This is a genomic window from Maribellus sediminis (assembly GCF_011799805.1).
Lineage (GTDB): Bacteria > Bacteroidota > Bacteroidia > Bacteroidales > Prolixibacteraceae > Draconibacterium > Draconibacterium sediminis_A.
This window is the reverse complement of the sequence record NZ_WXUB01000004.1, coordinates 346,030-461,372: the sequence shown is the minus strand read 5'-3', so window position 1 is coordinate 461,372 and position 115,343 is coordinate 346,030. Positions and strand designations below refer to the sequence as shown.

The window sequence follows — 115,343 nt, the reverse complement described above, 5'->3', positions numbered from 1 at the left end:
TGATATTACCGTAGGCAACAACGGAGGAAACCTGCCACATACAAATGTGCAGCCCTTCAACTGTGTGAATTACATTATCGCTTTACAAGGAGTTTTCCCATCACGTAATTAAAACAAATAACTATGGAACCTTTTATCGGACAAATAATAATGTTTGGGGGTAATTTTGCACCACGTGGCTGGGCTTTATGCGACGGGCAAATTTTACCAATAAACAACTATCAGGCTCTTTTCTCAATTCTCGGAACAACATACGGCGGAGATGGACGAACGACCTTTGCCCTCCCTGACCTTCGCGGAAGATTGGCTATGCATCCGGGCTCAGGTCCCGGACTAAGCACACGTAGGCTGGGTGAAAGGAGCGGTACTGAGACAGTTACGCTGACGACACCGGAGATGCCGTCTCACAATCATACTGCAAACGGAACCATTCAGGCTAAAAACGGTCAACCCGATGAATCCAATCCCGGGAATGCTGTTCCGGCATCGCTTTCAGGTGGTACCGAAGGCTATGCGGAAACACCCAATACTACGATGAAGGCTAACGCCGTTGAGGTAACTGTTGGAAACAGTGGTGGTAATCTGCCACACAACAATATCCAACCTTACCAATGTGTCAATTTCATCATTGCCCTCGAAGGAATTTATCCATCCCGCAACTGACAATGATCTATAGAACAACCATCCCAAATTTAAAAACGAGTAGCAATGAAACATTTTTTACTTCTTTCAGCCATAATGCTCCTGTCTTTTGTTCAGGCTTTTTCTCAAACCACACTATTAACCGAAGGCTTTGAAACCGATGGAGAAGGGAGCAGATATACTTCTACAACTTTCTCTGATTGTACGAGCAGCGACTATTTTTTGAGGACAAACGATAATGGTCCGTTCACTAGTTGTGGTTCATTTGGTGGCGTGCTGTTAAATGTTCAGGGAAGTTGGTTCTGGGTTGCTGAAGATATTGAGTCTACAGCCAATCCGAATGCAACTTTTTCTACCTTAACACTAAATCCACTAAATGCTTCCGGGTATTCCAGTATCACAGTTTCATTGTATATGGCAACCGGGCGAACAGGTACTCACTGGGAATGGGGTGATTCGATAAAAATCCAAACAAGTTGGGATGGAGGTTCATATACAACCATCGGACAGTTTGTGGGAGATGGAGAGTTCGGAGGTTTTCTCCGTCAGGATATAAATCTGGATGGAGTAGCTGATCCTGGAGCTTCAGACATTCCGGCAACATTTACCAATTTTACTTTTAATGTTCCCGGAATCGGTACGAACTTAAGGGTCAGGGTCAGGTTATGTGGCCTTGACGGCAGCGAAGAATTTGCCTTCGACCAAATCGTGGTTCAGGGAAGTTCAACGCCTCCATCAAATTATGCACCTGTTCTGGCTTCCATCGAAAGCGAAAATTTGCTTTTTACTGAAGGTGACGGGCCCTTGCAAGTGAGTAATACCATTACCGTGAGCGACATTGACGATACCGAACTTGACAGTGCAGTTGTTTCGATCTGCAGCGGATTCAATACTTCTGAAGATGTTTTATCGTTCAGCCCGATAGCCGGAATTGGCGGCATTTTTGATCCGTCAACCGGTATTCTAACATTTACGGGTACTGCATCTTTGTCCAGTTATCAGAGTATATTACGGTCTGTTGCCTACCAAAATACAAATACAACCAACCCGTCAAATTCTGCACGTGAGATCTGCTTTACAGTGAACGACGGCACCGACGACAGTAACACGCTTTCACGAACGATCAACATTATGGATGTGATCAATGATGAAGTTTGTATCCCTTTTGCCGAAAGTTTTGAAACCGACGGTGAAGGAATTACCTACGTTTCTAACACGTTTAATGACAGCCCAAGTCCTGAATTCTTTTTCAGAACCAATACCCAACCTACCGGACATGCCGAATCAGTTACCGGAATTGATGGATCGTATTTTTGGGCGAGCGAAGATGTGATGAGCGGCTCGAACGGAATAACACCGGGCATTATCGAATTTGCCCCGATGACAATAACCGGTAATTCTTCATTTGCAGTGTCCATTTCAATGGGAACCAGTAACAGCAACGGTACGCGTTGGGAAAAAACAGACAATATTTACCTTCAGTACAATATCGACGGAGCCGGGTGGAACACTTTTGGCTTATTTGAAGGAGATGATGAATTTGGAGGCGATTTGCGTGTCGATCTGGACAATGACCCGGACACATTAGGTGGTGGCGGGCCATATGGAGATGTTGTTCCAAACGGTTCAGTTTCCGATTTTGATTTCAATTTTACAGGTTCAGGCGATGTGATGAAAATCCGGATCATGGTAGAACAGGACGGCGGATCAGAAGAACTCGTTTTTGATAATATTCGGGTTTCCGGCAACGTAACCGTACCGGCGCTCTGTAAAGACATTTCAATTTATCTTGATAATACAGGAAATGCCTCCATCGTTCCGTCCGACATCTCACTGAACGTACTTGATGCTTGCGGGGCTGATTCGCTTGCTGCTTCAGCCACCGATTTTACCTGCGACAGTATAGGCGACCGAACCGTTGTGCTTACTGTATTCGATGCTGTAGGCAATACCAGCACCTGTAATGCTACTGTTACCGTTTTGGACACTATTCCTCCAGCACCGATATGTATCAATGGCTTGGTTGTTGAGTTGGACTCAAGTGGAACGGCCACCGTTTATGCCACCGACCTGTTAGCCTCACCTGCGACTGAAGCCTGCGGACCGGTAACTTATACCCTATCTGATTCCGTGTTTACTTGTGACGACTTAGGAACAAACATTGTTCAACTTTCAGCAAACGACGCAAGCGGAAACAGCGATTACTGCGAGGTAACTGTTTTAATCGAAGAGAACCTTAACATTGCATTGACCTGTCCTTCTGACCAGGTAGTCAGTATCGACAACAATTGTGAATTCATTCTGGGAGACTACCGATCTCTGGCCACTGCCTGGCATCCCTGCGGAATCGATTCGCTGAGGCAGGTTCCGGCCGCCGGAACTCCGTTAGGACTAAACGACACTCTCGTAACCATTACGGCATTTAGCGGCGCCAAAAGCACAAGCTGCACATTCAATATTTCTTTGGACGGAGTAAATGCTGACTTCATATCTGACATCGACAAAGGATGTGTGAATTCAATAATTAGTTTCACTGATAACAGCAACGGAGGAACCACCTGGTTGTGGGATTTTGGCGATGGTTCTCCAACAGAAGCGTTACAGAATCCGGTTCATAAGTATGAAACACCCGGAACTTATTCTGTAAAACTGATTGTCGGAAATACGAATGGTTGTATTGACTCCATTGTAAAACAAGACTTTATAACCATCCATCCTCCCAAAGCCAAATTTACTCTGGCTCCTTCAACCGGATGTTCAATACCACACACGGTATTCTTTACCGACCAATCGATCCTCCCTGATACATGGTTTTGGGATTTTGGCGATGGTAATACATCAACAGCGCAAAATCCTATCCATACTTACACTCAATATGGTACTTACAAAGTGTTATTGACAGTAACCGACACCATATTTGGCTGCCAGGATACCATATCTGCCATTGTAGTTGTGGATGACAATCAACCTCCAACGATATTATGTCCGGGAACCCAAATGGTTTATTCTGATGAGAATTGCCAGGGTAAGCTGGACGATTTTACCTCACTTGTAACGGTATCAGACCTTTGCGATCCCAATCCTGTTGTTACGCAATCACCAACGCCGGGAACTCTGTTTTCCGATTCGATTAACGTCACGATCTTTGCGAGCGATGCAGCTGGAAACATAGATAGTTGTAAGTTTACTGTTATTACAATTGATACGGTAAATCCGCAAAGCGTTTGTCAAGACCTTTCAGTTTTCCTCGATTCTTACGGACAAGCAACGATCTCGGCCACAGAAGTTGATAACGGCTCTACTGATAATTGTTCAATCGATTCCATGTGGCTTGACAAATATGATTTCAACTGTAGTGAATTGGGTACCAACAATGTTACGCTGTTTGTTAGTGATGCCAGTGGAAGCATTGACTCCTGTGTTGCAACAATTACCGTTGAAGACACCATAAAACCAATGGCGGTATGTAAAAATATTGCCGTCAACCTCGATCAAGGCGGAAATGCGAGCATTACCGCCGCTCAAATCGATGGCGGTTCAAGCGACAATTGCAGTATCGACAGTATGTGGCTTGACAATTATATGTATTATAGTGCCGATGTTGGGGATAACCTGGTAACACTTTACGTTTCAGATGTAAGCGGAAATGTAGATAGCTGCACAGCTATAGTGTCTGTTGAAGACAATTCTGTTCCCAATATAAAATGTAATCCAATTACCATATATCTAGATGAAAACGGTGAATATCCGCTTTCGGACGATGATGTTATTGCACTTTCAAAAGGAACCTGGGATAATGCAACAGCTCAGGAAGATCTCAGTATTTATGCGATTCCTTATCCAAAGGAATTCAACTGCAACGAACTCGGACACCAAATAATAGTGCAGGTTTTTGCCGTTGACGAAGCAGGGAACAAAGGTAGCTGCAGCCGTCTTATTAATGTTATCGATACTTTCCCACTTGTAGTGAATGAAATCGATGATATTGAAGTAATGGTCGGTGCTGGCGTATGCGATACTACAATCTCAATTTCCTACCCTGAACTTGCAACAAACAATTTATGCTCCGAATTCACCCAAATATCAGGTCTCGGTCCCGATGGTGCTTTCCCGGTAGGTACAACCGAAGAAAAATGGCTGCTAACAGATACGCAAGGAGATTCGCTGGAATTCTCATTCTTTGTTACGGTTTTTGCTGAAAACCTCAGTCCTACTCTCGATATGATTGCGAATGTAGATACAACAGGCCATCCGTCAGAACTAACAATCCCGCTTACCGGAATTTCTTATGGTGCCGATTGTGCCGAACAAAGTATTGCAGTTACCGCCTCAGGATTGAATTCTGATGTTGTGAGCGGCATTGCTGTAAATTACACTTCGCCGGCTTCAGTGGGAGAATTGCAGTTAACGCTGGCACCTAATGCAATGGGCAGCGATACCATCACGGTAAGCGTTGAGGACAGCGAAGGTGGCATTACGACACAAAGTTTTATGCTTACTGTTAATTACACCAACCAGGCGCCGATGGTCATGAATGCCATTGCCGACCAGGAAGTAAATGCCGGACAGGTGATAAAAATACCTTTCAACGATTCGGTATTTGTTGATTACGACGGCGACTCGTTGCTGATTGAAATTGCATTGGAAGAAAATTCAACGCTGCCTGCCTGGCTCGAAATTATGAACGATACGCTTTATGCAACACCTTCGATTGCAGACACCGGTTGTATTTCTGTTGTAATTACTGCAAGCGATCCTTCCGGTGTTTCAGTAAGTGATACTTTCAATATTTGTGTCGACGGATTTATGGTAGGCACCAACGAGATTAGTTTAAACGAACTAAACCTGAACCTGTTCCCGAATCCTTCGAAAGGATTGGTGACCCTCGAATTTGATGCGCAGGTAACAGGCGACATTGAAGTGCTGGTGACCGACATTAGCGGTAAACAGATCCTGAAAAAGTCATACCTGGCAAGTCAGCGTATCAACTTTAACCTCAGCGAGCAGGTTTCAGGAATGTACCTGGTAAACGTTCAGGTTGACGGGCAACATTACATGCGAAAGCTTATTTTGAACAGACGATAAATCACACATTAAATCATTAAACAGGGATCCGGATCGGGTTCCTGTTTTTTTATGCTTTCAGTTACCGACTAATTCTGCTTCTTTAACACCAACAATAAGTCCTCGATTTCCTTAGTCAGATTATAGTGCGATCCCGAAAAGTGGTTGAACATGATGGAAAATACCATCTGTTTTCCTGAATCGGCTTGCAAATAACCGGAATAACAACGAACACGGGTCATGCTGCCGCTTTTGGCCTGCAAAGTTCTGCCTGGGAAATTGGCCTTCGAAAACGAATACAAGGTGCCTTCACCGGCTTCGGGTAGCGAGGCTACAAAGGCTTTATCATTGGCCATGTTCGTCATTAAATCAACAAAAAACGCAGGCGAAACCGCATTGAAATGCGACAAACCGCTGCCGTCTTCCATAAAAATAGCATCAGCAGACAAACCTTTGTCCTGCCAGTATTTCTTCACCAATTCAATTCCCTTTTCCCGGTTCCCGATGCCGTATTTTTCAACAGCAAGTTGTTTCAAGAAATGCTCGGCAAACAGGTTCACACTTTCGTAATTCAGCACCTTGGTAATCTCTGCCAGTGTTGGAGATTCCTGGATAAAAATATTCTGTACTTTCTTCTGATCAACAGATTCAAGCAACACTTCCCCACTGATAAAAATACCTTTCTCCAGCAGCGCCTGTTGCAGATCGGCCGCCAGTGCAACTTCGGGATGTTGCATGGCCGCTCTAATGGTAAATGCTCTTCGGTTGGCCGGTATAGTACCACGAATGACCCGTGTTTTATCCAGCGGACTGCCAAAAACATAAGCATTATCGCGCTTATCATTTGCGGAAAGCACTTCATTTTTGATTGTCATTCCATCGATTTTTGGATAGGTTGCAATAATTTTTGTTGGGCTGCCAACCGTTGCCGGCGACCGGAACGTGATCCGGAACATGTTATCGTAAACAGTAAAAGCACTGGCACCGGCACCGTAATAATTTCCCATATCTTCCCAAATCCAGGTAGCCGGTATCTTTTCCGAATCATAAATCGAAGCATCCAGAACGAGGTTGCCTTCAATTTTTTCGATACCCGCATTTTTTACCTGTTGTGCCCAGTTTTGCAAAAAATGAAAATAATGGTTTTGAAAATACTCTGATCCCAATGCAGGATCGGCACCTCCTGTTAACACCAAGTCGCCTTTAAGTACCTTATTTCGGTTTACTTTTCCTGTATATCCAATATTTGTTTCAAAGCGATAATCGTCACCAAGAATGCGGATGGCGCTGGCGGTAGTGATCAGTTTCATGGTTGAAGCCGGGATCAACAACTTTTCGGCATTCAAGTCAAAAAGCTCCTTCCCCGATTCCAGATCATTAACTAAAATCCCAACGGAAGCATTTTGGTATTCCGGTTTGTTTAATACGTCTTGAAGCGATTTTTCAAAGCTTTGCTGGGCGCTAATTAACAGCGGGCCAAAGGCAAAAAGCAAAACAAAAAGGAAACGTGCGATCATTTTATTATTTTTGAGCTTCTAAAATACGTAAAATATGTTGCGAACACTCCTGATAGTTGGTACCGGTGGTTTTATCGGAAGCGTAATGCGCTACCTGGTGCAGCTGATTGTTGAGCGCGATATGTCGAGCACTTTTCCCTGGGGAACTTTTGTGGCTAACGTTGCTGGCAGCTTTATTATCGGTGTGGTTTTCGCACTGGCACAAAAAGGCAACTTGCTGAGTGCCGAGTGGCGATTGTTCCTGGCAGTGGGTATTTGTGGCGGTTTTACTACTTTTTCAGCGTTTGCTTACAACAACCTCACCATGCTAAAAGAAGGCGTTTACGGGCAGTTAATCCTGAATGTAGGTGGAAGCCTCTTTTTTGGTCTGCTGGCGGTGTATCTTGGTATGATTGCGGTAAAGGCCATATTTTAAAGGGATTTACCAACGATTTAACACCATGTCTAATTAACCAACTATCTAAGAACACTACTATGAACCTTCCTATTCAAAATGAACACTTCGAAAAAATTGCCGGTTGGATTATTCCGAAAATTGATCGCTATGAACTTGTATTAACGCTTTTGTTACTTGTAACTTTCGTATTACGCATTTTATCAGATATTCAGGTTGGAGTTTTTATTACCATGATTCTTTCCACATTAGCTCTTTTATATTTCTTAATGGCCTACCTAAAACCGGAAAAGGCATTGAGAATGGAATTATTTCTGTTTAAAATAGGTTACTGGAGTTTAAGCGTAACAATAATTGGGATATTGTTTAGAATTGAACGTTGGCAATATTCTGATCTTTTTTTGATTATTGGCTCAACAACTGCCATATTGGTAGTTTTGATGGTTAGCCTAATCCTGGTTAAAAAGTCCGAATTATTCCTGTTTAACCGAAAGATGAAAATGCGGATGGTTATCATTGCGGCACTCGGATTGATGTTCTATATTACTCCCACATCAGAATTGGTTCGACTAAAAATCATGCAACCAAATCATGAAGAAATTTCACTCAATTCTGAAACTTCCGTTCGCTGAACTGTGTAAACAAGTTTGATTGTCATCCACAAAAAATCAAACGCTATGAACATTTCAGAAAAAACCGGAATCTTAAAAATTTATGTTGGCGAATCGGACAAGATTAATGGCAGGGTACTGTTCGAGGAAATCGTTTTCGAAGCCCGGAATGCAGGATTGGCAGGGGCAACTGTTTACAAGGGAATAATGTCTTACGGAGCCAGTCACTCCATTCATACCATGAAAATATTTGCGCTATCGAACGATCTGCCGGTGATCGTCGAGATCATCGACAACATTGAACGGCTCGACAAATTTATTGAAACCATCAACAAGATTATGCAAGCCAGTAAACGCGGCGGACTGGTAACTTTCCAGGAACTGAGTGTAGTTCGCTACGAAAAAGGCGAAAAGTACAGGTAGAAAGCGAGAAGTTGGAAGATGGAAGCCCGAAGTTGAGGCTTGAAGCTCGCGGCTCAAAGCTCGAAGCTTGTGGCTTGCGGCTTGCGGCTTGTCATATTAACACTTTTTAAGTTAACCCAATGTCAAATCAACGGTTTCAGGTATTTTCCCCCTGTTCTGGTGTGCAAGAAATTACTACCTTTGGACTGCCAAAAAATACAGGACTTAATAACCTGATTTACTGCAAATAACAAATTACAAGTTAAACAATAAAAACTACTCAAGATGTTAATTAGCGATGTAAAAGCAAGAGAGATCTTAGATTCACGTGGTAACCCAACCGTAGAAGTTGAAGTACTGCTCGAAAGCGGTGCTTTTGGCCGTGCAGCTGTACCTTCAGGTGCCTCAACCGGAGAAAACGAAGCACTCGAACTTCGTGATGGCGACAAAGGCCGTTACCTGGGTAAAGGTGTTTTGAAAGCTGTTGAAAACGTAAATACCATCATTTGCAAAGAACTGATTGGTATGGACGCAACTGACCAGGTTGCCATCGATACAAAACTACTCGAACTTGACGGAACGAAAACAAAATCGAATTTAGGTGCCAACGCTATGTTGGGTGTTTCTTTGGCTGTAGCTAAAGCTGCTGCCGAATATTCAGAGCTGCCATTGTACCGTTACATTGGTGGAGCTAACGCAAAAACTCTGCCCGTTCCAATGATGAACATCATCAACGGTGGATCTCACTCTGATGCTACAATTGCTTTCCAGGAATTCATGATCCGTCCGATCGGAGCTACTTCTTTCCGCGAAGGATTGCGTATGGGAGCTGAAGTTTTCCACGCACTGGCTAAAGTATTAAAATCAAAAGGACTTTCTACCGCAGTTGGCGACGAAGGTGGTTTCGCTCCAATGTTAGGTGGTACCGAAGAAGCTATCGAATCAATCCTAACTGCAATTAAAAATGCCGGTTACAAACCGGGTCGTGCCGAAGACGGTGGCGATGTATCAATTGCAATGGACTGTGCTTCTTCTGAGTTCTACAAAGACGGCGTTTACGATTACAGCATTTTCGAACCAAACGGTGTAAAACGTAACTCCGACGAGCAAGCCGCTTACCTGGCAGAACTGATCGCTAAATATCCTATCGATTCAATTGAAGACGGTATGGACGAAGGCGACTGGGACGGTTGGGTAAAACTAAACGCACTGATCGGCGACAAATGTCAGCTGGTAGGCGACGACCTGTTCGTAACAAACGTTGAGTACCTGCAAAAAGGTATCGAACTGAATGCAGCCAACTCTATCCTGATTAAAGTAAACCAGATTGGTACTTTAACCGAAACGCTGGATGCTATTGAAATGGCTCACCGCGCAGGTTACACTTCAGTAACTTCGCACCGTTCGGGCGAAACCGAAGATTCAACCATTGCCGACATTGCAGTGGCTACCAACTCGGGCCAGATCAAAACCGGTTCGTTGAGCCGTTCTGACCGTATGGCTAAATACAACCAACTGCTTCGTATTGAAGAAGAACTGGGTGCAAGTGCCATTTACGGTTACAAAAAAATCTACAAGAAGTAAGCTTATTTCTTAACGATATAGCAAAACCGCTTCGTCAAACAGACGGGGCGGTTTTTTTGTGCCTTAAATTAAGTACCCCCCTTGCCATCAAATGATTACCATCGCTGCATTTTCAGAAATTATGTTTATTTTTATTCCGGTAACCATCAGAACCAAAAACCAAAAACATTGACCCTACGCCCGCAAATAACGCTTGAAAATAGTCAGCACCAACAGCAGGAGGTTGTTCTTGTTCGCTTTTTATATCATCCGGCAATAAACGACCGGCTAAAAGAATTGTTTCCGGCAAGGTGGAGTAAATCATTAGCGTGTTGGTTTATTGCAAAAGATGAATTCAACTTGGGACGTTTTTTCGAGGGACTGAAGGATTTAGCTTATATTGATTATGCAGCGCTAAAAATCAAAACAAAGCCGATGGTTCTGCAAAAAGCCAGCCGGGATTATTCGCATCGATCGTCCACCGAATTGCCTAAAGGATATATTGAGCTGCTAAAACAAAAACGATACAGCCAGAGCACTCAAAAAACCTACTCTGCCTATTTCAAAGATTTCGTGCACTATTTTAGTGAAAGAGATCTGAACGAAGTAAGCGGAGATGAAATCAATGCCTACTTGCTGGCACTCATAAATAAATGGGATATTACTACCAGCGAGCAAAACCAAAGGATAAACTCTATTAAGTTTTATTATGAAAAAGTCCTGCGAAAAGCGAGGCAGGTTTATGAAATAGAGCGTCCGAGAAAAGAAAAAATCTTACCTGACATATTGAGTAAGGAAGAAGTGGGAGCTATTTTAAAAGCCACCGAAAACCTGAAGCACAAAACTTTACTATCGGCAATTTATTCGTGTGGATTACGAAGAAGTGAACTGGTTAATCTGAAAGTTAAAGACGTTGACTCGAAACGAATGATGATAAAGATTTCAGGTGCTAAAGGAAAGAAAGACAGGTATGTGCAGCTTTCGGAGGGATTATTAAAATTACTAAGACAATACCATCGTGAGTACAAGCCTGGTTTTTGGTTATTTGAAGGACAAAAGGGTGGACCTTATTCACCCGAGAATATCTCTATCTTGTTGAAAACTGCCGCACAAAAAGCAGGCATAACAAAACGTGTTCATCCGCATATGTTGCGGCACAGTTTTGCCACGCATCAGCTTGAACAAGGCGTGGATATCCGTTTTATTCAAGCATGGCTTGGGCACGACAGTTTAAAAACCACTCAACGTTACACCCATGTTACGGAACATAATTTTAAGAATTTTAAAAATCCGTTGGATGAGCTACTTTAGACAAAAACTTGGGTTACACACCCAAATCGGGGGTATAACCCAAATTGACAATAGCGAAATAACCCAAAGTTTTGGGTTCCACATACGTTACCTGCAAGCTTAAAAAAAGCAACCATTATGGATTGAAAATCATCTAATTGGGAAAAGAAATCAATAAAAAACCAAATTATGAAAAAAATTCAAACATTGATTTACACAATTGTCTTAGTTGGTTTGCTTAGTTGTAATAAAGACGAACTTGTTATTCAACAAGGAGAGTGTATGCCTTTCTCCATTTCTGACACTTACCAATACCCAATTGTTCCAGGAACGGATGAATGGGCAGACTTAAAATCATCAACCGAAAAGGTACAGGCTTGCCAAATCCCAAGTAGCAAAATAAAATCAATTTCGACAGAGGGTTTATTGGAAACTTTATTGACATATCCGCTAATACTTGACTATGGTGCATTTAATCTACAACAGGACGGATTTGAGAGAATTAAATCCGAAAACAATGGATTTGACGAACTTTATGACAGAACGGATTTCTTTAATGTTATTACAGAACGATATAAGCTAATGTCTTTAAATTGCGACAAAAATTATTATCCTCCATTTATCGGAGAAATAGAAACTCCAATTCAAATTTCTTTTCAAACAATTGAATTCTTTATGCTTCAGGACGAGTTGTTGAATAAAACGAACTCAAATCAAAGAATACAGATTCTTGAAACGGTATTAGAAAAGCTTCAAGCAAAAAAAGATTACGGTATTTCGCAAAATGAGAACTTAGTTTCATATGCGATATTGGGAAAAATCATGATAAAAGAAAATTATTCTCCTTTCGTAATTATCAATGACGAGAATGAAATAATGTCTGGATTAGAAAGAATTCCTATTGGATTCGATTCAGATATGTTAAACTTAATTGAAAACAATGCAAAAGAATTAAAAGCCAGCAGGTAACAAAGTACATATTGCAGGGCGGGGTTCGGTGGTACGCCAACTGCGGATTCTCGTTTCGCAGTTCCGTGTCCTTCGGACAGGAACGCTCTCCGAAATCCGCCCCGACAACATGTACCAACCGTTACCGCCAAGTTTAAAAAAGACAAAACGATGATATTTTAAAAATTAATGTTTCAACCAAAAAAAACCAAAATGAAAAAAATTATTTTCCTACTAATTGTGACCATCTCACTTACGGGATGTTTTTGGAATGACGATGAAGACGTTATTGAAAAATCTGCAATTATAACTCAAACTCCAACCAATTTGGGTGCTCTTAATACAAAATATGATGATTACAATTCAAATTGGGAACCAGATGGAGAACGAGGTGGCTGGATTATTTTTTCATCAAACAGAAATAGCCAAGGCGAAAATTTTGATTTGGTTTATGCAAATTTGTACTATATCGAAGACTCAACAAGCGGTAATCTCACTTGCGAGGTACTGAATTTTGACCTTCCTTATGATTTTGAAGTCGCCATTCGTAACATCAATTCCGACAAAAATGAATTTGGTCCATATTTTACCGCCACTGGAGGGAATTTAATCTTTATGTATTCTACAGAAAATTCCTCTAGTTATGACATCCAATTCATGGATATGACAGGTTGGTATTATGAGCAAGGAGAAAATTATGATTCAATACCAAAATCAATCCCTAAAATCAATGAATATGCCGATGACCTTTATCCAACTTTAACGGCAGATAAAAAGAATTTAATTTTTTGCAGTAATAAAAATGACGGAGTATTCAATATTTTTAATGCTTCCTTCAATTCTGTAATTACAAGTGAAGCATTAGTCAGTGGAGATATAGATTCAATAACTAAAATAGAAACTTTATCAAGTACTGGTGACGATAAATGTCCGTTTATTGGCGAAGATAATATGATGGTATTTGCATCAAACAGAGAAGGAGGTTATGGAGGTTACGATTTATGGTATTCATTTTATATAAATGGAGCATGGACAGAACCTGAAAATTTCGGGAGTGAAATAAATTCAAGTAAAGATGAATTTCGACCAATAACATTCGATGTATTAGGACATAACTTAATGATTTTCTCATCAAACAGGTCAGGAGGGAAAGGTGGTTTCGACTTATATGCAGTTGAGTATGAGACATACTAAAACTCAAAATAAAATAAAAACAGTTGCTAACACAGTACATATTGCAGGGCGGGGTTCGGTGGTACGCCAACTGCGCCCCGAGGCTTCGGGGCTCGTTTCGCAGTTCCGTGTCCGTCAGCTGACGGACAGGAACGCTCTTCGAAATCCGCCCCGACAACATGTACCAACCGTTAACGGCAAGTTTAAACTAAAGCATATGAACATAGAATCTCTTATACAATTAAAAGAAACAAAGGAAGATTTTAAGTATTGGATTAACAGTGATTTTGTTTCTGCTGAAATTAAAGAAGACCTAAATAAAGCTTCTATTTTATTTTTACCATTTATCGGTCAACGAAGGGAAAATGAAGCAACTTTTCCATCAGGAACAGAAGCAATATATTCCTATTTTAAAGAAAAAATTGATAAGGAGTTTTCAGTTGATATTTGTATTGCCGATGAACTATATCAAGAACTTGCCTTACATAGCAATTATAAAAGACTAGGAAAGTTTATAGTAAAATCAGTTGCTCTTCCTGTATTTCTAGCAGTTTTATCATCATATGTTTACGATACCATTATAAAACCTACAAATGAAGCACATCAAGTTTATATAGAAAATACTGATAAGGAATCGCCAAAGAAATATTTAGAAATCCCTGAAGTTAAGTTTACCATTATAGTTGAAGATTCTAGTAAGGTTACGAAAGAATTTAATTATGAAGGTCCAGCTAACCAAGTAGAGAATATTACTGAATCAATAAAAAAATTGTGGGATGCAAAATAATGTAGTCTCAAAATTAGCTAGTTTGGGAGATATTTCACTCGATTTAGATTCTCTTTTAACAGAAATAACTTCTTTAAAACACAATTATGTTGCTAAAAATGATGATAGCAAATCAAAGGAATATTGGATTTATGAGGAGATAGTCAAAATACATAAAAATTATCTAGAGGCTTTTAAACTCATACAAAATAAAGAGTATTACAAAGGTTGGTGCAAACTCGAGAATATTGAAATCAGTATTCAATTTTTGAAACCACACTTTCCATTTAAAGATAACTTATATAGATTATCACAAATAGAAAGAAATGTAAAAAACTTGCAAGCTATTTTTCCATACAGAATGTTCACTAGCATTGAAATGATAAAAAAAGAAGTGAAGTGTAATATTTGTGATAAAATAATAACTCCCAGAAATCCTTGCCCTCATAAGGTTGGAGAAATTTACCTCGGAGAAATGTGTTTACGAGTCGTAACAAAATCAGACATATTGGGTATTGCGTTTGTAGAAAATCCTGTAAACAAATATACTGTCCCATTTATTAAGGAGAGTGACGATGGTGAAACCATTGACCATTATGATTATACAGTTATAAATTATCTGTTTGAAACTATTAAACATCCTTTTGAAAGGTGGGATTTAGTAACACGAAGGAAATATGCTCCCCACGAAAATTATAAAGACATAAAACCCGAAGACTATTGTCCATGCAATTCGACAAAAAAATATTCGGAATGCTGTTTAAAAAAGGACGGAGTAGAATATATACATTATGAATTTTTGTTAGAAAGACATGTTAATAAAAAACGTTATCGGAATTTTAAAACAAAGAGATAAGATGTAACATTGAATAAAATAATTTAACTGTTCCTTTGGTTGTCATTTACTGATTTTGCCTATTTTTGCTATGAACTTGTAGCTTAATAAGGCAAAGCGACCAGCAATGGTAGTTCCCGGTTCGACTCCGGGCTTGTAATGCGTAACCATTGGTACGCATTACAAGCCTTTTTTTTATGCTAAAAATTTATCAAGCAAGCGTTTCAAACGTAAGAGAACTAAAAAAACAGAGGAAAAGCTTAAAAAGACTTTTTAATAAAGTCATAATTAATAGTGATAAATCTTCATTTGAAGTTCTAACAAAACTTTATGCTTTACTGTATTCTTCATTTGCAGAGACTTGTTTCCTAAAAATGATACATACACCCTATGGATTTTCAGATAGCTATATAAATCAAATTGTAAAACAAAGAAACCTTGAACAGCAATGGCAGAAGTGTATCGAATTGGCTTTTTCTAGTGTTGATAAAATGAGCAACTCAGGAGAAATTCAAAATAAAAAGCTAATATTAAAAAGGCACTTAAACAACTTCATAATTGAACCAAGCCAGATTAGAAACAAAATCGCCCATGGTCAATGGGCTGCGGCGTTGAATTCTGAGAACACCGACGTAAATAATGCTACATCAATAAAAATTTCATCATTAGACTTTGTTAAAATTGACATATTGTTTGAAGTCTATGAAAAAATTGGACAAGCAGTAGAAGACTTAATAGAAAGCCCGCACAAAACACATTTTAGAGATTTTTATGTCCATATGTCTGAACTTGAAGAGTTGATTGACAAAACAAAAACTTGGACATTGTCAAGCAAAATAAAAGTTATTAATGATAAAGTCGAGAGAATAAGGAAAATAAAAGAAAATAGAAAAAAAGAAAAAACCAGCCGTTAACAAGTTGCAAATTGCATTGCGGGTGCAGTGGTGTGCGTTGTCTCTGCTCCTTTCTTGACCGTCATGTCCCGTCGGACACTGACGCTCTTCGAAATCCGCAACGACAACTTGCAAGTGACCGTTATCAGCAAGTTTAAAACAAAGAAACATGAATGAATATCCGACAGCTTTTATTTCCTATTCATGGGAAGATGATGAACACAAAAATTGGGTAAAAAGCTTGGCATCAAGACTCCGTGACAATGGAGTTGATGTAAAATTAGACCAGTGGGAAATTGTACCCGGAGACCAATTACCAAACTTCATGGAGAAGTCTATTCGTGAAATCGATTATGTTTTGATAATATGTACACCAAAATACAAAAGTAAATCAGACAAGAGAGAAGGCGGTGTCGGATATGAAGGAGATATTATTACTGGAGAGGTTTTTCAAAACCAAAACCAGCTAAAATTCATTCCAATCTTAAGAAAAGGAAATTGGAAAGAATCTGCACCAACTTGGATTTCTGGCAAATACTATATTGACTTAAGTGAGTTGGCAAATATAGAGAGTAACTTTAAAGACTTAATTACAACAATTTTAAATATTCGAGAAACAGCACCTCCACTTGGGCAATATAAGCCAACAAAAACAATACAACAACCAACGAAAATCCCGGAACCAGAAACGGACGAAATTAGAATTAAAGGAATCTTAGTGGATGAGGTCGGAGAACCTTTAAATGACGGGAGTCCGGGAAGTGCTTTATACAAAATTCCATTCGAATTAAACAAAAGACCTGACTATCAATGGTCTGAATTATTTAGACTTACTTGGGACAGACCTCCATCATGCACAAGTATGCACAGACCAGGAATCGGGTATGTTAGTGGTAACAAAATTATTCTTGATGGGACAACAATTGAGGAAGTTAAAAAATATCATAAAGACACTTTAAAACTTGTTGTGGAGACTGTTAACAAAAGATATAAAGAGATTAAGCTACAAGAGAAATTAAAAAGAGAACGAGAGGAGCAAGCAAGAAAAAAACATAATGACAATATTAGAAATATTGCAGATGATATTCAATTTTAAGTAAGTCTACAGCAAATGCCTAAAAAGCAAAAAAAGACAATGAAAGACAAAGTCCTATATATAATCTTTGGGATAATATTTATGTTGTCTCCATTCTATGGAATTGCTTTAGCAATTTGGGCTGGAGATATTGAGAACTACGTGACTCCATATAAATTTAGTTTCCTTTTTGGTGGAATCGGAGTTGTTTTAAGTTATCTAATTTCTTCGAAACTTAAACCTATTGTATTGAGAGTGAACAAAAAAGTAAAAGATTACTCTCAATTAAAATTGTTTTTTGCGATGGGATTTATTGGAATCTTTCTTCTAATGGGAGTAAAATTCAATTCTTTAAATGCAACATTGCAAAACACTTACAAAGCAAGAATAACAAATAAGACAGAAAGACAATATCGATATATGTCAGCTGGATATAATAAACTTCATTTTGTTATAAATAATAGACCAGTGGAGATAAGATGTCATCGAAAAATTTGGGAAAAAGAAAATATAGGAGATTCGATGAGTCTTGATTTTTATAAGAGTAAAATTGGATTTGACTATTGGAAATTAAATAAAAAATAAAAAACCAGCTTGTAACAATTTGTATATGGCAGGCGGGGGTTTTAGCGGTCTGACAAGTCAGACCTTGCGCCAACTTTCCTGCGGGTCTGACAGGATTTCTTCCAGAAATCCCGAAATTAATTTTGATTTTTCGTCATATCTTAATAAACCGTGTAACTAATACATGTGAAGAGTTAAAAATATACTAAATGCAAAACAAATCATCGGTTACATTTGAACAGATAATTGAATTCAATAAAAATAGAATTTACCGAATTTGTAAAATATATTCCTTACATCCATTAGAACCGCAAGACCTTTTTCAAGATGTAGTAAGCGAAATCTGGAAATCATTCTCAACTTTCAACGGGAAATCAAACATCAATACTTGGATTTATAAAATTACCCTAAATGTTTGCCTTCGTTCGAAACAAAAATCAGTAACTGAAAATAAAAAATTTGTTCGATTAGAATCTATTGAATTTATTCCGGTTGAGGTTCCACAGGATAAAAGTCAACAAGAAAAGTATAAAGCTCTTGCTTCTTGCATATCCTTATTAGAGGAAAATAATAAATCCATAATTATTCTTTATTTAGAAGGATTACCTTATAAAGACATAGCAGTAATTACGGGTTTGACAGAAAATCATATCGCCGTAAAAATGAAAAGAATAAGAAAAATATTACTGAATTGTATCACCAATAAATTATAATTTTATGTTGAGTAAAGAACAAAACGATATTTGGCAAGATTTAAAGGAGATTTGGAATAATCAACCTGAATCGGAAAAAATAAATATACAGGCATCCAATCTAATTCTTGAATTAAAAAGCAAGGTTAGTCAATTCGAAAAAGATTCAATAAGAAAGGATATAAAATTTATAAGGTCTTCTACAAGTCTGTTCGAAAAAGATTCAATTAAAAAGGACCTTCAAACAATTTCAAACTATATAAGGAAGATAATTGATAAATTTAGAAATAATAAATAATAACTACCGCTAACACGTGGTATAAGGCATGGCTGGGTTTGTGCGCCCCGAAGCTTCGGGGCGACAAGTCGAATCTCGTGCCTACCTCAGTTTCGGTCGGACTGGTCAGACTCTCGTCTGACCGCCACGACCTCATACCACCACTGTTATGTGGTATTTGAAAAATGCAGCCCATAAATTATAGATAAACACTTATGAATACCAAACGAGTACTAATAATTCTAATAATCTCTATACTGGCAATATTTCTCTTCAAGAATCTTGCACTGAGATTAATTACAAAAAATTGGGAACAGGAATCATTATTCTATGAGACGAAAGATTTCAAAATTGAGATGGCAATAAATTCATCAAAGGGTTGTGTTAAAACAGGAATTGACTTTTACCATGACACAATTATTATTTACAATTATAAACTAAATGATATTCTATTATTTCTAACTCAAAAAAATATTAACAGCAGCGAGTTTAGCAATCCAGAGAAAAGTCCTAAAAAAAGGTTCAATTTTTCTTATTATCCAAAAGACTCTATTGGAAATTATAAATTACACAAAAACGAAATCCTGGATAAACTCTGTGGAGAATTTGATTTTAAATACAACTATGACAGTGTTCAATTGCAAAAATATGTAACCAGACTTGTCGATAAAGAAAAACTTGAACAAAAACAGGTTAATGAAAATGATGGGAAATATAGACTTGGAAAAGACTATGTTGAATTTATGGGAAATGATTTAGATGGTGTTTTTAAAGCATTCAACTTTTCTGTAAAAGGACAGGTTTTTGAAAACAATATTAAGGACTCAAAATTTTATTCTTTTAAAGTCCCAAGTCTAAAAAGAGACAAGATACTAATGTATTTTCACGACAAACTGGGAATTGAATTTGATGAGAGAAAAATAATGACAGAAAGGTTAATAGTAAATTTTGAATAAAAAACACCACATAACACAGTACATATTGCAGGGCGGGGTTTGGTGGTACGTCAACTACGTCCCGAGGCTTCGGGGCTCGTTTGGCAGTTCCGTCCGTCTTACCTGACGGGCAAGCTCTCCGAAATCCGCTACAAGAACTTACACCAACCACTAACGGCAAGCAAAGAGGACGGAAAAATCCACAGAAATATGAATAAATTAAATACTTTATCAATTATTGAATTCAAAACAGCCAAAGCATTTGAAACCTGGCTTGAAAAAAATCATGACAATTCAAGTGGACTTTGGTTAAAAATATTCAAAAAAGGCTCCGGGGTAAAAACCATTAATTATGCAGAGGCACTTGATGTGGCTCTTTGTTATGGCTGGATAGATGGTCAAAAAAAATCATTTGACGAACAAGCATGGTTACAAAAATTTAGTCCGAGAACCGCAAAAAGTATTTGGTCTAAAGTAAATACCGGGCACGTTGAAAGATTAATCAAAGAAGGTAAAATGAGACCTGCGGGATTAAAAGCTGTCGAAAAAGCCAAAGAGGATGGTCGTTGGGAAAAGGCATACGATCCCCCAAGCAAAATGACCATACCAGATGACTTTCTAGAAGAACTAAGTAAGAACAAGAAAGCAGAAGAGTTTTTTAAAGGGCTTAATAAAACGAATCTTTTCTCTATTGGGTTTCGAACGCAAACCGCAAAAAAGCAAGAGACAAGAGAAAAGCGTATGAAAGAAATTATTGAAAAGTTAGCAAGAGGTGAGAATCTCCAATAAATAATTTTGCCCTGGCCGACAAGTAAATGATTCGATACGAACAGAAAATTCCAATTGTGCTATAATTGCAGAACAAGAATTTAGTCCCGGCCCAAAATTGATAACGTGAAGTTTAAAAAATAGAAATCATGATGTACAAATTGTTATTGTTCGAATTAATTTATGCTTTGAGTTTTTTTGCTCCGATTGCCGCACAAACCCGATTAAATCCCGATCAGGATGCGATGAGACCTACCGGTACTGAAATTGTTTCAGAACTTAAGAAACCAGAAAAACAACAAAAACCGGATGAGAACGACTTCGGAGGTTACCTTCTGGTCTATTTCAAAGATCAAACCCAATCGGCATATTTTGCAATAAGTAGCGATGGCTGCACATTTACTGATGTGAATGATGGTGAGCCTGTGTTCAGGGGAGTAGATCTGGCTGAACAAAAGGGGGTGCGCGACCCTCATATCACTCGTGGTCCGGATGGAGCTTTTTACCTGGTTATGACCGATCTTCACATTTTTGGTAAACGTGCCGGTTTTCGCGGTACAGATTGGCAACGCCCTGCTGAAAAATACGGATGGGGAAACAACCGGGCTATTGTATTGATGAAATCATACGATCTGATTCACTGGACGCATTCTGATTTCCGTGTCGACAAAGCATTTCCTGAACTTGGAGACATTGACTGTTCGTGGGCACCTCAAACAGTTTACGACGAAAAGGAGGATAAAATGATGGTATATTTCACCATTCGATATAATAACAAGGAATGTCATATGTATTATTGCTATCCAAACGAAGATTTTACGAAACTGGAAACCCTTCCGAAACGCATTACCGAAATTGGTGGACTGGACGGAGACATTACAAAAGTCGGAGATAACTATCACCTGTTTTATGTGAATGGTGCTAAAGTGTTGCATTCGGTTTCTGATAAAATCAACGGAGGGTTCAAAACGGAGGGAAAACGCATTGACCCGGAAAGTGTTAATACCGAAGCACCAAATGTTTTTAAACGCCTGGGCACAGATACCTATGTGTTAATGTACGATGTATACGGTGCCCGTCCGAATAATATGGGATTTAGCGAGACTACGGATTTTGAAACCTACAAAAATATCGGTCATTTTAATGAAGGGATAATGAAAACCACAAATTTTGAGAGGCCTAAACATGGTGCGGTAACCTATTTAACGCCGGATGAACTAAAAGATGTTGCCAAACACTGGAAGGTAAAAATTGATTTGGAATAGCGTAATAATGATTTACTTGTTACAAATCATGTATATTTAATGGCGGTGATTAAAACATTTCGGGCGGGCAATTGACCGCTTCAACCTTTTAGCGTTTCGAGAGGATTCTCGTTTGCAGTCCTCCATCAGGCATACTTGTAGTGCTGGCAACTCTAAAAAAATAAAAAATGATCTGTAGAAAACACATTTTGATTTTATTGATAGTACTTGTTGCTTATTCATTTGGATATTCTCAGAAACAAATCCAATACAAGCAAATTGATTCAACTGCATTATTTATGCAAGTATATCAGCCTGAAACAATTGAACCGGCTAAAAAATATCCTGCAATGGTTTTCTTTTTTGGAGGCGGTTGGAACGGTGGTTCAATCGACCAATTTAAACCACAGGCCAGCTATTTTTCTCAAAGAGGGTTAATTTGCTCTCTCGTTGATTACAGAGTGAATCAAAGACAGCATACGACACCTTTCGAATCATTGATGGATGCAAAATCAGCTATTCGGTACATTCGAGAACATGCGAACAGATTTCATATTGATCCTTCAAAAATTATTGCAGCCGGAGGTTCAGCCGGAGGGCATCTTGCAGCAGCAACAGCATTAATTGAAGATTATAATGAGAATACAGATAACTTGTCGATAAGTTGCATTCCTAATGCGTTGGTACTTTTTAATCCGGTTATTGACAATGGTCCGGGAGGATACGGATATGATAGAATTGGCGATGCGTATAAAAAATTTTCACCGCTGCACAATATAAAAAAGAGTGCACCACCCACAATCTTTTTCCTGGGAACAGATGACGCTTTAATTCCTGAAGAAACTGCCAAATATTACCAGACAGTCATGAAGAAAGTGGGAAGTAAATGTGAACTGTATTTGTACAATGGTCAGGGGCATGGATTTTTTAACTATAAAAATTTTGAATACTACAAAAAAACAGTTTCTGAAGCTGATAAGTTTTTACAATCGCTTGGATTTTTAAACAAGGAACCATTTATAGAGATTAACTAACAATTGGTAACACTTTATAAATACAAGGCGGCATTAGTGGTATTCGAGCTGCTTATTTTCACTCAATCTCTCGTCCGTAGCAAACGGGAAAGAGATTAACACGCAAGCTGAACTTATAATTTATCGTTAGCATTAAACCAGGACGAACAAAACCAAAAGAAATACAAGTAAATCGATAGTTACGAAAAATATGCAAAACAAGAAAGTATTACTGTTTCTGCCCAAAGCCTTTGAAACGATGGAATTTAGTGCTTTTATTGATGTGCTTGGCTGGGCCAGGGTTGATTACAAACATGCAATATTGGTTGATACCTGTGGCTTTACCGATAAAGTTATCAGCACCTTTAATGTGCCGGTTCTGGTAGATAAAACCATCGGCGAAATAAACGTTGAAGACTACGACGCGCTGGCTATCCCCGGCGGGTTTGGCGAATTTGGTTATTACGAGGAAGCCTACCACGAACGTTTTTTAAAATTGATCGGGGAATTTGATGCCAAAGGGAAAATCATTGCGAGTGTTTGTTCCGGGGCATTTCCGGTAGCAAAAAGCGGCGTGCTAAAAAACCGTAAAGCCACTACCTACCACTTAAAAGACGGTTTTTATCAAAACAAACTGAAAGAATTTGGAGTGAATGTGGTAAATGAACCGGTTGTGGTTGATGCCAATATTATAACCTCGTATTGTCCGGAGACTGCTCCATGTGTTGCATTTGAATTGCTAAAAATGCTGACTTCGGAAGAAGAAATGAATGTAATAAAAACAGCGATGGGTTTCTGAGAATGCGCCTGTAGTTAACTCAACATGCTACCGGATTGCCTGTGCAATACGCGGTTTAAGTTCCGTAAATTTCTTAAACAGTTTAATGTCTTTAAACACCAGTTTAAACTTAAAACGGGGCTCTTCCGGTAAGGCGTTTACATAGTAGGCCAGTTGAACGTGCAAGGCCGGAAAAATCAAACTTTCGTTTTTGGTGCTCAAATTCAATCCCAGCCGGGTATAACTGTCCCATTTATTATCCTCGTAAATGGCCTGGTTGGCCCATCCAAAGTTGATAAAAGGATCGACAGAAAAACGAAATCCCCACAAATTGTAATTGGTATAAAAAATAGGGTAATAATTCACCGCAATATTCTGGTTTCCGTAGAATCCGTCACGGCTGTCGCGGGCCATCAAATAATCGGTGTAAAGCACGGGAATCATGTAGCGCGGGTTGTACACGGCATTGTATGCAAACTGAAACAGGTTGCGTAATTCAAGGTTTCCGACCTCGGTAAGCGGGCTTGCATAAGCCAGTTTCAAAACGCCAATCACATCCTCAAATTCCGATTTGTACCTGAATAAACCGAAATCGGCCGTAGTAGAAAAAATACCGGCATTCTGAAAATAGATACCGTAATTCAGGCGTGTACCTGCGTAAGGCCGATCAACAAAGGTAGTATGATGCCAACCTCCGGTAATGCTCACGTTAATACCTACCGGAATATCTTCAATGGGACCATATTGAACCAACTTGGTAGTTTTTATATACGAAGCCTGTTGAAACGACAGCGATGCAAGAATAACCCGATTGTCGTGAAAAGGATAATTATTCTCGTAATCAATATCGGGGCGTTCGGTGAATTTTTCGGAATAATACCGGGCGGCAATATTCAGAAAGGGGTGTTTATTATCGTGTTGAAACAGAAAAGAATAACCCAACCACATATCAATTAAATTCATGCTGTAATCGGAATTCCTGTCAATCAGAGAATCTTTCGTATAGCGTTTCTCTTTTATCTTTTCGGTAGTTTTCTCATACAGTAATTCACCACCAACCCGGGTATAAGTAGTTACAAACGGTTTCGACAACTTAATACCAAAATAATCTTTATCAACTCCCCGGCTGTAGCTGATCTCTCCGTTAAAAAACGTGCCGCCAACATTATCAATTCCATAATAGCCACCGTAACCAAATTTATCATCGGTACTTCCGTTGAATTCAAAAATAGCCCCCAGGTTATGCCCTAATCCCAGGAAATTGCGGCTATAAGGTTCAACTTCAAACGCATTGTAATCGTTTAGTTTTCCTCCAAAACCAATTGGATACCGGTCCTTTACTACCACCAGGACAGTAACCGAATCTACCGAGTTTTCTACCGGCACTACCTGTATCCTGGCATCTTCGATGTACGACAGATCGCGCAACAGCCTTTCGTTGTCGGAAAAAATACGCGGATTTAACAGATCGTTCTCCCTGAATTTCAGATTATTCCGCACAATCCGCTCCCTGGTAGGTTCATAGGTGGAATTCAGAAAGCGACCAACAGCCGACGTATTTACACTGGCGGTATCAAAAACATTACCATCCAGAACGGCAACCCGCTCTATCTTAATTGATTTAACTATGCGGTCTTTGTAAATGGCGTAGTAATTATCAGCAGGATTAAACTCTTCAGGCAGATTACCCTTTTTATCAATGATCTCCCCCATCAGAATCCGGCCGTATTTATCATTCAGTCGCCTGGCCGATTCCACTTTCTGTGGTTTACGCTCATAATAAGAAGGTTTGCGAACCAGGAAATTTTTAATCAGCTCAAATTCCGTCCCTTTTTCAACAATAATCATCGAATCGTTCACCCCGAAATAAGAAGTATCAGGGAGTACCAGCACCTGGTCGAAGCGAATCCTGACGGTGTCAGGCTCCTGCCCTTTCAAGCCAAAACCGGCGAACAGAAACAAAAGTATCAGTAAGTTTCGATGAGTACAATTTCGTTTTGAACAGGCCATATAGTTCGAATCGGGTGAACACCTTAAAGATAAGAAATATTAGAATACTCCTCGTTCCGTTGAGCAGAGACATTACCCAACTTTATGCACGCGGTTAAACGTTGAAACAGAGTGAACAAAAACACTCAATTAATTGCTTTTAATGTATGAAGTCTACAAAACTATATTATTATATCAGAACGACAGGTACACTGTTTTTTAGCCTTTTATTCTTCTTTTCTACCTATGCTCAGGCACCGAGTGGTGTTCCATACGGAGACCCGGAACCGGTTGAATGGGATTTGTTTAACATTATCCTGCTGATTGCAATTCCGGTTATTATTTTGATTTTCTACTTCAAGCGCAAACGAAATAAAAAAAAGTAATCCGTAGCCGTCCTTCCACATTTTTTTTTGAAATCGTTCATCATTAATGGTTGATACCTGCGATTTATAATTTATTTTTACAATTAACAGAACTTAACCAAACGAATTCAATATGAAAAAAATCCTTTATGCCCTGGCACTGCTTGTTCTCTCGGTGCAGGTTAAATCGCAGAGCTTTGCCGATCTGGTAGATTCAGTTAAACCTTCAGTAGTAAAAATTCATGTGCTCGAAAAAAAGAATCCGGGCATTGGAAATCCAACAACGCAAACTTCGGCACAGGGATTTGGTTCCGGGGTGTTGGTCGGAAAGCGTAATAACTACATATTAACCGCAGCGCATGTGGTTGCCAACGCTTCAAAAATTCAGGTTGAATTTTCCGACGGCTTTATGTTAAGTGCTGTCAACCGTCGATTGGACAAAACCGCCGATGTGGCACTCATTGAGCTTGAAAGACCGGCAAGCAATTTTCCGGCAGCAAAAATTGGCGATTCAGATAAGGTGCGTGTAGGTGAAGATATTTTTATAATTGGCAATCCGCTTGGGCTGTCTTTCTCGGTTTCGAAAGGAATAATAAGCGGGAAGCATTCCGAGATGCATGAAACCATTGAAGGTAAAATACAGGAATTTTTCCAGACAGATGCTTCGATTAACAAAGGGAACAGCGGTGGACCGATGTTCAACATGCAGGGAGAGGTTATTGGGATAGTTAGTTCCATTTTGTCGTTTTCGGGTGGATTCGAAGGACTGGGTTTTGCAGCAACTTCAAACATTGCTGTTGAAATTCTTGGTCAGCAGGGACGCATATGGTTTGGCACCGAAATACTGCCAATGAATCCAGAGTTCTGCAAAATTTTTAATGTTCCGCAGGAGGGTGCATTAATGGTTTTGAATGTAGTTGATAATTCGCCGGCCTACTTTATGGGATTAAAAGGCGGTTACCTGACCATGAAGATTGGCGAACTGGAGTTCCTGTCAGGAGGCGATGTAATATTACAATTCGACGATATTCCTTTGAACTCTATTGAAAACATAGAAAAATTTTACGAATACATGAATAACCTTGAAAAAGGTCAGGAATACCAGGTAAAAATACTCCGTAACGGCGAAATTAAAACCCTGCGCTGGCGCATGACGCAATAAACAGGAAGCTATGAAATTAAAATTACTCCTTACAGTTTTTGTGACTCTTTTCGGTATACTGGCTCATAGTCAGGAACAGGACAGTACAAAAAAGGTGAACCTTGCCGCTATTCCTTTTGTGAATTACAGTAAAACACTCGGAACAACTTTTGGTGCCATGACTCAAGGTTTTTACAAGGTAAATAGAAATGATACCGTTTCGCCTTCTTCCTCGTCGGGATTAATGGGATTGTATACCACCAACAAGAGTTACTTTTTTGCAGCGTTTCAGCGCCTGTATCTGAACGAAGATCGCTGGCGAATACTTGCAGCTGTTGGCTTTGGTAATTTTAACTACCAGTACTTGCAGGATCTGCCGCTATTAGGCGGAACTTTCATTGATTTCGGTACGGGAGCAAAGTTTGCTTTTACACGTGTTGAAAGACAAATCTATAAAGAATTGTATGGTGGGGTTAGCGGAGTTATTTCAAAAACCGTTACCGATTTCGATCTGCCCGACTTTGTCCCCGACAGTATAAAAGCAGATAAGAGGAGCATGAATAACCTCGGATTGATATTGAATTACGATAAACGCGAGCACCAAATGAATCCTTATGGAGGTTACAATATTGAGATTAAGGATGAATTTTATCGTGAGTGGCTGAACAGTGGTAACAATTTCGAGAAATTGGAATTGACATACAACCATTATTACATGCTAAAGAATGAAAGGAACATTCTGGCAACAAGGATGAAGGCCATTGTTGCTACCGGCGATGTGCCGTTCCAGGGACAAAGTGTGGTGGGACACGATGATATACGCGGATACTCGAATGGTAAGTATCGCGATAACCAGGTATATGCCGTTCAGGCCGAATACCGCTGGCGTTTCTATAAGAAATTCGGGATGGTAGGATTTGCCGGAGTGGCTTCTGCCGTTAAACAATTTGGAGATATTTTTAGTAGCGAAGTGCTTCCCGGGGCCGGTGTCGGGTTACGCTACTTGATGATTGAAAAAGAACGCATCAACATTGGAATAGATGTAGCAAAAGGAAAAGACGACTGGGGATTGTATTTCAGAATTGGGGAGTCATTTGGGAGATAATTACAGCTAACAACATACTAAAAGAGGCTGCCGATTAACGACAGCCTCTTCCGTTAATTGGGACTTACACCCTATTTCGGTTCCCAGTAACAACGTTTCGGGGAAACTATCTTTTCTTCGGTTTTCAGCACTTTCATTGCTTTATCAACCTCTTTTCTATCTATGCCGGCAGCTTCAGCAATTTGTCCAGCACTCATTGGTTCTCCTGCAGCCTTCATGGCTGCAAGCACTTTTTCTGCACTCATAGTTTTATCATTTTAATTATTAAGCAAATCTCTCCGACACCACTTTCCAGTCCACGATTTTCCAGAAATCTTCGATGTACTTCGGACGTGCATTCTGTTTGTCGAGGTAGTACGCATGTTCCCAAACATCGCAGGTAAGCAGTGGCTTCATTCCGTCGCGCATCGGGTTGCCTGCATTGCTGGTTTGTAAAATTTCGAGTTCATTGCTTTTGTTAACAACCAACCAGGCCCAACCCGAGCCAAACAAGGTAGCTGCTGCTTTCGAGAAAGCTTCCTTAAAGGCGTCGAAAGAGCCAAATTTAGCTTCCACTGCTGCTTTCAGTTCATCTTTTGGTTCGTGACATCCATCGGGATTAAACTGCATAAAATAAAACGTGTGGTTCCAAACCTGTGCGCCGTTGTTAAAAATTCCACCCTCTGCTTTCATTATAATTTCTTCGAGACTGGCATTTTCAAACTCGGTCCCAGGGATCAGGTTGTTCAGGTTGTTTACATAAGCCTGATGATGTTTTCCGTAATGATAGTTAATTGTGTTTTCGCTTATTACCGGTTCCAATCCATTGTTGGAATACGGAAGTTTTGGTAAACTAAAAGACATAATTGTTCATATTTTAAGTTAATTGTTGATTATTTTACGTAAAGGTAAAAAGGTATTTAATGGAAATTGATATCAGATTAAAATTAAATTACCTTAAATGAAATTATAAATGCATTTATTTAATAAATTTTGCCATTAAACCTATATTTACATCAAATCTACTGATGTTTTGAAATACAATAACGCATAATGTTCAAAAGCCTAACTGTTATACCTTGTTACAATGAGGGCAAACGACTTTCAATAGAGACATTTCACGTCCATCTAAGTAATTATCCTCATGATGCACTATTGTTTGTTAATGATGGAAGTATGGACAATACATCAAGTATTATATTTGAAATAGCTAAATCCCACCAAAACGCTTTTCATCTGGACTTAGATAAGAATCGTGGCAAAGCAGAAGCAGTAAGATCTGGGATAAATTATGCTTTTTCAAATCATGACTTTAAGTTTATTGGTTTTTTTGATGCTGACATGGCAATGCCCTTGTCAACGGTTCAAGATCTATATCAAATTTTGGAAACGACGAGTTATCAAGTGGTAATCGGGACAAGATTTAAAAGACTTGGCGCAAAAATTGAAAGGTCAAAGTTTAGACATTTTTTTGGAAGGGTATTTGCGACATTTGCTGCAAATGTAATTGAAATGGGTGTTTATGACACACAATGTGGGGCCAAAATAATGACCAAGGAAATGGCTATTTTAGCTTTTAAGGAAAAATTTATTTCTAAATGGTTATTCGATATAGAGGTATTAGCTAGAATTAAGAAAGGTATTCTGAACGGAGAAAATTTAATTTACGAATTCCCCTTAAAAGAATGGAAAGAAATTGGTGGTTCTAAAATAAAACTAACCGATATATTTAGATTTCCCATTGAATTGCTTAAAATTAGAAGAAAATATTTTTTTTTAGAATGAATAGAAAAATAACAAATACAATAAGTTACATACTTGATAACTTTTTGCCACCTATACTAAGAGACAATAAATATTTTATGTATCCTGCATTTTATATCTGGTTTAAGGGTAAAAATGTTTTAAAGAACATGGAATTTAAAAGTGTATTCCACAAACTATCTAAAGAAGAATATAATTCTTACTATAATGAATATGAATACATTTCAACCCGGGAAACTGACCTAAGTTCTAAAAGTATTGAATTCATCACAAGAAATATCCAAATGAACAAAAGCGACAAATTAATTGAAATTGGATGCGGTAGTGGATATTTGTTAGACAAAATTTCAAAATTGGGTTACAATATCGTAGGCTGTGATTTAGTTGATGTCGGTTTATCTAAGAAAGGATTATCATTTGTTCAAGGAGATATTGAATCCTTGCCTTTTAGTGAAAATGAATTCGACGTTGTAATTTGTAATCACACACTTGAGCATATAATTGATGTTGCGAAAGCTGTTGAAGAATTGAAACGAATTGCAAAAAAGAAAATAATTATTACCGTCCCTTGCCAACGTTATTATAAATACACTTTCGATCTTCATATTAATTTCTTTCCACAAGACAGCTTCTTGATTAATCTTATGGGAATTGAAAATTACCAGTGCAAAAAAATTGGTGGAGACTGGTCCTATATTGGTTTCCTTTAACATTCAAATTAGACTAAATGATTAGTTTGCTTACCAAACCTTTCAACTTTTCTGCAAAATCAATATTTTGGACATTATCTTTGATTTTGCTTTTTATGATGTTCCTCATGAGCTTAAATTCAGGGAATAGCGGAGATGAACATTTTCAAGTAGACCAAGCCGAACGAGTATATAACTATTTTCAAACATTTGGGAAGGATTCCTCTGCAGTTCATCCTCCAGTAGATCTTCAAAAATATTATGGGCAATCATTTGATAATGTTGCCTTCGTCATTAATAAATGTTTTAACATCGACAATTTCTATCAAACAAATCACATCCTTAATGCAGCTACTGGTTGGCTGCTATTCCTATTTACTGCGCTAACAGCATCGATCATATTCGGATGGCAAGCGGGCATCCTTACGCTTCTTCTGATGTTCTTTTCACCTGTTTTGCTGGGAAACTCATGGAATAATCCAAAAGACATTCCCTTCGCTTTTTCGTATTCAATGGCATTATACTTTCTAGTAAGATTTATTCAGGAATTACCACACAAACGAGTTTGGACCATCCTTTTATTGACTGTTAGTATTGCGATTTCGATTAGCATTCGAATCGGGGGGCTGATCATTATTCCGTACATTTTCATGTTTACGGGGCTATATTTTTTACTGCAAAAATCATTTTATTCTAAGAAAGGACTTATACAGGCAATTAAGACATTACCTATCCTTTTAATTATTAGCGTCGTAGGTTATTTCCTCGGGCTGATATTTTGGCCTTATGCTATAGAAAATCCTCTGAAGAATCCAATTGAGTCTTTATCCCAGATGACGAATTTCCAGGTAGGCCTTAATCAGTTATTTGACGGTGAAATAATTATGTCGAAAAATATTCCCTGGTACTATGGATTGAAATATCTACTAATTAAATCACCATTAATCATTGCGATTGGCATTTTAATGTTTTTAATTACAGTTCCATTTAGAAAAAATCTTAAAAACAAATTTCTACTTTACTTTTTAATTTTCTTTGCCTTTGGATTTCCAATTGGATACACCATCTATAAAGATTCAAACTTATATGGAGGGATAAGGCACCTTCTATGGACTTTAGGACCGGCAACAATTTTAGCAGCTGGTGGATTTGAATTCTTTATTTCAAAACAAAAAAAATATATTCCATATGCAGCCGGTGTCATCGCTTCAATTCTTTTATTAAAACCGGCTATTCATACCTTTAAAAATCACCCATATCAGTATGTATATTACAATCAACTTGTGGGTGGAACAAAAGGAGCATATGGGAAATATGAAATGGATTACTATTACCACAGTTTAAGAGAAGGAGCCGAATGGATAATTGAAAACGAATTGCCAAACTACGATACACTTACAGTTACTACCAATCACAGACGTATAACATCATACTATTTTAGAAATTACCCACAGGTAAAAGTTATCTATTCTCGGTATTATGAAAAAAGTAAAGATGACTGGGATTATGCCATTTGGGCCAATGAACATATTACCCCTTATCAGTTAGAAAAAGGATATTGGCCTCCAAAGGAAACTATTCACACGATGGATGTTGATGGAAAGCCAATAGGAGCTGTGGTTAAACGAATTTCACACGAAGATTTTGAAGGATTTGAGGCTTTGAATAAAAGAAGACTACCGGAAGCCAAACAACATTTTAGAAACTTTCTGAAGTTATATCCGGAGAATGAAGAAGTTCTCGAAGGATATGCAAGAATATTTCTAATGGAACGTAACTTGGATTCAACCATAATTTATGCGGATAAATCCATAGAGTATAATCCAAGGCAACTTGGTGCCTGGTTACTTAAAGCTTCTGCCTTAAATTCGAAAAAAGATTACCAGGCTGCACTCGCGGCTTCTGATAACATGATTGAAATAAAAGACGACTTTGCCGAAGGCCATTATCAAAAGGGGTATGCTTTAAACCAATTGAATAAACCGAATGATGCTTTAAAAGAACTTCAGAAAGCCATCTCTTTTAAAAATGATTATTATCAATCATACTATTTAATGGGTGAGATTCTCAGCAATTATAAAAACTATAAAAAAGCTATTGAGATTTATTCTAAAGTCCTGGACAAAAGAAAAGATGATTTTGTTGCCACCGTAAACATTGCCAGGAATCAATACTTATCAGGAAATGAAAATAACGCCACAGAAATTCTGGAGCGTATTCCTGCAAATCGACAAAACAGGATTGAAGTTGTTGCCTTAAAATGTAGAATGGCCTTGGATAAAAATGATCTAAACACAGCTTCCTACTATTTAAACATGGCCAGAAACATCAATAATAACGCTGATTTAAATGTGTTAAGAGGACGATTCTTACTCACTCAAAACAACAGACAAGGGGCTGAAAATTTTCTGAAACAAGCTGTCGAAATTGATCCAACTAATCGGGAAGCTCAGGAAATATCAAAATCACTGCAAGCAGCCGCAAAAGCAGTTAAGCCAAATGCTCCGAAAGAAGAACCTCAATCGATAATGTTTCAAAAACCAAAAGCTAAAAAAGTTAATCCACTTGCACTTCCGGCTAAATAAAGTATAGGTTTGATTAATTACATCAATAATCGGTAGTAAACAGCTCGGGATATTTACCAACAATGCCCATTTCGCGGTAGTGGTCCTTCATGCGTTTAATATCGGCATCAGCATCGTCGGTAATTTCAAAACGGTCGCCGGTCGAGATTACTTTTCTTCCCCAGTCGAAACTGCCTAAATACACCGGAATACCGGTTTCGCGGGCTATAATATGAAATCCAGCCTTCCACTTTTTGGTTAACTTCCGTGTTCCTTCGGGAGTAAGCGCCAGGTGAACGCGTTCGTTTTCATTAATGTGTTGAATGGTTTGCCGTATTACGTTGGCACCGCGCGAACGATCGATGGGTAATCCACCCATTTTTTTGATGAAATACCCCAGCGGCCAAAAGAAGAATTCTTTTTTTATGAGTACGTTCGCCGTTCTTCCGTCGGAAGCGTAATACAACCACGAGATCACAAAATCCCAGGCACTGGTGTGCGGAACACCAATAATTATACACTTATCTACTTGCGGAATCTTCTCATAAACAGGAGTCCATCCCAGTAATCGCAACATTAATTTTGCAAAAGCTTTCATCTTTATAATTTTCTATTGGTAAGTAGCAGAATATTCATATACTTGCAGTTACCTGAATATTTTTAATTAGCACTAATAGTTTTCAACTCGAAATCTGTTGCACCTGCAAAACGTGTCAATAAATCAACTGCCATTTGCGTTGCACCTTCAAGTAATTCCTGCGCTCCGTAATCAATAATGATCATCAGAAAACGCCTGGTTTCTTCACTTACACTGGTTCGAACAGAGTCGCTGGTCGGTGTTCCGAAAGCCCCCTGATCATCACGAAAGACCGGCATGTATTCGATGTTTAGTTCACCGCGACCAATTCCAGTGTAGGCTTCATCTTTCTCACCAATTCCAAATTTAACCTGACCCTGAATTTTATCAGCATCGTAACCACCAATTGAAAATCCCGAGGTAACTGAAACCAGGTTCAGAGCATCAACCACATTGTTCACCTGGTAAATTTCGTTTCGGTTCACTGCCCTTCTCAGCAAAGCTTCGGCAGATAAACGGTAACGTGCCGGATCTTTCCCGCAAGTTTTGTAGGCTTTTCGTGAAGCAGCAATTGCTGGAAGTTGACTTATTCCCTCAATCTTAAGGCTTTGATGAAGTTCACCAATCTTTTTTTCAATCTGTTGCCAAAGCTCAGCATTGTTAGCCTCTACCTCAACAGTGCAGGCTATGCACGACAACTTTAGCTCAGGTACTTTTTGCTTTAGTATTTCCGAAATTTCAATTTTTTGCATGAATGACAATACTTATTTTTTTATCATCTGCTGTAAAACTTATAAAATTTTTACAAAACTTTCTATTTTCGTAAAATAAACATCAAAACTATTAAAATGAATCGATTATTCTCAGTTATCCTTTTAATTATTCTTGCCTTCCCACTTATGGCTCAGGAAATTTCAATCATTCCAAAACCCGCTGAAATGGCTGTTCAGAACGGTCAGTTCAAGATGGATAAGAATTGCACCTTAGAATTCGACGAGAATAACAAAGATGCTGCACGTATTGCTGCATTTTTTAACGACTACCTCGACAATTTATACGGATTCAAACTCTCGAATAACGCATCGGGAAATGCCGTAAGTTTGAAAATTATCAGCTCGTTGGACATGGGACAGGAAGCATACCTGTTGAAAGTAAACAAAGACGGGGTCGTAATCACTGCATCCAATCCCGCAGGACTTTTCTACGGCTTACAAAGCTTAAAACAACTGCTGCCTGTTGAAACAGAAAACGGAAGTTTAACCATTCCATGTATCGATATTAAAGACAAACCACGTTTTGCATGGCGTGGAAATATGTTGGACGTTGGCCGCCACTATTTTCCGGTGAGCTTCATAAAAAATTACATCGATATTCTGGCCATGTATAAAATCAACACCTTCCACTGGCACCTCACCGAAGATCAGGGATGGCGCATCGAAATCAAAAAATATCCTTTGCTCACCGAAATTTCACACTGGCGCGATGAAACCCTTTTGGGACATTTCCGAAGTGGTCAGGAAAAAGATGGAATCGGCTACGGAGGTTTTTACACCCAGGACCAGTGCCGCGAGATTGTTCGCTACGCAGCCGAACGTTACATCACTGTTGTTCCTGAAATTGAAATGCCGGGACACTCGAGCGCCGCTTTGGCTGCCTACCCAAACCTTGGTTGTACCGGTGGCCCCTACAAAGTCCAGGAAACATGGGGAGTTCATAAAGATGTGTACTGTGCCGGAAAAGACGAAACCTTCAATTTTCTGAAAAACGTTCTGGATGAAGTGCTCGACATTTTCCCTTCCGAGTTCATTCATATTGGTGGCGATGAATGCCCGAAAGATGCGTGGGAACAATGCGATGCCTGCCAGAAACGAATCAAAGACAATGGACTGGAAAACGAACACGAATTGCAAAGCTGGTTTATTACACAAATCGATCACTACCTGAGTTCAAAAGGCCGTCGTTTGATTGGCTGGGACGAGATTCTCGAAGGTGGTCTTGCACCGGAAGCCACTGTTATGAGCTGGCGCGGAACCAAAGGCGGAATTGAAGCTGCAAAACAAAAACACGATGTGGTAATGAGTCCGAATTCGCACATGTACATCGATTATTACCAATCGAAAAACAAGGACGATGAACCGCTTGCCATCGGTGGATTCCTTCCGGTTGAGAAGGTTTACAGCTACGAACCGGTTCCCGAAGAACTGAATGCCGACGAAGTAAAACATATTTTGGGAGTTCAAACCAATTTGTGGACGGAATATGTGGCTACAACAAAAAAAGCCGAATACATGCTGCTTCCAAGACTACAGGCTCAAGCCGAAGTTGGCTGGTCACCAAAAGCTGAAAAGGATTATGCTGATTTCAGCAAACGACTTGAAAACGATTACCTGCGATTAACGAAACTTGGTATAAATTACAGAGATCACCGAAAGGAGTAGGTCCAAAATTTCATATTAACATTTTTTCGGCTTAAATTTAGAAGTGTTAAATAAAAACTAGTCATCATGAGACATATATTAATTGTTAGTTTGTTCCTGGTTGCTTCGGTACTTGTGCAGGCTCAGGAAACTAAAATGAGCAGGAAAGAAAAAAAAGCTGCTCAGAAGGCCGAAATGATCGAAAAAACAAAAGCCCTGATTGAAGCTGAGGCCTGGCAGTTTAGTGCCACCCAAATGCTTCCCGCAAAAGGAAGAAGCAGAAGTCTAACCACTTCGTACAGTGTTATTCTAAAAGACAAAAAAGTAGATTCCTACCTCCCATACTTTGGAGAAGCCTACCAGGCAGATTATGGATCAACAGATTCGCCTTTGCAGTTTATATCCGACATCACTGAATATTCTATAGAAGACTGGAAAAAAGGAGGATGGATTGTCAAGTTCAGGGCTAAAAACAAAAACGATGTTATTAATTTCACGTTCACAATTTCGGAATCAGGTTCGTCATCGCTGAATGTAATCAGTACCAACCGACAATCAATTTCTTATTATGGCGATCTTGAGGAGATTCCCAAAAAGGAAAAAAAGTAAAGATTTTCTTAAGATATTAAAACTTAAATTTCAACCGGAAGTGGATTCGTTAAGCGGATTGCTTCCGGTTTTATTTTGGCTTTCATTACAACGACCTCTACACCATTTTCAACTGCCAGTTTTAATGCTGCCGCATAATCCGGATCTATTTCTTTTGCCGGCGCAAAAACCTCAACGTCGCTACGTTGAACAATATAGAGCATTACCGCGCGCATTCCTTCCTTTTTTACCTGCATCAATGTTTTCAGGTGCTTTTGTCCACGGGTAGTTACAGCATCCGGGAACAGGGCATATTTTCCTTCTTTCAGCGTTACATTCTTCACCTCCACGAAACACTTTTCATCCTCATTCTCGGCATATACATCAAAACGCGAATCGCCAAATTTTACCTCCCGCTGAACTGTGGTATAAACACCTAAACCTGGAATCTCGTTGTTCAAAATGGCTTCATAAGCAAGGATGTTTGGAATACCTGTGTTAATGCCCACCCAGTCATTATTTATTTTGATCATCTCCCAGGTGAATTTTGTCTTTCGTTTGGGATCATTAACTGGTGTTAGAAAGACTTCTGCCCCATTTTCCAAACAGCTTTTCATGGTACCGGAGTTGGTACAATGCGCCACAACCACTGTTCCATCATCCAGCTCTACATCGGCCAGAAAACGTTTGTAGCGTTTGATAAGTTTCCCGTGAATAAGTTTTTCTTTAAAAACCATTTCAGTATTCAGTCGCAGTTATCGAGCCTGGTTTTCTGATCAAAAATCTTAAATCGTTAATCGAAATTCGGCGTTCAAAGTTTTCAGTCGCAGTCTCAGTTGACAGATTAAAGTTCTTAGAAGTTTACAACTTCTTAGAACTTATTCCATTCAGTTGTCAGTCGCATCCGAAGTCGCTGTTCTCAGAAGATTTTAGCTTTCTCTCATTTCCGCCTTAAAGCATTCCCCCGATCCTTCAATCCTTCAATCCTTCTATCCTTCAATCATTCAACTCCTTACAGCTGCGTACGCGCAAAAGGAACAGTATCCTGCGCCGTAAATTCCTGTTTCAGGTATTTATAATAGCCGCTGATCGCAATCATGGCCGCATTGTCCATGGTGTATTCAAATTTTGGAATGATCAGGTTCCAGCCATATTTAGCGGCATTATTTTTTAGGGCATTTCGTAATCCTGAGTTGGCCGAAACACCGCCGGCAATTGTAATCTCTTTTATCCCGGTTTCTTTGGCAGCCCGTTTTAGTTTGCTTAATAAAATCTCGATGATGGTATGTTGAAGCGATGCACAAAGATCGGCTTTGTTCTCTTCCACAAAATTCTCGTTCTCTTTTATTTGATCGCGCAGAAAATAAAGGAAATTGGTTTTTAAGCCGCTAAAACTGTAATCGAGTCCCGGAATTTTGGGACGTGAAAATTCAAAGCGATTCGGGTCGCCTTCTTTGGCCAGTCGGTCGACATGCGGACCACCGGGGTATGGCAAACCCATAACTTTGGCACATTTATCAAAAGCTTCGCCGGCAGCATCGTCGATGGTCTGCCCGATCACCTCCATATTCAGGTAATCGCGAACCAGGATAATCTGTGAATTACCGCCGGAAACCAGCAGACATAGAAACGGGAATTTGGGCGGATTGTATTCAATCCCGTTTTCACGAATAAACAGCGCCAGAACGTGTCCCTGCAAATGATTTACCTCAATCAACGGGATATCCAACGATAACGAAAAACCTTTGGCAAACGAAGTACCAACCAACAACGATCCCAGCAAACCCGGACCGCGGGTAAATGCCACGGCATCAATATCAGTGCGATCAATTCCAGCCCGTTTAATGGCCAAATCGACTACCGGAATTATATTTTGCTGATGTGCGCGTGAAGCAAGTTCAGGAACAACTCCCCCGAATTCTTCATGAACCTTCTGGTTTGCCACCACATTCGACAAGATCAGTTCGTTTTGAATTACCGCCGCCGAAGTATCGTCACACGACGATTCTATCCCCAATATTGTTATCCTTTTTTCCGACATATGACTATCAAAGTAAATTACGTTTATTAAACAAGAATTAACGGAACTGGTTTATATCTTTGCGTTATTAATAAGGGCTGGTTGACAAGTCCCTTAATTTCCGTGGCTCAAAATCCATGAAAAGATATATGTTCGTTTAAAATTGCAAAACTATCAAAAAAGGCTGGAAAATACTCATCATTGTTCTGGCAGTGTTTATCGCATTGCTGGGATCATCGTACCTGGCGCTTCAAAACAGCTGGGTACAAACCCGTATCACCCGCCACATTGCTAATGTACTATCCGAAAAACTGAACACCCACATCTCGGTTGGCCGCGTTGACATTCGTTTTTTTAAAAAGCTTTACTTCGAAGATATTCTTATTGAAGACCAAAGCAGCGATACTTTACTTTATGCTGAGTTGCTTACCGCCACCATCGATACTTTTCGGTTTAAAAAGCAAATCCTTCAGATCGACGAACTTTCGTTTAGCGGTAATCACTTGAAACTAAACCGCGATACTGCCGACAATTTCAACTTCAGCTTTATTTTTCAGGCGATGGGAAACCAGTCTTCCGATAAGCAGAACAACTGGTTTATTCAGTGCAATACTTTTCATTTTGAAGGAATGGACATCGAATACTTCGATTATTACGCACAGGATGCTAAAAGCATTTTTGTTGAAGACCTTAATCTCGATGTACAGGGATTCAGAAGTGTAGCCGATTCCGTATCCTTTCGAATCAATCAGCTGGTGATGAACGATGGGAAAAACCTGGAACTGGACAAACTGAATGCCGATGTTTCCATTAAAGCCAAAGAAATAAATATTCAGAACGGCAATCTCGAAAGCCGGTATTCCGCAATTAATGATGCGTCCATTCGCCTTGAATTACCGACGCAGAACGATTCGGTGCAAACTCCGCTCAACCTCGATTTTAAGATTGGAAAATCGAAAGTGAGTTTCAGGGAACTTGGCCTGCTGTTGCCCGGATTTAAAGGCATGGACCAACTGGTTGAAATTTCGGGGCAGATATATGGAAACATCAACGACTTAAAAGGAAAAAACATTCAGCTGAACACAGGCCAGGAAACCAGTGCCGTGCTCGACTTTTACATCAACGAACCGCGTAACCCGGAGAGCATGTACCTTTTCCTCGATCTGAAAGAGTCGCAAACCTCGTTCTCCGATCTGGCCAACATCCGTCTTCCCGATGATTACAAATACCGTTTCTTAAGTTTTCCTGAAGGATTTTACGAAGCCGGCTTGCTGAATTTCACAGGAAACTTTAGTGGTTTCTTAAGCGACTTTGTAACCTTTGGTACGCTCGAAAGCCAAATGGGAACTTTAAAAACTGACATTCTGGTAACTCCCGAAAAATCGGGTAACATCTATTACCGCGGAAACCTGTCGACACAAAACTTCCGACTCGACGAGCTTTTCAATAAAAACTACCTGGGTGAACTCACCTTCAGTGGTTCGGTTGATGGCAACTATAACACGAAAAGCAAAAATGTTTCAGGAATTTTCAAAGGCGACATTTCAAGAATCGACCTGTACAATTATGCCTACACCGATATTCAATTCGATGGCATTCTGCGCGATAAAATGTTCGACGGTTTGTTGAGCATGAACGATCCAAACTTGAAATTCTCCTTTCTTGGCCAGGTTGATTTTAACCACGAAATGCCCGATTTCGATTTCATGTTAAGCGTTGAACGTGCCTTACCCGGGAACCTGAACCTCAGCAAAACTTTTCCAAAAGCTGAAATGGCATTCGATATGAATGCAAATTTCAGAGGAAATAAAGTTGACAACATCGACGGATCGATTGAGATCGGCGAAGGATACTACAAAAACAGGAACGGAGAAATAAATTTGGGAGGCATGACTTTAAAGACCAACCAGCAAAATAATAAGGACTCGCTGACTTTTCGTTCTGATTTTCTGGATGTGGATATCGAAGGCGACTACCACTTCAGAAGCCTCTTTACTACGCTCGCACAAACATTTAACCGCTTCGTTCCTTCGTATCCGATCGATATCAAACAAAAAGAACTGGGCAATACTTTTAGTTACAAGTTAAGTGTAAAGGAAATTAACAGCCTGGCAGATATTATAATTCCCGGGCTAAAAATCGACAAACCATTTTTGCTTTACGGGAAGGTTAATTCAGAAACTAATAATTTCGAACTGGAGGGCAGTATTCCGGGAATCCGCTACAACAACCTGATTGGGCGCGATATTTTTATCGGAAATAAAATCATCGAAAACACATACAACTCCAAATTCCGCTTTGGGGAAATCCACCTGGCTAACGAAATGAATTTGTACAACTTCAAGGTGGATTCAAAAGTTACCGACAATGTAATCGATAATGCCATTTCGTGGAGTAACTACGACGAAGTGACCTACAGCGGCGACATTCGCACGCAAACAGTATTCACAAAGTCGGAAACCGATAAATATGCCCATATTCAGATCAGCGGAAAAGACTCGAAGATTTTTATTGCCGACACCGTTTGGAACATTACTCCATTTGAAATCAGCATCGATTCAACCGATGTTCTGGTTTCAGGGTTCAACCTGTTCAACGATAATCAAAGGCTGGCAATCAGCGGAACAGTCAGGCAAAATCAAAGCGATTTGTTACGGCTGCAGTTCATGAACATTAACCTGCAGCATTTGGGAACTTACCTGAAAACCGACCTTGAGTTTACAGGAATTGCCAACGGTACCATAGGGTTTTCAGGATTAATGGACGAACCCATGTTTTTGTCCGACATGAATATTCGCGATCTAAGATACAGAGATAGTAAACTGGGCAATATTTCTCTTACGAGTAAATGGAACAGCCAGCAATCGTGGATCGATTCGGAATTAAAAGTACTGGATGGAGACCGCACCCGCCTTCAGGCATTTGGATCGTACAAGCCATCGACAAATACCATGAATTTTGATGCCAATCTTGACAGTGTCCCGCTGATTATTCTCGAAACTGTAATGGGTAATAGTTTCAGCAACATCCATGGCTATGGAAGCGGAAAAGTGAACATTGGCGGAACCACTGATAAAGTCCTGCTCAACGGAGCATTAATGGGAACGAATGCCGGATTGACCATCGATGTTACTCAAATCCCTTATTCTTTTAGCGACAGTGTATACTTTATTAACGATACCATCTTATTCGACAATATCCTTGTTTTCGACGACAAGAACAATCGCGGACGATTTAACGGGACCATTGTACACGAAAACTTTAACAACATGAATTATGATCTTAAGATGTCTTCAAATAAGATCAGAGCCATGAACACCTCGCCTCGCGACAACGAACAATTTTACGGAGTTGCCGTTGTTAGTGGTCAACTCGACATTACCGGAAAAGGGACAGTGGTTAACCTGAATGGGTCGGTTACCAGCCTGCAGGGCACAGAGGTAAACATTTCGATGGAAGGTGAAAATGAAGTTGAAAAATACGATTTCATCAGTTTTGTAACTCCCGAAAGCACTGAAGAGTCAGATTTTTATAAAATTTCAACTTCCCCTTCGAGCGAGATAAACATGAGTATGGCCATTGAAGCTACTCCTGAAGCAAAAGTACAACTCATCTATAATTCACAAATTGGTGATATTATAAAAGCACAAGGCGAAGGCATTCTTATTTTTGAAATGAATCCCGAAGGTGAAATATTTTTGTCGGGTAACTATCATCCCACCAAAGGTGATTACCTTTTCACACTCCAGAATGTGATCAACAAACGTTTTACCATTCAACAGGGAGGATCCATAGTTTGGTCGGGCGACCCTTACAATGCCAATATCGATTTAAGTGCGGTGTATAAATTAAAAGCCTCGCTTTACGACCTGATGTATGACGATTATAATAACATTAGTCAAAACCAGCGTGTACAGGTAGAATGTATTATTCACCTCAAAGATGAACTGGCGAATCCGACCATTAGTTTCGACATTAACCTCCCGAATATAGAAACACAGGTAAAAGATGTGGTTCAGCAATATTTCAGCACCGAAGATGACCTCAACAAACAAATACTGTCGTTAATTGTGATGGGGAAATTTTATGTTCCGGAATACAAACGAGGAATATATGAAGCCCAAAACACAAACATGTTCGGGACAACTGCGAGTGAGCTTTTCTCAAACCAACTGAGTAACTGGCTTTCGCAGATCGACGAAAACTGGGATGTGGGTATTAACTACCGCCCCGGAAACAATGTAACCGACGATGAAATTGAGCTGGCACTTAGTACCCAGATTTTTAACGACCGTGTAACGCTGAACGGAAATATCGGGAATAACGTTAACCAGTACACCGGAAACAGCAGCCAAATAGTTGGCGATTTCGAGATCAATGTAAAACTGGTGCCAAGCGGCAAACTTCAGTTTAAAGCCTACAACCGTTCAAATAACAACCTCATCTACGAAACTGCACCTTATACTCAGGGCATCGGTTTATCGGTTACCGAAGAGTACAATACCTTTGGCGAACTGCTCAGAAAGCTGGGTAAGTTATTTACCCGAAAGAAGAAAGAAACTGAAACCGATCAAGTTGGATTGTAAGCAGAAAAAATAAATAAAATAAAATTGCTGATAAAATTCCTGTTATTGTCAGCTGCAACATATATTTTTGTGATCTTAAAATTTAAACTAAAACCTTAATCATCTTTTGTCATGTTTATATTAATGGTTGTGATTTTCATTCTGGGGTATACTGCTATTGCCCTGGAACATCCCCTAAAAGTAGACAAAGCAGCTTCGGCTTTAATTATCGGTACTTTAACCTGGGTCGTTTATATGCTCGGGGCCGAGTCGATATTGCATCTGGGCTTCAGCCCGTCGTGGTCGAACTTTCTGGCCGAACACCCTGATGCGCATGGTCTGCATGCGGTCCACGAATTTATTGTAGAGAGTGAGATTATTCACCACCTCGGGGAAATTTCTGAAATCCTTTTCTTCCTGCTTGGAGCGATGACAATCGTGGAAGTGGTTGATCAGCACGAAGGATTCAAGATCATAACCGATAAAATAAAGACCACCAACAAGGTAAAACTGCTGTGGATATTGAGCTTCCTGACATTCTTCATGTCAGCACTTCTCGATAACCTTACTACAACTATTGTTCTGGTAGCTTTGTTGCGCAAACTTATCGACGATAAACAAACCCGCTGGTTCTTTGCCAGTATGGTAGTTCTTGCCGCTAATGCCGGTGGAGCCTGGTCGCCAATTGGTGATGTTACCACAATTATGTTGTGGATCGGCGGACAAGTAACCGCACTTCGAATCATCGAAGGTGTATTCCTTCCAAGTTTAGTATGTATGGTTGTGCCGCTTGGTATTCTTTCGTTTACGATGAAGGGTAATGTTACCCGCCCCGAAGTTGAAGAGGACGACATCGATTATACCACAAAAACGGAACAAATCCTGTTTCTGGTTCTGGGAATCTCGGGCCTGTTATTTGTACCGGTTTTCAAAACACTGACGCACCTTCCTCCGTACATGGGTATGTTGCTTTCATTGGGTATTCTCTGGGTTGTTGGTGAACTCATTCATAAGGATAAACCAAAAGAAATCAGAGATAAACTTAAAGTTATTGCCATTCTTCGTCGTGTGGACGTACCAACGGTTCTGTTTTTCCTCGGAATTCTTTCAGCTGTTGCCGCTTTACAATCGGCCGGTCACCTGAGCCTGCTTTCACGGTTCCTCGACGAAAAATTGGGTAACATTTTCCTTATCGACCTTGCAATCGGTGTACTTTCATCAATTGTAGATAATGTTCCGCTGGTGGCTGGTGCCATGGGAATGTACCCGATTACCGATGCAGCTTCAACGGGTTACAATGCCTTTTTCACGGTTGATGGCGCCTTCTGGGAATTCCTGGCATACACTGCCGGAACAGGTGGTAGTATGTTGATTATTGGTTCTGCTGCAGGTGTTGCTGCTATGGGTCTCGAAAAGATCGATTTCATCTGGTACCTGAAAAGAATCAGCTGGCTTGCTTTAGTTGGTTATCTTTCCGGTGCGGCAGTTTACTACATCGAATTTGGCCTGTAGTCTATCAAATACAGATTGTTCATAACTAAAGAGGCGCAAGCAATCTGCCGAAAAAAATACAGTAAAAATATTCCTTACTTTAGCGGGGTATAATATTTGATATTATACCTCGTTTTTTATTAAAGAAATTAGAACAATATTAAGTGCACATGTTAAACTTATTGATGATCCAGACAGATCTTCCGCAGGAAATGGAAGCACTGGTAAACGAACCGGAAGGAATCTCCACAAAATTTATTGATCTGGCCCTGAAAGGTGGTTGGATTATGATACCCATTATCTTACTTTCTTTTGTAGCGGTTTATATTTTCTTCGACCGTTATTTCGCCATCAAAAAGGCTGGAAAATTTGATTCGGGATTATTGGAGAAAGTAAAAGTGTACATCACTTCCAATAAAATTGATGCTGCAATTGCTCTTTGCCGCAGTAATTCAAATCCGGCATCGCGAATGCTTGAGAAAGGAATCAGCCGCATCGGCCGGCCACTTGCCGATGTAAACACTGCCATTGAGAATGTTGGCAACCTCGAAATTCAGAAACTGGAAAAGGGACTTCCTGTTCTGGCATCGGTTGCCGGGGGTGCACCAATGATCGGTTTTCTTGGAACTGTAATTGGAATGATCCAGGCTTTCTACGACATGTCGAACGCAGGAAACAACATCGATGTAACCTTACTTTCAACCGGTATCTACCAGGCAATGGTAACTACCGTAGCCGGTCTGACAGTGGGTATTATAGCTTATTTTGCCTACAACATTCTGGTGTCGAATGTAGAGAAAGTGGTGTTTAAAATGGAAGCAACCACTTCTGATTTTATGGATCTGTTGAACGAACCGGCTTAAAACCGAAGTATGGCATTAAAAAAACGAAATAAAATAAATGCAGCTTTTAGCATGTCGTCGATGACCGACATTGTTTTTTTATTGTTGATTTTCTTTATGGTGACATCGACTTTAATCGCGCCAAACGCGCTGAAGTTGCTGCTTCCGCAAAGTAACAATCAAACTGCAGCCAAACCCATCACCACCATTTCAATCACAAAAGATCTGAAATATTACATTAACGATGACGGAAGTTTGAAACGTGTTCAATTCCGCGAAATCGAGCCTTTCCTGCGAAACAAATATGGCGTTGGAAACGACGACATTTATATTTCGCTGCATGCCGATAAATCGGTTGATTGGGAAGAAGTGGTAAAAATAATGAACATCTGCCGCAAGAATAAGTATAAAATGATAGCCGCCACATCGCCGGAATAGTTGCAAGCGGATATTTATGAAGGAAACAGAATACTATAGCGAAAAGAAAAAAGGACTTGTCGGAACGATCATATTTCACGCGATCGTATTGATCCTTTTACTGATTTTTGGATTTTTCACCCCACTACCTTTACCGGGTGAAGAAGGTATTCTTGTGAACTTTGGCAATACCGACAATGGTCTGGGCGATCGTGAACCGGCACCTGCACGTCGCCAACAACAGCAAACTCCTCCTTCACCTCCACAAAAACAAGAGCCAAAAGCTTCAACGCCACCTGCTCAAACAACACCTCCGCCTGCTCAGCAATCGAAACCAGAGCCGGCCAAAGAAGTGACCATGACCCAGGATTACGAAAAAACCGCGGCTATTGATGCGGCTGAAAAAAAGAAACGGGAAGAAGCGGATCGCAAAAAGCAGGAAGAATTAGCAGAACAACGCAAAAAAGAACAGGAAGCCTTAAAGAAAAAACAGGCAGAAGAGGCTCAGGCAAAGGTACTGGCTGATGCTGAAGCGAAGAGAAAAGCGGAGGCAGAGGCAAAAGCAAAAGCCGAAGCGGAAGCAAAAGCCAAGGCCGAAGCAGAACGGAAAGCACGTGAAGAGGCTGAGCGGAAGCAACGCGAAGAAGAGCAACGCAAAATAAGTGAAATCAATTCGCGAACCCAGGGAGCATTTGCCAATAGTGGCAATGGCAGCGGCGGAACCGGTAGCGGTGATGGAAAAAGCCAGGGAGTTACTTTTCCGGGCGGAAACCAAGGCGTACCTACCGGCGATCCGAATGCCAACCAATACGGACAAGGCGGCAGCGGAAGTGGCAACCAGGGAACAGGTCCTTCTTATGATCTGAACGGCCGTTCGGCTAGAGGTAGCTGGCCAAAACCCAAATACCCGGGTGACGATGCCGGTACTGTAGTAGTGCGAATTACAGTGGACAGAAATGGTAATGTAACGAATGCTGATGCCGGTGCACCGGGAACAACAATTTCGGATGAACGTTTTCACAAGGCAGCCGAAGAAGCAGCATTAAAAGCTAAATTCAACGTCAACAACAATGCTCCGGCATTCCAGCAGGGAACCATCACTTATCGTTTTGTTCTGGATTAGGAATGCTGAAGGATTGAAGGATCGGAGGAATGCTTTTATGCGTAAATGCTGTAATGCTTAAATTTTCCGGAAACTGCGACTGGAAACTGAGACTGAGACTAAAAACTCTGACCCCTGAACTTTAAACTCTGAACTCCCAATACGAATTCGCTGATAACAATCACGTTTTATATCCAACAATTTTTAGTCTTTTGCTGAAAATTCTGACGACATGGCTTTCTTAACTAAAGACAAGATTTTCAGCAAGAAATGGCTAATTGATTATGCCTTCATTATCACCGGATCATTTATCCTGGCAGCTTCGTTTGTGTTCTTCATAACACCGCACAAAATCGTGCCGGGTGGTGTTTACGGTATTTCCATCGTTGTACACTACCTCACCAAAGGTGTATTTTCGTTTTGGCCCGATGGAATTCCTATCGGATTCTTTGCGCTTTTGCTGGATATTCCATTGATCATCGCCGGAATAAAAATTCTGGGACCACGTTTTGGCGTAAAAACCATTTTTGGCTCGGTTTTGACTGCAGTATTTACCGACCTGATCACCTTTTTGCGTCCGGTGCCGGCTGATATGCCTCTTGTTAACGATGTGCTACTATCAGTAATTTTTGCCGGGGTACTGGCAGGATTCGGACTGGGGCTTATTTTCAAATCACGCGCTACTTCGGGTGGCTCCGATATTATTGCCATGATCATTGCAAAATACACCCACATTCAAATCGGCCGCTTAATAATTTATGTCGATTCAGTGATCGTGTTGTTTGGCTTGTTTGCTTTTGGCGACTGGGCCATTCCTCTCTACTCGTGGATAGTCATTTATATCGTTGGAAAAGTTATCGACATTACCCTCGAGGGAGCCGATTACAATAAAGCTCTGCTGATCATTTCAAAACAACATGAACTGATTAAGAACAAAATCTTAAGTGACCTCGATCGCGGAGGAACATACCTGAGCGGAGAAGGCCTGTATACCGGCGAGGAAAAGAGAATTATTTATACAGTGGTTAGCCGGCGCGAGGTGGCTGTTTTAAAAGAATACATTAGTACCATCGATCCCGACGCTTTTATAACCGTAATGGATACGAAAGAAATTTTGGGAGAAGGTTTTCAAAGCCTGAACCAATAAGCGAATTTCACAAACCAAGGCTCGTGTTATTACTTTGAAAATTGTTAAACAGGCAGGCTGATCCGGGTTGCATCCTAACGGATTCTTTCTATCTTTAGTGGCTTTCAACAAAACCATCACTGAAGTATGATCACCGTTTTTATTGCCTACATCGTCATTCTCATCGGAATTGTTACTTATTCGGCGCGTCGTTCAAAAACCAACGACGATTTTGTACTCGGAGGGAAAAAAATATCAGGTTTTTCACTGGCTTTATCAGAACGGGCTACCGGAGAATCGGCATGGTTACTACTCGGGCTAACCGGTCTGGCTTATGCCGAAGGAATGGCTGCTATTTGGGTGGCACTTGGTTGTGTTTCAGGAATTTTATTCCTCTGGATCTTTCTGGCTGAGCCACTTCAAAAACTTACTGAAAAAACGGGAGCTTTGACAGTCCCCGGGTTATTCTCGGCAAAATTTAAAGGAACGCAACGAAGTTTCGGAATACTCTCGTCGCTGATCATCATTTTCTTTTTTGTACTCTACATTGCAGCGCAGTTCAGCGGAGCAGGAAAAATATTTAACGACACGTTCAAAATCGATCCTTTCTGGGGAATGGTAATCGGCTCGTCGCTCGTGACCTTGTACACCATGCTCGGAGGTTTTATAACCGTAGTTGCTACCGACGCATTTCAGGCGGTTTTAATGGTAATAACCTGCGTTGCACTCCCAATTATTGCACTGGGAATTGCTGCCACAAATAATATCCACATTGCAGAAGCTATAGCACAGGCCAATTACACCGTTCCGCTAAATATCGGCACCGTAAAACAAGCCACCGGCGGATTATTGATACTGAACGGATTGAGCTGGGCATTTGGTTACACCGGCCAGCCACAATTACTTACCAGAATGATGGCCATGCGCAGCAACAAGGAAACTCAACAAAGCCGTTGGCTGGCAATCGCCTGGACACTTTTGGCCTATACCGGCGCATTTCTGATCGGAATTATCGGTTATCGTTTGGTGCAGGGAGGTTTGCTGGGTGAAGCAGCTTCAAGTGTTGCAGCCGATTCTGAAAAAATTATGCCCATTATGGTAATGACTTTGCTCAATCCAATTCTTGCCGGTATTCTTTTATCCGGCGCGGTTTCAGCCATGATGTCAACCGCATCGTCGCAATTAATGGTAGTTTCTTCGTCGATGACTGAAGATTTTTACCTGCATATTACAAAAAAGAAAATCGAGGAAAAAAGAATGCTTTTCCTGAATAAAATCCTGACTCTGGCCGTTGGTCTTGTCGGCTTTATTTTGGCCATTACCATGGAAGACACGGTTTACGGATTAGTTTCTTATGCCTGGAGCGGTATCGGGGCATCTTTTGGCCCTGCCATTGTTCTGCTTATTTTCTGGAAACGTCTTTCGCGGGCCGGTGTTTTTGCCAGCCTGATCACAGGAACCATTTCAGCGGTTGTCTGGAAGACCTGGTTGCTTGATGCTACTGGAATCTCGGAACGTTTGGCAAGCTATGTACTGGCCTTCTCGCTGGCAGTCATCTTCAGTTTAATATTCCCCGAAAAAAAGGAACAATCCTGATCGCGTAAATTTTGAAGCTTGATTTGTTTCCTCCCTTAAATATTCTATTATCTTCGTGCTTTCTGCAAAAATACGATGCAATTTAAAGGGAAAACCATATGGATCACCGGAGCAACTTCGGGTATTGGAAAAGCGGTTGCTATTGAACTTTCAAAGGAAGCCGGTCACCTGATCCTTTCAGGCCGTAACGAGGAGGCACTTCACGAAGTAAAAGTAAACTGCGAACAAAATAACTGCAAAGTCACTGTTGCGCCTTTCGATCTGGGCGACACTGATTCAATCGAAGCTGCCTTCAAAAAAATACAAAAATCCGGTCTTAAAACAGATGCTCTCTATAATTTTGGAGGAATCAGTCAACGTGCACTGGTAAGTGAAACTCCTTTGTTTGTAGATCGTAAGCTTTTCGAGGTAAATTATTTCGGAACGATTGCTTTAACAAAACTTGTTCTGCCCGAAATGATTAAAAACGGTGGCGGGCATTTAGCTGCAACGTCGAGCCTGGTCGGAAAATTCGGATTTCCGTACCGGTCGTCGTATTCGGCATCGAAACATGCACTGCATGGTTTTTTCGAGAGTTTACTGGCCGAAAACAAGGCGAATAACATAAAGGTTTCGATGATCATTCCCGGGTTTATAAATACTAATATTTCGGTGAACGCCGTTGATAAAGAAGGGAAAGCGCACGGAAAATTAGATGACAACCAGGCAAATGGAATGCCGGCCGATGTTTGTGCCCGAATTATTTGCAAGAAGTTGAAAAAGGATAAAAAAGAAATTCTTGTAGGAAAGAAAGATAAAGTTATGGTACATATACGCAGGTTTATTCCTGCTATATATTACCATCTCGCATCACGAGTTAAACCAATGTAATTTCAAAATTAAGGACTAAAGATGACGAATCACATCAATGGAATACAGCAACTTGGAGTAGGCGTAGAAAATGTACACGAAGCCTGGAAATGGTACCGCGAGCATTTCTCTATGGATATCAGAATGTTTGAAGAAGAAGCGACTGCTGAACTGATGCTGGCACATACCGATGGTAAACCCAGAAGTCGTCACGCAGTACTGGCACTTAACATGCAAGGTGGCGGTGGTTTTGAGATCTGGCAGCACACCGGGAAAAAACCTGTCCCCTGCCCCTTTGAAATTCAGCTGGGCGACCTGGGAATCAACATTGGAAAGATTAAAACCAAGAATGTTGCCAAAGCGCATAAAACATTCACCGATTCAGGCTTGAACATCCTTACTCCTGTTACAAAAGATCCTGCCGGTAACGATCATTTCTACATGAAGGATATTTACGGGAATATGTGGGAGATCAAAAATCAGAAGAGCGTATTTCGTAAAAAAGAGAAATCGGTAAGCGGAGGAATTCTTGGTGCCTTGATCGGCGTTAAGAATATGGAAGACAGTCTGCCCATTTACCAGGAGATTCTGCAGTACGACCAAATTGTATACGATAAAACCGGTGTTTTCGAAGATCTGAAAGGACTGCCGGGAGGCGATCACAAATTTCGACGTGTATTACTGAAACATTCCGATGTAAAAGGCGGTGCATTTAGTCCGTTCTTTGGTCAGTCGGTAATCGAACTGATTGAAGCGATTGATTACGAAGGCCGTGATATTTACGAAGGCCGAATTTGGGGAGATCCGGGCTTTATCCACCTTTGTTTCGACATTAACGGGATGGATGGCTTCCGTGAAAAAGCAAAAAACATGGGCCACCCGTTTACGGTTGACAGCGCTAAAGCAATGGAATCGTTCGATATGGGCGAAGCTGCCGGTAATTTTGCCTACATACAGGCACCGGAGGGTACACTTATCGAATTTGTGGAAACGCATAAAATTCCTATTCTGAAAAAAATAGGATGGTACATCGACCTCCGAAAACGTGGTCACCGGCCGCTGCCAAATTACATCATGAAACTTTTCCGTTTTATGCGTGTAAAAGACAAAAAATAAAATCCGATGAGATTTCAGATTATCCTCCTGCTTTCAATTTTGCTGACTGCTTCCTGTACCGCTCAAAATGCAATTATTTACGAGGAAGAGGACAAAGCGATTTTAACCGAAATCTTCGATAAACTTGAAAAGCAATCGGATAAAACAACCGCTGAACTAGTTGTTCTTGCCGGAGAATTCTTAATGGGAACACCTTACGTGGCCCATACACTTGAAAGCGAACCTGAACAGCTGGTGGTGAATTTACGTGGTTTGGATTGTACAACTTATGCCGAGAATTGCCTTGCCATTGCCCGTTGTGTAAAATCGGGTAAAACTTCCTTTAAAAACTTTACTGCTGAACTCCGGAAAATAAGATATCGTAACGGCATAATAAATGGCTATCCATCCAGGCTACATTATTTTAGCGACTGGATTTTTGAAAACGAAAAACAAGGTTTCATCAAGCAGGTATCCGAAGCAGCCGGGCACACAAAATACCCGCTTGAGCTTGACTTTATGAGCACGCACCCGGGGAGTTACAAACAACTCGAAGGAAATAAAGAATTTGTTCAGATGCTTTCGGCAAAAGAAAAGGAGATCAACAAACGTGAGATGTTTTTTATTCCTGAAGACGAAGTTGCAAAATACGAGGCTCAATTAAAATCCGGCGACATTGTAGGGATATGTACTTCGATTAAAGGTCTTGACATTTCTCATGTTGGCATTCTCGTTAAGCAAAACAACCGCATTCACCTCATGCATGCCTCCTCATCCGGCGAAAAAGTTGTGATTTCGGACAGCACACTTGAAGATTTTTTGAAGGCAGGGAAAAGCTCAATTGGAATTATGGTAGCCCGCCCCATCTAGGAAAAAACTGCACAAAAGATTACTTTTCAACAAAAACCTTTTTACAAAAATCGTGTTATTTAGGTGAACATATTGTGAGTAATTTTGTAACTTGAATCGAAACATCCATACATAAATTAGATATTATGAAAAACACAATGAAAAAAGGATTGCTAGTATTAGCAATTGTTATGGGAAGTATCCTGGCTTCAAATGCACAAGAATTAGGAGTTCGTTTTGGCGATGTATCCGGAGGTAATGTTGCCATCGACGGGATTTTTAGTACCGGCCAATTCAGCAGGTTACACGCCGACGTATCATTCGGAAATGGTGTTGGTGTTGATTTACTTTGGGATTTCATTTATCGCCCGCTTGGTGGCGAGGCTTTTAACTGGTACGCCGGTGTAGGTCCGTATATTCAAATCGACGATCCGTTTTGGTTTGGTGCTGTTGGTGAACTTGGTTTAGCCTATACCTTTAATTCCATTCCAATTTCGTTGAGTATCGACTGGCGACCGGCATTAAGTATTGTGGAAAAAACTGATTTTCACTTTGGCGGTTTTGGACTCAACATTCGATATGTTTTTGGACAATAAGAAACTTAAAGTTAGATACGAAAGCGCCGAAAGGCGCTTTTTTTATGCCATTAATTCATTATCGTTAAATCCATTGGAAGCATCCTTCATTTTAAAATAACGACGAAGCAAGACCTTTTTCAAATCTCTTGCAATCACCTGGTGCGCGATTACTTCAATGTGGGTATAATGTGGTAATTCGGCCTGTGCTTTTGCCATTTCACGATCGGTAATATCAACCTGGTACAAAACAGATAACAACAAGTCGTAATTGCGTTCAATAAGTGTGCTGATCTGGTCAACCAATTGCTCATGCAATTCATGATAAGCCTGATCAATGTTTCCGGAGAATGTGATTTCAACACCAAACATTCCGAAATCTTTCATGATCTGCTCGGCTGTTTGTCGAACTATTTCTTCCCGATTGAGAAGAGCCTCTACATTTTGGTTACTAACACGCGGAAAATCCATGAATTTAGATTTTTTCTAAAGATACAACTTAAGTAACCACTACCCATAAAAGTGTATATTTACATTACCTGTAAATCAAATAAACTTAGCCTTATGAAAAAATTCATTTTTACCCTTGTTATCGGCCTTGTAGTTTTAAATGCATTTGCACAAAGCGAATTCTCGAGTTCTGCCATCAGTGTTGGTGTAGTGGTTGAAGACCTTGAAAAGTCGATCGATTTTTACACCAATGTTATTGGAATGACAAAGACCGGCGAGTTTTCGGTTGATAAAGCAAGCTGCAAGAAGCTAGGATTAACCGATAGCTATCAACTCGATGTTACCATTTTAAAGCTCGAAAACAGCGACCAGGCCAGCGAATGGAAACTGATGAGTTTGGGCACCAAGGCGAAACATCCCAAACAAAATTTTATGAGCGACGATACCGGGATGCAGTACATCACTTTGTTCGTTAATCATATTAATCCAATACTGAAACGTGTAAAAGAACATCAGGTAAAAATTCTGAGTGAAGCGCCTTCAACGATCGGTGAGAATAGAAAATTCTTACTCGTTCAGGATCCCGACGGAACGTTTATCGAAATCATTGGACCTGAATAAGGCCGATTCTAAATAACGGCAACAAAAACTGCATTACACACTGAATATCAATTCATAGCTTGAATTATTATTTATATTACTGCGAACTTAACATTCGGATCATCAGTTTCTCTAATATTTCGAATATATTTGAAAAATATTCGAATATAAAGCGAATGGGAGTATGAGTAGGCAGAATCGAATTCAGGAAGGATACAGAACACTCAGTCTGGGAGAAGAGATTTTCAACAGTATTACACACGGAATCGGCACCTTGTTAAGCATCGCTGCACTGGTGCTTCTGGTGGTATATGCATCGACTAAAGGAAATGCCTGGCACATTGTAAGCTTTAGTATTTTTGGGGCCACTATGGTTTTGTTATACCTCTCGTCGACATTGTACCACAGCTTTACCAAAGAAAAGATCAAAAACCTTTTTGTTCGATTCGATCATGCCGCCATATTTTTACTCATCGCCGGAACTTACACGCCTTTTGTTCTTACTACAATTCGAGGAGCACTGGGCTGGACACTTTTTGGAATTATCTGGAGCCTGGCAATTGCAGGTGTTGTAATTCGTTCAATTTACCTCACCCGTTTCCGGAAATTGATGGTTGGAATTTACCTGGCAATGGGCTGGATGTTTGTTTTTGCCATTGTCCCGATGGTTAATAACCTGCCGGCATCAAGCGTTGCTTTTTTATTTATCGGAGGGGCCTGTTATTCCATCGGGGTAATTTTTTATGCCTGGCGTAACCTGAAATACGGACACGGTATCTGGCACCTGTTTGTTTTGGCAGGCAGCATCATGCACTTCTTCTCAGTGCTTTATAGTTTAAAATAAAGTAGTTCACAATTGTATTGAGTTTTACGATTTTTGCACCGTGGCTTTAGCCCGGTTTATAAGTAAGATCTATCAGAATTGAGGCTTTAGCCATTAAGCTTCTGAATAGTAACGGCTAAAGCCAAACTTGAATTCTTCTAATGATCACCGTGTTAAAACCCGGTGCAAAGTATAAACAATCTGTTTCCGTACTCAACCAGCACGTAAAATTCGTTCTAATAAATAATCTGATTTACCTGCTTCCAGGATTCAACTTTTACTATCAAACTAACCTTTTAAACCTTTCATAAGCTGAATTCCAGTCGAGAGTAGGATTTGGCTGGTGTTCGATTAATTCAAACGAATTCTTAACTACCTGCCTGATCTCATCGAGGGTATCAACCGCTTTCAGTGCACGCGCCTGAAGCATCAGGTTACCAATTGCTGTAGCTTCTGTTGGCCCGGCAAAAACCGGAATGCCAAGCGCATCGGCTGTCAATTGATTCATCATGCTGTTGTTGGCACCTCCACCGATGATGTGAAGTTTGTCGATCTTTTTACCTGTTACCGATTCAATCTGTTCAATGGTGAACTTGTATTTCAAGACCAAACTATCGTAAATGCACCGCGCAATCTCACCTTTGGTTTCGGGAACGGCCTGCCCCGTGTTTTTGCAGTATTCCTGAATAGCTTTCGGCATATTCCCCGGATTCAGGAACACCTGGTTATCGGGATTAATAAAGCACTTGAAATGCCCGGCTTCCATACACATGTCCACCACTTCCTGCCACTGCAACTCCTTTTCTTCGTCCCAAATACGTTTGCACTCCTGAATCAGCCACATTCCCATAATGTTTTTGAGAAAACGACTGGTTCCGTCAACTCCGCCTTCGTTGGTAAAGTTCATGTCCAGTGTTTCTTCCGAAACCAACGGTTCATGACTTTCAATGCCTAGCAGCGACCAGGTGCCTGAACTCAAATAAGCCCAGTTTCCACCGCTTGCCGGAACCGATGCAATTGCAGAAGCTGTGTCGTGCGATGCTACCGCAATACAGGGAATTTCCTCGCTTCCGGTATCTTCCTGTATTTCGGGTAGAATAGTTCCTACGATCGTTCCCGGCTGTACCAATTCTTCAACAAGATTTGGCTGAATTCCGGCTGCCTTCAGCAACTTTTCTTCCCATTCGGCCTTGCCCGGTTTAACCATTTGCGATGTGCTGGCAATGGTGTATTCATTCTTTTTCACGCCGGTAAACAGGTAATTCAGCGTATCGGGCGTAAATAAAAGGCTTTTGGCAATATTTAATCTTGAATGACTTTCCTTTTTCGAGGCATACAATTGAAACAAAGTATTAAACTGCATGAACTGTATGCCTGACAAGAGGTAAGTTTCCTTTTTAGGCAGAATCTTAAAAAACTCGTCCATGATATTATCGGTTCTGTGATCGCGATAGGCAAAAGGCAGTCCAACCAGCTGACCGGATTCCGAAACCAGCGAATAATCCACTCCCCAGGTGTCAATGCCAATGGAATCGGGCTGAACACGGTGCTCCAGAATACATTTTTTTAATCCAGTTTTCAACTCTTCAAACAAGCTGTAAATATTCCAGTAATAACTTCCGTGAATACGGATCATTTGATTTTTAAAACGGTGGATCTCTGTCAGTTCAAGTTTACCGTTTTCCAATGTCCCAAGGATTGCTCTTCCGCTCGATGCACCCAGATCGAATGCCAGTAAATGCTTTTTGCTCATATCAGTTTCAGGTTCCGATTTTCAAGCTGCAAATTAAATAATTCTGCTGTTTTCCGGTATCCTGTGGTATCGGTTTTATTGGCCCAAAAACAAAAAAGCAGGATTACTCCTGCTTTTTCAATGCTATGTAGGTTAAAATATTATCCGTGCTTTTCTGACAGGTAACGTTCGGCATCAATCGCGGCCATACAACCACTGCCGGCAGCAGTAACTGCCTGACGGTACTGATCGTCCTGAACATCGCCACAGGCAAATACACCTGGAACATTTGTTTTTGAAGTTCCCGGAATCGTTTTAATGTAACCAACCTCGTTGGTGTTGACATAATCTTTGAAAATATCTGAGTTTGGTGTGTGACCAATTCCAAGGAAGAAACCATCAATTTTTATTTTAACTTCTTCTTCACCGGCTTCGCCCTGGTTTTTAACAAGTGTGGCACCTTCAACAACTCCGTCGCCAAATAATCCTTTTGTCTGGTGTTTCCAGAGTATTTCAATGTTTGGCGTTTTCATGGTACGCTCGGCCATAACTTTTGAGGCACGAAGTTCATCGCGACGAACAATCAAATAAACTTTATTACACAGACCGGCCAGGTACATGGCTTCTTCGGTAGCGGTATCTCCCCCACCAACAACGGCTACGTCTTTCCCTCTGTAAAAGAATCCGTCGCAGGTAGCGCAGGCCGAAACACCACCGCCGGCATATTTCTTCTCGTCTTCCAGCCCCAGGTATTTTGCAGTTGCACCGGTAGCAATAATCACCGTTTCAGCTTCAATCAGTTTTTCATCATCGATCCAAACTTTGTGAATTTCGCCCGAAAAATCAACTCTTGTAGCCATTCCCCAACGTACATCGGTACCAAAACGCTCAGCCTGTTTTTTAAGGTCTTCCATCATCACAGGGCCTGTAACTCCTTCAGGATAACCCGGGTAATTTTCAACTTCAGTTGTTGTTGTTAACTGTCCGCCGGGCTGCAATCCTTCATACATAACCGGCGAAAGATTAGCTCTTGCTGCATAAATTGCAGCGGTATATCCGGCAGGACCAGATCCGATGATCAAACATTTAAGATGCTCACTGGCAGTTGTTTCACCAGTTTTGTTTTCTTTGTTATCGTTAATATCGAGTGGTTTAAACATGGTACTTAATTTTTTGCCGACAAAAATACAAAACAAAGTGATTACACAAGGAATAATTCAATCGATTATAAACATATGCGATAAATGAATTCTATGAAATTAAATTGTTGGGAAATTGAAAAAAAGACTTTGTAAAAAAGAATTCTAACACTACATTTGCAGGCACAATTTACGGGATGTGGCGCAGTCTGGTAGCGTACTCGTCTGGGGGGCGAGGGGTCGCAAGTTCAAATCTTGTCATCCCGACCGAAATTAAAGCTTGATAATCAAAAGATTCTCAGGCTTTTTTGTTTCCTAAGCATTTCTAATTTTGGTTGAATTTCATATCCGGGTTGCACAATGTGTAAACCAGCGTGTAAACCGGAAAATCAAAATGGATGCAACTATTACAGTTATTTGTTACAAAAGTAAGGTGCTTTCTAATGGCGAAAGTCCTTTAATGTTACGGGTTACCAAGAACCGTAAACGAAGTATGAAAAGCTTAGGCGTTTCGCTCAATCCAGATTACTGGAACTTCGATAAAAACGAACCAAAACCCGAGTGTCCGAATAAAAGCGAGCTTGAACAGTTGATTCTTAAAACGAAAATTGAATACCAGCAAAAACTACTATCAGCAAAGATAAACGGAGAAAATTTCACATCTGAAACACTGGTAAAAGAATCAGCCCGGAAAATTAAAGCGCAAACCGTTGAACTGTTTTATACTGAACTAATTGCAAAACTAAAAGAAAATGGAAACGTTGGTAACAGTTATGCCTATCTAAACTCATACAATTCATTGAAAAACTTTAACAAAGGTAAAAAGCTCACTTTTACATTCGACATGATTGATATTCAGTTCCTTAATAAATATGAGGCATGGCTCCGAAATAACGGGAACAAAGAAATAACTGTTAGTTACAACTTCCGAACACTAAGAGCAGCCTTTAACAAAGCAATTGAAAATAAGATTGTTGACAAAAATAAAAATCCGTTTTCAGATTTTAAAGTCAGCAAATTCAGCACTAAAACGATGAAACGGGCTTTGAATAAAGCCGATATTTTGAAGATATTAAGTTACAATACAAATGATAAAACCTACTACCGGAAATTTGCCCACGATATATTTTGCTTTTCCTATTTGTGTGGTGGAATTTCTTTTGTTGATATTGCAAATCTAAAACCCGATAATATTATAAATGAGAGGCTTACTTACCACAGGCAAAAGACCAGTACATTAATAAACCTACCTTTAACAGATACAGCAAACAACTACATAAATAAATATGAAGATCAATGTAAAGATAGCTTGTACCTATTTCCAATATTAGATTCAAACATCCATGTAACCCCGGTACAGAAACGAGACCGGGTTAAAAAGGTACTGAAACACATCAACCGGGAACTCAAAGCAATTGGCAACGAGTTAAAATTAAAAACTGAACTAACAAGCTACGTGGCACGCCACAGCTTTGCAACCGTTCTTAAAAACTCAGGTGTAAACATTGCATTAATCAGTGAGGCTCTGGGACATTCTGAGCTTTCTACAACTCAAATTTATTTGGATAGCTTTGAAAATAAGCAATTTAATGAGGCCATGAAATTGTTGATTTGACGCAATTGATACTATTTAACAAACGAACTAATCTCTGGCACGATATTTGGATTTTTATGTAAAACATAAATCATGAAAAAATCTATCTTAAACTTATTAATTATTGTCTCATTTATCCCATTATTTTCTTGTAGTGAAGAAGAAGATGATCCACTAAAAAAGGAATATCTTGAGATAGTAGTAAATGGGAAGAAATATGATGCCATCGCAGAGGAATGGTCAAATTTTGATACAGAAACTTGTGACGAAAAAAGTGGTACTCGTGTAAATGTAGGTGAAATTGAAACCTCAGACTTTTACTTAGATCTACATATTATGCACTATACAAACTTAGATGATTTTACTACTGCTGACAAAGGCAATTATAGCATTCGAAATTCCTTATCAATCAATAACATATGCAATTTTGAAGCTGTTGTTAGATTCAAGGATTATACTCAGGGAGATTATTTGACCAGCGTCAAAGATGGTGGGACAAATACAATTACGGAAATAGAAAAGTTGGATGAAAATAGCGATATCATGCTTTATGGTATCAAAGGGAATTTTAATTGTACCCGCATTAATATAAGTGGAGAGGAAATATCTGTGATGGGAAACTACTACGTTCTTGTACTCGTGTGGATCAATTGAAAACTTAGATTAGCTTAAACATTTTCATCTCTTAAAGAAATATTGACCTCGTAATTCAAGAATGAGGTAAATTTTATTTCCGGCTTAATTAGGTGGTAAAAAAAGAGAGTGCCACATTGGACACTCTCAAAAATCCTCCTTCAATGTAAGGAGATAAATTCAATTTCTTAATCACTCTGTTGTTTCTGGACAATCTGGACTTTCTGGTTCAGTTGCACATTTAAGCTCCTGTTCTGTAAAAATCGGATTAACCATTTCAATAAGTTGAGTTGAGTAGGTTGCTTTTAAACCATTTCTTAACACCAGGCTAATTTTGCTTGCACCATCAAATGCAACATGCGTTGCAACATTAAATGCAATTAACCTACTGTCTTTACAAGCTTTCTCAAAACGCTTACTGTCTAAAAGCCGTTCAATGTTTTCATAAAATTCAGCTTTAAATCTGTCTAAAGTGTAATCAGTACCCTTTAGTTTATTATAAGCCTCAATAACAGAAGCTTTTTTCGTTTTGGCAGATTTATCAAGTTGAACCTTGAAAATATTTCCTGCTCTATTTCGAATCTTCAAATAATCCGATTCAGCGCGTTTTCTACTTGTTGATTTTTCTGCTTTTTCTACTTTGTTTGTTAAATCAACTTTGTTTTCTCCAGAATTGTTAAGAACGTTTAAATTTTCCATAAAAATTATTTTTTATGGTTTACCTGACTTCGGGGTTCAGGCTACCCCCCTTTCTCTCGTGGTCTTCTATTGCTTTTCGAGAAACGAGTTACATCTTAAATACAGACACATAAAAAGCTTAACCATTTGCACCTGTACAACCACATTTAAAAATGTAGCTAAGAATGTTTAAAGTAAAAAATTACTTATGCCATTCTCCGGTTTTTAAAGTGTCAAAACACATGCCAAATGCAGTTAAATAATACTCATCTCTATCAAGTAACCGTTAATAATATCCGACTACATAACAAACGAGCGATAATAAGGAACGAATACTTGCTTTTGAGCGTTATTAAAGCTCCGATACATTTATCTTTCATGCTATTAAAGGGCAATACCACGCTTTTGGGCATTACAAATTTTTCGACATGTTGAATTATTTTTCTTGAATTGAAAATTTTACCTTTACCCTACAAATCAATTAGTTAGAATTTTTAAGCATAACTTAATAGAACAAGGCTTATTACATTAATTTACTTGTTACCTACTCATTTCAAGATTTTTTTCCTGCTGATATGCTATTGACAAAATGACTGATATAAACTGTCTGCTTTTAAGACAATAATGACAATTTTACCCGCTTAAATTTATTTCAAGTCACGACTAATCTAACCACATTAGCAAACTTCAATTTGCTTAATTTTTCATAATTTTAGCGTTCAGAAAATGTCAGGAAGGTGCTTAAAAATTGTTTTGCTTAAAAAATCAAGCTTAGTACAAATTTCTATCACCGACCATCTAATGACAAAAAATACCGATTTTTCATACTACGGTACTTAAAACGTAGCTAAAAGTGAAGATTTGTGATGAAGAAAATTACGCTACCAATAAAAAAAGATGAATGGCTGGTTAAAGCCCTGAAACGGAAAAATGACGAATTAAGAAATAAAAACGTTCAAATAAAAAGCTGCAAGGATATTCCCCCTAATGTTGTTTTTAACAAAACACTTTGTGGAATAGGCGCAACTTATACGGAGATTAAAGCAAAACGAAATTCGATAATAATTGAACCGAATGTCCCTGTAATTATTGGTAAGAGTAGGCAGCACTCATTTATTCAACCTGTTTTCGATGATATTAAAGCCCCGGAAATCCGCAGATACTTTTTAAACGATTCAATCCGGTACAAAAAATTTGTTACTACGCCAGAGGGATTCTCTAAAATAAAAGAAGTTGCCCAAGAACCGGAACTTAATATCCAACTTTACGAAGATTATTTCTGCTTATTTGATGAGTGCGAAAAGATTACGGAAGATGTTGGCTACCGGGATAAGATTACGTTACCTATATACGATTTTTTGAAATTTAAAGACAAAGCCCTTGTTTCTGCTACCCCTTTACATATCAGCCACCCGGAAATCAGAAAACAATTCCGAATGTTGGAAGTAGTCCCGGATTACGATTACAAGCAGGACATTGAGGTAATTGTTACCAACCATTTCAGCAAGTGTTTTGAAGAACAGATAAAGAATTTTAAAGATAGCGAATGTGTCTGCATCTTTTATAGTTCCACGCAAGGAATAAACCGGATAATAAACAACACTATTAAATCGGATTACAAAGTGTACTGTTCTGCCAAAAGTGCCAGAATATTAAGAAATCTTGGGATTGAAAACGTTAGTTCAGACTTTGATACCGAACTGGCTAAATACAACTTTTTTACTTCCCGTTTCTTCTCTGCACTGGATATTAATTTGAGAGTACGCCCCGATATTATTATATGTACCGATATTTATGAAAAGGAACACACCGTAATTGACCCGTTTACAGAAGCAATACAGATACAAGGCAGGTTTAGACAGGTTATTAATGGTAAACGCTACAACTCAATTACACATATTACCAACATCAAAGAGAATTTACTCGGACGTGAAGAAAACTCCATATTAAACGAATTGAGTTATTATAGGGAAGATTACGAGGAAAAACTAAAACAATTAAGCCATGAGAACGATGTTGACAGGAGGCGCGGAATAGAAAAAGCCATAAAGAAGTCGCCATATTATAACCTGCTCGATTACCGGAATAATATTAATGATTTTGCAGTCGATAACTGGATAGCAGAAGAACGGGTTAACCGCTACTATACTTCAAAAGAAGAATTGGAACAAGCTTACCGGGATACTAACTTTTATATTCCGTTACTACGAAGAATAAATTATAATCTTTCGCAAGTAGATAGTTACTCAATTAGCAAAGCCCGCTCTGGAAAAGCAATCATTGAAGAAATGGTTTCAACTATGGTGAAATTAAATGATATTGGAGCAATTAAAAGTTATCAAAACTCTGTCAGGCATGATGAGGGTTACTTAAAACAATCAAAAAAATACAAAGTTGATACCGATATTGTTGTTGAAGCTTACTTTGCTATGGGCAGCATAATGTTTGAACAGGTTAACTATAACTTCAAGAAAGTAAAGGAGAAACTGGAAGTCTGGAAACAATGCGAACGCCGAAAAAATAAAGATGTTCTTTTAGATATTTTCAATGAGATTGAGATAAACAAACCAATCGACCGGGACTTCATAAAAGCCAAATTACAGGAGATTTACCAATTTTATGAAATAACACACAATAGCTGTAAGGTAACGCATGAAACCATGAAGTTGTACTTCAATAAAATCATACCCCGCAACTCAAAAAGACCATATACGATAACATTAAAGGAGCTTAAACCGGAGTTTGAAAAATATTATAACATCTTTCTTGCAGATATTGCTACGAATGTAAATACCGAACCGGAGCAGGAAGAAACCGCAAAGTTTATTATACCGGGAAATGTAACCTGACCAGTTTTGTTAACGAAATCACTTTCAAAAATTTTTTATTTTTATATTGATCTGAACTAAGCTGTTTCCCAATTGACCCCCAGCTCTTTAGAGCAGGAAATAAAATTCACATTCGATAGACCATAATAAATTCTCTATATAAAATCAAACAAATTATGACACTTTTGAAAATCTTAAAATTCTGATGGTTCTCATGGGTAGAGCAACATAAATTTTTGTTAAAACAATACATGTAGGATATTAACTTGCAAATCCTTCTTGCAAATACACATAATTGACTAACTTACTGATACTTATGTTTTAAAAATTCAATTTTTTTTATTAAATTCATACAATTATTAATCAACGCAGATTTAGACACCTGTGTAAACCATAGTGTCAACCAAAAGGAAAATAAAATTATAAATCACTGATTATCAGCCCAGATAATTAATAACTAAAATCGTCTGGGGGGCGAGGGGTCGCAAGTTCAAATCTTGTCATCCCGACAATTTAATATCAAGGAGTTAAGAATCAACTTAACTCCTTTTTTATTAGCCGGTGTCGCAATTAAGTCGCAGTTTTTGTTTAGCAATTTCAAATCCAGAAACAAAAATCCGAATCATAATAAAATGTCTAAGAAAAGAAAAATGTGAATCATATTCAATTGTTAGGCAGTACTTGTGCTTTCTGACAACCCGCTGGCTGTTGAGCCTGTTAAAATTCGACATATAGAAGTTTTGGAAACGATTAAAGAAGGAGTAAGCGTCTTTAAAGCGTATTTCAAACCTGGGTAAAATAAAAGGGCTGCTTTTTAAAAGCAGCCCTTTTATTTTAAACAAATTCGTCCAATTCAATCGTCATCAGCAAGCACTCACTACTCATTTTGTGAATTGGAGTGAAAAGCCGATAGTTCTTTTCACCCCTATCAACATTGGCAGCTGTTAATCTTCAAGCATCTTAATAAAATACCCGCCAACTACCGAACGCGCCTGGAATCCTACCTGTTTTGCATCAGGGGTTTCGTACCAGTCACTCATCGGAACACGATCGGGTGTTTCAGTAACAAATCCGTAAAGCGGATCAATAAATTTCCGGAACGTCTCCGTATCATCAGCTAAAGTCGCTGTCCAAATGATCCAGTCCGATTTGGTGTAGGTTCTGCGGTTATCCAATGGCAAACCGTATTTGTTTTGTTTCGTCAGATAATAGGCAATTTCTGTTTGGGCAACTTCATCCGGGAAGATTCCAAGATTGAGCAGCTTGTCCCAAACCAGGTTGTATTTCTGACTCCAGGTTCCCGGTTTATCAAATGTCAAGCGGTAGTGGTCGCCATCGTCGGCCATTTTCATCCACTCCTGCGCCATCCTTTTGGCCTCAGACGTATATTTCTCTGCCACATCGTTTTTACCAAGCATTCCGGCCAATTTACCATAGCCTGCAATTCCCATAATGGCTTTTGCCGACAGGTTTACATTGTGCGCAAAATGGCCGGCAAAATCATCGGTACAAAGTTGGTTTTCCGGATCGAGACCGTTTTCCAGCAGGTAATTTGCCCAGGTAGTCAACACATCCCAATGTTCGGCAGCGTAATCAGCATTTCCTTCAGCAGCGGCAATAGCAGTTGTTAAAATAATCATGTTCCCGCACTCTTCTACCGGCATATCACCTCCGTAGGTTTGTCCGTTAGCTTTCGGATAAGTACCTACATCGTGCGCAGCAAAAGGCTTGGTCCATTTTCCGCTTTCCGAATAGTAGAAAATCGGGTTTAGCATTCCTTTCAGCAGTTCGGGATTGTATTTCAGAAATAACGGAGCCGAAGGATAAGTAACATCCACCGTTCCGATAGAACCATTGCTAAAATTCTCTTTCGACAGGAATAAGATATTTCCCTGGGTGTCTTTTACCAGTTTGTGCGCCGCAATCGACTGGCGGTAAGCAAGCAAACACAGACGGGCATAATTTTCGCCTCCGGCGGCCAGTGCTTCTTCGTATATTTTTGCGTCGGCAGCATCGCAGCGATCCATGATACTCTGGTAGTTATTCGCAGCGGCAGTCAAGGCCTCATTAAAACTTACCTGACCATTGTTCGTCCACCAGGCTTTCAGATTATCGCCAAAATACTGGATGGATTCAATATCATCGTAAGCCAGCATTAAATAACCTGATGCTGGTTTTGCTGAAACTTTACCAAGGACATCGGTATACGCCAGCACAGGCATTGATTTCGACAAAACGGCTGTGGTTTTATCTTTTCCTTCTTTCACTTTTCCGCTTTCAGCAAAAGCTTTTTTCATGGCTGCAAAATCGCCGATTGCCAGGGTTTGATCTTCAGTTTCAGGCGATGCCAGGTAAAAATATCCCCAATCGATGCGCACGTTGTCACCTTTCCTTTCTAGCACGGGTTGTTCCGTTGTTCCGGCTTTTAGGAAATTGATATTGCCTGTTTTTCCACTTGTAACTTCCACTTCCTGGCTCAGTTCGTTTACCGACCATTCCGGCGTAGCTTCAAAGTATACTTCCACTTCGTGTGATTTTCCATCTGTTGAAACTACTTCGTAGTTGATGTAGTTAACCGGACGCGAAAGCAGGTCGAGATCATCCATCAACAACGGAGAAACAAACTCGACTTTTAAATCTACAGGTCCGCAGCTAAAATTGTATTTCGTTTGCGTTGCCGTAATTTTAACGCTTTTTTGAACCGCTGTTTGTGCAAAAACAGGCTGGATGTCGCTTTCCCTGAAAATACCGAAATCGACATAGGCCAAACCACCGCGGTCCCGGCAATGAGCTGCAATCGTATTTTCGCCACCAAGGTTCAGCAGGCTTTTATCCAGCTTCATCACCACGTTGCTTTTTGCACGGTTTCCGGTATTTATAATTTCTTTTCCGTTAAGGTACAATTCAAAATCATCGTCGTGCGAATAGATAAGGAACAGGTCGCTTTCGCTATTTACTGCAGGCATGGTAAATTCGCGGCGCACCCAAATATGTTCGGTATTCCAGGGCGTTGCTGTTTCGCCGGTGTTTGGCGTTCCAAAAGCTGCTTTTCCGCTTTTCCATGAAGCATCGTTAAAGCCCGGTTTTTCCCAACCTGAGGCAGGCTCTGAAGTGAGGAATTTTCCCTCCCAGGCTTCAAATTTCGCACTCGTTACAACCGGTTGAAGCGGAATTTCTTCTTTACCCATAAAACGATATGTTTCGCCATCAACGCGAACAGCGCCAATCAATGAATGGTTTCTGCCTGTCCAGTGTTTTACGGGCGTATCGAATAACTGATCCGACATGGACCATGCACTGGTATACGGATCGATAGTAATTAATGGATAAGCAGGTGCACGAAACTCCGCCCCTGCTTCTTCCTTCTGTATTGTTGATGGTTGGCTGCAGGAATAGAATACGGCAACCGCAAAAGCCAAAAACACGAACTGGCAAAACGTTCGTCTTACTTTTAAATTCATTTCAATTGGTTTAAGTATTAATATTTAACGGTTAATTTTTGGCATCTAAACTTCCAACAGGTTCTCTTTTCCTTCGTTAACGAGCTTTAACACCAATTCGCCAAACAAAGTATTTGCCCATGCAAACCACGAACGGGTAAAGTTTTTAGGATCGTCTTTATGGAATGTTTCGTGCATAAAACCGGTATCGGCATCGGTATCGCGCAATGTTTTTATGCACCATGCAATTTCTTTGTCACTTGAACTCGTCATGGCACGCATAATAATACTCATTGGCCAAACCATGTCGTATCCAACGTGCGGGCCGCCAATTCCTTCTGCTGCTTTTCCTTTAAAAAAGTATGGATTGTCTTCGCTCCAAACCAGTTTGCGCGTGTTTTGGTAAATTTTATCGTCTTTTTCAACCAGTCCGAGGTAAGGTAAAGCCAGCAAGCTTGGCACATTTGCATCGTCCATAAACGTGTGGTTACCAAAACCATCTACCTCAAAAGCATAAACTTTTCCGTATTTTTTATGCTCTACAATAGCATATTCCTTAATTGCTGCATCCACTTCTTTTGACAAGGCCAAACATTCTTTTGCAAATGCCTTATCGCCTGTAATTTCATTGCTAATTTCTGCCAGTTGATTTAAGGATACAACTGCAAATATGTTTGAAGGAATCAGGAAACCATAAGTAGTTGCATCATCCGATGGACGGAAGGTTGAGTTAATCAATCCCACAGGTTTTAGCGGGCGGCCATAACCATGATTGGCAACGGTATCTAATTGCTGAGGCGTTTCGCGCTGAAATTTATACGGTCCCAGGCCATCCTTGCGTTGCTGTTCCTTAAATGTTTTTACAATCAGAGCTGCTGCTTTTTGCCAGTCGGCATCAAAAACACTTTTATCGCCGGTAGTTTTCCAGTAGTTATAAGCCAAACGAACGGTATAACACAAGGAGTCGATTTCCCATTTGCGTTCGTGCAAACCGGGTTTCATGTCCGTCATATCGCTCATCCAGTGCACTTCTTCTTCCTTTGTTTTGTTGAAAGCGTTAGCATAACTATCTAGTAAAACACATTGCGTTTGACGGTGAACTACACCGGCCAGCAAGGTTTTCAATTTTTCATCCTGATTGGCAAGTGGCATATATGGCCAAACCTGAGCAGTAGAATCGCGCAACCACATAGCGTGAATATCGCCGGTAATTACAAAAGTATCGGGTTTACCGTTCAGCGTTCCATGCTCTACCGTCGTGTCCAAAGTGTTCGGGAAACAGTTTTCGAACATCCAGGCTAGTTTCGGATCTTTAATTTTTGCTTTTGCTGCTGCAATTGTTTCTTCCACAGCCTTCGACACAAAATTACGTTCGCCGGCTGCAGGACGATTGCTTACATAGTTTTTTCTTCCTGTTGCTGCCCAAACCGACGAACTTCCGGCAATTCCGATTCCGGCAACTGTTAATGCTCCTGCTTTTAAAAAATCTCTTCTTGAATTCATTATTATTGGTTTTATAACTTTTTCGATGTTTGTCTTATTCGGCTAAAATAATTAATTCTTTACCTGTTTTCAGTTGATCGTACGACACAAAATAACCGTCAAGCCGGTTTCCGTCAATGGTAATATCATTAATCTTTCTCCCCTCATTCCGTTTTGTTATGGTAATTAGTGACTCTTCTCCCAAATCCAGTTTAACAGCATCAAAAATCGGAACCGAAACAATGTATTCTGCATCGGCCGGTGAGTAAGGATAAATTCCCATGGCAGCAAATACATACCACGCCGACATTTCTCCTGCATCATCCATTCCGCAAAGCGCATTCCCCCACTCGCCCATGCCGTAAAAACGGTTCATGATACTGTCGAGGTACATTTGCGATTTTTCCTGTTTGCCGATAAAGGTGTATAAATACGGGAAGCTGTGATCGGGCTGGTTACCGTGGCAATACTGCCCGATAAATGAGGACACATTGCGCGCAATATAATTGGCATTCCACGGGATTGAAAACAGCGAGTCCAGCTTTTGCTCAAATTCATCTTCACTATTATACAAACCGATCAAACCTTTGGTGTCGTGTGGTGCAAAAAACGTTGACTGCCAGGCATTGGCTTCGCGGTACATGTATTCGTAATACGGGTATTCTGCGTTAAAGTCCGATACCCAATCGCCGTTTTCCAATCGACCACGCATTAAGCCGGTTGACGGATCGAACAGGTTTTTGTAATTTGAAGTGCGCTTCATCAGCATCTCATAGTCAGCCGTTTTGTCCAGTTCTTTTGCAAGAAGCGCCACAGCATAATCATCATAAGCAAACTCCAGCGTTTTGGTCACACCGGCTTTGGCTTTCGATTCCACATGTGGATTTTGAACTTCAGGAGTCGAAATGTATCCTTTTTCGATATACTCGGCAATGTGTGGACGTGTACCTCCTTCTTTTGTTGCATTATTTAGCAACAGCTGATAGGCGCTTTCAATATCATAGTCTTTAATTCCGCGCAGGTAAGAACCTGAAATGAACGGTGCTGCATGATCACCGTGAAAAAAGGTAGGCATAAAACCTGTTTTTTCGCCTTTATCAATCAGCGACTGAATAACATCGGCAGTTACATCGGGTGAAAGCATACCCAGCAAAACCAACTTATTGCGGTAGGTATCCCAAAGCGAAGGATTGGTGTAATAACGAAATCCTTTGTTGACCACTTCTCCGCTGGCATCGGTAAAATCTCCGTTTACATCGCTGCGCAATGCAGGCCATAAAAACGAACGGTACAACGAGGAATAAAACAATTCCTTTTCTTTTTCGGTACCGCCTTCAACCTTAATTTTTGCAAGTAAATTTTCCCAGGTTTGCGAAGCTTCGGTTTTCACATCTTCAAAACTTTTGCCGGCTAACTCGGCTTCCAGATTCTGCTTTGCATTTTCGATGCTTACAAACGAAAGCGCCAGTTTAAGCTCCAGCGGTTCGTTCGTTTCTGATTCTTTAAAAGAAACAAGGGCGATTTCACGTCGTTCATCGCCGCTTGTTTCCAGGTTTACTATGGTCCGGTTGGTTTCGGCATAGAAATATATTTTTTCTCCTGTTTGCTGAAATCCTTTAAAAGCGTTTGTTCCTTCCTGTTCAATATGCCAGTCGCGCACACGCTCGTTCGATTTCGACAGGTTCAGTATCATGTTTTGCGGTTGACCTTTGGGATAGTGGTATTTATGGTAGCCACAGTGTAAAGTGCTTGTCAGCTCTGCATTAATTCCGTATCGATCGAGTTTCACCTGGTAATAACCCGGTTCGGCAGCTTCGTTTTCGTGACTGAATTTTGATCCAAAATCATTTGCGGTATAACCGTCAGTAACCGGAAGTACCGGTATGTGACACAAATTCCAGTGGCCTTTGTTGGTGTGTGTGAATGCCAAGATAACATCATCTTCGTATTCGTAGCCGGCTCCGCTGTGCCATTCGGTAATCGGGCTCAGTTGTACCATGGCATTTGGCAATGACGCCCCGGGATAAGTTAATCCGGCCCAAACGCGCCAGTCTTTTGGTGGTGTGTAACCACAATCGATGCTGTCTTGCAAAGGAGCAGTTCCCAGAAAAGTATTGACGTACCCCGTAAGCTTTTCAGATTTTTCGGGGCTGGTTTTATTGCCTGCCTCATTACAGCCGAAAATTGTAACAATGAGCGTAAATAAAAGAATTGTTCGTATCATTTTAGTTGGTTCAAATATGAAATAATGTATTTCCAATTTATTTTACTTGTTCAATTACAGCAGCCCAACCTCCGTCTCTGGCCAGGTCTATTTCAATCGTTTCTCCGCTGCTCACATTCTTAGTTACTTTTTTATAATCCATAGCCTGAACATTGGCGTTTACACCATCTTGAAAAGCTGTCATTTTGTAAGTAGCTCCATCGTTAAGAAAATCAAGATTTAATTTGAAGCTACGTTCTTTGGTGTCGGTAATTGCACCAATAAACCATTTGTTTTTACTACGTCTGGCAACCACAAAGTACTCTCCGGCTTTCGCCTGTAAAACACGGGTTTCGTCCCAAACAACAGGAACACTGGTAATAAATTCGGTACATTCCCGCTCACGATAATAATAAAATGGATTATCTGCCAGCATTTGAATTCCACTTTCAAGTGTTACGTACAAAGCCAGTTGATAAGCACGTGTACCGATACTAACCGGGTTTGTCCGGGTAGATTTATAATCTTCGGGATGAACAGAATTCATTGCTCCGGGAGTAAAATCGGCAGGCCCAACAGCATTTCTTATAAATGGGAGATACGCGTTATTCTTAGTGGTTGCCCGTCCGCCACCAATATTTTGTTCCATGCCAACGATACCTTCATAGGAAAGAATATTTGGCAAGGCACGTTCCATCCCCGCCGGTTTAAAAGATCCGTGATAATCAACAAAAAGATGGTATTTGGCAGCCTCACGTGCAACTCTTTCGTAGTAGTTTACCATCCATTGATCGCTCCTGTCCATAAAATCGATCTTAACTCCGGCAATTCCCCATTCACTGAAGGTTTTAAATAAATCCATATTGTTTTCAACGGTCAGCCATGTTAACCACAAAACAATTTTTACATTTTTAGTCTTTCCATATTCAATTAGCTTGAATAAATCGATTGTGGGGTTTGGAGTATAGGGATCGCGGGTAGATTTTGCCCAGCCTTCATCCATTATGATGTAAGGAATGCCAAAATCAGAAGCAAAATCAATGTAATATTTATAGGAATCCAGGTTATATCCTGATTTAAAATCCACCCTATACAAACGTGCATCGTGCCACCATTCCCAACTTACCTGCCCTGGTTTTATCCAATCAACATTTCCCAATTCATTGGGCCGCGATAATTTGAAAACCATTTCATTTTCGAAGATTTGTTTGTCTTCGCTACTGATCATAAAAACACGCCACGGGAAACTACGCGAGCCTGTTGTTTTTGCAATATAATCTGCTTCTTTTACGATTTTCAAACTACGGTCACCATCTTCGCCAAATTCAATCGGACATTTAGGGAATGTACTGTTCATGGCATTTCCTTCAACGCCTTTCATAAATAAACATGGATAGTCAAACAGGTCGGCTTCTGAAAATAAAATCTTGAAACGCTGTTTACTGTCAATCAGAATAGGGAGTGTGCTTTTTTCCAAACCTTCAGCGTCAGCTGTATTCGATTCAACATACGATATTTCGTACGAAGTTTTGAATGAACGTGTCGGTGAGAGCACGGCATCGAAAGTGGAAGGAAACTGAAGATGAACCGCTTCATCCAATACTTCAATGTCTTTGTCGTCCTTATTTGTAATAAAACGGTAAGCAACACCATCATTGTAAGCTCTGAATTCAACAGAATAATCACCTTTAAATTTTAACAAAAGAACATTGCAATGGTTATCAACAACGGCATTCTTCAATGGAATTTCACGGTTGATCTGCTCTTGAATGGTACTACGTTTTTTTGTGGTAAGTTTCGGGTTTTCACCCAAAATCTGATCTTTTAACCGGAGCTCCAGGTAGCTCTTTTCCAACAACAAAAAGTTATTGGCACTAACCGAGTAATAAATCCTGTCGGCCAATTCAATTCGAACCTTGATATTGTTATCAGGAGAAGTGAGTTCTTCGATACCTCCCCAGGCAATCGCAGAACCGGAAAACAGACAAACCAGTAAAATGCCAAAAAATACTTTCGTAATCTTAAATAATTTTAGTTTGAAATCTAATCGCTTCATTTATAGTTGATTTAGGTAATTGAGTCGTCATCATCAGATTAATCCATTTTCAGTACATAATTACTTTTGCCTGATATGACTTACTTCCCGTGATGACTCGAATAAAATAAATTCCAGGAGTCCTGATTTCCGGTAAGACAGAGATCTGCCCGCTATCTGAAAAATCTTTTGATTTGAATGCTTGCATCAGCTGCCCCGCCTGGTTATACAAATACAGATCACATTCGGTCTCTGTTTTTTCCGGCAAATGAATGCTGATTTCCTCGCCCGCCAAAACCGGGTTGGGAAATATAGTTAGCATTTGTCTTTTTTCGGGAATTTCAATTTCGTCAACATCAGTAACCGGATTTAAAGTGCTGTAAGCAACATTTAAAAACGAAGAAGCAGCAGCAGCCTGCCCCATCATACCGATTTCTGAAGGATTTTCGTTTATTCTGTTCAGATTCCATTTTCCATCCACATCGTTATAGCTACTTGCGTAGTAACCACTCTTATCTCTGTTGTAGGCACTTAAAAAATCCATAATATCGGCCGCAATGGTATAAAATCTATCATCCGCCGTTTCGCGGTACAAATCCAGCAAAGCATCAATCATATCGTCGCCACCCCAAAACGAAATCTCGCTTAAGCCTTGTCCCTGTTTGTACCAATGATTGATACAACTGTTCATCATTTCGTGGGCATCATCAAGGTATTTTTGTTCGTTTGTTAACTGATACAAAAGAATAGCATTTTGAATAACAACCGTGGTTTGGTAGGCGCGGTAACCACCACCACGAACCGTGTTTCCATTTATAATACCATTCAGCGACCAGCTGCCGTTTTGGTAATAACTGGCCTGGTTAAACAGTTTTGTGTTCGAATCTTTAATTTTTACCGAAAAATCATTCTCCAACTCGTAATAAGTCAACGCTTCGTTCAGGTATCGGGTTTCGTCTGTATACTGATACAATTTGGCAGCGGCGTAACTGGTATAATTAACCGACATGGAAAATAACATTCCAAAGCCAAGTTGATCTTCGTGTTGCGGAATGGCGTAGCGACTGTCGCGAATTTCATTGTTAAACTCGTAGGCTACTTTCAGATTTCCAAGCACTGTGCTGTTCTGATCCAGATCATAAATCATCGTAAATGGCATCATAAGCTGTCCGTTATCGTCGTAAAAACGCGTTCCTGTATTTCCCGGCAAAACAGCATAACCAGTTCTTCCCGCCTTTGTTACTTTGTACGTATCGATAGCCGAGAGGTAATTAAACAGAAGCCTTTCGTATTTTTCAGGATTTAGTTTCCATGCATTTGTTAATGCCCGTAACATGTGAGAAGCCGGCCAAACAAAGCTTGTTCCCTGAACAAAATTCGAAGAAGCATCGATTGATTCGGCATACAAACCATTGTTTTTATTATAAAACTCATCATGAATTTTATCTAATAGTTTTTCGCCAAAATACTGGTATTTGTTATCGTATAAATCAACCAACACTACCGCCTCAATTTCAGTGGCATCAGCAGTTGTTGCTTTAATTGAAATTGTATCGTTCTGATAGTCTGAAGTTTCTGCTCTATAAACCAGGTAAGCAGAATGGTCGTCTACTTTTCTGAATGAGAATTCGCCGGGGATTTCGGCATTAGTCACGCTCCAATTGCTTACAACTTCGCCGGCAACACTAAGCAAAACAGAGTCTTTTCCACTTTCCAGTATTTTCAGACTTCCATCAACCTGAATATTGTCTTTTTGCCCCCATTCAGTTCCGGTCCCTCTTTTCAGATTATGCTGTGACGTTAGATCCATAATGGAATCACCCTGTCCTTCATTCAACAGCCAGTTGGCTACCAGGCCATCTTCGTTGCCATTGAGTTGAATGGCTTTATTTAAGTTAATTTCTTCTGCTGTTCGTGCTGTATTCCAAATTCTGAAATCGGATAATTTACCATCCAAACGTCGGTCTTTCCACATCGAGCCTTCGCCCATAAAAATATGGGTTCCCGATGCAATCATTGGTTTACTCAGGTTTCCGTTGCCAACCAAAATACCGTCGATAAAAATTTTCACTTTATTATCGGTACTCACCGAAACAGCTACATGTTGCCATCTGCCGGTTTTGAGCTGGTTTCCTGTACTTGTAACGGATTCCCACTCTCCGGTTCCCACATTCATTTCCACGTTTCCGCTTGAATTAAAGCGTAAAGCAAATCCAACCGCCCCGGAAGCAGTGCTCCACGATTCATCGGCAAGTATGTAGTTTCCTGCCCAACTGTCGATATACATTCGGGTTTCGATAGTAAAATCACCGGAAATATATTCATCAAAAGTTCCGCAATCGATGTAACTTTCCGGCTCAGAGGTATTGAATTTCAAAACATATGACTGAGCATTTGAATGTCCTGAATATAAAACAAATACCAATGCCGCGATTCCAATCATTACTGACCTTAACATATCTTTTGATATCATTTCCAATTATATTTTCTTACTAAATTTGAGCAGTTGCAGATTGACAAAATGCAATTAAAATTACATAAACAAACAATACTTTCGCAGCCTTCAAACTTAGTCTCTGCTATAACGATTCACTTACCCCGGGTTGTAAAAAGAGCCTGGTTTCTTGATCTGAACTTGCTTTTCTACAAGCTAAATCCATTTAAGGAGTTATCAATCCTTCGGCTTCAAGCAAAGCGGCGGCTTCAATTAACATGGCACCACTGGTTTGCGTGGTTAAATCGCTGGTGCTTCCCGGTTTGTTTCTCCAGTAAGTACCGTAAAGCAATTTATTCTTATCGGTTCCTTCCTGCCACAGTTTTTCTGCATTGTATTTCAGAAATTGCAGGTAGCGGTTCCGTGTACCGTCTGATAAATCAGGATGGAGAATGAGTTGTGTGAAATAGCGTACAAATATTCCCTTGAACAAACCACCATCGCCGGCACCTTCGTCTTTTAATAAACGATCGTTGCTATTTACAAGCGTATTTAGCGTATAATCGGCGGCTTTTTGGGCATCGTTTAAATAACTTTTTTCGCCCGTGATGTTATAAAGCTCCAGTGCCGATCCCAGAAAAGTTCCCTGGTTATAGGTAAAAATCCAAGCCTTTTGTATTTCTCCGGTGCGGCTGTTAATGTTATCGTATACTGCTCCGTTGGCCGGATTAAACAGGTATTCCTTTTCCCAGTTGTAAATTTTTAATGCCCAATCTTTATCCGCTGCATCATTAAACTGCTGATAAAGACGTGCGGCCAGAATACAGGCCGGCCCGTTTGAACAGGCGTTTTTGCTGTAAGGCTGATCCTTTTTCCAGGAGATACCACCGCCAGCATTGTCATTCCAACCGGTTTTTATATCATCCCAGACCGAAACGGCAGCTGTTTTATAACGCTCCTGGTTGGTTGCATTATAGGCGCGCAACATGGCAAGGGCATTCCATTCCATATCGTCGTAATATACATTGAAAAATGTGTTGCCGTTTTTGGCTTTTACACCTTCGTACCAATCGTTTATGGTAGTCAGGTATAAATTATCCCCCGTTCTTTCGTAGGCATCAATGACAACATCCAGCGCATGAGCCTGCGGCCAGTAATGAAAATCGGTATTATTCAGGTTATTGTAATGAAAATATGCATCTGCCGGATTCCAGTATGAATAAATAAACGATGAACTACTGCTATCAGCGGCAGCCGCCCAGTTTATTGCAGTTTCTTCTTTTCCATCATTTCCAGGATCAGTTTCATCCTTCTCACATGCCTGAAAAACAATCAGGCCTACCATCACTAAAAAAATCAGTTTCTTATTCATTCTTCGCCTGCTAAAAAAATTAACTGAGACAGGGTTGCCCCTGCCCCAGTTCTACCTTAACTCTATTCTATTGATCACCTACTTTAATAACATTGTGTGTATATGGTCCTTCTGCCCAGAAATAGGCAATTACATCGATGTAGGCCATATCCATAATTCCGTCAAATTTCCACTTGTCGTCCCATCTTGATTCAGGAACAACTGTCATATAGTAATATTCTTCATTTCCTGTTGGTCTGCCATCAGTTGGATTCAGCGTACCCCACCATTCGTAAGCATCGTTACCATCGGCATCTTTTATGGTCATTCTGAATTTGTAACGCTCATCGCGTCCCCAACCTTCCTGCTTGAATTCAAGCGCCTGGTTGCTGGCTTTGAAAATACCACCGCCCTGGTACTCTAACGAGAACAGGAACTCATCGGTTGGCGCAAAATGCAACTGGAAGTCCACAATTTCGGTCATAACTACCGAACCAACGTTAAAATCAATGTTGATGCGGTAAACAGCTGTTTTGTCCACTGTACCAGTTGAAGCACCTTCTTTTATTACACCATTCTCGATATAGAACTGACGTGTATCTCCTGAATTTGCATCGGTAAAATAATAGGCTTCGCCGGCAGTAAGTTTGGTGTAAATCTCAAATTCGCCCGGAGCAAGTCCTTTCATAATGCTTGCGTTGGCCAAATTGCTGCCACCTTCTGATCCGGCACCGGTAACATAAACATCAACTGGCACATCGGCAAAACCTGCCAGGCGGGTAATTTCCATTGTGCGCACTTCCTCTCCTTTCAAATCGTTAATACCTTTTGAAGAGAAAACAGTCCAGATGATTTTTCCGGTTTCAGCCGAACCGATTCCGGCCAGTGCACCAATTTTATTTAATTGTTTGTGGGTGATTGTAGCGTGGTTATATCCGCCGTTATTATCAGAAGCCATTCTGTAAATGGGTGCTGAGAAATCGCCGCCTTCAACATCAAAAGCCACTTCGTAAAGTACCATTCCGCTGTCTTCAGCTTTTGCAGGCTCCCACTCAAAATATTCAGAAGCCGAAGCCGAAGTTTGCAGTACGATCACTTTGTTATCGGCAGGTTCATATAACGTTTTAACAGCAGTTACACGTGTATCTCTTAATCCCTCATCTTCACATCCTACAAATGCGATAAGCAAAGAAGTTAAAATGGTTAATTTTATAATTAGAGTTTTCATAATCGATATATGTTTGTTTTTATTTTTCATTTATTGATTCACCTGAAATTAGTAACCCGGATTTTGTCCGAGATTTGGATTTAAATCTTTTTGCGATTGAGGAACCGCCCACAAATAATCTCTTTCCGGATTAAATGAACGAACATCAAGCCTGATATAACCGTTGTCGATACTTGGATCGCCATACCGGGCACCGTGAGGATTTCCGCTAAGGACGTTCTCTGCAATTTCCCAACGACGGATATCAAAAACGCGTAATCCCTCCAAAGCCAGTTCCACACGACGTTCGCGGCGAATAGTCTCACGCAGATCAGCCTGGCTCAACGAAGCATCGAAATTCAATGCGCTGGCATCAGTAAATCCGGCACGCTCGCGCAATGCTTTAATTGTACTGTTCCAAACATTCTCGTCCATCTGGTTCAGTTCGTTTTTAGCCTCGGCATACATTAGCAGTACGTCGGCATAACGAATCAGAATCAGGTTCAGGCCTGAAGTAAACGATGCCAAAGCTTGTGGATCGTAGTGCTTACGCATGTAATACCCTGTTGATGTTGAGTTGGTACCCTGACCTTTGTACTCATCCACTGCGGCCGATTCGTCGGGTGCAGTACCCGGCTTAATGTAAATGGTCTGAATCGTTCCGTCGGGCAAGCGCCATGGAAATTCGTGATACACCACGGTTGCTGTCAAACGCGGGTCGCGACGTGCATACGGATCATTTTCGTCGTATCCCGAATTTGCATCATTAATGGTTCTTCCGTTTGTCATTAAATAATCATCAACCAATTCCTGTGTTGGTGACATTTGGTTTACGCGGGCTCCTACTGATAACGGCGCGTAATCAAAGTATTCTCCCCAGGTGCGCAACGACGGTACATAACCCAAATCAAGTATTACCTCTTCGTTGTACTCATTTTCAGGAAGAAAGATGCCTTCGTATGAAGGGAACAAACTGTATGAACCATACTGATCAGAATTAATCAACTGTTCGCAGGTACTTACCACATTTTGCCAGTCGTTACTGTACAAGTAAGTTCTTGCTTTAAGTGCAATAGCAGCACCTGAAGTAATTCTGCCGTTATCTTCTTCGCTGTATTCTTCGTTTGTTGGCAATACAGCGGCAACTGCATCAAGCTCGCTTCTTATGAAAGCCAATACATCCGCGTGCGAAGTACGTGCAATCTCTTTCGATTCGTCCAGTGTGATATCGGTTTCAAATAATGGAACATCGCCGTACCAGGTAGTTAAACGGAAATACAGGTAAGCCCTGATAAAACGTGCTTCGGCATTCATCCTGGCTTTCAGGTCTTCGTTCATACCTTCAACACGATCAACGTTTTCAAGAAAAGTATGGCATGTTTTAATTCCGGCATAACAATCTCTCCATTCGTTTTGAAAACGGTTGTTGGATGCATCAGCCTGACCGGCTGAAATTATTTTCTCTGAACTGGCACCACGACCTTCATAAATGTTATCGCTGAGCGCTTCGGTAGAGAAGAAATAGCCTGAATTATACATTTGACTGTAGGCCATGTTTAAAACCATGTTGGCTTTTTCGGGCGAGGTCCAATAGTTGGCTTCCGTAAACTTGTTTGTCGGAGCTAAATCCAACTCGTTACAAGAAGTAAAAAGTATTAAAATTAAACTTGCAACGCCTGTACTATATTTTAGAAATTTCATCTTCATGTCATTTAATTTTAAAATTCTAACTCTAAACCAAAACCGTAGTACTTAAGCGTAGGATAATTCCGGCCGCTGTTTGCTCCGGTTCCCCCGGTTCCTCCCATATTACTTCCAAACTCAGTCGATTCAGGATCGATAAAAGAAACGTTTGAAAGCGTGAACAGATTCTGTGCATTTACGCTCAATCGTAATTTTTGCACACCTACTTTAGCAGTGAGTTCTTTTGGCAAAGTATAGCCCAACTGAATGTTTTTCAAGCGCACATAAGCCGCATTGAAAATATAAATATCAGAAGCTCTTCCCCAGTTATTTTGGTTCGATGATGATCCGGGAGCCGACAGTCGTGGCCATTCTGCATCAGGATTTACCGGCGTCCAGAAATCTAACTGATGCTGGTAGATTACATACGAATAATTCGCATGGAAAGGCTCAACCAATTCACCACGCAGGAACATATCGCGTTTACCTACTCCCTGAATTAAAACACCAAGGTCAAATCCCTTCCAGCTAAGGTCGTAGTTTAAGCCAAAAGTATATCGAGGAAATGCGTTTCCAAGAACCTGGCGGTCCTTATCGTCAATCACTCCGTCGTCATTTGAATCTACATATTTTACATCGCCCGGTTCAACAGTTGCGCCAATTGGTAAAGCACTGTTCTCAATCTCCTGGTAACTTCCGAAATAGCCATCGGTTTTGTAACCAAAGTACGATCCCAAGGCTTCGCCTTCGCGAATTAATTTGCGTAACTGGTCGTTGGAATCAATTTGTTCGTTTCCACCAAAATCAACCACTTCATTCTTTGCATCGGCCACATTAAGTCTCACATTGTGGTCAAACGCCCCAGTTTTTGCGTGATAATTAATAGTAGCTTCCCATCCGCGGTTTCTCATTTCGCCTGCATTTTCTTTAGCAACCGCACCACCAAACACTGATGGAACAACCGGTGTCAACAGAATTTGAGAAGTGAGTTTGTTAAAATAATCGACTGAAACCGACAGTTTATAATCAAAGAATGTAGCATCTGCTCCGATGTTAAAATTGGCAGACTGTTCCCATTGAAGAATACTGTTTCCAAAGTCGAAACCTGTGCCCGATACAGCTTCGTTATTGAAACCGTAACTGTTGTTATACACTGTGTAGGTTGTAAAATACGAGTAATCATCAACATTCTGGTTACCAAGTACACCATACGAACTACGCAATTTCAAGTCACCGACATTGCTTTTGTAGTTGTCCATGAAACTTTCTTCAGACAAACGCCAACCTGCTGTAAACGATGGGAAAAATCCCCAGCGGTAATCTTTCGAAAATTTAGACGAACCATCGTATCTGAAACTGAATTCGCCATAATATTTGTCTTTGTAGTTATAGCCTGCACGACCAAAAACGGAATAAATACTTCTTTCCTGTGTTTGTGCAGGTGTGTTGTAGCTCCCCGGATCAATTTCGGTATCCGACTGCGGCAACCCGAGATCGGGATCAGTATATTTCATTCTTATTTCGTTCGCCTGACGGGTGTACGATTCATTGGAAACACCTATCAAACCCGAAACATTATGATCTTCTTTGAACGTACGGTTGTATTCCAACAAAAATTGAGTATTCAGAATGTACCTTTTCTCGTTGTAATCTTCGGTAGGTCTGGTATCGTTGGCATACGAGTTTGGCTTTTCAGCCGTTTCGCTTGAGTAGAAAGGAACTTCCAGCCCCCGAATAAAACGGTGGTTAGCTCCTAAATCCAAACCAACCATTCCTGTTGCTTTTAAACCTTTGGCCAGGTCCAGTTCCATGTTCAGACTACCCAAAAAGTTATCTTCATCTTTTTTCTGGAAACCGCCTGCTTCCAATTGTCCCAGCGGGTTAAACTGCGAAAGTACATCGTTAATCAGGTACTTTCCATTATCAGCTTTCATTTTGTAGTTGTAGTAAGGCGGAATACGCGAACCATCAACAATAAGAAATGCGGTGCTGGCATTAGGTGCTTTCTGCATGGTGCGGTTATACGCCATTAAAGCACTTAATTTCAATTTACCGTAATCGCTCACTAAATTGGTTCTGAAATTATAACGCTCGATGCCAAAGTTGCCTACAAAGTTGCTTTCCTGGTTATAATATCCGGCTGAAACCATGTAGGTTGAATTCTCGGAACCACCTGAAATGCTGGCATTATAATTTTGCTGTAAAGCGCTTTGCAAAATTCCGTCAAGAAACCATTCTCCGTCTCCATTTTCCTGGAAATCCCTGATTTCGGCAGGAGTATATTTTGGCGATGATCCCACATTCAAAAGTGCCTGGTTTTTTAACAAAGCATTCTCATATCCTTTTACAGGCTGGAATAATACTTCCGGATTTTGAAAACCTGTCATTGTAGTCAGACGTACAACCGGCTTCCCGCTTTTTACTCCTTTCTTTGTGGTTACAAGGATAACCCCATTTGATGAACGCGATCCATAAATAGCAGCACTACCGGCATCCTTCAATACCGATACATTTTCAATATCGGCCGGATTCAGGTTGTTCAAACTCCCCATCTCGGTAATCATTCCATCAATTACAACTAAGGGGTTATTGTTATTCATGGTGCTTACCCCACGAATGTTAATATTCATACTGTTGTCGTTCGGGTTCATGCTTCGTTGCTGAATGATCAGGTTGGCAGAAGCACCTTGTAAAGCCTGAACTGCATTTGCAACCGGACGGTCTTCAATCAGATCGGAATTAACCTGATCGACAGAACCAATCAGGTTTTTCTTTTGCATGGTTCCATAGCCAATAACAACAACCTCTTCAATGCCAATTGCATCTTCCTGCATCACCACCGAAATGTTGGTTTGATTGCCAACAACTATTTCCTGGGAAAGCATCCCAACAAATGAGAATGCCAGCACAGCATCAGGCTCCACATTACTTACCTCGAAATTACCATCAATGTCGGTAACTGTTCCCTGGGTTGTACCTTTTACAATCACGGTTACCCCTGGAATTGGCTGACCATCAGGTCCGGTAACTTGTCCTTTAACAAATTGTTGTTGCATCGCCGATAAATCAATGCTGTTATCATCGCCTTTAAATAAAGCGACCTGTCTGCCAACAATTTTGTATTCGACACCGGTTCCTTCGAAAATCTGATCCAGAATTCGCTCAATGTCCGTATTTCTAAAATTTACCGACACCTTTCTTTCTGCATCGATAGCATCCTCAGAGTAGAAAAAATGAAACTCACTTTGACTCTCAATTTCTTCGAGGACACTTTTTATATCTGTATTTTTCAGCTCAACCGATAACCGGGTTATCTGTGAATAGCTTTCATTAGCCAGTACTGAAAAAACACTTACACATAACAAAAACAAAGTTACTTTCATAAGTCTTAAAAGTTTTAAGAAGAAAGTCCCCAAAGGGATTTCCTTCAATCTCTTTTTTTTCATAGATTTGACGTATTAAGATTAATAATTTTATTAATTATTTTTCAGAGGTGGGGAAGTTCGTGGCTTCCCTACTTCTTCTTGTTTGAGGGCTCGTTTTACTGGATTATTTCATAGGCAGATTTATTATTTTACAGGTTTAATTATTAGCTTTCTTTCATTCTTATCGTAGGAATATTTCAGCGACATTGTTATCTCCAGCAAATCCATCACTTCAGTAATCGATTCATATTCTATCGTTGCCGTTAATTTCTTATCTGAAATAAACTTATCATCAATTTCTATCGAAATATTATACCATCGCTCCAGGCGTTCAACAACATCTTTCAACGATTCGTTTTTGAAAATCAACTTGTTATTTATCCACGATGAATATATTTCAGTATCCACTTTCTCAACATGAATTGCTGATGTTGACGCGTCGATAACAGCATGCTCGCCTGGCTCCAGAATTTGCTGTACACCGGAGTTCGAAATCAATTGTACTTTTCCCCTTTCCAAGGTTACTTCAGGGTTGGTATTTGAATAGCTCATCACATTAAAAGCTGTACCGAGTACATTTACACTTACATTGTTAGCCTGAACTTCAAATGGTGTTTTGCTCTTTTTCACATCAAAATAGGCTTCTCCTGTAAGTTTTACCAAACGCTTGTTTCCGTCAAATTTGTGAGGGAATTGCAAGGTAGAACCTGAATTTAACCAAACTTCAGAGCTGTCGGGCAATACAAAATGAGTTTTTGATGCCAGCGGCGTTGAGATGGTTTGCATCTCAGTATAAACCTCCGTTTTATTGAGCGTAAAAAAAAGAGCAATAGCCAAAGGAATAAGAAGGACTGCCGCAACACGTGTTATATAAGTAAATAATTTACGGGTTTTGCGTGATCCTGTTTCCTTGTTATTTATTTCAAAATGTATTTTATGCAGTGTATCCGATAAATCGGGAGTCTCTCCTTCATTCGCCTTCTGGCTTTTCCAATGCTCCAGCATATTAGCATCTAAAACCGGTTTCTTGTCCGGCTTAATAAAGAGTTCAACAAAACTCTGAAACTCAGTTTCAGTACAGTTGTTTTCGAGATATTTCGTATAAAATTCCTTCATATATTCTTGTAGTCACTTGTTAAACGCGTAAAGTATAAAAAACCCCTGCTTCGGTTTTACATTTTTTTCAATTTTATTTTCAAACGAATTTTGCTCCCTTTTGATGGTTCCACCAGAATCTAAAAACATTTTATAGATTTGTGCTTTGGCAAGCAAACAGATACAGATGAACAAAGACAAACTGATAAATAGGTTTATTAGTGGCGATAAAACCGCTATTAATGACTTATATGCAGAATATAGTCCGAGGCTTTATCGCTTTGCAATGGCTTACCTAAAATCAGAATCAGAGGTTCTCGACATCGTACAGGAAGTATTTGTGAACCTATGGATCAACCGCAACAAATTAAAGAAAGACTCTAATCTTGATGCTTACTTGTTTACAGTTACCAAAAACACTATTATATCAGTTTTTCGCAAAAAGCTTTCTGAAAAGGACTACCTCGAACATTTAAAGCATAAGGTAATTATTAATAGTATTGATACTGAATCGCAGTTCAACTACAACCAGCTTTCAAAAGAACTGGAGAACTTAATCGAACAACTTCCTCCGCAGCGAAAAAAAATCTACCAACTTAGTAAAGTACAGGGTTTACCAAATAACACAATAGCAATGGAGCTCGGTATTTCAGTAAAAACAGTTGAAGATCATTTAAGCAAAGCAAGCAAATTCATAAAAAAGAATTTAACTGAGCTTGGTTTCCTGGCCCTGCTTTTTATCGACCTGTTTATCAACTCCAAATAAAGGCTCTTGCAAGCCCCTCTATTTCATTTTTAACGCGTTTATCAGAAGATAAACAAACAGCAAAAGCACAACAAGCATTGCCCCGGTTTGTCCCACAGCGTCGGATACCAATCCCATGACTGGAGGCACGATTGCCCCTCCTGCAACTCCCATTATCAGCAAACCCGAAACTTCGTTTGCATACTCAGGTTTTCGCCGCAATGCAGCCGAAAAAACAATGGAAAACACATTGGCAACTGCCAGACCGGAGCAAAATATCATCGTATACATTAATGAAACCGGACCTGGAATAGCAACCATAACCGCCAATGCAACAATTCCTAAAACGGCACTCCCGATGTAAAATTTCCTCCCCGAATATTTCATCAGTAAAATGGCGCCGATAAAAGTACCTATGGTACGGGCTGCAAAATATAAGCTCGTGCCCAATCCGGCTTTCTCCAACGGCATCACGGTACGTTCCATCAGAAACTTAGGTAAAGTAACGTTCAACCCAACATCAATCCCGACTAATACCACAATTGCAAAAAAGAAGCTCAGCATAACCGGATCCTTCAACAAGTTAAAGCTTGCAGCAAAGCCGGCAGTTTCACTGTTTGATTGTTCTTTTTGAATTGGAGTAAGTATGAGCCACAAACCCGACAATAAGGTAATCAGAGCAAAAAACGGGAACATAAGTTTCCAGTTCCCAAATGTGCCGGATGCCACGCCTGCAACAATAGGACCTATAAATGAAGCAATGGCTTTTACAAACTGGCCAAGCGTCAGGCTACTGGTTAATTTCTCGCCACTAACCACATTGGTCAACAACGGATTCAATGCAACCTGCAATATTGTGTTTCCGATGCCCAGCAAAGCAAAGGCAATCAACACCATTGAATAACTGTAGCTAGCCAATGGAACCAACAAAGCCAGCAGTGTAACAACAATACTCAGCAAAACGGTATTCTTTCGACCCAGTTTGTTCATTAGCACACCAGTTGGTACCGAAAACACGGCAAACCATAGAAATACCATCATGGGTAAAAGGTTGGCCATTGAATCACTCAAACCAAAATCCTGCTTTACGTAGCTGGATGAAATGCCGACCACATCGGCAAAGCCCATAATAAAGAAGCTAAACAAAACCGGTAGTACGGCTAAATTCGATTTTTTGCTCATAAGTTTTTTGCTCGTTAGATTTTAGCCACCAAAGGCTCCATTTTAGTCCAAAATTCGTCGTCCAAAAGCCGGGCGCTTCCCACCATTGCTGCCGACTCCATCAGTTCAGAAATTACGACATCAACATTAAGTTTCTCCTCTTTCAAAACCTCCTGAAAAGTGTTACCAAACAAGGAATAGGCACCGGAAATATTTCCGCCAATAACAAGACATTCAGCATTGAATGTGGCAAGAAGTGAAGACAGGAAATTCGCCAGATTGCATCCAAAGTCTTCGAAAAGTAGTTTTGCAGCCTCGTCTTCGTTAACGGCATCTGCAATTTCTTTAACCCCTGCACATATTTTTCCGGTTCGGCGTTTATATTCATCTACAAACCAGCGTGTAGAAAAGTGGTCGTCGGCAATGCCGTTTTTATAAGGGATATTATAAACATAGCCCTGCTCCGGTACCAAATCTCCATCGATTACAGGAACTCCGTTGGTAAGAAAAGCTGATCCGAAACCCGTTCCCAGCGTAATAGCCATAACGTTTTTATAGTTTGCAGCTTTGCCGCCCCAGCATTCGCCTATGGCAAACGACAGCGCATCGTTCGAATACCTGAAGGGCATTTCAGCCGGCAATTCCAGACGTTTCTTTAATTCGTCGCCAATGTTCATTCCATACAAACTGTCGTACTTGGCAACGTTTTTTAACAAGGCCACGCCTTTTTTGTAATCAAAAGGCCCGGGCATAGCAAAACCAATTCCAACCAGTTTATCACGATCGGTAAACAACATCGTTTCAACAATTGCAACCGCCCATTTATCGAGAATTTCATTTGCCGATGCCTGGTTATCAACCTTTACTTCCGCCAAACTTTCTTTTACGATATTTCCGGAATTTATGTCCACCAATACGGAGCTGATGTGGCTTCCTCCCACATCAACTCCTATTGCAAATTTTTTAACCATAGTTATTATTTCATAAATGCCACAACAACCTTAGCTTCAGCGCCCGAGAAATTGCGAATGGTATAGGATTTTGCAGCAGCCGGCACCACAAAGGTTTCAGCAAACCTGAAAGTTTCCTTTCGTCCGTTTTCCGATTCAACTTCAATTGAAGTTCCTTCAACCAAGCTAAGTACGTGAAATTTCCCTTCGGTTTCAACTTCAATTTCCGAATTGAAATGGTACCGTTTTACGCGGTAACTGTGTTTTTCATGCGTTGGAAGTTCGTATAACTGCCAGTCGTTGCCCTCCTGAATCAGCCTTGGGTGAGAAACTAACTCTTTCGTCACCTTCTCCCCTTTGCGGTCGAAATACAGGTTTTTCATTCCGTGTTCGATATTCAATGGTCGCGGATTTCCATCCAAATCAGGACGCACCCAGTCGTACATCTTAAAGGTAAAAATGTAGGGCGTTGTACTGATTTCGAGCACTAAATTATCGATTCCCGAACCATGAATTGTTCCCGGCGGAATAAGAAACAGGTCGTGTTTATTGGCAGGTATCTCCTGCACATATTTTGTAATATCGATGGCGGTATTGGTATTGTAACTATCCCACAAAGCCGTCTCAAATTTCTTCGGCTCTATGTCGTCCTGAAATCCGATATATACAACGGCATCATTTTTCCGATCGAGAATATAATAGGTTTCTTCCTGGGTAATGTCTTCGCCAAAATGCTCTTTACAATACTCCGGACGCGGATGACACTGCACCGAAAGGTTTCCGCCATCGAAAGTATCGAGAAAATCAAAACGCAGCGGAAATTCGTAACCATACTTATCCTCATCAACTCCCATTATTGCATCTCTTTGGGCAAACATCAGAAAATCGAAGGATACTTCGAGCAGTTTCTGCGAACTCTCGAAAACAATTCCGTTCTCGGGAGTAATCAACTCGAACGACCATGCATAATTTTGTGCTTCGGTATTTAAACCTTCGATATTGTCTTTAATCCAGGTTCCTCCCCAAACTCCTGGCTCAAACCACGGGCGAACCCTGAAAAAGTTTTGGCTTAATTTTGTTAAAGCTTCTCGAAACTTATCTCCAGTCATCCACGGCCATACTTCCAACTGCTGACCATCGATAATAAAATCAATGTCGTTTAGCAGTTCTTTTTTGTGTTTATTCAACACCACCCAATCAACGAAATAATACCGTTTGTACATCTTCTTCATATCGGCCACCTTGCTTGCACCAAGGTTTTTAATACTTTCGGCACGAGCTCTGAACTGAAGTTCGTTTTTGGGCAAATCGATATACAATAGCTTTCCATTCCAACCTGCAAGAGAAGCTCCGGCACCGTAGATCACGTTAATATCTGCGTTTGCTTCAGCTGTTATATTTTTCAGTTTTTCTGAATCAAAATAATCTTCCAGTTTAATGGTCGCTCTTGTTCCGAATATCGAATCTTCGTCGCCCAAAAACGGAGAAATCAGCTCATCGATTTCATTTTCCGGTTTTAAGGCTGTTTCCACATTTATCCAGTTGGTTGATTTTCCCGATGCGGTGAGCGCATTATCAAATAACAACCTGAAGTTTTCGAAGTACGTTCCAACATAGCCGTTGATAATAATTGTACTTTCTCCTTTAAGCTTTTCGGCAAGTGCCGATAAGTCGGTTGAAATTACATCGCTCCCCAATTTTAACGAGGGATATATATCGTAGCCATTCACCACCGCGCCATCCTTTTCAACAGGCATTAAAAACTGTGTTGTTTTCCGTTTTTCCATTATCTAATATATTTTACTGCGAACTGTTTCGCAAAGAGAGAATTGAGTTCAACTAATTACTGATTGATTTTTGGTGTTCCCGACATCTTCAGTTTTAATTTGCCACCATTTACAATATCCTGAAATTTGACAAATGGTGAATCCTGAACTTCTCCATCCAACTCAATTTTCTGCACATAAACATTGTCTTTCGAGTTATTTTCAGTTTCAATAACAAACTGTTTTCCTTTGTAATAATCGGGGTTAAGCTGGATGGTAATTTTATCAAACAACGGGCTGCCAATCTGCATTTCAGGATCAATTGCAGTAAGTCCTTTTACGTCGAACAAACCAATTCCGGCCATTACATACCACGCACCAAGTTGCCCCTGGTCTTCATCCTGTCCGTAACCATAGCCGTGAATTCCTTCTGTTCCGTAGAATTCGTCGCAAATTGCACGCACCCATTTTTGGGTCAGGTCGGGTCTTCCCGAAAAGTTAAACATCCATGAGATATGCAGATTCGGTTGATTTCCGTGGTTGTATAGAGCTTTCAGTCCGGCAAAAGCATCCACTTCTTTTCCGCCTCCGAAAATATTTTTTTGCGATGCAATAAAGATGCTGTCGAGACGATTATTAAAGGTTTCCCGTCCTAGCTTCTTCACCAGCTCTTCAGGCTGGTGCGGCACATAAAAAGTGTATTGAATAGCGTTCCCTTCCTGAAAGCCAATCCATGGTGCCAAAGGATCAAAGTTTTGAATAAAATTACCGTCAAGATCTCTTGGCCTGATCAGTTTTGTTTCTTCATCAAATAACAACTTCCATCCATCAGACAGGCGGGATAACAATTTATAATCGTCGGTTTTGCCAAGGTGCTTGGCATATTGAGCTACCGCAAAACTGCTGAACGAATATTCCAGTGTGTGCGAAGCTGAGAATCCCGATCCTTCGTCAACGGTTATCCAGGCATAACGTTCGTCGTACGGGCTATAGCCGCGTTCCACAAACTGACGCACATCCATCTTTCCGGCACCTTCAATCCGGCCTTTCCACTCGATTTCGTTTTTCAACGCTGCTTCGTAACCCAGCTCCACATCAAAATCGCGAATTCCACAATTGTAAGCCGCAGCAATTGCCAGGCTGGTAAAATTGGTTCCCACTCCCGAAACATATTTACTGCACGCAATTCCGTCGCCCAGCCAGCCGGCATCTTTGTACACCAGCAACTGACTCTGAATCCAGTCGGAATAATATTCAGGATAAGCAATGGCCCACAATTGTGTCAGGTTCCAGAAAGCTCCCCAAATGGCATCGGTATTGTAGTGGTTATGAACAGGATTTCCCTTTCCGTCCAACTCAATTTGTCCCACTTCACCGTTATTTTTCGGATAGGCACCATTCACATCGCTGGCCAAACCACGCCCTAACAGAGCATGGAAAAGCCCGGTGTAAAATTTTACTTTATTGGCTTCATTTTTTCCTTCAACAGTAACCCTGCCCAGGTAATCCTCCCAGGTTTTGAGACTGGCTTTCTTTGCCTTTTCAAAAGTCAGATTCTTTGCCTCCGTTTCAAGGTTAAGTCTGGCATTTTCAACAGAAGTATACGACAAACCAACTTTAATGGTAACCGCTTCATTTTCTTTAGTGGAAAAGGTGAGGAAAACTCCGGCTCCTACACCGTTAATCTTCTTTTCGTTTCTGAAAATATCAGTTCCTTTAAAAGTTCCGTATGCTGTTGGTTTTTTGTCTAAAACAGCCGTGAAATACATTTTAACGTCAGCACCTTTCTGGTATTTTTTTACGTACTCAGGTTCGGTAATCACATAACCTTCAATTCGCCCATCTGCTGTTATAACAGCTTCCGCATCTTTTACTTTGCCGCTTTCACCTTGTTGGTTGCCAATATCAAAAAGAATATTTGCCGACTCTGATTCCGGGAAAGTATAACGATGAAATCCAACACGTTTCGTGGCAGTCAGCTCGGCTTTAACTTTATAATCGTCGAGCCAAACCGAATAATAACCCGCTGTTGCATATTCATTTTTGCGGTCGAAACGCGAGCGGTATCCGCCGTCAGGATTCTCAAGATCTCCGGGAACAGTTTGCAGTTCACCCACTGTTGGAGCAAAAACAATTCCACCCACCTGAAACTCGTGCAGGTTCGCAAAACCTTCGATTGAGCTGTCGCGGTCGTCGTAACCAACGGCTTCCCAGCCCTGCTCATTCCCGTAATGTGCATTGGTTGACGGAGCCAGTTTTGCCATTCCGAACGGCACCGCTGCCGGCGTATAAAAGAACCAGCGCGAATGGGCAGTTCCGATATTTGGGTCGACATATTTTGTTAGCTCCTGACCGAAGCTGTTTCCACAAAAACAACTTACCACCAACACTGTAATAAAACCTAAAATGCTTCTCATATTATTATTGATTTTTATTTTCTTACTCGTTAAACCAGTATAGGATAACCAAAAATATTTAAAACTCCTACGAATAAAACTATATGTTCATACATTTAATTCCTTGTGCAAACATATACAAATTTCTAAAAACTTAAAATATTGAGGAATATATTTTATTTTATTGTGTTTAGCGTATCTTTGGGCGCAGATAAATGTATAAACATGAGGTTGAACATAGATCATAAAAGTCAAACACCACTGCACCTACAAGCTGAAGCGCTTCTTCGGGAAATGATACAGCAGGAAGAATACCAAAATGGGAAATTGCTTCCTAATGAAGTCGACCTGTCTAAACAACTCAACATATCGAGAAACACACTGAGACAAGCAATAAATAAGCTTGTTTACGAAGGATTGCTCGTTCGTAAGAAAGGATATGGCACAAAAGTGGCCGCGAAAGGAATATCGGGGCGGGCAAAAAACTGGTATAGTTTCTCGCAGGAAATGAAAGCAATGGGAATTCAGGTTCAGAATTTTGAACTTCATGTAAGCTGGCAAACAGCCGGCAAAGAAGTGAGTTCCTTTTTCAGTATAAAGCCCGACAAACAAGTGATGACTTTAGAACGGTTGCGCGGTAAAAAAGACTTCCCGTTTGTCTACTTCATCTCCTATTTTAATCCGGAACTGGGAATAACCAGCGATGAAAACTTTGCAAATCCCTTATATGAGATTCTAGAGAAAAAATACAATGTAAAGGCTGCGCTATCCTACGAAGAAATAAGTGCGATTAAAGCAACACCATTTTTAAGTAAGAAGTTGAATATTTCTCATGACGATCCTATTCTATTCCGGCGCAGGCTTGTGTATGATGACAACCAGCGACCAATTGAATTCAACCTTGGCTATTACCGCGGCGACAGTTTCGTATTTTCTGTTGAGAGCGAGCGCAAATAACTGCAGAAATAAACAGCGAAATAGGTTTATCATTCCAGTTGCTTCTAATTCCTTAGTTCTTATTGATTCAGAAAAATTAAAAACCAAATGCCCAAACACTTTGTTGAAAATGAGATGAGATTTTATTCAATAAGTGAATAGTGATAAAGGAAATTACGCTCAATAAATGTGTACATGGACTGACAGACTATGCATTATGAGACAGGTATAGTCAGAACAATGATGTTAGAAGATCATTTTATATATATTAGCACAATATTTTAGAGGGAAAATTACGGCATAGGGACAGATGGCGAAAAAAGAAAATCCTTCATATTTTCTTTGGGAACGTTTTAAGAATGGTGACGATGATGCGTTTTACCGTATCTACGACCAGTATTTCAACGCACTATACTCCTACGCCCTCAATTTTTCGAAAGACACGTATTTTATAAAAGACTGCATCCACGACCTTTTTCTAGATCTTTACAAATACCGCAAAACACTTTCTGAAACCGACAACATTCAGTATTACCTGTTACGTTCTTTAAGACGGCTGTTGCATAAAGAAGGGACAAAAAGAAAAACGCTTCTGCACGACGAGCAACTGCTTCTTATAAACGATACACCGGTTATATCGTTGGAAGAAGAGATTATTGCCGACGAAACAAAAAAAGAGCATTTCAGGGCACTTGCCGAGGTAATGAAAAAACTGACGAGAAAACAACAGGAAGCACTTTCCCTAAAATTTGAACACAATTTAAGCTACCCGGAAATTGCCGACACGTTAAACATATCGGTTGAATCGGCCAGAACAATGATATACAGAGCATTAAAAGAACTACGGAAAGCCATAAAAAAAGGGAAAACGTCTAATTCCATACTACTGTTTTTTTTACTCAGAAACAGAATTCAAACCGGGTAGAAAAATTTTTCTTTTTTTTGTCTATGTTTTTACTTCCATCCACTTTATGTAGATGTAGATTAAAAGCATAATGGATAACAACGAAGTAAAAAAGGCATTCGATATTCTGGCAGATGAACAATTCAGCATTGATTCCATCATCGAAAAAACCGAAAACAAAAATGATTCGGAAGCTGAAGAATTGCAACTAGCCAGCACTATTTATTCCTTTCTGACTTCTTATAAAAAAGCGCCATCGTTACAGGACAAAGAAGACGTACGTAAACAACTCAGGTTTTCAATCCACCGTGAAAAGCGGAGAAAAACACTTGCACGATGGGCTGTGGCTGCTTCTTTCCTTATTGTTGCATTTTCGGTTTGGCAGATACAACTCAGCAGCACAAAAACTGACTTCAACAACATGGTTGAAACCTTGCAATTTTCGCAACCCGATAGTGCTACACAGCTGATTCTGCAGGATGGCCGCCAGGTTTTAATCGCCGAAGAAGAATCGAACATTTTATACGATGAGAAGGGCGAAAATATCACCATCGATTCCACTCAAAAAATTACGCAGTTGGTAGAGGAAAAAAAGCCTGTTTTCAACACGCTGGTTGTTCCCTACGGAAAACGTACGCACATAACACTTGCCGATGGATCGAAAGTATGGTTGAATTCAGGATCGAAACTGATATACCCGGCAACAAACACCGGCAACAAACGCGAAGTATACATCGACGGAGAAGCTATTTTTGACGTTACGCACATGGATGGGAAACCATTCTACGTAAAAACCAAAGACTTTGAAATAAAAGTTCTTGGAACCGTTTTTAACGTAAATGCTTACGAAGATGATAAAACCAGCGGTGCCGTTCTGGCAGAAGGTAAAATAGAGATCAGTCCAAATAATACGACATTGTTCAGAAATGAAAAAAGAACAATTCTTCCGGGAACACGGATTGTTTACAATAATGACAAAGAAACTTTTGAGGAAACCCAGGTAACGGTAAAAAACTATTTATCGTGGCGCGAAGGCTACCTGATTCTGGAACAGGCACCACTTGAGAATATTCTAAAAAAGATTTCGCGCTATTACAATGTGAATATTGAATTACAGAATCCAGCCATTGGCAAGGAAACATTTTCGGGAAATTTAAACTTAAAAAACACCGCAGAAGAGGTGTTGGATATTATAGCTGAAACCACTCAAATTTCAATAAACAAAGAAAACAATAACCTAATCATAAATCTAAACTAGTTAAGCCTATGTAAAACCACTTGTTTTATTTTAAAAATGAGAAAGCCTGCAGATGTTCCAGCATCTGCAGGCTGTAAAAATTAATCAACATTGCCGCCAGGCAATGTATCCTAAAATTTATAAATCAAACAAATTTATGAAAAAAAGTAAAACGAGGTATCCGTATTGCTCATGGGGCAAAGTGAGTACCCAATTTCTTCGGATTATGAGGATAACCATCTTTCTTTTGCTCGTTGGAATGAGCAGTGTTTTTGCCAACACTACTTATTCACAAAGTGCCAAGTTTTCGTTCCTGTTAAGGAATGTAACCGTGAAACAGGTTTTTGAAAAAATTCAGGACCAGAGCGAGTTTAACATCTTTTACAAGGATAGCCAGGTCGATCTGGAAAGAAAAATTGATGTGATCGCTGATCAATCATCGGTGAACGAAATTCTGGAACAAGTATTGGATAACACCAATCTGACCTATAAAATAATCGACAGGCAAATTGTTCTGGTTCCCGAAAAAGAGACAAAGCTTGAAGAACCTGCAGAACAGGACCAAAAACCGGTTAGCGGACGAATTATCGACAACAAAGGTATTCCCTTACCCGGGGTTTCAGTGGTTGTAAAAGGAACATCTACCGGAACGGTTACCAATGCCGATGGTGTTTACAGCCTGAATGCCCCCGACGATGCTATTCTTACCTTCTCCTTTATCGGAATGCAAACCCGGGAGATTTCGGTTAATGAAGTTCCTCGCGACATTGTTTTGGAAGAAACAGCCACCGACCTGGATGAAGTAATGGTAGTTGGTTACGGTACACAGAAAAAGGCTTCGGTAGTTGGTGCTATTCAAAACATCAATCCGGGAGAATTACAGATTAGTTCATCAAAAAATATTTCAAATACGTTGGCCGGTAAACTGGCCGGAGTTATTGCAGTGACCCGTTCGGGCGAACCGGGGTACAACCAGTCTAATTTCTGGATTCGTGGTATTTCTTCCTTCTCGGGAAGTACCAATCCTTTGGTATTGGTTGACGGTGTTCAGCGTACACTGGATGACCTGGATATTTCAGAGATCGAATCATTTTCGATACTGAAAGATGCGGCGGCCAGTGCCATGTACGGTGTTCGCGGGGCAAACGGTGTTATTATTGTAAATACCAAACGTGGAAAAATTCAAAAACCGGTGGTAAACGTACGTGTTGAACGTGCTATAACAGCTCCAACTCAAATGCCTGAGTTTATTGGTGCTGCCGATCATATGCAACTGCTAAACGATTTGGCTGCCGAAGAATTTAAAGTTCCGTATTACGAGCAACTGGCGATTGACCGCACCCGAAGCGGATACGATCCTGAATTGTATCCGAATGTTGATTGGATAAAGGCTATTTCGAAAGAACATGCTTACAATACCCGGGCAAACCTGAATGTAAACGGAGGATCGGCCATGTTACGCTATAACCTCACTGCCTCGGCGTATAACGAGGATGGTATCATGAAAAGAGACAATTCGCTTTCGTACGATACCAGCACAGGATTAACACGTTACAACCTGCGCTCGAATGTAGATTTGAACCTGACAAAAACTACATCAATGCGACTGAGTGTTGGTGGATATCTGCAAAAACTACGCAAACAGTCGAACGGAACAAATACCGTATGGGACTATGCTTTTGACACGCCGCCAATGGTACACCCGGCCATTTATGCCGATGGTAAAATTCCGGTGCGCAGTTCAAGGGTAAACCCATGGGCCTACCTCACCCAGTACGGATATGGCGTTTATACCAGCAGTAAAATGGAATCGCTGTTTGCCTTAGAACAAAAACTCGATTTTATTGCTGAAGGCTTAAGCACTAAACTGTCTTTTTCTTTCGACAACTACAGCTATAGCTCGTTAACGCGCAGTAAAAATCCAACTTATTATCTTCCGGCCACAACGCGCGACGATGAAGGAGAATTGGAGCTGACTTTATTAAGTTCGGGTTCTGAGTTTTTGAACTACGAAGAAGGAAGTGATTATGGAAACAACCAAACTTACCTGGAATGGATTGTAAATTACGATCATACTTTTAACGACATCCACAACCTTACAGGATTATTACTTTTCAACCAGCGCAGTTACGACGATGGAGGCATTCAGCCCTTCCGTAACCAGGGTATTGCAGGCCGTGCCACCTATTCGTTTAAGAATAAATATGTAGGAGAATTTAACTTCGGATATAACGGATCGGAAAACTTTGCCGAAGGGCAACGTTACGGGTTCTTCCCTTCGTTTGCCGTGGGCTGGTTGGTGTCTGAAGAGAATTTCTGGGCAGGCATGAAAGAAACCGTCGATTTCCTGAAAATCCGTGCATCATGGGGTCAGGCCGGAAACGACCAGATCGGTTCTGAAAGACGGTTTGCCTACTTAACCACAATGAATACCGAAGCCGACGGTTACCACTGGGGTAATACTGCCGACTATCAAAAAGATGGAGTTACAGAAGGTGAAATAGGGGTAAATAACCTTACCTGGGAAACAGTAACAAAAAAGAACGTAGGTATTGAGTTCAGCATTCGATCTGCATTACGTATTCAACTGGACGCATTTCATGAATACCGCGACAATATTTTTATGCAACGACGCACCGTTCCCACACAGGCAGGTTTGTTAAGCACTCCTTATGCCAACTTCGGAAAAGTAAAAAACCGGGGGGGTGAAGCTGCAATTACTTACAATAAAAAAATAAACCAAGCCGACATCTCGTTTTTTGCCAACGTAAGTTATGCCAAAAACGAAATTCTGGAATATGATGTTCCGGCAGGCCAACAAGGAACCCATCAGGACATTACCGGCCATTCAATAAACGAACTGTACGGTTATGAGGCAATCGGGTTGTATACAGTAGAAGACTTTGATGCTACAGGAAACCTGTTGCCTGAGTTGCCCCAAAACGAATTGGCAGAAGTTCGCCCGGGCGACATTAAAATTTTAGACTGGAACGAAGACGGGGTTATTAACTCAAAAGACAAGGGTTATGTTGGCGGAACCAACGATCCGCGCATGGTGTACGGATTTGGCGGAAACATTTCGTTACATGGCTTCGATTTTAGTGTATTCTTCCAGGGAGTTGGAGACACCTACCGCTTTATTGGCGACGAAAGTGAGTACTTTATTCCGGGATCAGGACAGGGTATTCAGGGAAATATTTTCACCAACTATACCGACCGCTGGACCAAAGAAAATCCATCGCAGGATGTTTTCTATCCACGTTTGTCGTATGCTACAAATTACAACAACAATGCAAATTCTACCTGGTGGAAGAAGGACATGAGCTTCCTGCGTCTGAAACAAATTGAAATTGGATATAACATTCCGGCTTCGGTAAAGAAAGATCTGTTTAAAGCATGTCGTATTTACATCAACGGAAATAACCTGTTAACATTTTCTGATTTCAAATTGTGGGATCCTGAACTTTCAACTTCCAACGGAACTGAATATCCTCCAATTAAATCAGTTATGCTCGGAATTGACTTAATATTCTGATAATGAAACGACCATGAGAAATTATTTTACAAAAATACGAATGATTATAATCATGGGAGTTACATCTGTTACCTTAAAAAATAAACAATTATAAACAGATGAAATCACCTATAAAATATAGAAAGATGAAAATACAACTAAAATATATATTCCTGATACTGCTGCTGGGCACCATGTTTTCCTGCACGGATTACCTGGATAAAGAATCAGATACAGAATTAACCATGGATATGGTTTTCACCGACAAAGACAGAATGGAAAGTATGCTGGCGTATGTGTATTCCGGTATACCCGACCCAACCTGGGCTTCTTTAAACCGAACCGGATGGGGCGTAATGGGCGACGACTGGACACCTTCTGAACGTTGGCAACAATGGGGATGGGATGCCATTCCTAAAATTACCGGTAACTGGAACACCGCAACCCCATGGGCTGGTGGTTACTGGGGAGATCTGCCTAAACGCATTCGTACGGCAAATATTTTGCGTGCCAATGTTGTGCCAATCGAAGGAACTACAATTACCGCTCAGGAAGTTGAATACATACAGGCCGAATGTCGTTTTTTACAGGCTTACTACTACAGTTTGTTTGTAAATTGTTATGGTGTTTGCCCTTTTCAGCCCGATTATATTGCACCTACCAATGGTTCGACTGAGGAATTGCTTACCGGACCTGTTCCCTACGATGAAATTATCGACTGGTGCGACAATGAAATGTTGGAAGCATCCAAAATTTTACCGGCAAACTATACACAGGCAATAAAATATGGCCGCGTTACTTCAATAATGTGTTTGTCGGCACGCGCGCGGATGCTACTTTTTGCTGCATCTCCGTTAGTGAACGGCAACCCTGATTATGCCAACTTTACTGATACTGAAGGCACTCCGCTTTTCAACAGCTCATACGATGAAAACAAATGGAAAAAAGCCCTGGAGGCACACCGATTGCTGATTCAGGAAGCTGAAGCTGCAGGCCATGAATTGTACAAAATGTATAACGACGATGGCAGTATCGATCCATTTGCATCAACAGCCTGGGTGCATGCCCGTACTTATGCAGATGGTAATAAAGAAATACTATTTGCACGTCCGCAAAACCAAACGGAGCTGGATCGACACATGTCACCATACGGAGCCGGAGGAAACGGCGGACTGGGAATGACCCAATCGTTGGTTGATGCATTTTTTATGGAAAATGGCCTGTCTCCTATTCTTGGATATGAGAACGGCGACAAAACAAAACCGATCATCAATCCGGAATCAGGTTATACAGAAAGTGGTTTTTCAACAAACGATGATGTAAGAAATACCGATAACTGGAACTGGTACGACGGCAAAGAAAAAGTAGCGGCAAAAGCAGGAACTTTCAACATGTATGTACACCGCGAACCGCGTTTCTACAATGCCATTCTTTGGAACGAACGCTATTACATCTGGGACCGTCGGAATGTTGATTTTTATCAGTATGGAAAAGATAATAACTACACGCACGACGCACCACAGAACGGGTATTTAGGGTTAAAAAGAAAACATCCCAACTCAGATTCTAAAAACGGTTCATGGCAATATCGTCCGGGCATTGTTTACCGCCTTGCCGAAGCCTACCTTAGTTATTGCGAAATACTAAACGAAGTAAGCCCCGGAAGCCAGGAAATTCTTACTTACCTGAACCTGATTCGTGAGAGAGCCGGTATTCCTCAATATGCAACTTCTCAAAAAGATGGTTATATCGCAGTAAATCTGAATGACCAGGACGAAATGCGTGAAATTATCCGTCGCGAGCGCCGTGTTGAACTCTGCGGAGAAGGTGTTCGGTACGACGATCTGAGACGCTGGAAAGAAGCGGATGATGTATTGGACGGAGATTTTTACGGTATGAATTTCTCAGGTACCGAAAAATCGGATGATCCGTCAAATCCTAAAGCGTTCTACGTGCGTACGCAATACCAGAAAAGGGTATATCAGAAAAAATATTACTGGTTCCCTATTTACCAGGATGAGATTGATAAAAATCCAAACCTGGTACAAGCACCTTACTGGACAGAGTCTGAATAATTGGGGAAATTAATTTAACAAAATTAAAACAGATGAAAAAAATTAATATACTATTCGTAATCTTCGCAATGACCATGCTACTTTTTAGCAGTTGCGATGAAGAGTACGATGTAAAAATTGAAATAGATACCGTTGAAGACGGCATGCACCTGACTCCCAGCGTTGAGGAGCTTACATTATCACAGGATTTAATGGATGAAACCGCCATTACGTTCAGTTGGGATCAGGCTCAGGAACGTATCAACAATGGGCAGATTAAGTATTACTTCAAGTTAGGTCTCCCCGGATTTACAACTGCTACCGATACCATTCCAATCGAAGAGGGAGTTTTTGAATACAGCATTACACACTTCGACCTAAATACCCTTCTTTACGGACTTGGAATAAATTTTGGAAGTACAGCCGAAATAGTGGCAGAAGTAATAGCCTCATCAAATGGAGATTTCTTTGTAAAACCCGAAATCTCAACCACAAAAGTGCTGGTAACCACTTTCGAGATCGAACCGGTAAACCTGTACCTTGTTGGTTCTGCCAATCCTAATGGATCGGAAATCAGTCATGGGATTAAGCTAACTGAAATTATCGAAGGCAAAGACATTGGTAATAAATATCAATGGGAAGGCAATTTACAGATTGGAACCTTTAAGTTCGTTAATTCCCTGGTTGAAGATAAAGGCTCATGGAGTATGGGAGCAAGTTCTACCGAATTAGTGCAGAATTCAACGAATAGTAGTTCTGATATGGAATTTACCGTGACCAAGTCCGGTTTGTATTCGATTATTTTAAACAAAAACGACAAAGAGATCATTTTTGGATATAAAGGATTTAGCCATGTTTGGGCCGTAGGTACCGGAATTGGTGTTGCATGGAATATGCCTTCTTCAACCGAGTTTAGCTGGGATCCGAGAAATCCAAGCATTTTCACTCTTGAATGTACCATGCAGGGCAACAATGATTTCAAACTGCCCTACAATGATCAAAGTGCAGGTTGGGGATGTCCTTTCCTACGCCCTATTGTTGCTAACGCAAATATATGGGAGGATAATCGTATTCAGGCAACCCCTGCCGGTTATGGTGATGATCTGAAATGGTGGGTTACAGAAGAACAATCTGGCCCCGCTATTGTAACAATCGATGCACTGAACGAAACCATTACGCTTGAAAAAAGATAGATAAAATCTATTCTTCTCTCTTGCTTCAATGGAGCAAGACACAATCATAAAATTTTAAATCGAAGGAAGTACTTTACGTACTTCTTTCGATTTATTTATACCTAACAAACCTTTAACCTAAGATTTCATGAAACCTCGGCATCTACTATTTTCAATAGTAACTCTTTTTTGGCTGTCCATAGTTTCTAACGAAGTAAAAGGTATCACTACCGGCACACCTTCAATTACCGGTTCAGTAGATAACACTCAAAATTATCCTTTCGAAACCGCCAACCCGGATATTAGTAGTGAGAATACCTCATCAAGTTCAATTAGCTCCGGAAGTATTTATAAAATCACCTCAAAGGCATCGGGAAAAGTACTTGATGTACTTAATTCTGAGCTGTCTGATAACGCCAATGTGTGCATCTGGACGGATACGGATTCTGATGCACAGAGATGGCGGTTAACTGCTGTTAGCGACAATCAATTCACCCTTACCAACATAGCAAGTGGAAAATTACTTCACATAGCCGGAACTACCCCCGAGAACCAGCTAAATATCGATCAATGTAAAAATACAAATGATGCTACAGTTTTGTGGCAGATCAATGAAAATGCAGATGGCACTTTTTCGATAAAATGCGCATTGGATTCAGATTTTGTGCTGGCTGTTGCGGGAACAGAAACCATCGATGGCTCAAATGTTGAGTTAAGCGAATCAGCCGGAGGAGATAGAGAAAGCTGGTTTTTTGAGGAACAAGACGCCAGAGAGGCAGCGCCAACACCTGAAATTGCAGATAAGATTTTTGCTGCCTGGAAAGCAAAATATTACGATGCACGCACAGGCGATGAAATAATTCCGAATGAAGGTTATTGGGGAGTGGCTGAAATGATGGAAATAGTTGTTGATGCCTATGAAGTGACCGGAAACCTTAAATATGCAACCATGTTTAGCGAGATGTACAATCAGGTTCTTACTAAATATGGCCATGACTGGATGTGGAATGACTTTAACGACGACATTACCTGGATGGTTTTGGCCTGTGTGCGGGCAGGAATAATTTTAAATAACCAAACATACATAAACAAAGCCAAAGACCAGTTCGATAAAATGTATGAACGTGCCAATCATGCCGGCGGTAGCTGGCTGACATGGAAAATGGGCGTACCCGGAACCAATTCGTGTATAAATGGTCCGGCAATGGTTGCCTGCTGCTATTTAGCGCAAGCAACAAACAACAATGATTATTATACAAAGGCGATTAAATTATACGATTGGTCGAAAAACAACTTGTTAGTAACCGAAACAGGCGAAGTGTACGACAGCTATAATTCCAATGGCGACGGTGCAACAAATTACTGGAGCTCTACTTATAATCAGGGAACTTATCTTGGAGCGTCGGTCATGCTTTACAATTACACAAAAGACCCAACTTACCTAAAAATGGCCGATCGGATAGCCAGGTATACAGAAGAAAATATGTTTCGTTCAAGCGTAATCTGGTACGAAGAAGGCCCTGACTTAGATGGTTTTAAAGGAATTTTAATGCGTTATGCCCGTAAATATGTGGTTGACTGTAATCGTCCAAATTTCATTCCGTGGCTACAATTAAATGCGAAGGTGGCTTATAACAACAGGAACTCTGAAAATATTATCTCTACAATCTGGAGTAAAAGAGCCGAAGAAACGGTGGAATACCGGGGTTTTAATGCTTCTACAGCTGTATCATTAATGATAAATTGTCCATATAAAACGACAACGGTTAAAGATGCTTATTTAAAAATTGAGTCAGAGGATTTTGATTACCTGAAAGGCATTATGATTATTCATCCAACACCAGATGATGAGACTTCTTACTTAGGAGGAATTCAGAACGGGTATCATACAGCTTATTACAATGTTGATTTCGGAACCACCGGAGCAGTAGCTGCTGAGTTCAGAATTTCCAGCCTTGCTTCAGGAAACAGTATTGAAATAAGGTTAGGCGCACCAAACGGAGAGTTGATAGGTACTGCCACAACTGACAATACCGGTAATTGGTCAACTTATACAACAATTACTTGTCCTGTTGAGAATGTGAAAGGCCTGCAAAATATTTACCTGATATATAAAGGAACAGGATACATTTGCAACATTAATAATTTCAAATTTATTGAAGCTGAGTCACCTACTTCTGACACAAACGGATTGATTGGTCAATACTTTTATGGAATGAACTTTGAAACAATGCTGCTCGAACGGATTGATCCGAATGTCAACTTTAATTGGGAAGAACTATATCCTGCAGCAGAAGTACCTGCTGATTATTTTTCAGTTCGGTGGACCGGAAAAATAGAACCGCTGCATTCGGGCGAGTATACGTTTTACATCACATCAGATAACGGACGCAGGGTTTGGATAAACAATGAGTTAATTATTGACAAGTGGCTAAATGACTACGATGTAACCTACTCCGGCAAGATAACTCTTAGCGCCGGTCAACGCTACGATATTAAGGTAGAGTTTTTTGATGATATTGGAGGAGCAAATGTTGTTCTCGAATGGGAAAGTTCTCAACAACAAAGAGAAGTAGTTCCAGGCTCTCAACTGTTTTTACATGCTAAAAACCAGGCAACAGCCATTTCAGGTTTAATCGAACAAGCAGAAGATGATATTCTGGTATTTCCGAATCCGGCAACTTCTTTCATTAAAATCAAACCAAACAATCAACAGATCATTAGAACAACAATTATTGATGTAAAAGGTCAGACGATTTACAGCAATAACAAGAAATATGATGATCAACTTACAATTGATGTAGCCAACTTACCGAATGGCCTGTACCTTATCTCTTTTGTTACTAAAACAAATAGTAGAATCGTAAGAAAATTCATAAAATAAACCGCTTATACCTATAGACTATATAAACATTCCGGATACTCTTTATTCCGCTTTTAATTAAGCTGAAACGAAAGGTTTCTGTTAAACAAGTAAATTTAAAATTATGAGATCCTACTTTTTTGCAATCCCCTTGATATTCCTTTTTATCGCAGCGTGTTCAAACGGAAACGATTTGAATATAGATGATGAACCCTCAAATGAGAATAAAAATTCAACCTACAATAATCCGGTTGTTCCAACAAGTCTGCCCGACCCCACCATTATAAAGGCAGCCGACGGGTATTTTTACCTCTACGCCACCGAAGACATTCATAATACGCCTATTCTCCGGTCGGTAAATTTAACCGACTGGAAACTTATAGGCACTGCCTTTACCGATGAAACCCGACCGAACTGGGAACCTAATGGTGGAATTTGGGCACCTGACATTAATTACATCAACGGAAAGTATGTTTTGTATTATTCAATGTCGGTTTGGGGAGGCGGAAATACCTGTGGTATAGGTATTGCAACGGCAACAAAACCGGAAGGGCCTTTTACTGATAACGGGAAGTTATTCCGCAGCAACGAGATAGGAGTACATAATTCTATCGATCCTTTTTACATTGAAGATGCCGGTAAAAAATATTTATTCTGGGGAAGTTTCTTTGGAATTTATGCCTTAGAACTTAACGATGACGGACTGAGTATGAAACCTGCAACAACCAGAAAGGTTGCAGGTACAGCTTTTGAAGCAAGTTACATCCATAAAAAAGGAAACTATTACTATTTGTTTGCCTCTGTTGGGTCATGCTGCGAAGGCGCCAACAGCAGCTACCGGACCGTTGTGGGGCGTTCGGAGAACCTGTTTGGCCCCTATGTTAACAAAGCTGGGAAACAAATGTTGGATAATGAATACGAAGTTCTTATTCAGGCCAACGACAAGTTTGTTGGAACGGGCCATAACTCGGAGATTGTAACAGACGATGCCGGAAACGACTGGATACTGTACCATTCATACATTAGAAGCACGCCTAATAAAGGTCGTGTTGTGTTAATGGACCAGGTGCATTGGATTAATGGCTGGCCCGAGGTTACAGGACAGTCTCCTTCTACACAAAATTCAATTCCGGTTTTTGAATAGCCCTTTTCTGACTAAAATTGGCTGATTATTTTCAAAGAAAAGAGTTTAACGTTTAACGTTAAACTCCTTAACAAATAAAAGACTATTCGCAAACTGAATTTGTCCCAAATCTATTTTTCGTTTAAAACCTTAAATCCGTTCTGTTTAATTTCAGAAACCGATTCTCATCTTTTGTGCAGAATTTTGCTTTTATTGACAATAAAAACTCAAAATTTCATACGCTCCAGCCTGAAGTACCAATTTATATAGCTTCCTTGACCAATTCGTATATTGGGTTTTTCTTGATTTGAGATTATCTTTGATCTTTATTTTAAGAATATTTGGACTGACTAAACCATGTCAAAGTCAAGTACAGATCGAATAATTTAATGAATCAAACCATAACAAAAGGAACAATGTCAAAAAAGATTTTACTTTCCCTTATCGTTTCATTTCTTGCTTACGCGACAATTCAGGCTCAGGATTTTGACGACAAATTAACCGATGCCAAAATGGCCATGATGGACGGAAATTATGAAAGTGGTTTAAATATGTGCAAGGAATTAATAGCTTCCGGCAACGCTGATTCTGCACAATTAGCCGAGGTTTATGCATCTGCCGGAATGGCAAGCGAGGCATTAAAAGATCTACCTGCTGCGCTGAATTATTACTCAAAAGCGGTTGAATTACAGGTTCCTCAACTCAGTATATACGACAAATTAATCAGTCTTTCAAAAAGCGAGAAGAATGATTCAATTTACGAGTTTGCTTTACTTGAAAAATTGAACGCATTTCCCGATTACGATGAAGATATAACAAAAAGTCTGGCCAATTTGTATGCTAATTCCAAACAATACGATAAGTTGTTAACCACCACAAACAAGCTACTGGAGTGGTATCCTGAAGAAACTAAATACCTGTTTTTTAAAGCTGTTTCATTACAGAATTTAGATCAGGTTGAAGAAGCCAAAGAATATTACAATAAAGTTTTAGAAATCGATCCGGATCACCCGGGAGCAAATATGACTTTGGGGATTATGCTATTTAATGAAGGCAGTGAAATATTTGCTCTAAGAAAAAAGGAATACGAAGCAAAAGCTAAACCCGACAGGGTTGATTATGCAGAATACAACCGCGGAATCGAAAAAGGAAAAGCTATTTTCCGTGAAGCTTTGCCTTATTTATTGAAGGCTTATGAAAGTGGTTCGTATCCAAGCCTGAAAAGGGTACTTTTCAATACCTACGTTTTGTTGGAAGAAAAAGAAATGGCAGAACCATACAGGTAAAATACAAGCTTAAATTCGTTACGTTTCTAATCCGTTTTTCACATCGAATAAGTAAGCTAAAAGACAGATCACATCACTCGAACCCGCACAAAACACTCAAGATGTGCACCTTAAGCAAACTCTCAATAATCAGATATTAAGTAACAGCAACAAGATTGTGAAATTGTGACACTTTTTGACGGATTACAGATTACTATTTCGTTGCTGTAAAATTACATTCGCAACATAGAATTTTATAACTGAACGAATACAACAAATCTTACTAATTCATTGAACGAAGTGAACACTAAAACTAACAGTATAACATTTCCAACTTGTGATTCTCGCAATTCGGATCTGGTAGGTGTAACGATTACAATACTGCACGCCGCTTTAGTATTCCTGCAATTCATTGTTTCAAATAAGAAAAAGTTTCAGTCAGAAACCGAATTAGGCAGTACTTGTATTTCAAAAAAAATAGAAACCAATAGCCATAGTAATTGTGAAAATCCGGTGCGGTATTCCGGAGGACCCTCTGTTGCTAATGGCTCATTTTTTTTATGTAGCCTTTAACTTGTACTTAAAGGTATTTTGTGGACATGCATTTAAAATTAACACAAACTATGAAAATTAAGATTCGGAAACAATTAAGGCACTATCTGCTGATGAAATTACTTCTGTTAGCCGGATTATTTGCAATTATTTCCTGTAAGGATGAATATTTATACGACAACAGCGAACCGGAATGGCTTGGTGCCAGTATTTATGATTATCTGAAAGCGAACGAGAATTACACGTATTATACCAAACTGATCGACGATCTTCAGGAATCGGATAAATATCGGGATGTACTGGCTAAAACAGGTAGTAAGACGCTGTTTGTTGCCGACGATGATGCATTCGAGCGATTTTTTCAAAACAATCCCTGGAATGTCTCAAGTTACGAAGGACTGAGTCTGACTCAGAAAAGGCTGATTATTAAATTCTCTATGATTGATAATGCCTACCTTATCGAAACCTTATCGAACTACTATAATGGAGAATTACAGGAAGGATCGGCACTGCGTCGCTCCACTTCTGTTTCAGTACTCGACTCCATTCCTCATTTATCGGGAGACAAGCTGCCTGACGGACCATTCTGGAACAGCCACAAAAACAAGGGCATGTATTTACTAAAAGATGCCACTTCGTGGCCAATGGTACATTTTCTGGAAGGATCGCTGAAAAGTGCACGAATAGATAACGCTGACTTTAGCTTAATTACAGGTGTTGAAAGAAGCCCCAACGATGCACACATCTTTAGTGTAAAGGTAAAGGAGCGCGACATCACATGTAAAAACGGATACATTCACGTTTTGGAAGATGTGTTACTTCCACCGGTTAACTTAGCTGAGTACCTGGATCAAAATCCTGATTCAAGAATTTTTTCAGACTTGCTGGATCGCTTTAGTGCGCCCTATTATAATGCATCGCAGACGAACGCATACAACCAGGTAAATCCTGAGCAACCGATCGATTCGATATTCGAAAAAATCTATTATTCCGCCTGGGATGGACGAGTACGTTATCCGGATGGCAGATTGATCGGCAGCGATTTATTACTTCCTTTTAATCCGGGCAGAAACGAATATGTTTCTTCTGCAGCCGGAAGTTCTATGCAATCGGATATGGCTGCAATTATAGCACCTACCAACGAAGCTATGACCGACTATTTTGAAAACGGAGCAGGAGTAATTCTCAAAAACCGTTTTGGAAGTTGGGAAGACACCCCGGATTACATCATTATGAAGCTGCTAAACAGGCATCTTCGCGAATCGTTCCTTGAATCGGTTCCGGGCCGTTTTGATAAACTGGTAGATAATAACAACTCGCCGATTCCAATTTCTCCGGGTGATATTAGCAGTTCATATGTAGGATTGAATGGTGTGGTATACAACACCAACAAAGTTTATCCACCGGATGATTATATATCGGTTTATGCCCCGGTGCTGCTTAGTGAAGACACTAAAGTATTCAACTGGGCAGTGAATGAAAATGAATTCGACTTGTACTTGAATGCTCTGAAAAGCACCTATACATTCTTTGTACCAACCGATGAATATTTCGAGAATTATCTTGACCCGATTGCTTATGCCAAAGATGTTAAGGGTGTGATGAAATACTGGTACAACGAGGAGACTTCTGAAGTAAATGCAACAGTTTATACTTACGATCCGCTAACCGGTGAAGTAGGTGACTCTGTAAATACAATCGACAATTATAACTTTATCCGAAACCGCCTGCTGGATATGCTTGATACGCATATCGTAATCGGGGATGTTGAATCGGGGGCCAAATATTACTTTACCAAAAATGGCAACATATTGCTGGTTAACGGAACCGGAGCGGATCTTAAAGTACAGGCGGGATTTGACATTGAATCGGGAACTTCGATAAATGTTGTGGAAGATGGTGTTTACCGACAGGAAAACGGAACAACCTTTTTTATCGACAAGCCACTGCAGGCACCATTGCAATCGGTTTATGGTGTTTTAAGCAAAACGCCTGAGTTTAGCGAATTTTTTAACCTGCTGAATGGATTTCCGGCAACAAGTGCCATATTCTTACGACAGACAAACTATTACGGCCTCGACTTCAACGTAAGTTTATTTAATACCTTTAATTATACAGTTTATGTTCCTACCAATGAAGCCATTTTACAAGCCATAAACGATGGATTGATCATGAACTGGGAACAGATCGATGCCATCCAGGATAGTGGAGAAAAGGCTGCCGAAATTGAAAAACTGGAGCGATTTCTACGCTATCACTTCCAGGACAATTCAATATTCGTTGACGGTGAAACTTTTTACAAATTGTATCAAACTGCCACGATTAAAAATGACGATGCAGTAACTCAATTTGGAACATACAAAGACAAATATTACAGGTTGGGAATCAATAGTGATGGCCAAAACATAACATTGAATACTGAAAATTATGGCACCGCCAATCTGATTCGTGAAGACGGATTATATAACATCATGACACGGGATTACATTTTTAGTAATAGCCCACAGTCCTACCGAGAGATTGACGGGACAGGAACCGGTAGTAATTTTGAAAATTCAACAATAATTACTTCTTCAACAGCAGTTATTCACCAGATTGATAATGTTTTGAGGTTTGAATAAAATGACAACAGATATGAAATTTAAAATAGTTGTAACAATTCTGTTTTTTTATCTACTCATTCCCTTCGTTTCACCGGGGCAGAGTACAAGAACCGAGCGAGTGGTAAGAGGAACAGTTACTTCGGCAACCGATGGCGAAACGCTTGTGGGAGCCACTGTTATTGAAGCCGACGCCCAAAAAAGGATTATCAGTGCCACAATTACCGATATAAATGGACAATATGTTCTCAAGATCAAGAATCCGGAGAACAACATCGCATTTAGTTTTGTGGGATTTGTCACTCAGGGCCAGAAAATAGGCAACCAAACAGTAATAAACGCAACTCTGAAAGAGGATTTGCAGGTTATTGAAGATGTAGTGATTACCGCCGAAAAGAAAGTTTCTGACGGAAACTTTGAAATTCCGCAGCGCGAACTTTCAACTGCAGTTCAAACACTTAGCACAAAAGAATTTGAAGGGGTTCAGGTAACCTCAATCGATGAAGCGATGCAGGGTCGTATTGCCGGTCTTGATATTGTAGCCAACTCGGGCGACCTTGGTTCGGGAGCAACCATGAGGATCAGGGGAACATCATCGATCAATGCCAATACACAACCTTTAATTGTTGTTAATGGTATTCCGTATGAAATTAACATCGATCCTTCGTTTGACTTTTCAGCTGCTAACGAAGAGCAATATGCCAACATGTTAAGTATTAACCCCGACGATATCGAAGAAATCACAGTATTAAAAGATGCTGCATCAACTGCAGTTTGGGGATCGAAGGGAGCCAACGGAGTTTTGGTTATCAAAACCAAAAAAGGCGCCCAGGGGCCTACCCGCGTCCAGTACTCGTACCGTTTCACTGTAGCCAAACAACCGAAAGGTTTGAACATGCTGAGTGGTGACGACTATACGATGATGATGAAGCAGGCTTACTTTAATCCGCAGCAGAATGAAAATGCAGCAAATGTTCGGGAATTTCTGTACGATCCAACATTTTCGGAATACGAAAACTTCAACAACAACACCGACTGGGTTGATGCAGTAACTCAGTTAGGTTTTAAACACGATAACTATGTAAATGTATCAGGTGGTGGCGAGCGTGCCAGATACCGTGTATCAAGCGGATTTTTAACACAAACAGGTACTGTTATCGGACAGAAAATGAACAGGATAACCTCGACTGCCTATCTCGATTATTCGGTATCCGATCGCATCAAGTTTATTTCTGAACTAACCTTCTTTTATACCGACAACCAACGAAATTACGACAATATACTGGGAATGGCTTATCGCAAAATGCCTAACGTTAGCATTTATCAGCAAGATTTGCTGGGAAATAAAACGGATGTCTATTACAACATATCGCGTAGCTCCAGTCTTCATCCCGATCAACGGGATATGCGAAACCCGGTAGCTGTGGCCAATCTGGCTACCAACAACCTCAAGAACTACCGTATCCGTCCGATTTTCAGGTTACAGTACGACCTGCTCGATCCGGAAATACAGACACTGAGGTACAATCTGGATGTTTCGTTCGATGTGAACAATGATAAAGTAAGCAGGTTTCTGCCTGCCGAAGTTTCTAACTCACCATGGAACGGCGGCGATATCAATTTTGCTGAAAGTTTCGATTCGGAGAGTACAACGGTTTTGGCGGATAACAAAGTTACCTGGCAGCCAAAAATATACAATCCCGATCATTCGCTGCTGGTGCAGGGTGCTTTCCAGTTCATCACAGGAAATAGTTCTTCACAGGGGATGGGCGTTACAAACCTTCCTTCAGGAACTATTGTTGATGCTTCGTCATATGGCTATTCAACAGGAATTTCGTCGAGTCGTTTTGCTTATCGTTCAAACGCGATAACATTCCGGGCTCACTATGTATTCAAAGATCGATACATTCTTGGAGCTACTTTCCGCAGGGATGGAAGTACCAAATTTGGTGAAAAATACAAATACGGTAATTTCCCGGGATTATCAGCCAAATGGATCATTTCGGACGAACCTTTTATGGAGTCGACAAAAAAATGGCTAAGCATGCTTGCCATCCGCCCCAGCTGGGGTATCACCGGTAACCAACCCGATGCTGAATACCTGCATTTTAGTCGTTACTCGCCTTACGGAACCTACATTGATATGCCGGCGACACGACCTACAACCCTACGACTGGCAGATTTGAGGTGGGAAAAATCAACCTCGTTAAACTATGGTCTGGACCTTGCTCTTTTCAATAATCGGTTGAATTTCGACCTCAACTTTTACAACAAACGAACAGAGGATTTACTGTTTAAAAATCTGAAAGTTCCAAGTTCATCCGGTTTTGGTCAGATTCCATGGCAAAATGTGGGAGTGATGGACAATAACGGCTGGGAATTGAACTTTTTCACACAACAAGCGATCAAGGTAAAGGATTTCACGATCGATTTTAACTTCAACCTGTCGAACTATGTGAATACAATCATTGAGTTGAGAGACGATATTCTTGCCAATTACAATGCCGATTACGATTACACCAACGGTACCTACCTGTCGCGTCTGCAGGAAAATAACTCTTATGGATCGATCTACGGATTTAGGTATAAAGGCGTTTACCAGTACAACGATTACATTGAAGGGGTGCAGGAAAATGCTCCTGTGGCGCGCGACGAAAACGGGAAAGTATTTACCAACGAAGAAGGCAGTCCCTTACCCATGTATTTTGCATATGGAAAGAGTAATGAATATCAGTTCAGAGGTGGTGATGCTATTTACGAGGACATTAACCACGATGGCAACATCGATGAACTTGACATTGTTTACCTGGGGAACTCAAATCCAAAACTGAATGGAGGATTTGGCTCAACTGTACGCTACAAAAACTTTTCGTTAACTGCATTCTTCAATTTCCGTTACGGAAACAAAATAGTAAACATGGCGCGTATGAATGCAGAGAATATGTATTACTTAAATAATCAAAGTGTTTCGGTGAACTGGCGATGGAGAAAAGACGGTGATGTAACTGATATGCCACGTGCACTGTACAATTATGGATACAACTGGTTAGGCAGCGACCGCTATGTTGAGGACGGTTCATTCGTTCGGTTTAAATACCTGACATTCAACTATTCAATTCCAAAAGCAAAACTGGATAAATATAACCTGAGTCAGGTCAGCTTTTACATGACCATCAACAATTTGTTTGTATTAACAAAGTACACCGGAGTGGATCCGGAGGTTGGTTATGGCTCATTTGGTGTTAGTGTGGATAATTCTCCAACCCCACGTTCAAAAGATGCGACATTTGGAGTTTCTGTGACCTTTTAAATGAATAAAGAAGAATATGAAAAAAATAATTTCCATATTATCAATTGCAGGTCTTTTAATCACCTCGTCGGGTTGTACTGACTGGCTCGACTTAAGACCTGAAAGTGAAATCGTTCTTGATGATTACTGGCAAAATGAAAGTCAGGTAACACAGGTACTTTCAGCATGTTACCGTTCTGTAACCGAAAGAGATGTAATGAGCAGAATGCTCGTTTGGGGAGAACTGCGTTCGGATAATGTTTGGTATGGCAGTGGAATGCCTTCTGACATGTCAAAAATGCTTAATGTCGATATTACTGCAGATAATGGCTACTGCCATTGGGGATCGTTTTATACCGTTATAAATTACTGCAACAACTTTTTGCATTATGCACCCGGTGTAGTAGACAAAGATGCCAACTTTACCGAATCAAAGCTTCATTCAATGGAAGCGGAAGTGCTCACCTTACGCGCCCTAATGTATTTTTACCTGGTGCGCACCTTCGAGAATGTTCCATGGGTTAATGAACCAAGTATCGATGATGCACAGGATTACCGCATTCCACAATCGCCCGAAGATGAAATCCTGAATTATATTGTTAGCGATCTGCAAACTGCTTTACGCTATTCGCGCGACAATTTTGAAACTTTGGAAAGAACAAAAGGTCGAGTCACCACCAATGCCATACGGGCACTTTTAGCCGACATTTATCTGTGGCAAGAAGAATACAGTAAATGTATCGAGATGTGCGATCAGATATTGAATGACCCCGAATCGGATTTAGAACTTGAAATGGGTGAAGATGTAATTTCAAAAGTTTTTTATCAGGGAAATTCCAAGGAAAGCATTTTTGAATTACAGTTTGACGACGACCAGATGTTCAATTCGGTTGTATACGATTATTTTGGTGGTTCCGGGCGTATGGCCGGTCAGTGGAGTTTTCCTGCCCCGCTGGTTACCGGAAGATATAGTCCGTTTAATTATGTGGTAGGTAGTGGAAAAGAAAGCAGTGAAGATTTGCGCGAAAAAGATTTTCTTCGCCAGGTGATCGGTGGCGACAGCTATTATGTATTTAAATACGCCGGTGCTGACAGGCGCGAAGATCCAACAACCGAAGCCAGTACTTACTTCTACCGAAATGTTACCGCAAACTGGATCGTTTACCGACTTTCAGAAATTTATCTTATGAAGGCGGAGGCAATGATTCAGCTTGAAAGTAATAAAGAGCAAGCCATTGAGTTGATAAACACCATATACATGAGATCGAATGTAGAGGAAGACGAACTTGGATTAATAGCTGATAATTACTCTACAAAACTCAAACTTGATGAGTTGTACATGCGAGAACGCCAGCGCGAACTGATGTTTGAAGGGAAACGATGGTTCGACTTGATGCGAATGGCACGTCGTGTTGATTCGCCGGCACCCTTACTAAGTTATGTAACAAAGAAATTTACCGGAGGCTCATCCGGTGAGGCGAACAAAATGTCGGTAATGGAAGCACTGTATTTGCCCGTTCATACCGATGAGCTAAAAGCGAATTCCGCTTTGGTACAGAATGAATTTTATAAGGTTCAGGCAGAGGAAAATAAGTAAAAGTTTAAGGCATGAAAATCCATAAAATGAATACAACAGTAAACAAAAATAGCTTAGCGAAATTAAGCTACAAGGGATTATCACTGCTAACGATTGTATTAGCGGGACTGATCTTGGTGATGCCTTCGTGTAACAGCGACGATATTGGCGATAACTACTATACGTTTACCGGAGAAACAGTTGGTCAGTATATAAAGAACCGACCGGAGACTTACTCCGAATTTGCAAAGCTTCTCGAAAAAAGCGAAGTTATGGGCTTATTAAATGCCTACGGCGATTACACCTGTTTTCTGCCTGATGACGATGCAATGATGCGATTTTACCAAAGCAAAGAGGCAAGCTCGGTGGATGATTTTACCGTGGAAGAGCTTAAGAAAATCGCATATGACCATATTATTAAAGACTTTGTAATAACTACTGATGACTTTGTTGAAGGTTTCTTGAATAAGCAAACCATGAGTGGTCGTTATGTTGATATAAGTATTTCGACCGGAGAAACAGGTCTTGTTTACACTATTAATTCAAATTCGACCATCACTACGAAGGATATTGAAGCACATAATGGGGTAATCCAGGCAATTAATGAAGTAGTATCCCCTACCGAAAATACACTGGTTGAGGCCATATCAACCGATGATAAATTTTCACTGTTTTATGAAGCATTGCAGGCAACCGGTCTGGATGTGGATTTAAGTGCGATTAAAGATGATAGTTATACACCACCTCAGGAATGGGTTGCACGTGAAAATGCACGTGAAATCTATAACTATGCCTGGCAGCGTGTCCCACGGGAAAGAAAATATGGCTTTACAGCTTTAATGGAAAGTAATGCTACTTATGCTGAAAATGGCATCAACAATTTAGATGAACTGAAAGCCTACGCAAAAGAGGTTTACGATGCTATGTATCCTGAAGATGCATCGATTACTGATTTAACGGACAAGAGAAACAGCCTGAACCGTTTCGTGGCGTATCACCTCCTGGTAAAAAAACTTCCGATGAGGCTTTTGGTTGAAAAATACGACAATACCGGGATGAATTACGAATCAACAGGTGAAACACACTCCGTAAAAGTGGTTGACATGTTTGAATACGTTGAGACGCTATGTCCCAACACTTTAGTAGAAATTCGTTCATTTCGCCCAACAAACGAATACAATCTTTTCAATATGATTCCTGAAACGGGTCAGGCAATCCGTTTAACAGATGATTTTGATAATGATGCCATAAACGGTGTT

The 115,343-nt window shown here is 40.3% G+C and carries 87 protein-coding genes and 1 tRNA gene (2 of these 88 only partly in view); 61 read left to right on the top strand and 27 right to left on the bottom strand.

The genetic code is table 11. The features are described from left to right. The 3 genes in view from HFD85_RS16665 to HFD85_RS16655 are tightly spaced (at most 45 nt apart) and all read left to right on the top strand, a layout consistent with a single transcriptional unit that may run on beyond the window. A protein-coding gene (locus HFD85_RS16665; RefSeq protein ID WP_206082003.1) for a phage tail protein crosses the window boundary here: on the top strand, positions 1-112 show its 3' portion. The gene continues 428 nt to the left of window position 1, outside the view; only the last 112 of its 540 coding nucleotides appear in the window; the start codon falls outside the window, past its left edge; the stop codon is at positions 110-112. 11 nt (positions 113-123) lie between these two features. Further along, positions 124-663 (top strand): phage tail protein, encoded by a 540-nt coding sequence (locus HFD85_RS16660; RefSeq protein ID WP_167612479.1) that lies wholly within the window; start codon positions 124-126, stop codon positions 661-663. A gap of 45 nt (positions 664-708) precedes the next feature. Beyond that, a complete protein-coding gene (locus HFD85_RS16655) occupies positions 709-5,727 on the top strand; it encodes a PKD domain-containing protein (RefSeq protein WP_167612477.1) in 5,019 nt (1,672 codons plus the stop codon). Positions 5,728-5,795: 68 nt separating this feature from the next. Here the strand turns inward: HFD85_RS16655 and dacB are convergent, their stop codons facing one another. Then, the gene (gene dacB, locus HFD85_RS16650; RefSeq protein WP_167612473.1) at positions 5,796-7,223 is read right to left on the bottom strand and encodes a D-alanyl-D-alanine carboxypeptidase/D-alanyl-D-alanine endopeptidase; all 1,428 of its coding nucleotides are present in this window, start codon (positions 7,221-7,223) and stop codon (positions 5,796-5,798) included. Between the two features lie 34 nt (positions 7,224-7,257). Between dacB and crcB the strand changes: the two genes are divergently transcribed. From crcB to eno, 4 genes are all read left to right on the top strand, one after another. Beyond that, a complete protein-coding gene (gene crcB / locus HFD85_RS16645) occupies positions 7,258-7,638 on the top strand; it encodes a fluoride efflux transporter CrcB (protein ID WP_167612467.1) in 381 nt (126 codons plus the stop codon). A 59-nt stretch (positions 7,639-7,697) separates the two neighbouring features. Next, on the top strand, positions 7,698-8,249 hold the full coding sequence (locus HFD85_RS16640) for a hypothetical protein (protein ID WP_167612464.1): 552 nt from the start codon (positions 7,698-7,700) through the stop codon (positions 8,247-8,249). Between the two features lie 45 nt (positions 8,250-8,294). Continuing rightward, positions 8,295-8,651, top strand: a complete 357-nt coding sequence (locus HFD85_RS16635) for a DUF190 domain-containing protein (RefSeq protein WP_167612461.1) — start codon at positions 8,295-8,297, stop codon at positions 8,649-8,651. 264 nt (positions 8,652-8,915) lie between these two features. After that, a complete protein-coding gene (eno, locus tag HFD85_RS16630; protein ID WP_167612458.1) occupies positions 8,916-10,214 on the top strand; it encodes a phosphopyruvate hydratase in 1,299 nt (432 codons plus the stop codon). A 112-nt stretch (positions 10,215-10,326) separates the two neighbouring features. Here the strand turns inward: eno and HFD85_RS21770 are convergent, their stop codons facing one another. Next, positions 10,327-10,518 (bottom strand): hypothetical protein, encoded by a 192-nt coding sequence (locus tag HFD85_RS21770; protein WP_240925066.1) that lies wholly within the window; start codon positions 10,516-10,518, stop codon positions 10,327-10,329. Between the two features lie 35 nt (positions 10,519-10,553). Between HFD85_RS21770 and xerA the strand changes: the two genes are divergently transcribed. From xerA to HFD85_RS16555, 15 genes are all read left to right on the top strand, one after another. Then, complete coding sequence (xerA, locus tag HFD85_RS16625) at positions 10,554-11,504, top strand: site-specific tyrosine recombinase/integron integrase (protein WP_240925065.1); 951 nt, start codon at positions 10,554-10,556, stop codon at positions 11,502-11,504. 168 nt (positions 11,505-11,672) lie between these two features. Further along, the gene (locus HFD85_RS16620) at positions 11,673-12,452 is read left to right on the top strand and encodes a hypothetical protein (RefSeq protein ID WP_167612452.1); all 780 of its coding nucleotides are present in this window, start codon (positions 11,673-11,675) and stop codon (positions 12,450-12,452) included. 192 nt (positions 12,453-12,644) lie between these two features. Beyond that, positions 12,645-13,625, top strand: a complete 981-nt coding sequence (locus tag HFD85_RS16615; protein WP_167612449.1) for a PD40 domain-containing protein — start codon at positions 12,645-12,647, stop codon at positions 13,623-13,625. Further along, positions 13,612-14,391 carry a hypothetical protein gene (locus HFD85_RS16610; RefSeq protein ID WP_167612446.1) on the top strand — a complete coding sequence of 260 codons (780 nt, stop codon included), beginning with the start codon at positions 13,612-13,614 and terminating at the stop codon, positions 14,389-14,391. The genes HFD85_RS16615 and HFD85_RS16610 overlap by 14 nt, the downstream gene beginning before the upstream one ends. Further along, positions 14,381-15,226, top strand: coding sequence for a hypothetical protein (locus HFD85_RS16605; RefSeq protein ID WP_167612443.1), 846 nt, complete (start codon positions 14,381-14,383; stop codon positions 15,224-15,226). The genes HFD85_RS16610 and HFD85_RS16605 overlap by 11 nt, the downstream gene beginning before the upstream one ends. A gap of 176 nt (positions 15,227-15,402) precedes the next feature. After that, on the top strand, positions 15,403-16,119 hold the full coding sequence (locus HFD85_RS16600; RefSeq protein WP_167612440.1) for a hypothetical protein: 717 nt from the start codon (positions 15,403-15,405) through the stop codon (positions 16,117-16,119). A gap of 148 nt (positions 16,120-16,267) precedes the next feature. Continuing rightward, the gene (locus HFD85_RS16595; protein WP_167612437.1) at positions 16,268-17,194 is read left to right on the top strand and encodes a toll/interleukin-1 receptor domain-containing protein; all 927 of its coding nucleotides are present in this window, start codon (positions 16,268-16,270) and stop codon (positions 17,192-17,194) included. Between the two features lie 39 nt (positions 17,195-17,233). Beyond that, positions 17,234-17,758: a hypothetical protein gene (locus HFD85_RS16590; protein ID WP_167612434.1), complete on the top strand. Its 525-nt coding sequence runs from the start codon at positions 17,234-17,236 to the stop codon at positions 17,756-17,758. Between the two features lie 188 nt (positions 17,759-17,946). After that, positions 17,947-18,450 (top strand): sigma-70 family RNA polymerase sigma factor, encoded by a 504-nt coding sequence (locus tag HFD85_RS16585; RefSeq protein WP_167612431.1) that lies wholly within the window; start codon positions 17,947-17,949, stop codon positions 18,448-18,450. A gap of 4 nt (positions 18,451-18,454) precedes the next feature. Then, positions 18,455-18,727, top strand: a complete 273-nt coding sequence (locus HFD85_RS16580) for a hypothetical protein (RefSeq protein WP_167612428.1) — start codon at positions 18,455-18,457, stop codon at positions 18,725-18,727. A 194-nt stretch (positions 18,728-18,921) separates the two neighbouring features. Beyond that, positions 18,922-19,662 (top strand): hypothetical protein, encoded by a 741-nt coding sequence (locus tag HFD85_RS16575; RefSeq protein ID WP_167612425.1) that lies wholly within the window; start codon positions 18,922-18,924, stop codon positions 19,660-19,662. 189 nt (positions 19,663-19,851) lie between these two features. Beyond that, positions 19,852-20,430 carry a YdeI/OmpD-associated family protein gene (locus HFD85_RS16570; protein ID WP_167612422.1) on the top strand — a complete coding sequence of 193 codons (579 nt, stop codon included), beginning with the start codon at positions 19,852-19,854 and terminating at the stop codon, positions 20,428-20,430. Positions 20,431-20,558: 128 nt separating this feature from the next. After that, positions 20,559-21,674, top strand: a complete 1,116-nt coding sequence (locus HFD85_RS16565; RefSeq protein ID WP_206082002.1) for a glycoside hydrolase family 43 protein — start codon at positions 20,559-20,561, stop codon at positions 21,672-21,674. A 167-nt stretch (positions 21,675-21,841) separates the two neighbouring features. Further along, a complete protein-coding gene (locus HFD85_RS16560) occupies positions 21,842-22,687 on the top strand; it encodes an alpha/beta hydrolase (protein WP_167612419.1) in 846 nt (281 codons plus the stop codon). 190 nt (positions 22,688-22,877) lie between these two features. Beyond that, complete coding sequence (locus tag HFD85_RS16555) at positions 22,878-23,465, top strand: DJ-1/PfpI family protein (protein WP_167612416.1); 588 nt, start codon at positions 22,878-22,880, stop codon at positions 23,463-23,465. A 27-nt stretch (positions 23,466-23,492) separates the two neighbouring features. Here HFD85_RS16555 and HFD85_RS16550 read toward each other — a convergent pair whose 3' ends face one another. Further along, complete coding sequence (locus HFD85_RS16550) at positions 23,493-25,406, bottom strand: BamA/TamA family outer membrane protein (RefSeq protein WP_167612413.1); 1,914 nt, start codon at positions 25,404-25,406, stop codon at positions 23,493-23,495. Positions 25,407-25,600: 194 nt separating this feature from the next. Here HFD85_RS16550 and HFD85_RS16545 point away from each other — a divergent pair, with 194 nt between their 5' ends. The 3 genes from HFD85_RS16545 (at position 25,601) to HFD85_RS16535 (ending at position 28,044) form a co-directional block, all read left to right on the top strand. Further along, the gene (locus HFD85_RS16545) at positions 25,601-25,819 is read left to right on the top strand and encodes a hypothetical protein (RefSeq protein WP_167612410.1); all 219 of its coding nucleotides are present in this window, start codon (positions 25,601-25,603) and stop codon (positions 25,817-25,819) included. Positions 25,820-25,931: 112 nt separating this feature from the next. Beyond that, complete coding sequence (locus HFD85_RS16540) at positions 25,932-26,960, top strand: S1C family serine protease (protein ID WP_167612407.1); 1,029 nt, start codon at positions 25,932-25,934, stop codon at positions 26,958-26,960. A 10-nt stretch (positions 26,961-26,970) separates the two neighbouring features. After that, on the top strand, positions 26,971-28,044 hold the full coding sequence (locus HFD85_RS16535) for a BamA/TamA family outer membrane protein (RefSeq protein ID WP_167612404.1): 1,074 nt from the start codon (positions 26,971-26,973) through the stop codon (positions 28,042-28,044). Between the two features lie 71 nt (positions 28,045-28,115). Here the strand turns inward: HFD85_RS16535 and HFD85_RS16530 are convergent, their stop codons facing one another. Together HFD85_RS16530 and HFD85_RS16525 are read right to left on the bottom strand one after the other, a co-directional pair. Further along, entirely contained in the window at positions 28,116-28,289 is a 174-nt protein-coding gene (locus tag HFD85_RS16530; protein ID WP_167612402.1) for an SMC-Scp complex subunit ScpB, read from the bottom strand. 19 nt (positions 28,290-28,308) lie between these two features. Next, the gene (locus HFD85_RS16525; protein WP_167612400.1) at positions 28,309-28,887 is read right to left on the bottom strand and encodes a superoxide dismutase; all 579 of its coding nucleotides are present in this window, start codon (positions 28,885-28,887) and stop codon (positions 28,309-28,311) included. A gap of 189 nt (positions 28,888-29,076) precedes the next feature. Here HFD85_RS16525 and HFD85_RS16520 point away from each other — a divergent pair, with 189 nt between their 5' ends. From HFD85_RS16520 to HFD85_RS16510, 3 genes are read left to right on the top strand one after another with little or no spacing between them, the layout of a single operon-like run. Further along, positions 29,077-29,808 carry a glycosyltransferase gene (locus tag HFD85_RS16520; RefSeq protein WP_167612397.1) on the top strand — a complete coding sequence of 244 codons (732 nt, stop codon included), beginning with the start codon at positions 29,077-29,079 and terminating at the stop codon, positions 29,806-29,808. Continuing rightward, positions 29,805-30,497: a class I SAM-dependent methyltransferase gene (locus HFD85_RS16515; RefSeq protein ID WP_167612394.1), complete on the top strand. Its 693-nt coding sequence runs from the start codon at positions 29,805-29,807 to the stop codon at positions 30,495-30,497. The genes HFD85_RS16520 and HFD85_RS16515 overlap by 4 nt, the downstream gene beginning before the upstream one ends. 17 nt (positions 30,498-30,514) lie before the next feature. Beyond that, entirely contained in the window at positions 30,515-33,061 is a 2,547-nt protein-coding gene (locus HFD85_RS16510) for a tetratricopeptide repeat protein (protein ID WP_167612391.1), read from the top strand. A gap of 22 nt (positions 33,062-33,083) precedes the next feature. Here HFD85_RS16510 and HFD85_RS16505 read toward each other — a convergent pair whose 3' ends face one another. Both HFD85_RS16505 and HFD85_RS16500 read right to left on the bottom strand, forming a co-directional pair. Then, the gene (locus tag HFD85_RS16505) at positions 33,084-33,638 is read right to left on the bottom strand and encodes a 1-acyl-sn-glycerol-3-phosphate acyltransferase (RefSeq protein ID WP_167612388.1); all 555 of its coding nucleotides are present in this window, start codon (positions 33,636-33,638) and stop codon (positions 33,084-33,086) included. A 62-nt stretch (positions 33,639-33,700) separates the two neighbouring features. Beyond that, entirely contained in the window at positions 33,701-34,369 is a 669-nt protein-coding gene (locus HFD85_RS16500) for a B3/B4 domain-containing protein (protein WP_167612385.1), read from the bottom strand. 96 nt (positions 34,370-34,465) lie between these two features. Here HFD85_RS16500 and HFD85_RS16495 point away from each other — a divergent pair, with 96 nt between their 5' ends. Together HFD85_RS16495 and HFD85_RS16490 are read left to right on the top strand one after the other, a co-directional pair. Continuing rightward, a complete protein-coding gene (locus HFD85_RS16495) occupies positions 34,466-36,055 on the top strand; it encodes a beta-N-acetylhexosaminidase (protein ID WP_167612382.1) in 1,590 nt (529 codons plus the stop codon). Positions 36,056-36,121: 66 nt separating this feature from the next. Then, entirely contained in the window at positions 36,122-36,643 is a 522-nt protein-coding gene (locus HFD85_RS16490; protein ID WP_167612379.1) for a DUF4251 domain-containing protein, read from the top strand. A 23-nt stretch (positions 36,644-36,666) separates the two neighbouring features. On the opposite strand, the gene sfsA is transcribed toward HFD85_RS16490, so the two are convergent. Both sfsA and tsaD read right to left on the bottom strand, forming a co-directional pair. Next, the gene (gene sfsA, locus HFD85_RS16485) at positions 36,667-37,359 is read right to left on the bottom strand and encodes a DNA/RNA nuclease SfsA (protein ID WP_167612375.1); all 693 of its coding nucleotides are present in this window, start codon (positions 37,357-37,359) and stop codon (positions 36,667-36,669) included. A gap of 275 nt (positions 37,360-37,634) precedes the next feature. Then, the gene (gene tsaD / locus HFD85_RS16480) at positions 37,635-38,663 is read right to left on the bottom strand and encodes a tRNA (adenosine(37)-N6)-threonylcarbamoyltransferase complex transferase subunit TsaD (RefSeq protein WP_167612372.1); all 1,029 of its coding nucleotides are present in this window, start codon (positions 38,661-38,663) and stop codon (positions 37,635-37,637) included. A 191-nt stretch (positions 38,664-38,854) separates the two neighbouring features. Between tsaD and HFD85_RS16475 the strand changes: the two genes are divergently transcribed. The 11 genes from HFD85_RS16475 (at position 38,855) to HFD85_RS16425 (ending at position 53,170) form a co-directional block, all read left to right on the top strand. Continuing rightward, entirely contained in the window at positions 38,855-43,228 is a 4,374-nt protein-coding gene (locus HFD85_RS16475) for a translocation/assembly module TamB domain-containing protein (RefSeq protein ID WP_167612369.1), read from the top strand. Between the two features lie 111 nt (positions 43,229-43,339). Next, positions 43,340-44,719, top strand: a complete 1,380-nt coding sequence (nhaD, locus tag HFD85_RS16470) for a sodium:proton antiporter NhaD (protein ID WP_167612366.1) — start codon at positions 43,340-43,342, stop codon at positions 44,717-44,719. Positions 44,720-44,883: 164 nt separating this feature from the next. Next, a complete protein-coding gene (locus tag HFD85_RS16465; RefSeq protein ID WP_277345461.1) occupies positions 44,884-45,561 on the top strand; it encodes a MotA/TolQ/ExbB proton channel family protein in 678 nt (225 codons plus the stop codon). 9 nt (positions 45,562-45,570) lie between these two features. Further along, on the top strand, positions 45,571-45,978 hold the full coding sequence (locus tag HFD85_RS16460; protein WP_167612359.1) for an ExbD/TolR family protein: 408 nt from the start codon (positions 45,571-45,573) through the stop codon (positions 45,976-45,978). A gap of 16 nt (positions 45,979-45,994) precedes the next feature. Beyond that, positions 45,995-47,080 carry a cell envelope integrity protein TolA gene (tolA, locus tag HFD85_RS16455; RefSeq protein WP_167612356.1) on the top strand — a complete coding sequence of 362 codons (1,086 nt, stop codon included), beginning with the start codon at positions 45,995-45,997 and terminating at the stop codon, positions 47,078-47,080. Between the two features lie 211 nt (positions 47,081-47,291). Then, positions 47,292-48,206: a YitT family protein gene (locus tag HFD85_RS16450; RefSeq protein ID WP_167612353.1), complete on the top strand. Its 915-nt coding sequence runs from the start codon at positions 47,292-47,294 to the stop codon at positions 48,204-48,206. Between the two features lie 126 nt (positions 48,207-48,332). Continuing rightward, positions 48,333-49,781: a sodium/proline symporter gene (locus HFD85_RS16445; protein WP_167612350.1), complete on the top strand. Its 1,449-nt coding sequence runs from the start codon at positions 48,333-48,335 to the stop codon at positions 49,779-49,781. A 75-nt stretch (positions 49,782-49,856) separates the two neighbouring features. After that, entirely contained in the window at positions 49,857-50,651 is a 795-nt protein-coding gene (locus HFD85_RS16440) for an SDR family NAD(P)-dependent oxidoreductase (RefSeq protein WP_167612347.1), read from the top strand. A 21-nt stretch (positions 50,652-50,672) separates the two neighbouring features. Next, a complete protein-coding gene (locus tag HFD85_RS16435; RefSeq protein WP_167612344.1) occupies positions 50,673-51,746 on the top strand; it encodes a VOC family protein in 1,074 nt (357 codons plus the stop codon). Positions 51,747-51,752: 6 nt separating this feature from the next. Further along, a complete protein-coding gene (locus HFD85_RS16430; protein ID WP_167612342.1) occupies positions 51,753-52,595 on the top strand; it encodes an N-acetylmuramoyl-L-alanine amidase-like domain-containing protein in 843 nt (280 codons plus the stop codon). A gap of 125 nt (positions 52,596-52,720) precedes the next feature. Continuing rightward, positions 52,721-53,170, top strand: a complete 450-nt coding sequence (locus HFD85_RS16425) for a hypothetical protein (protein WP_206082001.1) — start codon at positions 52,721-52,723, stop codon at positions 53,168-53,170. A gap of 42 nt (positions 53,171-53,212) precedes the next feature. Here the strand turns inward: HFD85_RS16425 and HFD85_RS16420 are convergent, their stop codons facing one another. Beyond that, positions 53,213-53,620, bottom strand: a complete 408-nt coding sequence (locus HFD85_RS16420) for a hypothetical protein (protein ID WP_167612339.1) — start codon at positions 53,618-53,620, stop codon at positions 53,213-53,215. Between the two features lie 93 nt (positions 53,621-53,713). Here HFD85_RS16420 and HFD85_RS16415 point away from each other — a divergent pair, with 93 nt between their 5' ends. Continuing rightward, entirely contained in the window at positions 53,714-54,220 is a 507-nt protein-coding gene (locus HFD85_RS16415; protein ID WP_167612336.1) for a VOC family protein, read from the top strand. 163 nt (positions 54,221-54,383) lie between these two features. After that, the gene (trhA, locus tag HFD85_RS16410; protein WP_167612333.1) at positions 54,384-55,043 is read left to right on the top strand and encodes a PAQR family membrane homeostasis protein TrhA; all 660 of its coding nucleotides are present in this window, start codon (positions 54,384-54,386) and stop codon (positions 55,041-55,043) included. Positions 55,044-55,305: 262 nt separating this feature from the next. Here trhA and rhaB read toward each other — a convergent pair whose 3' ends face one another. Then, positions 55,306-56,775 carry a rhamnulokinase gene (gene rhaB, locus HFD85_RS16405; protein WP_167612330.1) on the bottom strand — a complete coding sequence of 490 codons (1,470 nt, stop codon included), beginning with the start codon at positions 56,773-56,775 and terminating at the stop codon, positions 55,306-55,308. A 140-nt stretch (positions 56,776-56,915) separates the two neighbouring features. After that, the gene (gene trxB, locus HFD85_RS16400; protein WP_167612327.1) at positions 56,916-57,914 is read right to left on the bottom strand and encodes a thioredoxin-disulfide reductase; all 999 of its coding nucleotides are present in this window, start codon (positions 57,912-57,914) and stop codon (positions 56,916-56,918) included. Between the two features lie 172 nt (positions 57,915-58,086). Between trxB and HFD85_RS16395 the strand changes: the two genes are divergently transcribed. The 3 genes from HFD85_RS16395 (at position 58,087) to HFD85_RS16385 (ending at position 60,141) form a co-directional block, all read left to right on the top strand. Further along, positions 58,087-58,160, top strand: a tRNA-Pro gene (locus HFD85_RS16395). Positions 58,161-58,287: 127 nt separating this feature from the next. After that, positions 58,288-59,508: a site-specific integrase gene (locus HFD85_RS16390; RefSeq protein ID WP_167612324.1), complete on the top strand. Its 1,221-nt coding sequence runs from the start codon at positions 58,288-58,290 to the stop codon at positions 59,506-59,508. 72 nt (positions 59,509-59,580) lie between these two features. Beyond that, entirely contained in the window at positions 59,581-60,141 is a 561-nt protein-coding gene (locus HFD85_RS16385; protein ID WP_167612322.1) for a hypothetical protein, read from the top strand. Positions 60,142-60,312: 171 nt separating this feature from the next. Here HFD85_RS16385 and HFD85_RS16380 read toward each other — a convergent pair whose 3' ends face one another. Next, entirely contained in the window at positions 60,313-60,819 is a 507-nt protein-coding gene (locus HFD85_RS16380; protein WP_167612319.1) for a hypothetical protein, read from the bottom strand. 842 nt (positions 60,820-61,661) lie between these two features. Here HFD85_RS16380 and HFD85_RS16375 point away from each other — a divergent pair. Beyond that, positions 61,662-63,647 carry a hypothetical protein gene (locus HFD85_RS16375; protein WP_167612316.1) on the top strand — a complete coding sequence of 662 codons (1,986 nt, stop codon included), beginning with the start codon at positions 61,662-61,664 and terminating at the stop codon, positions 63,645-63,647. A 923-nt stretch (positions 63,648-64,570) separates the two neighbouring features. On the opposite strand, the gene HFD85_RS16370 is transcribed toward HFD85_RS16375, so the two are convergent. The 10 genes from HFD85_RS16370 to HFD85_RS16325 all read right to left on the bottom strand — a co-directional run bounded on the left by HFD85_RS16370 (position 64,571) and on the right by HFD85_RS16325 (position 84,002). After that, positions 64,571-67,087, bottom strand: coding sequence for a glutaminase domain-containing protein (locus HFD85_RS16370; RefSeq protein WP_167612313.1), 2,517 nt, complete (start codon positions 67,085-67,087; stop codon positions 64,571-64,573). A gap of 45 nt (positions 67,088-67,132) precedes the next feature. Beyond that, positions 67,133-68,569 (bottom strand): glycoside hydrolase family 125 protein, encoded by a 1,437-nt coding sequence (locus HFD85_RS16365; protein ID WP_167612310.1) that lies wholly within the window; start codon positions 68,567-68,569, stop codon positions 67,133-67,135. Between the two features lie 34 nt (positions 68,570-68,603). Next, on the bottom strand, positions 68,604-70,772 hold the full coding sequence (locus HFD85_RS16360; RefSeq protein WP_167612307.1) for a GH92 family glycosyl hydrolase: 2,169 nt from the start codon (positions 70,770-70,772) through the stop codon (positions 68,604-68,606). 37 nt (positions 70,773-70,809) lie between these two features. Beyond that, positions 70,810-72,807, bottom strand: a complete 1,998-nt coding sequence (locus tag HFD85_RS16355; protein WP_167612304.1) for a glycoside hydrolase family 97 protein — start codon at positions 72,805-72,807, stop codon at positions 70,810-70,812. A gap of 49 nt (positions 72,808-72,856) precedes the next feature. Then, the gene (locus HFD85_RS16350) at positions 72,857-75,259 is read right to left on the bottom strand and encodes a LamG-like jellyroll fold domain-containing protein (protein WP_167612301.1); all 2,403 of its coding nucleotides are present in this window, start codon (positions 75,257-75,259) and stop codon (positions 72,857-72,859) included. Positions 75,260-75,446: 187 nt separating this feature from the next. Further along, complete coding sequence (locus tag HFD85_RS16345) at positions 75,447-76,592, bottom strand: glycoside hydrolase family 76 protein (RefSeq protein ID WP_167612298.1); 1,146 nt, start codon at positions 76,590-76,592, stop codon at positions 75,447-75,449. A 67-nt stretch (positions 76,593-76,659) separates the two neighbouring features. Beyond that, positions 76,660-77,799, bottom strand: a complete 1,140-nt coding sequence (locus HFD85_RS16340) for a SusE domain-containing protein (protein WP_167612295.1) — start codon at positions 77,797-77,799, stop codon at positions 76,660-76,662. A 48-nt stretch (positions 77,800-77,847) separates the two neighbouring features. Continuing rightward, positions 77,848-79,479: a RagB/SusD family nutrient uptake outer membrane protein gene (locus tag HFD85_RS16335; RefSeq protein WP_240925064.1), complete on the bottom strand. Its 1,632-nt coding sequence runs from the start codon at positions 79,477-79,479 to the stop codon at positions 77,848-77,850. Between the two features lie 17 nt (positions 79,480-79,496). Then, positions 79,497-82,844, bottom strand: coding sequence for a TonB-dependent receptor (locus HFD85_RS16330; protein WP_167612289.1), 3,348 nt, complete (start codon positions 82,842-82,844; stop codon positions 79,497-79,499). Between the two features lie 186 nt (positions 82,845-83,030). Then, complete coding sequence (locus HFD85_RS16325) at positions 83,031-84,002, bottom strand: FecR family protein (RefSeq protein ID WP_167612286.1); 972 nt, start codon at positions 84,000-84,002, stop codon at positions 83,031-83,033. Between the two features lie 166 nt (positions 84,003-84,168). Here HFD85_RS16325 and HFD85_RS16320 point away from each other — a divergent pair, with 166 nt between their 5' ends. Further along, positions 84,169-84,747: an RNA polymerase sigma factor gene (locus tag HFD85_RS16320; RefSeq protein WP_167612283.1), complete on the top strand. Its 579-nt coding sequence runs from the start codon at positions 84,169-84,171 to the stop codon at positions 84,745-84,747. A gap of 18 nt (positions 84,748-84,765) precedes the next feature. Here the strand turns inward: HFD85_RS16320 and HFD85_RS16315 are convergent, their stop codons facing one another. Genes HFD85_RS16315 through HFD85_RS16300 form a run of 4 tightly spaced genes read right to left on the bottom strand, consistent with a single transcriptional unit; the run spans position 84,766 to position 91,020 of the window. Further along, on the bottom strand, positions 84,766-85,908 hold the full coding sequence (locus HFD85_RS16315) for an MFS transporter (RefSeq protein WP_167612280.1): 1,143 nt from the start codon (positions 85,906-85,908) through the stop codon (positions 84,766-84,768). A 14-nt stretch (positions 85,909-85,922) separates the two neighbouring features. Continuing rightward, positions 85,923-86,858, bottom strand: a complete 936-nt coding sequence (locus tag HFD85_RS16310) for an ROK family protein (protein ID WP_167612277.1) — start codon at positions 86,856-86,858, stop codon at positions 85,923-85,925. 5 nt (positions 86,859-86,863) lie between these two features. Continuing rightward, the gene (locus HFD85_RS16305; protein ID WP_206082000.1) at positions 86,864-88,624 is read right to left on the bottom strand and encodes a class I mannose-6-phosphate isomerase; all 1,761 of its coding nucleotides are present in this window, start codon (positions 88,622-88,624) and stop codon (positions 86,864-86,866) included. A 56-nt stretch (positions 88,625-88,680) separates the two neighbouring features. Beyond that, positions 88,681-91,020: a GH92 family glycosyl hydrolase gene (locus HFD85_RS16300; protein WP_167612274.1), complete on the bottom strand. Its 2,340-nt coding sequence runs from the start codon at positions 91,018-91,020 to the stop codon at positions 88,681-88,683. 204 nt (positions 91,021-91,224) lie between these two features. Between HFD85_RS16300 and HFD85_RS16295 the strand changes: the two genes are divergently transcribed. The 13 genes from HFD85_RS16295 to HFD85_RS16235 all read left to right on the top strand — a co-directional run. Beyond that, complete coding sequence (locus HFD85_RS16295) at positions 91,225-91,956, top strand: GntR family transcriptional regulator (protein WP_206081999.1); 732 nt, start codon at positions 91,225-91,227, stop codon at positions 91,954-91,956. A gap of 289 nt (positions 91,957-92,245) precedes the next feature. Beyond that, positions 92,246-92,860, top strand: coding sequence for an RNA polymerase sigma factor (locus HFD85_RS16290; RefSeq protein ID WP_167612270.1), 615 nt, complete (start codon positions 92,246-92,248; stop codon positions 92,858-92,860). 70 nt (positions 92,861-92,930) lie between these two features. Further along, positions 92,931-94,097 (top strand): FecR family protein, encoded by a 1,167-nt coding sequence (locus HFD85_RS16285; protein WP_167612267.1) that lies wholly within the window; start codon positions 92,931-92,933, stop codon positions 94,095-94,097. 136 nt (positions 94,098-94,233) lie between these two features. Next, entirely contained in the window at positions 94,234-97,611 is a 3,378-nt protein-coding gene (locus tag HFD85_RS16280) for a TonB-dependent receptor (protein WP_167612264.1), read from the top strand. 125 nt (positions 97,612-97,736) lie between these two features. Beyond that, a complete protein-coding gene (locus HFD85_RS16275) occupies positions 97,737-99,665 on the top strand; it encodes a RagB/SusD family nutrient uptake outer membrane protein (RefSeq protein ID WP_167612261.1) in 1,929 nt (642 codons plus the stop codon). A gap of 32 nt (positions 99,666-99,697) precedes the next feature. Further along, positions 99,698-100,837 (top strand): SusE domain-containing protein, encoded by a 1,140-nt coding sequence (locus HFD85_RS16270; protein ID WP_167612258.1) that lies wholly within the window; start codon positions 99,698-99,700, stop codon positions 100,835-100,837. A 127-nt stretch (positions 100,838-100,964) separates the two neighbouring features. After that, positions 100,965-103,700, top strand: coding sequence for a glycoside hydrolase family 76 protein (locus tag HFD85_RS16265; protein WP_167612255.1), 2,736 nt, complete (start codon positions 100,965-100,967; stop codon positions 103,698-103,700). Between the two features lie 103 nt (positions 103,701-103,803). Beyond that, the gene (locus HFD85_RS16260; protein ID WP_167612252.1) at positions 103,804-104,823 is read left to right on the top strand and encodes a family 43 glycosylhydrolase; all 1,020 of its coding nucleotides are present in this window, start codon (positions 103,804-103,806) and stop codon (positions 104,821-104,823) included. 395 nt (positions 104,824-105,218) lie between these two features. Beyond that, on the top strand, positions 105,219-106,088 hold the full coding sequence (locus HFD85_RS16255) for a tetratricopeptide repeat protein (RefSeq protein ID WP_167612249.1): 870 nt from the start codon (positions 105,219-105,221) through the stop codon (positions 106,086-106,088). Positions 106,089-106,690: 602 nt separating this feature from the next. Beyond that, on the top strand, positions 106,691-109,240 hold the full coding sequence (locus HFD85_RS16250) for a fasciclin domain-containing protein (protein ID WP_167612246.1): 2,550 nt from the start codon (positions 106,691-106,693) through the stop codon (positions 109,238-109,240). 13 nt (positions 109,241-109,253) lie between these two features. Continuing rightward, entirely contained in the window at positions 109,254-112,529 is a 3,276-nt protein-coding gene (locus tag HFD85_RS16245; protein ID WP_206081998.1) for a SusC/RagA family TonB-linked outer membrane protein, read from the top strand. A 16-nt stretch (positions 112,530-112,545) separates the two neighbouring features. After that, positions 112,546-114,105, top strand: a complete 1,560-nt coding sequence (locus HFD85_RS16240; RefSeq protein ID WP_167612239.1) for a RagB/SusD family nutrient uptake outer membrane protein — start codon at positions 112,546-112,548, stop codon at positions 114,103-114,105. A gap of 26 nt (positions 114,106-114,131) precedes the next feature. After that, positions 114,132-115,343, top strand: partial view of a fasciclin domain-containing protein gene (locus HFD85_RS16235; RefSeq protein WP_167612236.1) — the 5' portion only. It continues 747 nt past the right edge of the window; only the first 1,212 of its 1,959 coding nucleotides appear in the window; the start codon lies at positions 114,132-114,134; the stop codon falls past the right edge of the window.

Bases quoted from the DNA above. Each gene is read 5' to 3' on its own strand.
- HFD85_RS16600 (WP_167612440.1), top strand. From the start codon at position 15,403: ATGCTAAAAATTTATCAAGCAAGCGTTTCAAACGTAAGAGAACTAAAA.
- HFD85_RS16610 (WP_167612446.1), top strand. From the start codon at position 13,612: ATGAGACATACTAAAACTCAAAATAAAATAAAAACAGTTGCTAACACA.
- HFD85_RS16340 (WP_167612295.1), bottom strand. From the start codon at position 77,799: ATGAAAACTCTAATTATAAAATTAACCATTTTAACTTCTTTGCTTATC.
- HFD85_RS16460 (WP_167612359.1), top strand. From the start codon at position 45,571: ATGGCATTAAAAAAACGAAATAAAATAAATGCAGCTTTTAGCATGTCG.
- HFD85_RS16530 (WP_167612402.1), bottom strand. From the start codon at position 28,289: ATGAGTGCAGAAAAAGTGCTTGCAGCCATGAAGGCTGCAGGAGAACCA.
- sfsA (WP_167612375.1), bottom strand. From the start codon at position 37,359: ATGGTTTTTAAAGAAAAACTTATTCACGGGAAACTTATCAAACGCTAC.
- dacB (WP_167612473.1), bottom strand. From the start codon at position 7,223: ATGATCGCACGTTTCCTTTTTGTTTTGCTTTTTGCCTTTGGCCCGCTG.
- HFD85_RS16515 (WP_167612394.1), top strand. From the start codon at position 29,805: ATGAATAGAAAAATAACAAATACAATAAGTTACATACTTGATAACTTT.
- HFD85_RS16290 (WP_167612270.1), top strand. From the start codon at position 92,246: ATGGCGAAAAAAGAAAATCCTTCATATTTTCTTTGGGAACGTTTTAAG.
- HFD85_RS16580 (WP_167612428.1), top strand. From the start codon at position 18,455: ATGTTGAGTAAAGAACAAAACGATATTTGGCAAGATTTAAAGGAGATT.
- HFD85_RS16585 (WP_167612431.1), top strand. From the start codon at position 17,947: ATGCAAAACAAATCATCGGTTACATTTGAACAGATAATTGAATTCAAT.
- trxB (WP_167612327.1), bottom strand. From the start codon at position 57,914: ATGTTTAAACCACTCGATATTAACGATAACAAAGAAAACAAAACTGGT.
- HFD85_RS16285 (WP_167612267.1), top strand. From the start codon at position 92,931: ATGGATAACAACGAAGTAAAAAAGGCATTCGATATTCTGGCAGATGAA.
- HFD85_RS16490 (WP_167612379.1), top strand. From the start codon at position 36,122: ATGAGACATATATTAATTGTTAGTTTGTTCCTGGTTGCTTCGGTACTT.
- HFD85_RS16330 (WP_167612289.1), bottom strand. From the start codon at position 82,844: ATGAAAGTAACTTTGTTTTTGTTATGTGTAAGTGTTTTTTCAGTACTG.
- HFD85_RS16385 (WP_167612322.1), top strand. From the start codon at position 59,581: ATGAAAAAATCTATCTTAAACTTATTAATTATTGTCTCATTTATCCCA.
- HFD85_RS16270 (WP_167612258.1), top strand. From the start codon at position 99,698: ATGAAAAAAATTAATATACTATTCGTAATCTTCGCAATGACCATGCTA.
- HFD85_RS16495 (WP_167612382.1), top strand. From the start codon at position 34,466: ATGAATCGATTATTCTCAGTTATCCTTTTAATTATTCTTGCCTTCCCA.
- HFD85_RS16510 (WP_167612391.1), top strand. From the start codon at position 30,515: ATGATTAGTTTGCTTACCAAACCTTTCAACTTTTCTGCAAAATCAATA.
- HFD85_RS16420 (WP_167612339.1), bottom strand. From the start codon at position 53,620: ATGGATTTTCCGCGTGTTAGTAACCAAAATGTAGAGGCTCTTCTCAAT.
- tsaD (WP_167612372.1), bottom strand. From the start codon at position 38,663: ATGTCGGAAAAAAGGATAACAATATTGGGGATAGAATCGTCGTGTGAC.
- HFD85_RS16590 (WP_167612434.1), top strand. From the start codon at position 17,234: ATGAAAGACAAAGTCCTATATATAATCTTTGGGATAATATTTATGTTG.
- HFD85_RS16570 (WP_167612422.1), top strand. From the start codon at position 19,852: ATGAATAAATTAAATACTTTATCAATTATTGAATTCAAAACAGCCAAA.
- HFD85_RS16560 (WP_167612419.1), top strand. From the start codon at position 21,842: ATGATCTGTAGAAAACACATTTTGATTTTATTGATAGTACTTGTTGCT.
- HFD85_RS16525 (WP_167612400.1), bottom strand. From the start codon at position 28,887: ATGTCTTTTAGTTTACCAAAACTTCCGTATTCCAACAATGGATTGGAA.
- HFD85_RS16430 (WP_167612342.1), top strand. From the start codon at position 51,753: ATGAGATTTCAGATTATCCTCCTGCTTTCAATTTTGCTGACTGCTTCC.
- HFD85_RS16265 (WP_167612255.1), top strand. From the start codon at position 100,965: ATGAAACCTCGGCATCTACTATTTTCAATAGTAACTCTTTTTTGGCTG.
- HFD85_RS16435 (WP_167612344.1), top strand. From the start codon at position 50,673: ATGACGAATCACATCAATGGAATACAGCAACTTGGAGTAGGCGTAGAA.
- HFD85_RS16565 (WP_206082002.1), top strand. From the start codon at position 20,559: ATGATGTACAAATTGTTATTGTTCGAATTAATTTATGCTTTGAGTTTT.
- HFD85_RS16500 (WP_167612385.1), bottom strand. From the start codon at position 34,369: ATGCAAAAAATTGAAATTTCGGAAATACTAAAGCAAAAAGTACCTGAG.
- HFD85_RS16370 (WP_167612313.1), bottom strand. From the start codon at position 67,087: ATGAATTTAAAAGTAAGACGAACGTTTTGCCAGTTCGTGTTTTTGGCT.
- HFD85_RS16440 (WP_167612347.1), top strand. From the start codon at position 49,857: ATGCAATTTAAAGGGAAAACCATATGGATCACCGGAGCAACTTCGGGT.
- eno (WP_167612458.1), top strand. From the start codon at position 8,916: ATGTTAATTAGCGATGTAAAAGCAAGAGAGATCTTAGATTCACGTGGT.
- HFD85_RS16345 (WP_167612298.1), bottom strand. From the start codon at position 76,592: ATGAATAAGAAACTGATTTTTTTAGTGATGGTAGGCCTGATTGTTTTT.
- HFD85_RS16380 (WP_167612319.1), bottom strand. From the start codon at position 60,819: ATGGAAAATTTAAACGTTCTTAACAATTCTGGAGAAAACAAAGTTGAT.
- HFD85_RS16360 (WP_167612307.1), bottom strand. From the start codon at position 70,772: ATGATACGAACAATTCTTTTATTTACGCTCATTGTTACAATTTTCGGC.
- HFD85_RS16425 (WP_206082001.1), top strand. From the start codon at position 52,721: ATGAAAAACACAATGAAAAAAGGATTGCTAGTATTAGCAATTGTTATG.
- HFD85_RS16450 (WP_167612353.1), top strand. From the start codon at position 47,292: ATGGCTTTCTTAACTAAAGACAAGATTTTCAGCAAGAAATGGCTAATT.
- HFD85_RS16640 (WP_167612464.1), top strand. From the start codon at position 7,698: ATGAACCTTCCTATTCAAAATGAACACTTCGAAAAAATTGCCGGTTGG.
- HFD85_RS16465 (WP_277345461.1), top strand. From the start codon at position 44,884: ATGATCCAGACAGATCTTCCGCAGGAAATGGAAGCACTGGTAAACGAA.
- HFD85_RS16555 (WP_167612416.1), top strand. From the start codon at position 22,878: ATGCAAAACAAGAAAGTATTACTGTTTCTGCCCAAAGCCTTTGAAACG.
- HFD85_RS16240 (WP_167612239.1), top strand. From the start codon at position 112,546: ATGAAAAAAATAATTTCCATATTATCAATTGCAGGTCTTTTAATCACC.
- HFD85_RS16660 (WP_167612479.1), top strand. From the start codon at position 124: ATGGAACCTTTTATCGGACAAATAATAATGTTTGGGGGTAATTTTGCA.
- HFD85_RS16280 (WP_167612264.1), top strand. From the start codon at position 94,234: ATGAAAAAAAGTAAAACGAGGTATCCGTATTGCTCATGGGGCAAAGTG.
- HFD85_RS16415 (WP_167612336.1), top strand. From the start codon at position 53,714: ATGAAAAAATTCATTTTTACCCTTGTTATCGGCCTTGTAGTTTTAAAT.
- HFD85_RS16310 (WP_167612277.1), bottom strand. From the start codon at position 86,858: ATGGTTAAAAAATTTGCAATAGGAGTTGATGTGGGAGGAAGCCACATC.
- HFD85_RS16300 (WP_167612274.1), bottom strand. From the start codon at position 91,020: ATGAGAAGCATTTTAGGTTTTATTACAGTGTTGGTGGTAAGTTGTTTT.
- HFD85_RS16335 (WP_240925064.1), bottom strand. From the start codon at position 79,479: ATGAAATTTCTAAAATATAGTACAGGCGTTGCAAGTTTAATTTTAATA.
- HFD85_RS21770 (WP_240925066.1), bottom strand. From the start codon at position 10,518: ATGATTTACTCCACCTTGCCGGAAACAATTCTTTTAGCCGGTCGTTTA.
- HFD85_RS16635 (WP_167612461.1), top strand. From the start codon at position 8,295: ATGAACATTTCAGAAAAAACCGGAATCTTAAAAATTTATGTTGGCGAA.
- HFD85_RS16275 (WP_167612261.1), top strand. From the start codon at position 97,737: ATGAAAATACAACTAAAATATATATTCCTGATACTGCTGCTGGGCACC.
- HFD85_RS16365 (WP_167612310.1), bottom strand. From the start codon at position 68,569: ATGAATTCAAGAAGAGATTTTTTAAAAGCAGGAGCATTAACAGTTGCC.
- tolA (WP_167612356.1), top strand. From the start codon at position 45,995: ATGAAGGAAACAGAATACTATAGCGAAAAGAAAAAAGGACTTGTCGGA.
- trhA (WP_167612333.1), top strand. From the start codon at position 54,384: ATGAGTAGGCAGAATCGAATTCAGGAAGGATACAGAACACTCAGTCTG.
- HFD85_RS16615 (WP_167612449.1), top strand. From the start codon at position 12,645: ATGAAAAAAATTATTTTCCTACTAATTGTGACCATCTCACTTACGGGA.
- HFD85_RS16350 (WP_167612301.1), bottom strand. From the start codon at position 75,259: ATGATATCAAAAGATATGTTAAGGTCAGTAATGATTGGAATCGCGGCA.
- HFD85_RS16315 (WP_167612280.1), bottom strand. From the start codon at position 85,908: ATGAGCAAAAAATCGAATTTAGCCGTACTACCGGTTTTGTTTAGCTTC.
- nhaD (WP_167612366.1), top strand. From the start codon at position 43,340: ATGTTTATATTAATGGTTGTGATTTTCATTCTGGGGTATACTGCTATT.
- HFD85_RS16255 (WP_167612249.1), top strand. From the start codon at position 105,219: ATGTCAAAAAAGATTTTACTTTCCCTTATCGTTTCATTTCTTGCTTAC.
- HFD85_RS16250 (WP_167612246.1), top strand. From the start codon at position 106,691: ATGAAAATTAAGATTCGGAAACAATTAAGGCACTATCTGCTGATGAAA.
- HFD85_RS16325 (WP_167612286.1), bottom strand. From the start codon at position 84,002: ATGAAGGAATTTTATACGAAATATCTCGAAAACAACTGTACTGAAACT.
- HFD85_RS16260 (WP_167612252.1), top strand. From the start codon at position 103,804: ATGAGATCCTACTTTTTTGCAATCCCCTTGATATTCCTTTTTATCGCA.
- HFD85_RS16390 (WP_167612324.1), top strand. From the start codon at position 58,288: ATGGATGCAACTATTACAGTTATTTGTTACAAAAGTAAGGTGCTTTCT.
- HFD85_RS16575 (WP_167612425.1), top strand. From the start codon at position 18,922: ATGAATACCAAACGAGTACTAATAATTCTAATAATCTCTATACTGGCA.
- HFD85_RS16445 (WP_167612350.1), top strand. From the start codon at position 48,333: ATGATCACCGTTTTTATTGCCTACATCGTCATTCTCATCGGAATTGTT.
- HFD85_RS16320 (WP_167612283.1), top strand. From the start codon at position 84,169: ATGAACAAAGACAAACTGATAAATAGGTTTATTAGTGGCGATAAAACC.
- HFD85_RS16520 (WP_167612397.1), top strand. From the start codon at position 29,077: ATGTTCAAAAGCCTAACTGTTATACCTTGTTACAATGAGGGCAAACGA.
- HFD85_RS16535 (WP_167612404.1), top strand. From the start codon at position 26,971: ATGAAATTAAAATTACTCCTTACAGTTTTTGTGACTCTTTTCGGTATA.
- HFD85_RS16245 (WP_206081998.1), top strand. From the start codon at position 109,254: ATGAAATTTAAAATAGTTGTAACAATTCTGTTTTTTTATCTACTCATT.
- HFD85_RS16655 (WP_167612477.1), top strand. From the start codon at position 709: ATGAAACATTTTTTACTTCTTTCAGCCATAATGCTCCTGTCTTTTGTT.
- HFD85_RS16620 (WP_167612452.1), top strand. From the start codon at position 11,673: ATGAAAAAAATTCAAACATTGATTTACACAATTGTCTTAGTTGGTTTG.
- HFD85_RS16545 (WP_167612410.1), top strand. From the start codon at position 25,601: ATGAAGTCTACAAAACTATATTATTATATCAGAACGACAGGTACACTG.
- HFD85_RS16540 (WP_167612407.1), top strand. From the start codon at position 25,932: ATGAAAAAAATCCTTTATGCCCTGGCACTGCTTGTTCTCTCGGTGCAG.
- HFD85_RS16305 (WP_206082000.1), bottom strand. From the start codon at position 88,624: ATGGAAAAACGGAAAACAACACAGTTTTTAATGCCTGTTGAAAAGGAT.
- HFD85_RS16605 (WP_167612443.1), top strand. From the start codon at position 14,381: ATGCAAAATAATGTAGTCTCAAAATTAGCTAGTTTGGGAGATATTTCA.
- crcB (WP_167612467.1), top strand. From the start codon at position 7,258: ATGTTGCGAACACTCCTGATAGTTGGTACCGGTGGTTTTATCGGAAGC.
- HFD85_RS16505 (WP_167612388.1), bottom strand. From the start codon at position 33,638: ATGAAAGCTTTTGCAAAATTAATGTTGCGATTACTGGGATGGACTCCT.
- HFD85_RS16355 (WP_167612304.1), bottom strand. From the start codon at position 72,807: ATGAAGCGATTAGATTTCAAACTAAAATTATTTAAGATTACGAAAGTA.
- HFD85_RS16295 (WP_206081999.1), top strand. From the start codon at position 91,225: ATGAGGTTGAACATAGATCATAAAAGTCAAACACCACTGCACCTACAA.
- rhaB (WP_167612330.1), bottom strand. From the start codon at position 56,775: ATGAGCAAAAAGCATTTACTGGCATTCGATCTGGGTGCATCGAGCGGA.
- HFD85_RS16595 (WP_167612437.1), top strand. From the start codon at position 16,268: ATGAATGAATATCCGACAGCTTTTATTTCCTATTCATGGGAAGATGAT.